We start from the raw sequence: 115,343 nt of genomic DNA, 5'->3' as shown, positions 1-115,343 counted from the left end.
TGTCGGCGTGGCCGGTGCCCGGTACCCCTCGGCGGCGGTGAACACCGGTTCCGGCAACGCTTTCCGGTCCAGCTTGCCGACCGGGCTGAGCGGTACCTCGTCGAGCAGCATGATCGATTGCGGCACCATGTAATTCGGCACCAGCCCGGCGACGTGGTCGGTGAGCTCGACCGCCGTCACCTCGACACCGTTGCGCGCCTTGACATACGACACCAGCGCGGTGGTACCCGCGGGCGTGCGATGCCCGATGGTGGTGGCGAACTCCACCGCCCCGTGCCGCGCCAGCGCCGCGTCGATCTCGCCGAGTTCGATCCGGAAACCGCGGATCTTGACCTGATGATCGGTGCGGCCGACATACTCGATCTCCCGGCCCGAGCCCGTGCTGCGCCCCGCCGACAGCGAGGCTTGCCCGGCGCACCAGCGCACGAGATCGCCGGTCCGATACATCCGCTCCCCCGGCTTGCCATAGGGATTCGCGACGAACCGCTGCGCCGTGAGCCCCGGCCGATTCAGGTAGCCACGCGCCAGCGCGGCACCGGCCAGATGCAACTCGCCGGTGACGCCGACCGGGGCCGGATGCAAACGCGTGTCCAGGATCGCCGCATTGACCCCGCGGATCGGACCACCTATGGTGATCGGCCCGCCCGGCGTCAACGGCTGCCCGATCACCGTGACGATGGTCGTCTCGGTGGGCCCGTACACGTTGTACAGGTTGCGGTTCGGCGCCCATCGCGTCACAAGGTCCGGCGGCAACGCCTCGCCGCCGACCAGCACGTGCCGCAGCGAGGTGACCCCGGTCGGGTCCACCGTGCCCAGCGCCGAGGTGGTGATGAAGGCGTGCGTGATCGCCTCCTCGATGAACACCCTGGCCAGGTCTTCCCCGCCGACCACACCGGGCGGTGTGATCACCAGCGTGGCCGCGCCGCCGAGCGCGAACAGCAGATCCAGCATCGCCGCGTCGAAGCTCGGCGTCGCGAAATGCAGTACGCGGCAACCCGGTTGGACCTCGAACCGTTGCGCGGTCTCGGCGGCGAAGTTGGACAGCCCACCGTGGGTGACCACCACCCCCTTCGGGGTCCCGGTGGAACCGGACGTGTAGATCACGTACGCCGGATTGTCCACCCGCAGCGGCGCAATGCGCTCCGCCGCGGTGATCGGCGCATCCGCCGTGTCGAGCACGACCCCGCGGAAGTGCGCGTCGTCCAGCACGATCCACTCCACACCGTCGGGCAGCTCTTCCCGGTAGTCACCGAGCGTGATGCCCAGTCGCGCACCGGAATCCGACAGCATGTGCTCGATCCGGTGTGCCGGGTACAGCGGGTCGACGGGCACGAACGCGGCACCCGCCTTGGCCACCGCGAGCACGGTGGCCACCGACTCGACCGATCGCGGAATACCCAGCGCCACCAGTGTTTCCGGCCCGACACCCTGCCGGATGAGCACCCGAGCCAACCGGTTCGTCCATCGATCGAGCGCGTCGTAGCTCACCTGAGTGTCCTCGGCGCGCAACGCGATCGCCGTGCGGTCGACGTTCACCGCCGCCTCGAACACCTCCGGGAAGGTGATCGGCCGGTCCGGCTCCGCACCGCGGACCGGGGCGAGCCCGGACCATTCGGCGGGATCCAGCAGCTCCAGATCACCGACGGCCGTAGTCGGATTCGCGGCGACCGCGGCGAGCAACCTGGTGAGCCGCTTGCCGAGCCGCAATGCCGTCTGTTCGTCGAACAGATCGCTCGCGTAGTTCACCGACAGCGCGATGCCCGCCGGATCCCGTTCCGGCGTCTGCGTTTCGGTGAGCGTGAACTGCAGATCGAACTTCGCGATACCGGTATCCACATCGGCCGCCTCGATCCGCAGATCGGGCAGGTCGAGCCCGCGCACCGGCCGGTTCTGCACCGAGAGCATCACCTGGAACAACGGGTGATGCGCCTGGGACCGGGCCGGATTCAGCACCTCGACCAGCCGCTCGAACGGCACGTCGGCGTGCGCGAACGCATCGAGATCGGTGTCGCGGACGGTGTGCAGCAGATCGGTGAACCTGGCATCCGGATCGATCCGGGTGCGCAGCACCAGCGTGTTGACGAACATGCCGATCAGCCCGTCCAGCGCGGGGTGCCCGCGCCCGGCGATGGGCGTGCCGACGGTGATGTCGTCGCTGGCCGTCATCCGGTGCAGCAGCACCGCGAGCGCGGCGTGCAGCACCATGAACATGCTGACGTTGTTGCTGGTCGCCACGGTCCGCAGCGCCCGGTGCAGGTTCGCGTCGACCGCGCATTCGACCAGCCCGCCTCGGTAGGACGGCACCGGCGGGCGCCGCCGGTCCGCGGGCACGGTCAACAGCTCTGGGCTGCCGTCCAGGGTGCGCCGCCAGTAGTCGAGCTGGCGGCTCAGCACCGAGCCGGGATCATGCTCGGCACCGAGCGCATCCTGTTGCCACAGTGTGTAATCCGCGTACTGCACCGTGAGCTCGGTCCACTCGGGTGTCCGCCCCGCGCAGGCCGCCCGGTAGGCGGTCGCCACATCGAGCGCCAGCGGCTCGAGCGACCAGCCGTCAATCGCGATGTGGTGCACCACCAGCACGAGCACGTGCTCGTCGGACACCTCGGCCGGGTTCTGCACGCCGGTGTCACCGTAGGGCGACACCGAGATCAGCGCGGCCCGCATCGGCACCATGCCCGCCAGGTCGAATCCCGGTGCGGCGAAACGACGTACGGCATCGTCGACCTCGCCCGGGGTAACCGTCGCGACGAACAGCGTGATCGCGGCGGCGGCCAGATCGAGCACCTGCTGGGCCGGTTCGCCGTTGGTCTCGGGGAACACGGTGCGCAGCGTCTCGTGCCTGGCCTGCACCGCGTGCAGCGCCATGACCAACGCGTCCACGTCGAGCTTGCCGTTCATCCGCAGCACGACCGGCACGTTGTACGCGCCCGCCGTCTGCTCGGCCGCCTCACCGGATCCGTTGAACCGGTTCAGGAACCACAGCCGACGCTGCGCCGCCGACAACGGAATCCGCTCGGGACGATGGCAACGCACCAAGGCCGGGCGCGCCTCCGCGCCACCGGGACCCGAGTCGAGCAGTGCCGCCAGCTCGGCCACCCGTGGCGCGGCGAACACGGTGCGCACCTCGAGCCGGATGTTCGTCGCCGCGGCCAGCCGGGCGACGAGTTGCGTTGCCAGCAGCGAGTTTCCGCCGATGTCGAAGAAGCTGTCGTCGGCGTGCACCGCGTCGACGCCGACCAGCTCCGCCATCACCTCGGCGACCAGCAGCTCCGATGCGGTCTCCGGCGCACGCGACGCGACGTCCGCGACGAGCCGGGGTTCGGGCAGCGCGGCGGTATCCAGCTTGCCCACCGGGGTCAGCGGGATGTGTTCCAGCACAGTGATACTCGCAGGCACCATGTGCGACGGCAACAGCGCGCCCACATGGGCGCGCACCGCCTCCACATCCACACCTGAGTGCTCGTCGGAGGGCTGCACGAACGACACGATCCGATCCACGCCCGCGATCTGCCGCACCTCGGTGTGCGCGAACCGCACGCCGGGATGCTCGCCGAGCGCGGCGGTGATCTCGCCGAGCTCGATACGGAAACCGCGCACCTTCACCTGATGATCGCTGCGGCCGAGATAGTAGAGCTCGCCCGCGTTGTTCCAGCGCACCACGTCACCGGTGCGGTAGATCCGCGCGCCGGCCGGGCCGAACGGGTCGGCGACGAAACGCGTTGCGGTGAGCCCGAATCGGTCGAAGTAACCACGGGCCACGCCGTGCCCACCGAGGTACAGGTCGCCGGGCACGCCCACCGGCACCGGACGCAGCCGCTCGTCGAGGACCAGCGCCCGCGCCCCGCGGACCAGCGTGCCGATGGTGACGGGCCGGTCGGCGGTCAGCGACGCGATGCTCGCGACCACCGTCATCTCGGTCGGCCCGTAACCGTTGAGCATGGCCCGGCCCGGCGCCCAGCGCGCAACCAGATCGGGCGAGCACGCCTCCCCGCCGACCATCAGCGCACGCAGCTGCGGCAGCGGCCAGCGGTCCCGGTCGATGGTGGACAGCGCGGCCGGGGTCAGGAAGGTGTGCGTGATCCGCTCCCGTTCCAGCAGCGCGGCCAGCTCGTCGCCGCCGTAGATCCCGGGCGGGCAGATCACCATGGCCGCACCGGAACCCACCGCGAGCAGCAGGTCCAGCACCGCTGCGTCGAAGCTGGGCGAGGAGAAGTGCAGCGTGCGCGATTCGCGGTCGACCCGCATCCGGTCGCGCAGCTCGTCCGCGAAATTGGACAGCCCCGCGTGGGTGACCGCGACGCCCTTGGGCTTTCCGGTCGAACCGGAGGTGTAGATCAGGTAGGCCAGATCGTCCACCTCGATGGTGCACAACCGGTCGAGGTCGTCGACCAGCGCGTCGTCGTGGCTGTCCAGTTCGGCGGCGAAGTCGGGATCGTCCAGCAGCACCCAGTCGGTCACCGGGCCTTCCGAGGCGGCCGCGTGCAGCTGCTCGGCATGCGCGGCGACGGTAACGCCGACCCAGCAGCCCGCGTCGGTGAGCATGTGCCGGATCCGGTCCGTCGGGTAGGTCGGGTCGACCGGTACGAACGCGGCGCCGGTCTTGACCACCGCGAGCACGGTGAGAACCGACTCGATCGAGCGGGTGAGCCCGAGCGCGACCCGGTCACCCGAGCCGATGTCCCGCGCGATGAGAGCACGCGCCAACCGGTTCGAGCGGCGGTCCACCTCGGCGTAGGTCAGCGTGGTGGTGCCCGACCGCAGGGCGGTGCGATGCGGGTGCATGTGCGCGGTCGCCGTGAAGTACGCGGGCAGCGTGCACTGCGGCATGGTCGCGCCGCCGGTCGCCGGTGCGAACAGGCGCCGTTCCCGCTCGGTGCGAGTGTCGATGTCGCGCACCAGGACGCGCGGATCGGCGGTGACCGCCGCGAGCACCCGCAGGAACCGGTCGGCCAGCGTGTGGATCGTCGATTCGTCGAACAGCTCTGCGGCGTAGACGAATTCGAAGGCCTGTCCGGGCTCGCCGGGCCCCGCGTCACAGCCGATGTGGGCGACCCGCAACTCCAGGTCGAACTTGGCCAGCGCGATGTCGAGTTCCTCGGCGCGCAGTGCGAGACCGGGCAACTCCAACGTCGGGACGGGTCCGTCCTGCACGCTCAGCGCCACCTGGAACAGTGGGTGCCGCCCGGAACTGCGTGTCTCCCCGCCCAACTCCTCCACGATGCGCTCGAACGGAATGTCGGCGTGCGCCATCGCGGCCAGCTCGGTGTCCCGATCGGCGCGCAGCAGGCCGGCGAACGTGCGGTCCGGATCGACATCGGAGCGCAGCACCAGCGTATTCACGAACATGCCGACCAACTCGTCGAGTTTGGTGTCGGTGCGGCCCGCGACCGGCGTGCCGATCACGATGTCGCGGCCGCCGGTCACCGCGCGCAGCAACACGGCGAGTGCCGAGCGCAGCACCATGAACATGCTGACGCCCTGATCCCTGCCCAGTTCGGCGAGGGCGTGCTGAACCGGTTCCGGCACGGTGAATTTCACCGCGCCCGCCTGCTGAGTCGGCTCCGCGGGCCGCGGGCGGTCGTAGGGCAGCGGCAGTTCCGCAGGCAGGTCGGCCAGCGCGGTCCGCCAGTACTCGAGTTGGTTGCCTGCGAGGCTGCCCGGGTCGTTCTCGTCGCCGAGGCAGGCGCGCTGCCACAGCCCGAAGTCGGCGTACTGCACCGGAAGTGGCGCCCAGCCGGGGGCGGAGCCCTCGTGTCTTGCCACGTACGCGGCGGCCAGGTCCCTGGTCAGCGGGCCGAGCGACCAGCCGTCGGCGGCGATGTGATGCACCACGATGCCGAGCAGGTAGCGCTCGGAGCCGGTGCGCAGCAATGTCGTTCGCAGCGGGGTGTCGCGGACGAGATCGAAGCCGGTGTGCGCGAGGGTGCGCAACGCGGCCACCGCGCCGGCGTCGTCGGTGTCGATCGGCTCGACCGTCGGCAGCGCGCGAGCGGTCGGCAGCACCGACTGCTGCGCCCCGCCGTTGTCCTCCGGGAACACCGTGCGCAGCACCTCGTGCCGCTCCACCAGGTCGGTGAGCGCCGCACGCAGCGCGGGCACATCCAGATCGCCGGAGATTCGGATAACGAAAGCGATGTTATATGCGCTCGATTCGGGAGAATATCGATTGAGGAACCACAGTCGCTGCTGCGGCAGCGACAATGGAATGCGTCCCGGACGCGTGGTCTGCACAGCCAGCGCCAACCGCTGCGTCCGGGGCGCTTCCGTGAGCCGCTCGGCGACGCCCGCGACGGTCGGCGCCTCGAAGATCGCCCGCACCGGCAGGTCGACCCCGAACTCCGCGTGCAGTGCCGCGGCGAGCCGGGTGGCCAGCAGCGAGTTACCGCCGACGTCGAAGAAGCTGTCCTCCGCGCCGGTGACCGGGCGGCCGAGGATGTCGCCGAACACCGCCGCGACACGCAACTCCAGCTCCGTGCTCGGTGCACGGGAGGAGCCGATGGCGGCGAAAACGGGCTCCGGGAACGCCTTTCGGTCCAGCTTGCCCGCCGGGGTGACCGGCAGCTCGTCCAGCACGGTGACCGAGGCGGGCACCATGTATCCGGGCAACCGCTGGCGCGCGGTCTCGACCACCTCCGCCGCCGTCACCGGCTCGTCCGCGGTCACGTACGACGCGAGCCGCGGCTGGCCCTGCTCGTCGGTGTGCACCACGGTGAGCGCGAAACTCACCCCGGGATGGGCGCGCAGCACATGGTCGATCTCGCGCAGCTCGATGCGGAAGCCGCGGATCTTGATCTGGTCGTCGGCGCGGCCGAGGAAGCGCAGCTGCCCGCCCGGCTCGACGACCACCAGGTCGCCGGTGCGGTACATGCGCTCGCCCCGCCTGCCGTGCGGGTTGGCCGGGAAGCGTTGCGCGGTCAGGCTGTAGCGGCCGTGGTAGCCGCGCGCCAGGCCGGGGCCGGACAGGTACAGCTCGCCCGGCGTCCCCGGCGGCACCGGGTGCAGCCGCCCGTCCAGCACGAACAACCGCATGCCGCGGATCGGCCTGCCCAGCGGCACCGGGCGTCCCGGCACCAGCGGCCCGGTCGCGGTGGCCGCGACGGTCGCCTCGGACGGCCCGTACATGTTGTGCATGCGGTGCTCGACCGACCAGGTCTCCACCAGTTCCTCGGCGCACGCCTCGCCGCCGACGATGACCGCTTCGAGCTCTTCGAGGCCCTCGGTGGGCACGGTGGCCAGCGCCGCGGGGGTGATGAAGGCGTGGGTGACCCGTTCCGCCCGCAGGAACGCCGCGAGCTCGGTGCCGCCGTACAGGTCGGCCGGGGCGACGACGATGGTCGCGCCCGCGGCGAACCCGAGCAGCAGCTCCAACACCGACGCGTCGAAGCTCGGCGACGAGAAGTGCAGTGTCCGTGCCGAATCCGAGACGCCGAACAGATGCATCTGCTCGTTCGCCAGCGAGGCGAGCCCGGCGTGAGTGATCACCACGGCCTTCGGCGTGCCGGTCGAGCCCGAGGTGTAGATCAGGTACGCCGGATGCACCGTGCACAGCGGAAGATGCCGGTCGGCGTCGGTGATCGGCGCGCTGGTGTAGTTCAGCGATTCTTCGGCCAGCTCCGCGGAGCCGAGCACCAGCCAATCGACCGAGTGCTTGCGGTGCTTACCGCGCGGCGCGGGCCATTCGGGCATGGCCGCAAGGCATTTCGCGTCGGTCAAGCCCAGCATGGCGCCGGAGTCGCTGATCATGTGCGCGATCCGCTCGCCGGGGTAGCCCGGATCGATCGGCACATAGGCCGCACCGGTTTTCGCGACGGCCCACACCGCGGTGATGGCGTCCAAGCCGCGTGGCAGCGCGATCGCGACGACCACCTCGGGGCCCGCGCCGTGCTCGATCAGGGCGCGCGCCAGCGTGTTCGACGTCTCGTCGAGCTCGCGGTAGGTGGTGTCGGTGCCGAGGTAGCGCACCGCCACCGCGTCCGGCAGCCGTTCGGCGGTGTCGGTGAGCAGCTGGGCCAGCGTGCTGAACGGCTCGGCGGGCGAGCCCGCGATCGGCACCAGGTTGGCCAGTTCGCGACGGTCCAGGATGGTCAGGTCGCCGATCGGCAGGCTAGGTGCCGCGACCACCGCGTTGAGTACGGCGACGAAGCGGCGGGCGAAGGACTCGACCGTCGACTTGTCGAAAATATCGGTGGCATAACCGAATTCGGCGGTGAGCGGCCCGTCGGAGATGTCGTCGTGCACCACCAGTTGCAGGTCGAACTTGGCGATGTCGGAGACGATGGGCAGTACCTCGGCGCGCAGGCCGGACAGCTCTACGCGCAGGTCTGGTGCGCGGTCGTAGGACAGCATCACCTGGAACAGGGGATGCCTGGCGGCGGAGCGTTCCGGGTTGACGACCTCGACCAGCCGCTCGAACGGCACGTCGGCGTTGGCGAAGGCGTTGAGGTCGGCCTCGCGCACCACGTCGAGCATGCGGTCGAAGCCGGCGGCGGGGTCCACCTCGGTGCGCAGTACCAGCGTGTTGACGAACATGCCGACCAGCTCGTCGAGCGCCGGATCGGAGCGGCCCGCGATCGGTGTGCCGATGGCGATGTCGGTGCTCGCGCACAGCCGGGAAAGCAGCGTCGCCAGCGCGGCGTGCAGCACCATGAACATGCTCACGCCGCGGGAGGCCGCGAGTTCGCCTGCGGCGCGCCGGATCTCCGGGGCGATGGTGAACTCGACCCGGGCGCCGGTGGTGGAGCGACGCAGCGGGCGCGGGCGGTCCAGCGGCAGGTCGAGCTGGTCCGGCAGCCCGGCCAGCGCCGAACGCCAGTGGGTCAGTTGGGCACTCAGCGCACTGGCCGGATCGGCCTCGTTGCCGAGCAGTTCGCGCTGCCACAGCGCGAAATCGGCGTACTGCACCGGCAGCGGTGTCCACTTCGGCGCGGCACCCTCGGTACGCGCCGAGACCGCGGTCATCAGATCCCGGGCCAGCGGCGCGATCGACCAGCCGTCACCGCAGATGTGGTGCAGCACAAGGAGAAACACCCACTGGTCCGGCCCGGTGGTGTAGAGCGCCACCCGGATCGGCGCCTGGATGCGCAGATCGAAACCGTAGCCGGCGAACTCGGTGGCCAGCGCCGCGACGTCGGCGCCGGTGGCGTCGATCGGGTCGAGCGTGAGCGGGATCTCGGCGGCCGGATGGATCAGCTGGCACGGTCCGTCGGCGGCCTCCGGGAAGGTGGTGCGCAGGCTCTCGTGCCGTTCGATCACGTCGATCAGCGCGGCGCGCAATGCGTCGACGTCGAGGGCGCCCTCGATCCGGACGGCCAACGGCATGTTGTATGCCGCTGCGTGTTCGGCGAACCGGTTCAGGATCCACAGGCGCTGCTGGGCGAGCGACAGCGGAATCCGTTCCGGCCGTTCGCCCGCAACCAGTTTCGGCGAGGCGACGTCGGTGGTGTGCGTGGCGAAGCACTCGGTGAGCGCGGCGATGGTCGAGGCCTCGAACAGGTCGCGGATGGTGAGACCGGTGCCGAGCGCGGCATTGATCCTGGCCACCGCGCGGGCCGCGATCAGCGAGTTGCCGCCGAGGTCGAAGAAGCTGTCCTCGACACCGAAGTCGTCGGTGCCCAGCACTTCGGCGAAGATGCCCGCGAGTACCCGCTCCACCTCGGTGCGCGGCTCGGCGGTCGACCTGCTTGCCGAGCGCGAGCCCACCACGGGGGCGGGCAGCGCCTTGCGGTCGATCTTGCCGTTGGCACTGAGCGGCAGCTCGTCGAGCTCCATCAGCGCGGACGGCACCATGTACGCGGGCAGGGTGCGACGCAGCGCGGTCAGCAGCGCGGCCGTGTCGATCCGGGACACCGGATGCGGTGCGCTGGCCGACGGGGTCGGCGGGCGATACTCCTCGGCGTCCGGGGTCGCGACGACGTAGGCGACCAGTTCGTCGCCGTTGCGCCCGGTATGTGCCACGCAGACCGCCCTGGCCACCCGGTCGTCGGCCAGCAGCGCCGCCTCGATCTCGCCGAGTTCGATGCGCAAGCCGCGGATCTTCACCTGGAAGTCGCTGCGGCCCATGTACTCCAGCACTCCGGGGCGCTCGGCCGAGAGCTGCCAGCGGGCCAGGTCGCCAGTGCGATACATCCGGGCGCCCGGGGTGAACGGGTTGGCCACGAAGCGGTCGGCGGTGAGGCGTGGCTGGCCGAGGTAGCCGCGGGCCAGCTGCACGCCGGCCAGATACAGCTCGCCGACGACGCCGGGCGGCACCGGCCGCAGCCGGGCGTCCAGCACGTAGGTCTGGGTGTTCCAGACGGGCGAACCGATCGGCACGCTCGCCGGGTCGGCCGGGCAGGGCCAGTAGGTGACGTCGACCGCGGCTTCGGTCGGGCCGTAGAGGTTGTGCAGCGCGGGATGGTGTTTGGGGTCGGCAGCGTGCGGTGTGTGCGAACGCAGCGCGGCGTAGAAGTCGCGGACCGTCGCGGCGGGCAGCGCCTCGCCGCTACAGAACACCTGACGCAGCGCCGTGCAGCCGCGCACATCGGTGTCGGTGACGAACACCGACAGCATGGACGGCACGAAATGCGCTGTGGTGATGTGCTTTTCGGTGATGAGCCGGGCCAGATAGCCGGGGTCCCGGTGCCCGTCGTGCTCGGCGACGACGAGCCGCGCGCCGACCTGCAAGGGCCAGAAGAACTCCCACACCGAGACGTCGAAAGTCGCCGGGGTCTTCTGCAATACCGCATCGGTGTGGTCGAGCGGGTACTCGTGCTGCATCCAGCGCAACCGGTTGACGATCGCGGCGTGGGTTACGCCGACGCCCTTGGGTTTTCCGGTCGACCCGGAGGTGAAGATGACGTAGGCGAGGTGGTCGGCCCGCAGGGCGGCGATGCGGTCCGCGTCGGTGATCGGGGCACCGTCGAAGCCCGACAGGTCGACCGCGTCGATGGCGAGGCTGCCCACGGACAGGGCCAGCGCGTCACGGTCCGCGGTGAGCACGCAGACCGGTGCGGCCTGGCGCACGATCTGCTCGATGCGCTCGGCCGGGTGCTCGGGGTCCAGCGGCAGGTAGGCCGCGCCGGACTTGACGATCGCGTACATGCCGACGACGAGTTCGATGCTGCGCCGCAGGCACAGCGCGACCGACGTCTCCGGGCCCGCGCCGCGGGTGATCAGCAGCCGGGCCAGCCGGTTGGCGCGGTCGTCGAGCTGGGCGTAAGTAACTGTCTCGTCGCCGAATTCGAGGGCGACGGCGTCGGGGCAGCTCACGGCCCGCTCGGCGAACAGGCTCGCGAGCGTGCCGAGGTGCGGCGGGGTCTCGGTGGCGTTCCAGTCGGCGAGGACCCGGCTGCGTTCGGCCGCGGTGATCGCGGTGAGCGTCTCCGCGCGGGTGTCCGGCGCGGCGGTGAGGAAGCGGGTGAGGAAATCGAGGTAGCGGTCGTGGTGGGTGGCCACCTCGGTCTCGCTGTAGAGCCGCGCGTTGGCCTCGAAGTCGACGTGGATGCGGTTGCCGACGCCGTTGTACAGGTTGATCGACAGGTCCTCGACCGGGCCGGTGGCCAGCACATTCAGCGAGCCGACCAGGCTGCCGAATTTCAGCTCGTTGTGGAACAACATGATGTTGACCATCGGGCCGAAGAAGCCGCGCGCGTCGCGGGAGTAGCCGCAGTCGCGGCGGATGTCGTCGTGGCGGTAGCGCTGATGTCTCAACGCGCCGGTGATCTGCAGTTCGGTGGCCTTCACCACGTCGGCGACGGTGGTGTCGGCGGTGAACTTCAGCCGGATCGGCACCACATTGGACACCACACCGGCCGAGCGCCGCAGCGACACGGTGGTGCGCGCGGAGACCGGCAGGCTCAGCACCACATCCGGATTGCCGGTCACCGACCGCACATAGGTGCCGAGCGCGGCGACGAACAGTGCCGAGTTGGCAGTGCCGAAGGCGGCGGTCGCCTCGTTCATCGCGGACTGGCACCGGTCGTCGAGCACACCGGTGGCGGTGCGCCTGCCCGCCTCGTGCGTCGCGGCGGTGACGGTGGCGCCGCTGAGGCTCATCGGCTCGCCCGCGCCCGCCAGCTGCTCGAGCCAGTAGTCCCGGTCGGCGCGGAACCGGCTGGAATCGCGGTAGCGCAGTTCGTCGGCGTACATCTCGACCAGCGGGGTGGCCCGCGAGGCCACCGGCTCGGTGTGGTTCTCCACCGCGGTGTAGATCTCGGCGGTGCGGGTGAGCGCGTTCATCGCGCCGTAGCCGTCGATCACGATGTGATGGGCACGGGCGTACCAGATGTAGTCCGAATCTCCGGTCCGCAGCACCACATTGGTGGTGAGCGGATCGTGCTCCAGATCGATCGGCGAGCTGGCGTGCTCGTTCATCCAGCGCAGCGCCGCCGCCTTCGGATCGGCCTCGGCGCGCAGGTCCAGCCGGGCCCAGCCGGGGCGGCGGGTGTTGTCGACGCGCTGATGCGGGATGCCATCGATCTCCAGCAGCCGTATCTGGCCGACCTGAGTCTCGGCGCCGAAGCGCTCGATCGCGTAGAGCAGCCGCCCGACATCCAGGTCACCGTGGATCTCCACATACTGGGCGATGGTCAGCGGCACATCCGGGCGGATCCGCTGCGCGTACCAGAGCGCCGTTTGCGCCGGCGACAAAGCGAACGGTTGTGCCGAAAATTCGCCGGATGAACATTGGTCGACGCGGTCCGTGGCCAATGAACTCATCAATCACTCCGTTCTGCCTCTGTTGACGCAACTCCCCTAGCAACCGCCGCACGACCGGCGCGCAGGCGCCGATCATGGACGGGATCCACGACAGATGATTCGGAGCGTCGGAACGGGCGGATTGCCGCCGTGTTGGATTTGTTTCACATCCAACGCCGTTGGCACACCGTGACTTTGACTAGCTACATCCTCGCGAACCGGGCGATTGGGGCACGCGCCTCGGAAAAAGGCCAGGAAGATAGGTGACGCGACAAGAAAACGGCCGCGTACCCCACCGGTTTCGGCGAATGATGCGCTACATCACAATATGGCTACAGCTGCCACAGAAAATACCGAGTGTTCGGTCTGTATTCGGCCCGGTCAGGAAACGGGCTGCCCGATCCCGGGGCGCGGGGCAGCCGCGGTGTGCGCCCGCCGACGCCGAACCACGGCGGTTACGAGGGCGGCGGCGGTCAGCACGACGAAGACGACCTCCGGCGCGGGACCGACGCGAGTCGCGAGCGTGTTGCTGGTTCGCAACGGTAGATCGGCGACCAAGGCGGCGGGCACGAACTGCGGGGTCTCCTGCCGCACGCTGCCGTCGGCGGCGATGATCGCGCTCACCCCGGAGGTCGCCGCGACGACAAGGGCGCGGCCGTGCTCCACCGCGCGGATGCGCGACATGGCCAGCTGCTGGTAGGTCATCTCGCTGTCGCCGAAGGTCGCGTTGTTCGTCGGCACGGTGAGCAGCTGGGCGCCCGCGCGCATCGCGTCCTCGAAGGCGCGGTCGAAGGCGACCTCGTAGCAGGTCGCGACGCCGATATCGATGCCTGCGGCGTGCACCACGCCGTCGCCGTGGCCCGGCACGAAATATCCGGCACGGTCGGCGTATTCGGAGAACAGCCGGAAGAACGAGCGCATCGGCAGGTACTCGCCGAACGGCTGGATGATCTTCTTGTCGTGCCGCTCCCCCGGGCCCGCCACGCCGTTCCACACGATCACCGAGTTGGTCGTGGTGCGATCGCCGTTCACCAGCACCGCACCCACCAGGATCGGCGCGCCGATCTGCTCGGACGCCTCGGTGATCAGCGTCGCGGCGTCGGCATTGCGCAGCGGGTCGATATCGGAGGAGTTCTCCGGCCAGATCACCACATCCGGCTTCTTCGCCTGCCCCGCCTCGACCGCGCGTGCCAGTTCTTTCGTGCGGCGGACGTGGTTGTCGAGGACGGCGCGACGTTGCGCGTTGAAGTCGAGTCCGAGGCGCGGGACGCTGCCCTGGATCGCGGCGACGGTGATGGTGCGGTCGCCGCGATCCGGGTCGGGTAGTGCGGAGCTGAGGAGCAGACCGGCGACCGGCATGAGGACCGATGTGGCCGCGGCCGTGATCACTGCGGTGCGAGCGCTAGGAGTGTCTGCAATCTTCGAGGTCTGGTCGGGGGAATGGCTCGCGATGTCAGAGCTGCGCGCGGAAACGCCTTCGGCCGACGCGGCGTTATTCGACTCCAGGCGAACATCATCCGAACCGGTCGTGAAGTGACGCGGTTGCCGTGTCGACCACACAGCCGAAACCAGCGCCGCAGCACCGGTTCCGGTGAGGGCTACGGCGAAGCTGACCAGCGGTGCGCCACCGAGCGAGGCCAGGGACAAGAACCATCCGTCGGCCTGCCCGAAGGCCAAACGGCCCCAGGGGAATCCACCGAACGGAAAGCTGGACCGCGCCCACTCCGCGGTCGCCCACGCCAGCGCCACCCACAGCGGCCAGCCGGGCATTCTTCCCAGAAGCCGCGCCATCAGCCCGAACAGCCCGATGTACACCGCACATACCGTCGAAAGCGCCAGCCACGGCAGCGGTCCGACGTAGATCCCGGTCCACGGCAACAGCGGCACGAAAAACGCGAGACCGGCCAGGAGCCCGTACCCGAACCCACCGCGCAGCCGCCCGCTACCGCGCACCGTCAACGTGAGCACCGTAATGCCGAGCGGCGCAAGGAACCACCACGGTCGGGGCGGAAAGCTGCCGAACAGCAACAGCCCCGCCAGGATCGCCGACACCGACCGCCACAGCACGGGGTACCGATCCAGCGCAGCCGAGAGTCGTTCACGCACCACGGGTGGTTGCCTTTCGCTGCGGAACACCGGAGGCGAGCCCCGCTGCGTTAGCTCGATGGTCTGATGTCATCCCGGGCGCGCAGGATGTGGTCGCCGCACGCCGCACGATCCGCGCTGCGAATTCACGCTTCATGCTGGACCCAGCGCCCTACACCGCGACAGGGAGGTCAGCGCCACGCATCCCTGCTTGAAGCCGCACCTCCAGGAGGCAGCGGCATCAGGCCACGGCGGCGAAACCAGCACGGCGCGTTCACGACTCATGGATGACGACTCCGCGGTGCACGGTGCGCAGGCAGTTCGGCAAGGGGGCGTCCGGGCCCAGGGGTGGCAGGCCGGGGACACGGGATCTGGGGTCGGTGGACCAGCGTTGGACGGTGTCGGCGGCGGCCGCGACGACGAGTTCGTCGGCGTCCCATACCGCGTAGGAGGCGGGAGCTCCGGGGACTAGGGTGCCTGCGATGCCGTCGCGGACACCGCCCGCACGCCAGGCGCCCCTGGTAGCAGCAGCGAAGGCGGCGCGGGGAGACAGGCCGTGGCCGGGAGTGCGGTGGTTGACCGCGGCGCGGATGGCGGCCCAGGGGTCCAGCGCGGTGACGGGGGCGTCCGAGCCGATGGCCAGGGAGATGCCCGCGGCGGCCATGGCGGCGAACGGGTTCAAGGCGGCGGCGCGTTCGGCGCCGAGGCGGGCGGCGTACATACCGTCGGTGCCGCCCCATGCCGCGTCGAATCCTGGTTGGACGCTGGCGATTACGCCCCAGGAAGCGAGCTTGGCGATCTGATCGGGGGCGAGGAGTTCGGCGTGTTCGACGCGGTGGCCGCGGGCGGCGACGGCGGGGCCGCCGAATTCGCTGACCACGCGGTCGAATCCGGTGATGATCGCGTCCATGGCGGCGTCGCCGATCACGTGGAAGCCGGCTTGGATGCCCGCCTCGGTGCAGGCGCGCAGGTGGGCGGTGATGGTGTCGGCGTCGAGGTAGGCGCGGCCGGTGCCCGGGTCATCGGTGTAGGGGTCGCGTAGCCAGGCCGTGTGGGATCCGAAAGAGCCGTCTACGAACAGATCTCCGCCGAGGGCGTGCACCCCGAGTTCGGCGACCAGCGCGCGAGCCTCGTCCGCGCCGGCGACCGCTTCGCCCCAGTACGCCCGCACTTCCACGCCGTGCTGGAAGTCGAGCAGTTCGCGAATGTCGGTGCGGCCCGCGATTTCCGGTCCCCCGCATTCGTGCACTGCGACGACGCCGTGCGCGGCCGCGTGGTCCAGCGCCGCGGTCCTGGCCCGATCTCGTTGTGCCCGATCGAGTTCCGCGAGCACCGCGGCGCGCACCAGGTGGTGGGCGGTGGCCCGCACCGGCTCGCCCCGGGTGAAGCCGTCGGCGGCGGTGACCTGAGGCAAGGTGTCGAGCAAAGCGGAGGACACCACGGCCGAGTGCGCGTCCACCCTGGACAGGTACACGTGCCGTGCGCCTGCGGCCTTATCGATCTCCGCGATGGTGGGCGGGCGCCCCTCCGGCCAGGTGGTTTCGTCCCAGCCGTCGCCGAGGATCGCACCGGTGGGCTGCGCTGCGGCGAAGTCGCTCAGCAGTATCAGGCAGTGCTCGAGCGAGCGGGCCGCGGACAGGTCGAGTCCGGTGAGCTTCAGTCCCAGCGCGGTGACGTGCACGTGCGGATCGACGAAGGCCGGTGCCACGAACGCGCCGTCCAGGTCGATGACCTCGGCGTCCGGGTGCAGTGCGCGGCCCGGCTGTTCGGCGCCCAGCCAGACCACGGTTCCGTCGGTGACCGCCATCGCGGTCGCGTCCGGGGAACTGGAGCTGTAGAAGCGACCGCCGATCAGCAACTGGGTATTCACGAGGCACCAGTCTGCCGTATGCCTGTTTCAGGCGTTCAGGTCAGCCGTTCAGTACGGGGTGCGGCACCGTGTCCTCGGGGCACGCCAGCACCGTCATCACTTCGGCGAAGCGCGACGGCCCTGGATTCGAGCCGGATCGACACCCCGCTTCGATGGCGATCAGTTCCAGCCGCAAGGCGGCGGCGGTGAACCCGGAGATCGACTGTCCGGCAGCAACCGCAGCTTTCTTGACCGCTGCGGCTAGCTCCTCGCTCACCGTGATGGTGAGTTGCTCGGTGGCCATCGCGCCACCATAGCCCTGTTTCGCGCGGATCCCTAGCGCGCTGGCGTGCCTTTACTACCCGTTGGTAATCGCGAGACTAGGACTTGGTAATCGCGCGGTGCGCGTTGCCTTGCCCGTCGTCGTACCACTGCTGCACCACGACGCCGTCGACCACCTGATCGCCGTCGATCACCACGCCGCGATACGGAGCCGCGGCCGCCAGCTTGGCGAACCGGCGAGCGGCGAACGCGGTGAGCAGCGGACGCACCAGCATCCGGGTCGGCGGCAACAGCAGCAGCAAGCCGAACAGCGAGGTGACCAGTCCGGGCACGAACATCAGCACCCCGCCCGTCGCGACGAGCGCGCCGTCGGCGACCGCGGTACCCGGCGCGATCTCGCCGCGCCCGGCCCGGCGGAACTGTTCGAACACCCGCCGTCCCTGCGCGCCGACGAGCAGCATGCCCGCCGTCGACCCGGCGATCAGCAGCAGGATGGCGGGAATCACGCCGAGCCACTGGCCGACGGCGACCAGCGCGGCGATCTCGGTGACCACGTAGAGCACGAATACCAGGACGGGCATGGCGATCCTTTCGGACGATCTACTGGTTGCAACGTCCGACGGCTCAATTTTTCTCCCGGATCCGCCTGAGAGCCCGCTGAGATCCGGTTCGGGTCACTCCGGGCCGGCCGTCGACTTACGCATCCCGGTGTTGTAGATGTCGTTGGCGATGTCGAGTCCGAGGGACAGACCGCCGATGCCGAACAGGCGCGGCGCGAAATCGAATTCCCAGTGCACGCCGAGCCAGACCCGGCTGCGTCCGTTCTCCACGATCAGCTGCCAGAGGCCTTCGGGGAAGCTGCGGACGTGGCGCGGGCGCACGGTGCCGGTGTTGTCGGTGGTGACGCCGTTCAACTCGTCGGAGACGAACGTGAGGCCGTCGGCGAGATCGTCCGGATTCCGGTCGTCCTCGGCGATGTCGTAGAACCGCCGCGTGATGTGCAGCGCGGCCGCACCGAATGTCGCATGCCCGGAGGGATAGGCGGGAAAATTCGGTGTGAAATTCCGATTGGTCGAATTCGACGCCGGTGCGCCCATCGGCAACCAATCCAGCTGAGTATCGGTGCCGATGCCATTGTCGCCTTCGACGGCACCCGGCCCCATCGCCGGGGCGTGTTCCCGAATGCCGACCACGGGGCGCCACAGGTCGTACAGGTATTTCTGTTCCCACGAAAGGATTCCCGCGTCGGCCATGGCGACATTGACCAGCGCGAACAATCGCGCGTTCTCCTGCGTCGAATTGTTCCGGTTTTCGGCGACCGTGCGCACGATCTGGTTGTAGAGACGCGGCGGTGTGCCGATACCGTTCGCTCCGTCGTAGGCCCAGAACAGGCCGATCAGCGTCCGCTCCTCGGTGCGGCGCCGACGGTCCGGCGGGAGGCCCTCGATGAGGAACGAGGGCAGGGTGCCCAGCAGGTCGGGGGCGATCCCGGTGACTCGGACAATCCGTTGTGTCTCGAGGTACTCCGCGCCGTCGCCGTCGGGCGGTGGCGCGTTCCGGTGCCGTTCGGTGGCGGAGAACAGCTTGGATCGTGCGCCGTAGAACGGGCCGTGGAAGCCCTGACCAGGATTGAACGGGTCCACCCGATGGTGGAAGCGCTCAGGCGAGGGCTGGTATCCGGTGCCGCTCGCGTCGGGGTCGTCGGCGCGGTCGGCCAGGATCCGTTCGGCGACGAGGCGGCCGAACGCCAGTCCTTCGGCGACGCCAGGACCGCTGAGGCCCGCCTCGTCCCGCGCCTGATCAAAGGCCTCGCGCTGACGCGGGAACAACGACGTCAACGTCGCATGCGCCGCACCGGCCACCGCGGCATCGGCATTCGCGCCCGGTGGCGCGGGCGGTAGATCCGGGAGGTACGGCGGGTATTGCGCGCTGTCGCCGAGCACACCGATATAACCGTCGTACATCGCCAGATGCACGATCCCCAACGCCCGTGCACTGAGCGGCGGGCCCGTCTGTTCGTTGAAGCCGTTGCTGTGGCTGATGCGATTCGCTTCCAGCGCGACGGCATTCCAATAAAGAATAGAATCCATGACTTCCCCCTGAAGTTTGTACTGTTCAGTCCAGCACTCGAAGACTTCCGGGGACAGCCCGAAATGGTCGGGGCATCGTGCGTTTTGCTACGGAGTTCTGAGCATCAGCCGCCGGGGCGCACCAATCCGGTTTCATAAGCCAGCACCACAGCCTGAACCCGGTCGCGCAGACCGAGTTTCGTGAGCACCCGGCCGACATGAGTTTTCACCGTGGCCTCGGAAAGGAAGAGCTGCTCGGCAATTTCGGCATTCGAACGGCCCGCGGCGATCTGCTCGAGCACCTCGCGTTCGCGCGCGGTGAGCACCTCCAGGACACCGGGGTCGCGCATCCGCGCCGGGTCCTCGGCGATGAGCCGATCCAGCAGGCGCTTGGTCACTTTCGGCGACACCACCGCGTCACCGCCGGCGACACTGCGGATGGCGGAGATGAGATCCTCCGGCGGCGTGTCCTTCAGCAGGAATCCGCTGGCCCCCGCGCGCAGCGCACCGAGGGCGTGCTCGTCGAGATCGAAGGTGGTCATCACCAGCACCCGGCAGCCGTGGCCCGCGTCGACGATCCGCGCGGTCGCGGTCACCCCGTCCACCACGGGCATCCGCACATCCATCAACACCACATCGGGCCGCAACTCCGCCGCCCGGCTCACCGCGGCCGCACCGTTCGCCGCCTCCCCGATCACCTCGATGTCGGGGTGCGCACCGAGCACCATCTTCAGCCCCATACGCATGAGTTCCTGGTCATCCACAACGAGAACGGTGATCGGCACGCCCCCAATCTAACGTGCCACGACCACGCACCCGCTCGCCCGCCGCGTACGGTTCCGCCCGGCGCACCCAAATCTGGCGGCAGTTTCACGAGCGGCGGGCAATCCTGTGCCCGACGGGCGCGGCGGCCCGGCTGGTCGCGTAACGAGCGGAAGGCAGCGCGCCGCAACTACTCCGGCAGGCCGGGCTCCAGCGGGATGGTCGCGTGCACCCGCCAGGCACCGTCGGCGGCGCGGCCGGTTTCCAAGGTGCCGCCGAGGACCGCGATGCGTTCGCGCATGCCGACCAGCCCCATGCCGCCGCCTTTGATCCGCATGGACGGCTCGTCGAGCGGGACACCGCCGGTGTCGCTGATGTCGATGGTCACGTCGGTGTCGCGGCGGCGAATCTGCACCCAGGCCTTGGGGTGCGGGCCCGCGTGCCGCAGCGTGTTGGTGAGTGATTCCTGCACGATGCGATGAACGCCGAGGCTGACTTCGGGCGCGATGTCGTCGAGTTCACCGGTCAGCTCGAGCTCCACGGCCAGGCCGGTGCCGCGCATCATCTCGACCACCCGCGCCAGGCCTGCGGTCCCGTGCTGCGGCAACTGGTCGGGCGCGTGTTCGGTGCGCAAAAGCGCGACGGTTCTGCGTAATTCGCGCAGCGCCTCTCGACCTGTGCTCGCGATGGTGCTGAGGGCTTGCTCGGCCGCGTCGGGATCGCGGCGCAACGCGTAGCGGGCTCCGTCCGCCTGCACGATGATCACGCTCACCGCATGTGCGACCACGTCGTGCAGTTCCCGCGCGATCCGGGTGCGCTCGGCGGAGACGGCGTCGTGGGCGCGTCGTTCCTTGTCGTAGTCGGCGACCGCCAGCCGCGCCGCGACCTCGGTGTCGTAGGCGTGCCGCGCCCCGATGAATTCGGCCAGCGTCCAGCACAACGCGAAGAACATGATCGTGAAGATGATGTCGCTGGCAGGCTTGAGAATGTCGGCCGAGTACGACAGCACCGTGTCCGCGACCAGACCCGCCGCAAACCACAGCCCCTCGCGCCGCCCGACATAGGCGACCAGCGTGTACAGCATGATGCCGAGGCTGAACAACGTGATGTGCTCGACCTTTTCGTCGCCGACCACGTACTGCACCGCGCTCGCGGTGAACGACAGCAGCAACGACGCCACCGCCATCGCCCGCGGATACACCCGCCGGAACACCACCGGAACCGGCAAGAACAACCCGATAGCGAGCGAGGCGACCTTGTGCTCCGCGTTGGCGGCGCCGAGGATCTCGAGCACCAACAGGACAATCGCCAGCATCGAATCCGCAACGATGGGCTTCCCACGAAGCCACAGACTGAACCGGCGCACGCCCTCAGCCTAGGTCGACCGCGCGGTTTCGCCTGGCACCCGCCCCGCGCGACGCGGTCCGGAGCCGGGCGCACCACGCCGCGGAACCTCCGCTCGGGGCGGCCCGAGCCGAGTCGGCCGCCTCGCCGAGCCGCACACTGGACTGCTCACTGGTCTTGGATATCCGATCTGGTTGGCTCACCGACGTGCAGATCGGTGATTGGGCAGTTCTTTTGACGGCAGCGACGGCCGCGGGCTGGGTGGATGCGGTAGTCGGTGGCGGCGGACTGATCATCCTGCCGACGCTGTTCCTGGTCGCGCCGACCATCACACCGCAAACTGCGCTCGGCACCAACAAGCTGGCGGCGGTCGCGGGCACCGGCGCCTCGGTGGTGACCTTCGCCAGGAAAGTGCCGTTGCGCTGGCGAGTGCTCCTGCCCGCGGCCGTGATCGCCGCGGTCACCGCAGCTATCGGCGCCGCCGCGGTGTCACTGATCGACCGTGAGCTGTTCATCCCCATCGTGATGGTGGTGCTCGTCGCCGTCGCCGTGTTCGTCACGCTGCGCCCGTCGATCGGTGTCACCCTCGCCACGCACCCGCCGACGCGCCGCAAGTTCATCCTCACCATCGCGCTGGCCGCCGGCCTGGTCGGCCTCTACGACGGCCTGCTCGGTCCCGGCACCGGCACCTTCCTCATCATCACCTTCGCCACCCTGCTCGGCACCGAGTTCGTCCGGGCCGCCGCGATGGCGAAGGTGATCAACTGCGGTTCCAATGTCGGCGCGCTGATCTTCTTCGGCGCCACCGGCAACATCCTGTGGGCACTCGGCGCGGCCATGGCGGTCGGCAATGTGGCGGGCGCGATCGTCGGCTCGCACATGGCGTTGCGCAACGGCGCGAAGTTCGTTCGCGTCGTGCTGCTGGTGGTGGTCGTCGGGATGGTGATCCGGTTGGGGTGGCAGCAGTTCGGTTGAGCAGCCCAAGGTTTCAACCGGGTCGGCGGGCAGCAACCCGGCTGATCAACCCCCGCCTTCAGCCGGTTCGGCTGGCAGGAACCCGGCTGATCAGCCCCCAGGTTTCAACCGGATGGGCCGACAGCGGCCCGCTGATCAACCCCGAGTTTCGACCTGGGAGGCGAGCCACGGCTTGAGCACCCGCGAGGTCGTCTCGTGGATGCGCCGGTGCAGCCGCTCGCCGTCCTCGGCGCCGTTCAACGGCTGCTGGAACAGCACGGTGAGCGCACCCGAGACGGCACCGACGACCGCGCCGACCAGCGCCGCGGCCCCGACCTCGTCCAGTTCGGCCGGAAACGCCACGTGTAGCTGACGGGCGATCTCGCGCTGCGCGACCAGCTGCGCGTGCGCGGCCCGACCACTCACCGAGGGCACCGTGCGCGACACTTGCGCGCGCAGCGCGGCGATCCGTGCGTTCAGATCGTCGACGAGATGCTCGCCAGGGTTGTCACCGGCCGCACGCAAGGCTCGCAGCAACACCTCGACCGGGCGCTCCCCCGGTCGCCTGCTGCCGATCGCAGCCACCGCGGCCCGCACGCGCTCGTCCGTCTCCGGGAAAAGTAGCTCTTCCTTGCTGGCGAAGTAGTTGAAGAAGGTGCGGGTCCCGACATCGGCTACCGCGGCGATGTCGGCCACCGTAGTTTCTTCATAGCCTCTCGTCTCGAACAGCTGTACGGCTGCCTCGAGCAGCGCTCGGCGGGTACGTTCGCGTTTACGGTCACGAAGGGCGGATGGCGGCACGCGGGCACAGTACGGCATTTCGCGAGGCAGACGCGGTAGGCGCTGGTTTCGCGCGTGCCGTTGCCGCCGCCCACCCTCCGTTCTTTCACGCTGCGCCACTGTGCATTACGTGCTGGTTTGCATGCGCTGCAAACTCGCACGGCGTGTAATCCCGGTAGGCGCAAGTCCTCTCGGATGGAACCGACTAGGTTGGACCGGGTGAGCATCGCGACTTCCAAGGATGTGGACGCCGAGTTCCTCGACCTTCCACTGGCCGCGCTGGCCGAGGCCGCGTTGACCGCGGCGAAGGCGGCCGGCGCCCACCACGCCGACCTGCGGGTGCATCGGCTGGTCACCCAGTCGATCCGGCTGCGCGACGGGCGGGTCGAGTCGATCACCGACAACGCCGAGCTCGGCTTGGCGGTCCGGGTGATCGTCGACGGCACGTGGGGCTTCGCCTCCCATGCCGCACTGACCCCCGCGACGGCGGTGGAGGTGGCCCGCCGCGCGGTGACGGTGGCGACGACCTTGCGCGCGCTCAACCGCGAGCGAGTCGAGCTCGCCGACGAGCCGATCTACGACAACGTGCGCTGGGTATCGGCCTACGACCTGGATCCGTTCACGGTGCCGACCGCCGACAAGGTCGATCTGCTGCAAGACTATTCGGGCCGCCTGTCCAGCGCGGACGGCGTCGACCACGTCACCGCGTCGGTGCTGCAGGTGAAGGAGCAGACCTTCTACGCCGACACCGCGGGCTCGTCCATCACCCAGCAGCGGGTCCGGTTGCACCCGCAGTTGGAGGCGACCACCGTCGATTCCTCGGCGGGCGTGTTCGAGACCATGCGCACGCTGGCGGCACCGGTGGGTCGCGGCTGGGAGTACGTCACGGGCGCCGACGGTCACCCCCGGCCCGACCGATCTCGTGATCGACCCGACCAACCTGTGGCTGACCATCCACGAATCCATCGGCCACGCCACCGAATACGACCGGGCCATCGGCTACGAATCCGCCTACGCGGGCACCTCGTTCGCCACACCGGACAAGCTCGGCAAGCTCCAGTACGGCACGCCGATCATGCACGTCACCGGCGACCGCACCGAGGCGCACGGCCTCGCCAGCATCGGCTACGACGACGAAGGCGTCGCCGGGCAACGCTGGGACCTGGTGCGCGACGGCATCCTGGTCGGCTATCAGCTGGACCGGGTCTTCGCGCCACGCCTGGGCCTGGACCGCTCCAACGGCTGCTCCTACGCCGACTCCGCGCACCACGTGCCGATCCAGCGGATGGCGAACGTCTCGCTGCAACCCGACCCCGAACGCGACACCAGCACCGCCGAACTCATCTCCCGGGTCGACAACGGCATCTACATCGTCGGCGACAAGTCGTGGTCGATCGACATGCAGCGCTACAACTTCCAGTTCACCGGCCAGCGCTTCTTCCGCATCCGCGACGGCAAGCTCGACGGCCAGCTGCGCGACGTCGCCTACCAGGCCACCACCACCGACTTCTGGGGTGCCATGGAAGCCGTCGGCGGACCGTCCACCTGGCAGCTCGGCGGCGCGGCCAACTGCGGTAAGGCCCAACCCGGCCAGGTCGCGGCGGTGAGCCACGGCTGTCCGTCGGTGCTGGTGCGCGGCATCAACATTCTCAATACCCGGACGGAGGCGGGACAGTGACCACCCTTATCCCCGCGGGCGAGGTCGTCGAACGCGCGCTCGCCCTGTCCCAGGCCGACGAGGCGATCGTGCTCGTCACCGATTCGCACGACGCGTCGCTGCGCTGGGCCGGAAACTCGATGACCACCAACGGATCCTCGGTGTCGCGTGGGTGGTCCGTTGTCTCGATCTTCCGCGACGAGGCCGGCGCCGCGCGCGTCGGCACCATCGGCTCGACCAGCGTCGACCCGGCCGAGATCGAAGCAGTCGTGCGCAAGAGCGAAACGGCGGCACGCACCGCCGAACCCGCCCGCGACGCGATGCCGCTGCTGGATTCGGACGTCCCCGCCGACGATTGGGCCACCGCCCCCGGTAGCACCGACATCGAGGTGTTCACCGATCTCGCCCGCGACCTGTCCGCCGGTTTCGACGGCGGCGACCGCCTCTACGGTTTCGCCCACCACACCGTGCAGACGATCTGGCTGGGTTCCTCGACCGGTCTCCGGCGTCGCTTCGTGCAGCCCACCGGTTCGGTCGAGATCAACGGAAAGCGTGGTACGGGAACCGATCTCGCCAGCGCCTGGGTCGGCGTCGGCACCGCGGACTTCACCGATGTCGACGTGCCGGGCCTGCTCACCGAGCTGTCCCGGCGACTGGACTGGGCCAAGCGCAAGGTCGAGCTGCCCGCCGGCCGCTACGAGACCTTGATGCCGCCCTCGACCGTCGCCGATTTGATGATCTACATGCACTGGGAGATGGAGGGTCGCGGCGCGCACGAAGGCCACACCGCGTTCTCCCGGGCCGGCGGCACCCGAATCGGCGAGCGGCTCACCGACATTCCGCTGACGCTGCACTCCGACCCGAAGGCCACCGGACTCGAGTACTGCCCGTTCGTCGCGACATCCTCGTCGTCCCAAGCGGTCTCGGTCTTCGACAACGGCATGTCCGCGGATCGGGTCGACTGGGTGCGCGAGGGCGTCATCCAGTCGCTGGTCTACCCGCGTGCCGCCGCCGCCGAATTCGGCACCGCCCCTACGGTTCCCGGCGACAACCTGCTACTCACCGGCGGTTCCGGCGCCACGCTCGACGAGATGATCGCGCGCACCGAGCGCGGCCTGCTGCTCACCACGCTCTGGTACATCCGCGAGGTCGACCCGGCCAGCCTGCTACTCACGGGGCTGACCCGAGACGGCGTCTATCTCGTCGAGAACGGTGAAGTTACCGCGGCGGTCAACAACTTCCGGTTCAACGAGAGTCCGCTGGATCTGCTGCGCCGGGTCACCGAAGCGGGCGCCACCCAGGTCACGTTGCCGCGCGAGTGGAAGGACTGGTTCACCCGAACGGCCATGCCGCCCTTGCGCATCCCCGACTTCCACATGTCCTCGGTCAGCCAGGCGACCTGACGATCAACCGGGGAAGGTGATCTCGACGGCGACGGTGCCCTTCTTGCCGCGGCGCAGGTTGCTGCCGAGGATGGTGATCGGACCCATCAGCCAGTACTTGCGCATGAGCAACTTGCGCACGCGATCGGTGCCGGCCTGGTCGAGGATGCGCCCGGTGCCCGTGACCACCTCGCCGTGCGGCTTGCCGCGCACGTTGCACGGCTGCACGGTGACGTCAGGGTTGCGGCGCAGCCGCTTCACCTTCCAGCTGTCGGTGACCGTCCAGACGTAGAGCTTGTCGCCGTCGGCGACCGCCCACACCGGTGTGCCGACCGGCGTGCCGTCCTTGCGGAACGTGGTCAGCAGAACGTAATCGGAGGTGCCGACGGCCCCGAGCGTGTTGGTCATGCACGCAGCGTAGGCGTTCTATTCGGACATTCGGTATTCGCCCGCTTCGAGGCGTGCCACCATACCGTCGGTCCAGCCCGCGAGGTTGCCGAAGACGCTGCTCCACAGTTCGAGCAGGTCCGTCGCGTGCGGCGGCTCGCCGCGGCCCGGGAAGTCGGGGATCATCTCGAGCAGGCCGGTGCGGACCTCCTCGCTGCGGCGGCGCTGTTCGCGCAGCTTCTCGATGACGTGCGCGCGGGGCAGCGCGTCCATGAACGCGATGCCCGCACCGAGTTCCTCCATGTCGATGCTGACCAACGCCTCGTCCATCAACTTGCGGAACTCGGCCTCGCCCTCGTCGGTCAGCTGGAACAGCGTGCGGCCGGGGCCTTGGCTGCTGCCCTCGGTGCCGTAGGCGCTCAACTTGCCTTCCTGGGTCAGCTGTTTCAGCGCGTGATAGATCGAGCCCGGCTTCACGTTCGTCCACGTTTCCGCACGCCAGGACAGCAATTCGCGCCGCACGGCGTAGCCGTAGGTGGGCTGACGCAGGCGCATCACCCCCAGCACCAACAGGCGCACAGCCGACATCGGCGACCTCCTTCAGATAGGAATTTTCTACAGTAGTCAAACTTGACTTCCGCCTCGTGACCGCCCTAACCTTGAGTAGTCAAAATTGATTACCGCAGGTAGTGGGAGGCTTTCATGGGCGACACGGCAGTACCGGTGATGTGGGGCGGCAACTTGGCCGAGACGCTGGCGTTCTATCAAGCCTTGGGATACAAGGTGACCTACGAGCAGACCAAGCCCTACGCCTTCGGCGCGGTGGAACGCAACGGCTACGATTTGAACTTCTACTGCGACGCGAAAGACACGCGCAGCGCGGAAGACATCGAGGCGGCAGGCTGCCTGGTCATGGTCGACGAGGTAGCGCCCCTGCACAAGCAGTTCAGCGCCGCGCTCCGCGAGCACCTCGGCCGCATTCCGATCAAGGGCATACCGCACATCAGCCGATTCCGTCCCGGCCAGACGCGCTTCAGCGTCACCGATCCGAGCGGCAACAGTGTCACCTATATACAACGCGACGAGCCCGACTTCGAGTACGGCGGATCACGGGAACTACAAGGGCTGCAACGGGTTCTGGACAACGCGCGAATCCTGCGATTCTCCAAAGAGGACGACGAGGCGGCCCGCAAGACACTCGAATCCGGACTACGCCGCTTCGCCGCCACCGCTTCGGTGCTCGACAAGGCGCACGCGATGGCCGAGCTCACCGAACTCGCTGTGGCGATGGGCAATCCGGAGCGGGCGGCCGAATTGCGCAGCGAGATAGCGGGACTGGAGTTGTCCGACGAAGAGCGTGCCGAGATCGCGGAGCATCTCCAGATCGCGGCCGACTTGGAGCAGTGGTTGGCTGACGCCGAGTAGTCGGGATCGGCGCCGGTGGTCGGCGTGGCGCGTGCCGGCCACCGGGTGGCATCGGGCCACCGAGTAATCGCGTCGGCCATCGAGGGCCGACAAGGGCGCGGCGCGGCCGTCGAGGGGTCGGGGCGTCAGCCTCCGAGGCGGGTCAGCACCTTGGGAACATCTTCAGTGATGGCGATGGTGTGTTCGGAGTGGGCGGTGCGGGAGCCGTCGGCGGAGCGCAGGGTCCAGCCGTCCGGGTCGGTGACGATGCGATCGGTGGTGCGGGCGAACCAGGGTTCGATGGCGATGGTGAGGCCGGGGCGCAGGCGATAGCCGCGGCCCGGCTTGCCCGCGTTGGGGATGTGCGGGTCCTCGTGCATGGTGCGGCCCAGGCCGTGGCCGCCGAACTCGGTGTTCACCGGGTAGCCGTAGTCGTGGGCGACGGCGGAGATCGCGGCGGAGATGTCGCCGATGCGGTTGCCCGGCAGCGCGACGGCGATCGCGGCGGTGAGGGCTTCCTCCGTTGCGCGGATCAGGCGGAGGTCTTCCGGGGTGGCCGTGCCGACCGCGATGGTGGTCGCCGAGTCGGCCACCCAGCCGTCGATGCCGACGGCGAGGTCCATGGTCAGTACGTCGCCGTCGCGGAGCGCGTAATCGAACGGAAGTCCGTGCAGCACAGCATCGTTGACCGAGAGGCAGACGGTGTTGCGGAACGGGCCGCGGCCGAAGGACGGCGAGTAGTCCCAGTAGCACGACTGCGCGCCGCGCTGTCGAATCTTCTCGCGCACATGGGCTTCCAGCTCCAGCAGGTTCACGCCGATGCGGGCGCGGTCGCGCAACTCCCCCAGCACCTCGGCCACGAACTGGCCCGTCACCAGCATGCGATCGATCTCACCCGACGTCTTCAACTCCACCATCAACAAACCCCAATCTCGGTATTTTAATACCACCCTAACGTATTCGGTATTTTAATACCAACTCGCCCGTCGTTGCTGTTCTTCCCATCTCGAGCGGGGTGCCCCAATCCGGGTGAGAACATTGTTAGATGCGCATATCTACGTAGGAACATGCCTCATTGAAGTCTTGCGGTATTTAAATACCGTCTCTACCCTGTCCCACATGGTCCGTCTCCCGTTGACTCCGGCTCAAATCGACGCCGGCCGCCGCCTCGGCACCGCCCTGCGCGCGGCCCGCGCCGATCGCGACCTCACCGAAGTCGCCCGCGCGGCAGGTATCTCACCGGAAACCCTCCGCAAGATCGAGACGGGCCGCCTCCCCTCCCCCGCCTTCGGCACCGTCGTCGCCCTGAGCCTCGTCCTGGATCTCCCCCTCCAAGACCTGGCCGACACATGGCGCGCCGCCGGCCTAGCCGAATCCGCCTGACCCAGGTCCCGTCCCCCGACAGGTTTCATGATCAACGGGACACGGTGGCGCCAAAATTCGAGTGAGCCCGCCCCCATGTCCCCTCGAGGCACGGTATCCAACGATTACGGGACGTGGTGGCGGTAGATCCCCGCCGTGCCACGGGTCAAGCACTACTCGCCGGGTCGAGGGGTGATGGCGAGTCCAACAGATGCCTCGGCCCCGCGGAACAGCTTGTGCGACTTGACGGCCAGCGTGCCGATGATGCCGTACTTGCGGGAAACCAGGTCACGTACGCGTTGAGTGTCCTCGGCGTCCAGGATCGTCGCGGTCCCCGCGAGCACCTCGTCGCCTTTCGGACGACCACGCCCATCGGACTGCTGCAACGTCACGTCGGCATTGCGTCTGATGCGCTTGACCTTCCACGTCTTCGAGTTGGTCCATACGACGATCCGGTCGCCGTCCGGCGCCACCCACACGGGCGTCCCCACCGGCGTGCCGTCCTTCTTATAGGTGGTCAGCAGCGCGAACCTGCTCGCCCCCAGCTCTTTCCATGTCATAGCGAAAACAGTAGGCCGCCGAGCCGGGCGCGACATCCGCCCACAGGCAGAATTCCGTCGTACGCGCGGCGACGTATCGCTGCGCCGGAAGCCGGGATACAACCACCAGCGGAGCGCCCCAACGCGCGACCCGCCACGACAGGCTGACGCATTTCGGCGCCGAGCGCTCCTGGTGCGCTGTACGCACCCGCGCCCGCCGAACGCCCCACGCGAGCGGGGTGCGCCGGGCCGCGCACCCCGCCCCACGACTCACCCTCGATACTTGCGGAAGAACGTCCGCACATCTTCGAGAAACAGCTTCGGCTGTTCCAACGCCGCGAAATGTCCGCCCTCGGCGTACTCGGTGAAGTGCTCGATGTTGCCCTCCGGGTTCATGACTCGGCGCATCAGCGGACTCGTGTTGAACACCGCCATACCCTGCGGGACGCCGGACGGCATCGTCCACCCCATCCCTGAATGCGCTGTCTCCCAGAGGAACTGGGCGGCCGAGGCACCGCTTCGGGTGAACCAGTAGATGCTGATGTTGGTCAGCAGGGCGTCGCGGTCGACCGCTTCGCCGGCGGGGCGCGCCGGATCGGTCCAGACCTGGAACTTCTCGGCGATCCACGCCAACTGCGCGATCGGCGAGTCGGTCAAGGCGGCGGCGATGGCATTGGGCTGGGTCGATTGCAGCACCAGGTAGCCCTTCTGCTCCGCCCATTGCGCTTGCGCGGCATGGATCTCCGACAGTTCCTCGTCGGTCAGGCCGGCCGGAATCGGCAGCTGCTCACCGACGAGTCCGAGCGAACCTTGATCGCTGTTGACGTGCGTGGCGAGCACCCGCTCCGGGTAGAGAGCGGCCAACCGCCCGGTCACCCCGGCACCCACATCCCCGCCTTGCGCGACGAATTTCTCGTATCCGAGCCGAGTCATCAACTCCGCGAACGCCTCCGTGGTCCGCGCCAACTCCCACCCTGCCGCAGCCAGCGGCGTCGAGAACCCGAACCCCGGCAGCGACGGAATCACCACATGGAACGCATCCGCCGAATCACCGCCGTGCGCAACCGGGTCCGTCAACGGCCCGATCAGGTCCAGGAACTCGACCACCGATCCCGGGTAACCGTGCGTGATCAGCAGCGGCACCGCTTCCACTTCCGCCGAGCGCACATGAATGAAATGAATTGTCTGCCCGTCGATCTCGGTGGTGAACTGGTCGTGCGCGTTCAGCTTCGCTTCCTGCGCCCGCCAGTCGAAGCCGTCGCGCCAGTACTGCGCCAACTCCGCCAGGTAGGCGGGCGCGATGCCGCGGCGCCAATCGTTTTCGGTCCCCGGCACCGGATGCGGGATCCGTGCGTGCGCCAGCCGGTCGCGCAGTTCCTCGAGCTCGGCCTGGGGGATGTCGATACGGAAGGGGCGGATGTCTGTGTTCGTCATGGGAACTACCCTCGCGGGCATTGCGGAAGACTTGCTTCCGCAATACAAAATTCAGTCAGATTCTTCGAGGTTCGGCCAAAGCGAAACCTCAGAGCGACTGCCAACGGCTGCCCCCACAAACGGCGCTCCCAGGAGAGCGGCCCCATCGATAGGCTCGGGCGACGGCCACAATTCGTTGTGACTCGAAAGGACTCCTCATGCTCCGATCACATAGGTCCGCCGCGGTCGCGATATCGGCGATGGGCGCGATGACTGCCGCGCTGGTGCTGACGAGTTCCGCCGCACCTGCCGCGACCACGGCTTTCGAAGTTACGCCGGGGGATCCGCCGACCTTCGTCACGGACTGCGCTTACCCGGCGCGGGTGACGACCGAGCCCGGCGCCTACATCGTTTTCTTCGACAGCCAGAGCGGCCAGTTCGATCCACCCAACGCGATCAAAGCCGACGGCAGCGGTGACGTCATCGCGAGGTGGACGCCGCACTACCCCGGTTTGCACATACTGCACGCCGTGGCGATCGGCGCCGACGCCGTGCCGATCGACGGCGGCGAGCAGACCATCGAGATCGAGGTCACCGACAGCGGGAGAGGATGCGCCCAGACCTTCCCGATGCTGATGGATCACGAATAGTACTGGCCCCAACCGGTATTCCAGCGCCGCTGTCGGCGCGGGAGCCGCCTCAGCCCGACCTGCAGACCAGTGTCATTCGCCAATCATTAGCTGATTCGATCTCCACGAGTCGGTAAAACGGCGCCCCCAGCGGGCCGCCTGGGCAAATTCCACAAATTTCCTGAGCGGATCTCTAGGAATCTCACGCTAGCTACTATATGGTAATCCTTCTTACCAAATAGCTGGAAGTTACCCAGAGGAGGAGACGCATGCACTTCGGTGGAATGACCCTGATGGTGAACGACGTGGACGCGACAGCGACCTTCTACGAGCAAGCTTTCGGACTCGACAAGGTATTCGCCGACCCCGACGGCACCTTCGTCGTGCTGGGTAAGGGCGTCTGGTCCCCGGGACCGTCGACCGCGAGTCTCACGATCGAACACTGGAAGAAGATCGAGGACTTCGCGGAACCCGGCCCCGCCAACGCTTTTCGAGTCTTCCTCGAGACCGCGGACGTGGACGACGCATACCAGAACGCACTCGCCGCGGGCGGGCACGGCGCCCTGGAGCCGACGACCCGCCCGTGGGGGCAGCGGATCGCGGTGATCCGCGACCCCAACGGCGCGATCGTCGAGATCGGCGCGCCGGTCGAATACAGCTGAGCGCCGGGTACGGCAGTCAGCGAAAGGAAGTAAGCAGCAATGCGTCGACTCATGGTCCTCACCGCGGCGGTGGCCGCCGCCGTCCCCCTGGCCCTCGGCAACGCGTCCGCCGCCCCGCTGCCGGTGCCATATTCGTTGGCGGCCATGGTTACCGAGAGCCTGACCATCGAGCCACCGGGCGCACCACCCGGCGCGAACGACTGGGGCTGCGTCCCCTCGAAGGCGCACCCGACACCGGTCGTCCTGGTGCACGGCCTCAGCGGCAACGGCGAAAACAGTTGGCAGACTTTCGCTCCGCTGCTGGCGAACGAAGGGTACTGCGTCTACGCGCTGACCTACGGCGTCTATCCGCAGGATCGTGGCATCGTCGCGGGCATCGGCGGCCGCGCACCCATCGATGAATCCAGTTCCGAATTGCGGCGATTCGTCGACCGGGTACGCACCGCGACGCGCACCGATCGCGTGGATCTGCTCAGCTGGTCCGAGGGCACCCTGGTCAGCGCGGCATACCTGCAATACCTGGATGGTGCGGCGGCCGTCGACAAGGCGATCAATCTCGCGCCGATCTGGGCCGGCACCGCCATCACCGATCCCCTGGACTCACCGCTGACGTTGCTGGGCCTGCACGGCGATCTGTACCAGTCGCTGGATCCCACCTGCGCCGCCTGCGCGGAGCTGCGGACCGGATCCGACTTCATCAATCGGCTGCAAGCCAGTGGCGTCTACGCGCCGGAAGTCCACTACACCAACATCGTGACCACCACCGACATCCAGGTGCAGCCCTACACCAGCGGCGTGCGGGTCGCGCCGAACGCGACGAACATTGTGCTGCAAGACATCTGCCCGGTGAACTTGTCCGGCCATCTCTCCGTCTCGGTCGATCCCACGGTCACCGCACTGGCCCTGCAAGCCCTCGATCCGAGCACCGCGCGTCAGATCCCTTGCGCGCCATCGCAGGCGCCACCCGGTGTCTAGCCCGAAACGCACTGCGGGGGCCTCAGCACATCGCTGAGGCCCCTGCGGTCGTGCCGACCAGTGTCCGAGTGATTTCCTCTGGGCCCCGGCCTCGATACAGAAGACTCTCATACTTGCTGATATTCGGCGCACCGAGCGCGGGCGCGACCGGCGCAGATGCGTGCCCGTGCATCTGTACGAGCAATGCGGCGCCGAGCTTCCACTCGAATCACCGCGCGAAAGCCGTTCGCAGATAACGAAATAGCAACAACGCCCGGCAACCGTGCTCGAACTGTTCCGCTCGCCGTTACCTACCGCCCCTCGAGAATTCGCCGGGGAGTCGCCAGGCGGCCATGGTCCGCCCGCCGGTGCCGAAAGGTCGCTCGGATAACCTGTCCCGATGTTCCTGGCCCAGATCGTCGCCGCTCGGGTACCGAGCCGAATGCTGTCCGTGTTCGTCCGCAACGCCGAGTTGCTGAAGTTCCTGACCGTCGGCGCGATCGCCTTCGTGACCACCTCGGTGCTCTTCTTCGGCCTGAAATGGACTGTGCTGGAGGGCAAACCGGTCACCGCGAACGTGGTCGCCGTGCTGATCGCGACCGTGGTCTCCTATGTGTTGAACAGCGAGTGGGCGTTCACCGCGCGCGGTGGACGTGCGCGCAGGCACGAAGCGGCCCTGTTCTTCCTGGTGGCCGGTGTCGGCATGGTGATCAACCAGCTGCCGCTGGCGGTGTCGAGCTACCTCTTCCAGCTCCGCACACCGCACGTCTCGGTCCTGGCGGAGAACATCGCCGACTTCGTCAGCGCGACCATCATCGGCACCCTGCTCGCCACGGTGTTCCGCTGGTGGGCCATGCGCAAATTCGTGTTCCTCGACCCGGTCCGACCCGACCTGGAACTGGACGAACCGGTCTCCGAGACACGAGCCTGACCGTGCTGGTTGCCATTCCGGCGGGCACGGTGACGCTGTCGGATCGGCGAACCCAGCGCAGCTGGCCGGTCGAGGTCGCGCCGTTCGAGCTGGCGACGGTCCCGGTCACTCAGGCGGAGTACGAGCAGGTCACCGAGCTGCGACCGAGCAGCGGGCGCGGCGACCGGCGGCCCGTCGACAGCGTCTCGTGGTGGGATGCGCTGTTGTACTGCAACGCACGGTCGATCCGGGAAGAGCTGACACCCGCGTACTGGATCGCTGACGAGAACGTCGACTGGAACACCGAAGCCGACGGCTACCGCCTGCCGACCGAGGCCGAATGGGAGCACGCGTGCCGCGCGGGCAGCACCGGCCCGCGCTACGGCGAACTCGACGAAATCGCCTGGTACCGGGGCAATTCGGCCGAGCACATGCACGACGTCGGCGGCAAGCGACCCAATGCGTGGGGCCTGTACGACATGCTCGGCAACACCTGGGACTGGTGCTGGGACATCTACGACGCCGAAATCTACGACTCCTACCGGGTGCTGCGCGGCGGCGGCTGGTTCGACGAACACTGGAGCTGCCGCGCCTCGGTGCGCCGCCGCAGCCATCCGTCCCTGCGCTTGGATGACGTAGGCTTCCGCGTCGCGCGCTCGCGGCGTTCTTGATTCTCCGCGGACTGCCGCGACCAGCGAATCTGTTGTGGCCGTGGAGCATTCACCGACCTTGCCGCACCGCGATCCGGTAACGTACCGAGCAGGTCGGCGGCTTCGGCTGTCGAATCGACCCGGCGCCCCTGCGCGGAACCGGGTTCGAGCAGCCGAACCGACCCCAGTGACGCTGTCGCGATTGTGGATTCACCCGTACTACAGAACGGTGGTGCGCGATGAGAAACACCGGCCCGATTGTCGTACTGACCGATCACAGCTCGACCGAGGGCAGCTCCGCCCTGCTCGCCCGCGCCGTCGAATGGGTCACCGACGCTGCACCACTGGTGCTGGACGCGAGACATTTCTACGACGGCGGCGAGGGAGTGCTGCGGGTCGACGGGTTACCGACGCTGGCGGTGCCGTCCGAACACATCGAGGTCCAGCCGAGCGCGCTCGTCGTCTATGAAATTCCGCCGATCGACCGGCATCGATTCACCCGGTTCCAAGCGGCCGTCGCCCGCAGCGGTATCCCTTGCCTCGGGGCCGACGCGCAGGCTTGGCGAAACGCGACCGACAAGCGTCGCACAGTCGAACGATTCCGGGCCGGAGGTATCCGTCAGGAGGAGTCGCTCGTCCTGGACGATCCCACTCCGAGCGCCGCATTGGCGGCTTTTGAACGGCTCGGGCACGACGTCTGGACCCGGCCAGCGATCGGCTTCGGTGGACGCGATGTATTCCACGCGACCACCGAGGCGCAACTCCACGCCGCGCGCGAGCTCTACCGAAAGACCGGCACGAGTTGGCTGCTCACCCGCGACGCACAGAACTTCGACGAGCGCGGGCGACGTCACCAATATCGAGTGGTCGTGCTCGGCCGACGGGTGCTGCGGGTCTGCGAGCACGTGCAGACCGACCCGGATGCTCCATGCAACGAGGCACAGGGCGCGGTGTCCACCGTGCTCCCCCTCAACGCCCTGCCCCGGCGCCTGCACGAGCTCGCGATCCGGGCGACAGCATCGGTCGGGCTACCGTTCGGCGGTGTCGATCTGGTGCCCGAGAACGGCGGCGTGGTCTTCGAGGTGAATGTGCATCCGGTGCTGGACGTTCCGCAAGGTTTCGAAACGGTGGCGGTTCCCTTCCTGGTCGCGCACCTTTCCGAGGCCGACTCGCCGGACGTGCCCCGATCCGCAGCAGTGCACCCGCATCCCTGATCGGACATTTCGGACAGGTTTTTTCGTACGCTCCACGAAATGGTCAGCGCCGCACATACTGTCCGGTACAAGCATGGCTATCACCCAGACAACGCGCCCGTGGCGCCTACGGTAGGTGTCACGCCGACCCCGAAGCGAGCGTATTCATGGTCATCATCGCTGTGCACGACGCCCTCCTCGCGCAGATCGGCAATCCGACCCCGGAACCGCCGCCGGTCTCGGACAAGATTTTGCAGATGGTCCGCTACCTCACCTGGCTGGTGCTGCTGTCCGGTGTCTGCGGAATCACCTTCGCGGGTGGACGATTCGCCTGGGAGAAGTGGCAGGGCGGTCCGCTCGACTCGCCGAAGATGATCGCAGGCGGCATGATCGGCGGCGTTGTCGCCACGAGTGCGGGGACCATCATGAATGCGGTGGTCGGCTGAGCGGACGCCGCAGGAAGACAGCCCGGTCGACTCGAGCGGAGGACGCCAACTCGATCGCGATTGCCCTTCTCGAGCGCACCGGCCACCTCGATCACCGGCCTTGTCGACTCGGATCGCAACCCGGCTAACCCGTTCGCCTGCCAGCTCTCCGATCACAGGCAAGGGCACACCGGACAGACCGCTCGCAGCCCGGCTCTGCCAACCGCCAACCACCCGCCGACCGACAAGGCGACCAGCGCGGCGAGCTCGATCCGAGCCGAGCCACGCGGAATAGTGGCCCCAATCGCGGAAGGCAACCTTCCGCGATTCCTGCGATGATCGACCCATGTTGGAGACCTCCGCGCGGCTACTTCGCCTGCTGTCGCTGCTACAGCTGCACCGGGATTGGCCCGGACCGGTGCTCGCCGAGCGACTCGGGGTGTCCACGCGCACGGTGCGCACCGACATCGAGCGACTGCGGTCCCTGGGCTATCCGGTGCACGCCACGCCGGGTGTCGCGGGCGGCTATCGATTGGGCGCGGGCTCGGCGCTGCCGCCGCTGCTGCTCGACGACGAGGAGGCAGTGGCGGTCGCGGTCGGTTTGGCCACCGCGGCCAACGGAGCCGTCACCGGCATCGAGGAGACCTCGGTGCGCGCGCTCGCGAAGTTGCAGCAGGTGTTGCCCGCGCGGCTGCGCGCCCGCGTGGCGGCACTGACCTCGGCCACCGTGCACGCGCCGGATATCGGCCGGAACACCGTCGATGCCGAGGTGCTCACCGCGGTGGCCGGCGCGATCCGGGCGAGCGAGCGGTTGCGCTTCGACTACGCGGCACATTCGGGTGCGCCGTCACGTCGCGATGTCGAGCCGCACCGGCTGGTGCATTGGCGCGGGCGCTGGTATCTGGTCGCGTGGGATCCGGGCCGCGACGACTGGCGCACCTTCCGGGTCGACCGGATCGTGCCGAAGACGCCGAACGGGCCGCGGTTCACGCCGCGCGAAGTGTCCGAAGACGATATCGCCGAGCGCGTTCGGCGCGGTGTCGGCGCGGCGACCTGGCGCTATCGCGCGACGGTGCGCATGGCCGCGCCCGCCGAGCGGATGCGGGCCCAGCTGCCGCCCGCGGTGTCCGTCGAGCCGGACGGGCCGGATCACTGTGTGGTGCGGGCGGGTTCGGATTCACCGCGGATGCTCGCGTTCTATCTCGGTTCCGTCGATGTCGATTTCGAGATACTCGAGGGTGCCGAGCTCGCGGAGCAGCTGCTGGCGACCGCCGAGCGATTCCGCAAGGCGGCCGGGCACCGATAAACGTTTACGTACCGGAATTAGGCGATTAACGGGTGAGCCCAGCCGGTCCGGCATAAAGCACCGAACAGGCTGGGCTGGCACTGTTCTCGATTCCCGTCAGGGCTGGTTGGCACCCGCGATACCACCGATGATTCCACCGATGATGCAGCCGGGGATGGCACCGATAATGGCGAAGATCAAGCCGATCAAGAAACCGATGGCGCACCCGATCAACACACCGGCGACGGTGGTACCCGCATCACCGATGAACTGCGGCGCCCCGGCCTCCGGGACCGCAGCTCCGACCGGCGTCAACGTCAAAGTGGTTGCGCTGGCATCGACTTGCGGCGCGACCCGCACCTGCTGACCCGCCACCGACTGGAGGGTCGTCGGCACGTTGGCGACCACCGATCCGTCCGGCGCCAGCACGGAGATGCCCTGATCGGGCGTCAGTACGAACTTGCCGGAGGCAAGCGTCACCGTCGCGTTCGAGCGGTCCGGCGCGACGGCGGCCGTGTAGGCGACGCCTCGATCGACCCCGCTGATCGCGTCGGCCACCTGCACTTCACCGTGCGCGGTCGCCGCGGCGACACCGGTCGCGGCCACGGTGAGCGCTGCGGTAGCGAGCATTTTCCTGATATTCATAAGGCTTTCCAATCATCTAGCCGATTCGATTGGCGTTTCCCGGAAACGGCCGTGGAACACCATCGATCATGCTCTCTCGACAACAGGATTGTCGAGAGAAACGGGCAGATTGAATTACCTTGCAAGATCACACATTTCGCGCTTCCCCATGAAATTGGGGGGTTGATTTTCGCGCTATTCCAATTCCCCTTCGGTCTCCAAGTAGACCTGGCGCAGTCGATCCAGTGTCGCCTGCTCCGGGTGCTCCCACAAGTCCCGTTCGGCGGCTTCCAGCAGCCGCTCGGCAATGCCGTGCAGCGCCCACGGGTTGGACTGCTCCATGAACTTGCGGTTCACGTCATCGAAAACGTAGCTCTCCGCGAGCTTCTCGTACATCCAGTCGGCGACGACGTTGGTGGTGGCGTCGTAGCCGAACAGGTAGTCGACGGTCGCCGCCATCTCGAACGCGCCCTTGTACCCGTGCCTGCGCATCGCCTCGAGCCAGCGCGGGTTCACCACGCGAGCCCGGAACACCCGCGAGGTCTCCTCGGAGAGCGTGCGGGTGCGCACCGCGTCGGGCCGGGTGCTGTCGCCGATGTAGGCCTCGGGGTTCTTGCCGGTGAGCGCGCGCACGGTGGCGACCATGCCGCCGTGGAACTGGAAGTAGTCGTCGGAGTCGGCGATGTCGTGCTCGCGGGTGTCGGTGTTCTTGGCCGCCACCGCGATTCGGCGATACGCGGTGCGCATGTCGTCGGCGGCGGGTGCGCCGTCGAGATCGCGACCGTAGGCGTAACCACCCCAGGTGGTGTACACCTGTGCCAGGTCGTCGTCGGTGCGCCAGCTCTTCGAATCGATCAGTTGCAGCAGGCCCGCACCGTAGGTGCCGGGCTTGGAACCGAAGATGCGGGTGGTGGCGCGGCGGGCGTCGCCGTGCTCGGCCAGGTCGGCTTCGGCATGCGCGCGAACATAATTCGACTCCGCGGGCTCGTCGAGTTCGGCGACCATCCGCACCGCGTCGTCGAGCAGCGCCAGCACGTGCGGGAAGGCGTCGCGGAAGAAACCGCTGATGCGCACCGTCACATCGACACGGGGACGGGCCAATTCCTCGAGCGAGATCACCTCCAGCGTGGTGACGCGGCGGCTCGCCTCGTCCCACACCGGCCGGACACCCAGCAGGGCAAGGACTTCGGCGATGTCGTCGCCGGAGGTGCGCATGGCCGAGGTGCCCCACACCGAGAGGCCCACCGAGCGCGGGTACTCGCCGTGATCGGCCAGGTACCGCGCCAGCAGCGAATCCGCCATGGCCTGACCGGTTTCCCAGGCCAGCCGGGACGGGACGGCCTTCGGGTCGACGGAGTAGAAGTTGCGGCCGGTCGGCAAGACATTGATCAGGCCGCGCAGGGGCGAGCCGCTGGGGCCCGCGGGGATGAAGCCGCCGTTGAGGGCGTGCAGTACGCGATCGATCTCGATGCCGGTTTGCCGCAGGCGCGGAACGACTTCGGTCGCGGCGAAGCGGAGCACGGAACGCACTGCGGTGAGTTCCGGATCCGCGGACGGACCGGCAAGCAGCGAGGCGGCGAACTCGTCGACCAGCCTGTCGACCGCGTCGGCGGACCAGTCGGCGGCCTGCAACGCGGCGACCAAGCCGCGCGCCTGCTCCTCCACCACGTCGACCCGGCCACGCGCCTCGGTGCCGGATTCGTCCAGGCCCAAGGCTTCCCGCAGTCCGGGCACATTGCGCTCACCGCCCCAGAGCTGACGGGCGCGCAGCATGGCCAGCACCAGGTCGACCTCGCTCTCCCCCGCGGGCGCCTGGCCGAGGATGTGCAGGCCGTCGCGGATCTGCACGTCCTTGATCTCGCACAGCCAGCCGTCGACGTGCAGCAGCATGTCGTCGAAGACGTCCTCGTCGGGGCGTTCGGCGAGGCCGAGGTCGTGGTCCATCTTGGCCGCGCGCATCAGCGTCCAGATCTGCTGGCGGATGGCGGGCAGTTTGGCCGGGTCGAGGGTGGAGATATTGGCGTGCTCGTCGAGCAGCTGCTCCAAACGGGAGATATCGCCGTAGCTTTCGGCGCGGGCCATCGGCGGGATCAGGTGATCGACCAGGGTCGCGTGCGCGCGCCGCTTGGCCTGGGTGCCTTCACCGGGATCGTTGACGAGGAACGGGTAGATCAGCGGCAGGTCGCCGAGGGCGGCGTCGGTGCCGCAGGAGGCGGACATGCCGAGGGTCTTGCCGGGCAGCCACTCCAGGTTGCCGTGCTTGCCGAGGTGCACCATCGCGTCGGCGCCGAAACCCTCGGCGGAGCTGAGCCATCGGTACGCGGCGAGGTAATGGTGGCTGGGCGGCAGGTCGGGGTCGTGGTAGATGGCGACCGGGTTCTCACCGAAACCACGGGGCGGCTGCACCATCAGCACCACATTGCCGAAACGCAAGGCGGCGATGACGATCTCACCGTGCGGGTCGGCGGAGCGGTCGACGTAGAGCTCGCCGGGCGGCGGTCCCCACGCCTCGACGATGGCCTCGCGCAGGTCTTCGGGCAGCGTGTCGAACCACGCGGTGTACGCCGCCGCGGTGATCCGAATCGGGTTGCCCTCCAGCTGTTCCGCGGTGAGCCAGTCCGGATCCTGGCCGCCCGCCGCGATGAGGGCGTGGATGAGGGTGTCGCCGTCTTGCTCATCTAGGCCGGGAACCGCACCCGGCTCGCCGAGATCGTATCCGGCGCTGCGCATCTCGGTGAGCAGGCGAATCGCGCTCGCGGGTGTGTCCAGGCCGACCGCGTTGCCGATGCGGGCGTGCTTGGTCGGGTAGGCGGACAGCATCAGCGCGACGCGCTTGCGCTCGGCCGGGATGTGCCGCAGCCGCGCGTAGCGCACCGCGATGCCCGCGACCCTGGCCGCGCGTTCGGCGTCCGGGACGTAGGTGGACAGGCCGTCGGCGTCGAACTCCTTGAAGGAGAACGGAACCGTGATGATCCGGCCGTCGAACTCGGGGACGGCGACCTGGGTGGCGACGTCCAGCGGCGACAGCCCGTCGTCGTTGGCCGCCCACTGGGCCCGGCCGCTGGTCAGGCACAAGCCTTGCAGGATGGGCACATCCAGGTCGGCGAGCGCGCCGACGTCCCAGGCCTCGTCCTCCCCGCCTGCGGAGGCGGTGGCCGGTTTCGTGCCGCCCGCGGCGAGCACGGTGACCACGAGGGTGTCGGCCTGGCGCAGTGTCGCAAGTAGTTCGGGCTCTGCGGTGCGCAGCGAGGCACAGTAGAGCGGCAGCGCGCGTGCGCCCGCGTCTTCGATCGCCCCGCAGAGTGCGTCGATGTAACCGGTGTTTCCGGCGAGATGCTGTGCGCGGTAATAGATCACCGCGACCGTGGGCCGCTCGTCGTCGGCGGCGGTCGAATCCCGTTCCAGCACACCCCAGCTCGGCAGCTGCACCGGCGGCTCGAAGCCGTGGCCGGTGAGCAGCACCGTGTCGGAGAGGAAATTGTGCAGCTGCCGCAGGTTTTCCGACCCACCCGCGGCGAGGTAGTTGTGCGCGTCGGCGGCGACACCGCCGGGCACGGTCGAGCACTCCATCAGTTCCGCGTCCGGCGCGATCTCGCCGCCCAGCGCCACCATCGGCACGCCGCTGGCCCGGATCGCGTCGAGGCCGTCCTCCCAGGCGCGCTTGCCGCCGAGGATGCGCACGATCACCAGATCGGCGCCGTCGAGCAGCGCGGGCAGGTCGTCCACCAGCAGCCGGGCGGGGTTGCCCCACCGGTACTCGGCGCCGCTCGCGCGGGCGCTCAGCAGATCGGTGTCGGACGTGGACAGCAGCAGAATCACAGGTGACGGCCTTCCTCGGGTTACGCGCCCATCGGTTGCTGCTCGCCGCCGGGGTCGGCGGCCAGCGGGGTGGGTGAGCCCAGAGGGTCTGGCTATTCACAGTGGCGCGACCGCACCGGATTTCCACCGGTTTCCTCGTCACCCGCCGAGCACGGCAGATGCTACCTGCCGTACCACCGGGTTCGGCTCGGCGGTCGGCGTCAGCTCGCCGCGCGGGCGGCCAGGAAGTCGTCCACGATGCGCGCGCAGTCGGCCGGGGTGGCGTGTTCGATGCCGATCAGTTTCGCGAAGGCGATCGGGCCGACGAGTTGGGTCAGGGCCAGCTCGAGGTCGAATTCACCGAGTTCGGCGCGGACTTCCGGGGTATCGAGCAGTTCGTCGAACGGCTGGCGGTACTGCTGGAGCAGTCGATGCCGCAGCGACGACAAGGCAGGCGCGCCCTCGCCGTGCTCGGTGCCGGTGGCCAGCCAGGCGAGCGTGGACAGTTGCAGCGGGGCCTCGTTGACGACTTCGGCTTGCCTGGTGAGCAATTCGACCAGCCGGTCCCGCAGCGGGCCGGCCGGTGGCGCCTCGATGACCGGGGGCAGCAGGCGTTCGAGGGTGGCGGCGCGCAGGTGCACGGCGTTGTCGAAATGCCGGTACAGCGTGGTCCGGGCGACCTTGGACAAGCGGGTCACCGCTTCGACCGTCACCGCCTCGACGCCACCGGTTTTCAGCAAGGAAGCCGCGGCGTCCAGCAGGCGCGCGCGGGAGCGCACCTTGCGCGGGTCGACAGTGTCGTCATCTGCCGGGGTCATGTGTTGCAGCATTCCTGTTCCGCGGGGGCTATCGCCAGTCGAGCTACTTATGCTACTGATAGTAGCGTAGCGATACCGCTAGTTCTGTTACGTCGGGAGGCCCGATGAAATCCACCGACCATGTGCAACTGTCTGTCGCTCAGCGCTGGATGTTGGCGCTGTCCTGCTCGGCGGTGGCGTTGGTCGTCGCGTCGATGGCGGCGCTGTACACGGCCTTGCCGGAGCTCGCGACCGCTACCGGGGCAACCCAGTTGCAGTTGACCTGGATCGTCGATGGATACACGTTGGCGCTGGCCTGTCTGGTGCTGCCCGCGGGTGCGCTCGGTGACCGGTACGGACGGCGGATCGTTCTGGTCGTCGGTTTGTTCGTGTTCGCGGTGGCGTCCGCAGCGCCCCTGCTGTTCGACAGTCCGACCTCGTTGATCGCCGCTCGCGCCGTCGCCGGAGTCGGTGCCGCGTTGGTGATGCCGTCGACGCTGTCGCTGCTGACCGCCGGGTTTCCGGAGGCTCGGCGCGGCAATGCGGTCGGGTTGTGGGCCGGTGTCGCGGGAGCGGGAGCGGTGCTCGGAATCCTCGGATCCGGTCTGCTGCTGGAGCGTTGGTCGTGGCTGTCGGTTTTTCTCGCCATGGCGGTGGCGGGAGCGCTGCTCATGGTCGCCGGGTGCACGATTCCCGAATCGGTGGATCAGGCGCGGCCTGCGATGGATCCGTGGGGCGCTGTCACCTCGGCCGCTGCCGTGGGGCTGATCGTGGTGGCGGCGATCGAGGCGCCCGCGCGGGGGTGGCTGGATCCGCTGGTGATCGCGATGTTCGTGGGTGGTGTGCTGGCGGCGGCGATCTTCACACTGGTCGAATTGCGGATGCCGCATCCGCTTTTGGATGTGCGACTGTTCGCCAAGCGCGGGTTCGCCGCGGGCACGATGTCGGTGAGCGTCCAATTCCTCGTCAGCTTCGGGGTTTTCATGCTGCTGGTGCAGTTCCTGCAACTGATTCTCGGCTACTCGCCGTTGATATCGGCGCTGGCGATGGCGCCGATGGTCGTTCCCATGGTGGCGATTTCGGCGGTCGCGCCGTGGCTGGCCGACCGGGTCGGGTTGCGCTTGCCGACGTTCGCCGGACTTGTGATCCTCGGTGGGGGGTTGGTCGCGGTCTCTCGATTGACGGTCGACAGCACCTATCTCGATCTGCTGTGGCCGCTGCTGGTGATGAGCGCCGGGCTCGGATTGTGTTCCGCGCCTGCGACTGCCGCCATCATCGCCGGGACGCCGGTCGAAAAGCACGGTGTCGCAGCGGCGGTCAACGACGCGGCCCGCGAGGTCGGGGCGGCGATCGGTATCGCGGTGGCGGGGAGCATTCTTGCCGCCGGGTACACCGCTCGTATCGCTCCCGCACTCCCCCAGCTGCCGGAGCCTGCGCGCGGGCCGGTCGGTGACTCACTCGCCGCGGCGCTCCAGGTTGCCGAACGGGCCGGACCGCAAGCTCAGCCGCTGATCGAGTTCGCCGAGAGCGCCTTCATGCACGGGGCGCACCAATCCTGCCTCGCCCTCGGCTATTTGGCATTCGGCGCCGCTGTTGTCGTAGGGGTCTGGGCGCCGGGGCGGTCGCGGAAGACCACGGTCACCCCGGATCCGGAGCGCACCCCGGTGCACATTTGATACCTGCTGCCGGCTACGTCAGATCGGCACTTCCGTCGACGACTTTGAGGTGGTAGTGGAATCGGTTGACCCGCCAGCCATCCGGAGTCCGTTCGGTGCCGAGGGCGTAGCTGCCCACGAAGGTGCGGGTCTTGCCGTTGGTCGCGGAGTTCTTCACATGCACCGCGATCGCGTCGGCATGCACGGTCGCCGTATCGTCCGCCAGCTCGATCAGATGGTTCCCGGACTGATGATGAACCGCATCCAGCTCGGCCAGCCCCACCCGCCAGTCCTCGACGATGTCCGCCGCCGCACGCTCGCCGACCGGACCGCCGAAGCCGCCATCGAAGTCCACCTTCGGGGTGAAGACAGCGGTGGCAAGATCATCCCACCGCCCCTGATCGGTGTAGACGAACAACCGGGTGATCACGTCGACGATCGCGAGACGGTCTGCAAGGGTAGAGATTTCGGACATATGGCACACCCTAGCGATCCTCGCGATCAGTTGCTCGACGACCGTCACCGGTGGCATTGGGCGAATCTGTCGCCGACGTTGCGCATGCCCGTCGAGCCCACGTGGGCTGGCTGGCCGACCGGGACGGTGCCGCTGCCGGGACAGAGCAGCGTTGCTAGCGCGGCTCGGCAGGACCAGCGCGCGGCTGAGCAGCGCTAGTTGGGCTGGTTGCGCTGCCGGGCCACGCCAGTCAGGCTGTGCCACGCCGGTCGGGCTCGGCCACACCAGACGGGCTCGGCGGGGCTGGCGCGGCTGCGCGGCAGTGGGCTGGAGCGTCTCCTCCCTGGTAGGCCGGTCGGCTCGGGTACGTACCCTGGACGGACTATGACTCGAGGTGTTCCGGATTCCTGTCCCGGCGTGTTGCGGCTGCACGAGGCGGCGGATGGGCCGCTGGCGCGGGTGAGGCTGCCTGGTGGGCGGGTGGAGCCGGGGCAGTTGCAGGTGTTGGCGGAGGCGGCGCGGGAGGTCGGGGACGGGAATATCGAGCTGACGTCGCGGGGGAACGTGCAGCTGCGGCAGGTGCGGGATGCGGAGGAGCTGACCGGGCGGCTGGCGGCGGCTGGCTTGTTGCCCAGTCAGACGCATGAGCGGGTGCGCAATATTGTCGCTTCGCCGCTGTCCGGTCGGATCGGTGGTATCGCGGATGTGCAGGCGCTGGTTCCGGCGCTCGACGCCGGGTTGCTGGCCGCGCCGCGGCTTGCCGAACTTCCTGGGCGCGTGCTGTTCACGCTGGATGACGGGCGTGGCGATGTCAGCGTGCTCGGCGGCGATATCGGCGTACACGCAACGGGCACCGAGGAATTCGCGCTGCTACTGGCGGGACGCGACACCGGTATCCGGGTCTCGGTCGCCGACGCGGTGGATGTCATGCTCGCCGCCGCGCACGGGTTTCTCGACCTGCGCGGTGGTGACGCGGGACAATGGCGGCTGCACGAGATCGATAACGGTGCCGAGCGGGTCGCTGAATTGCTCGCCCTCCGACGCGGCACCGATCGACTGGTAATCGGTGCGTCTCAGGATGTTCCGATCGGCTGGCTCGATCAGGACGACGGCTTGGTCAGCCTCGGCGCCGGTGTCCGCCTGGGCTCGCTGCCCGCCCGGACCGCCGAATTCATTGCCGCCATCGAGCGTCCCGTATTCGTTACCCCGTGGCGCAGCCTGGTCATCACCGACTTGGCGGAATGGGCTGCCGAGCAAGTTGTCCGCGTGCTGGCCCCGATGGACCTCATCTTCGACGCCAACTCCCCTTGGCTTCAGGTCAGCGCGTGCGCGGGCCGGCCGGGTTGCGCGAAGTCGCTCACTGACGTCCGCGCCGACGTCACCGCTGCGGTCGAGTCCGACCGGGTTCATCCCGCTGAGGCGAATCAGCCTATGCACCAAGGTATGCCGGTAATCGACGCAGATGAGGTAACCGTCGCGGGTCGCCAGCACTGGTCCGGCTGCGACCGGCGCTGTGGCCGCCCACGAGGCACGGTCACCGACATCGTCGCCACCGAGACCGGATACCGGATCGACTGACGGTCGGGTCCGCCTTGGATCTTGCGGCCTGGCCCCGGACCACGCTGCCCCTGACCCACACGGCCCCGCCATCACGACCACGCTGTCCCCACCCGAGAGCCGCGCAGTCCCCGCCAAACCGCACAGTCGCGCCTCCAAGACCGTCCGATCTCGCCGTCGAACCGCGCTGCCACGCCTAAAAGACCGCGCGATTCCCGTCCGCAAACCGCGTTGTCGCGCCTTCAGGGCTGTGCGAGCTCACCTTCAAGACCGTGCGGTACGAATTCGAGACCCACGCAGTCCCAATTTGAAGACCACAGTCCTGCTTCCACGACCACACTGGCCCGCTCGAAACCACGTCGTTCACGACAAACGGCCCTGGCGGCGGCATCGCTCGAAAGCAGCCAACCACCAGTGCCGTTGATCTCGAAGCCGTCGACTACTCGTGAATCTCCAACGTGCAGCACTTGACGCTGCCGCCGGCCTTGAGCAGCTCGGACATGTCGATGCCGATCGGGTTGTAGCCGCGGGCACGCAGCGCTTCGCTGAGCGCGCCGGCCTTGTCACTGAGAAAGACGTTCAACCCGTCGGAGACACCGTTCAACCCGAGAACCTCCGCGTCCGCGTCCGTGGCGACGATGGCGTCGGGGAACAGCTCGGCGAGCACCGCCTGGCTTTCCGCACTGAAGGCGGGCGGGAAGTAGGCGATGGTGTTGTCATCGAGCGGCAGCAGCACGGTATCGAGGTGGTAGAAGCGCGGATCGACCAGCTCGAGCGACAGCACGGGCCGGGAAAAGTGCTGTGCCACTTCGCGATGCGCCGCGAGCGAGCTGCGGAACCCCATGCCGGCGAGCATGCGGTCACCGACCAGGAGGAAATCGCCCTCGCCCTCGTTGATCTCCTTGGCGTCGACCAGTCCGGCGAGGCCGTGCTGGGCGAACCAGTTGTGGTACGCGGGACCCTCGGCCGCCCGCTGGACGTGGGTGAACCGGGCCGACATCGCCCGGTCGCCGACGACGAGGCCGCCGTTGGCCGCGAACACCATGTCGGGCAGGCCGGGCACGCCGGGCACCACGTCGACCTTGTGGCCGTACTCCTCGTAGGTGGCGCGCAGGGTTTCCCACTGGAGCAGGGCGAGGGCGCGGTCGACCGGGGCTTCCGGATCCATCCACGGATTGATGCAGTAGGTGACGTCGAAGTAGTCGGGACGGCACATGACGAACCGTCGCGGCGACGGCTTACGAACGGTGGTCTCGGCACGGAGGGTGGCTACAGACGTCAACGTGTCTCCCGGAGGTCGGCGCGATCTTGCGGCTGACACGACCGTAATTCGCCTAGTATTGCGCCAGGAACATCGAATCGTTGCGCATTTCGGCCCTAGAACATCGAATAATTGCGCAATAGCGGAAGGGCTGTGACGTGGACGACATCGATCGGCGGATATTGGAGCACCTGCTCAGACAGGCCCGCGCCTCGTTCCAGGAAATCGGCAGCGCCGTCGGCCTGACCGCGCCCGCGGTGAAGCGGCGCGTGGACAAGATGGTCGCGAGCAAACAGATCACCGGTTTCACGGCGTTGGTGAACCCGGCCGCGATGGGCTGGAAGACCGAGGCTTACGTCGAGGTGTACTACCGCGACAACATATCTCCGGCCGAACTTCGCCGCAGTCTCGAACCTATTCCGCAGGTCGTCGGCGTGTGGACCATCGCGGGCGAGGCCGACGCGCTCGTCCACGTGATGGCCACCGACATGGCCGAGATCGAGGTGACCGTCGAACGCATCCGGGAGAACGCGCGCGTCGGGCGCACCCGCAGCTCCATCGTGATGTCCCGCATTCTCGAACGCCCCCGCACCTGACCCCCGACTACCCGCGCCGACCTGGGGGGAAGGCACCTCTTAGGGTGGACGCCATGTCCGACTTGCGTGCCAGCCACCTCACCGACGGGGCCGAGATCTATCGGCGGTCGTTCGCGATGATCCGCGCGGAGGCGGACCTCGATCGGTTCCCGCCGGCGGTCGCGCAGGTGGTGGTGCGCATGATCCACGGGTGCGGTCAGGTGGATCTGGCAGGGGATGTGGCGTTTTCGCCGGGCGTGGTGGCTTCGGCCCGGGCCGCGCTGCGAGCGGGAGCACCGATTCTGTGTGATGCGAACATGGTTGCCTCCGGTGTGACGCGCAAGCGGCTGCCCGCCGACAACGCGGTGATCTGCACGCTCACCGACCCGCGCGTGCCGGAACTCGCTGCGAGCATGGGTAATACGCGCTCGGCCGCGGCGCTGGAGCTATGGCGCGCGCACCTCGACGGCGCGGTCGTCGCCATCGGAAACGCGCCGACCGCGCTGTTCCACCTGCTCGACATGCTCGACGCGGGCGCACCGAGGCCCGCCGCCATCATCGGCATTCCTGTCGGCTTCATCGGCGCCGCCGAATCCAAGGACGCGCTGGTCGAGTTCGGCGACATCGAATACCTCACCGTCCGCGGTCGACGCGGCGGCAGTGCCATCACCGCGTCCGCGTTGAATGCGATTGCGAGCGAACAGGAATGACGGGCGATATGCGGACCGGAGCTGAATCACACACGGCACCAGGCAAGTTGTGGGGCGTTGGGCTCGGTCCGGGCGATCCCGAGCTGGTTACGGTCAAGGCAGCGCGGGTGATCGCCGAGGCCGATGTGATCGCGTTCCACAGCGCTCGCCATGGGCGCAGCATCTCCAGAGGTATTGCGGCGCCGTACATGCGGGCCGGGCAGCTCGAGGAGCATCTCGTCTATCCGGTGACGACCGAGACCACCGATCATCCCGGCGGATACCAGGGTGCGATCGATGAGTTCTACGAGCAGGCCGCAGAACTGCTCGCTGGGCATTTGGCGGCGGGCCGGTCGGTCGCGCTGCTGGCCGCGGGTGACCCGCTGTTCTACAGCTCCTACATGCATATGCACCGGCGGCTCGCCGATCGCTTCGAGGCGGAGATCATCCCGGGTATCACCTCGGTGAGCGCGGCGTCGGCGGCATTGGGTACCCCGCTGGTCGAGGGCGAGCAGGTGCTGACCATTCTGCCCGGCACCATGCCCGTCGACGAGCTCACCCGCAGACTCCGCGACACCGAGGCCGCCGCCATCATGAAGCTCGGACGCACCTATCCCAATGTGCGCCAGGCTCTTTCGGATTCCGGGCGTCTCGCCGACGCCTACTACATCGAGCGCGCCAGCAGCACCCGTCAGCGGGTTTTGCGCGCCGCCGATGTAGCCGACGCGGATGTGCCCTACTTCTCCATCACGCTCGTCCCCGGACCGACACCGACCACCTCGCTCCCCCACATGAAACCTGCTGCGGCACGGCAACGCTCACCGAACACTCACGCAGCCCAGTCGACTGGGCACGCCGAAGACGCTGCTCCACACGGATATCCGGCCGACCGCCCCGGTGAGGTCGTCGTCGTCGGCCTCGGCCCCGGCGCCGCCGAGTGGACGACCTCCGAGGTACACGAAGCCATCGCCGACGCAACAGATCTCGTCGGTTACACCACCTACCTGAACCGAGTCCCGTTGCGCCCCGGCCAGCGCAGGCATGCCAGCGACAATCGCGTCGAATCGGAGCGCGCCGCCATGGCGTTGGACCTGGCGCGACGGGGCGCGCGGGTCGCGGTGGTGTCGTCGGGCGACCCCGGGGTCTTCGCGATGGCCGCAGCGGTACTGGAGGAAGCCGCAGATCCCCAGTGGCGCGATGTGCCGGTGCGGGTGCTCCCCGGACTCACCGCGGCCAACGCGGTGGCCAGCCGGGTCGGTGCGCCGCTCGGGCACGACTACGCGATGATCTCGCTCTCCGATCGCCTCAAGCCGTGGGAAGTTGTCGCCCAACGGCTTTCCGCGGTCGCCGCCGCCGACATGGCGATCGCGGTGTACAACCCGGCCTCATCGCAGCGCACCTGGCAGGTGGGCGCCATGCGCGACCTGCTGCTGGAGCACCGCAAGCCGGATACGCCCGTGGTGCTCGGCCGCGACGTGGGCGGCCCGACGGAGTCCGTGCGGGTGGTCTCGCTCGGCGATCTCGACCCGGCCGAGGTCGACATGCGCACCCTGTTGATCATCGGCGCGTCGACCACTACGGCCCAGGAAACCGACCGGGGGGTCCGCGTTTACACCTCGCGACGCTACGCCCGCAGCGGCGACGCGGCCGCCCCCGACGCGTAAGATCTGCTGACGCACCGACGAATGGAGGGATCTTGGCCGCGACACTGTCGGAGCTGACGCTGCGCGCCCGAGCCCTGGAGGCCCGAGCCACCGCGAGCGAACAAGCACTCGACGAGCAGGGCGACGTCCTCAGCGAGCTCGCGGCTCTCACCCGGAAGGCGCTCGACGGTATCGACCGGATCGAGGGGCGCGCCGAAAAGATCGAGGAAAACCTCGTCGAACTGCGCCTGGGCCAGGCGCGACTGGAAGAGGGCATGGCGCTGGTGCTCGCCAGGCTCGATCAGCTGGCCGGCAAATAGGTGTCACCGCCGATCCGGCGCACATTCGTATAACATTCCACTATGGAAGGTTGAGAGCGAAGGGAGCAGTCGGTTGACGAAGACCGCGACCAGCCGCAAGCCGTTGAACTCCACGGCCGCGTCGCTGCTCGGATTTCTCCACGAAGGACCGATGTCGGGCTGGGACCTGGTGGCCAAGGCCCAGGACCGCATCGGCGACTTCTGGACGATCACGCAGAGCCAGGTCTACCGGGAACTCGCCGCGATGGACGCGGCAGGACTGGTGGAGAAGGGGGAACCGGGCGCACGGGAACGCACGCCCTACCTGATCACCGACGCGGGACGGGAAGCCTTCCTGGAGTGGATCGCTCGCGACCCGGGCGGCGAAAACATCCGCTTCCCACTATTGCTCACGCTGTCCTTCGGCCATCATCTCGACCGCGCACATCTGGACCGAATCATCGCCGCCAACAGGGAGATTCACCAGACTCGACTCACCAAATACCTCGGCGACGACCCGACCGATCTGCCGCCCTACGCCCGCGCCACGCTGGACTTCGGCATCCGATACGAACGCGCGGTGCTCGATTGGTTCGACCGCCTGCCCGAACTACTCGGCCGCTGACCGGAGCCAATCCCATACTTGGGCAACGTTTTCCATGACCACCGCGCCTTCAGGCAGCGCAGGTCGATCGATCATGACAACCGGCAACCCTGCCGCACGGGCAGCGGCCAACTTCGCATCCGTCTGATCGCCGCCACTGTCCTTGGTGACGAGCACATCGATGCGCCGGTCCGCCAGCAACCGGGTTTCGTCCTCGACGGTGAAAGGGCCACGAGCGAGCAATAGTTCGTGCCGTGGCGGGAGCGCGCCCTCGGGTGGATCGATAGCGCGGATCAGAAACCAGGGCTCGGTCAGTCCGGCAAAAGCGCCGACACCCTGACGGCCAATAGTCAGAAAGATGCGTTCGCCCAGATCACCGACGGTCTTCGCGGCATAGGCCAGATCCACTACCCGGATCCACTTGTCGCCATCTTGCGGTAACCAGCCGGGTCGCCGCAGATGGACGAGCGGCAGGCCCAGATCGGCCGCAGCCGCAGCGGCATTCGCACTGATGACACCCGCGAACGGATGAGTAGCGTCGACCACGGTGTCGATTTCGTTGGCCACCAACCAGTCCCGCAGGCCCTCGACCCCACCGAACCCGCCGACACGCACTTCGCCGACCGGCAACAGGGGGTCACGAACGCGACCGGCGAGCGAGGAGACGATATCGAATCCTTGCTCGCCGGAAGCGATGTGGGCGAGTTCCCGGGCTTCCCGGGTGCCGCCTAAAAGGAGGGTTTTCAGGGCTGGCCGCTGAAGTAGGCGATGCCCGCGTTCAGCAGCGACGGCCCGCCCGCGACGGCGAGACCGATGAGCGCGCCGAGCACGGCACCGGGCAGGATCCCGACACCGAAGAACAGGAAACCGATAGCGGCGCCGATCAATCCACCGACCGCGGCACCGAGCGACGCACGCTGCAGTTCGGCGAAGAACCACTCCTGCGCGCCGATGAACTCGGCGGCGACCGGCGCGTTCGCGGACGGCGCGACCTTCGGGGTCAGCGTCAGCTGCTTGGCGTCGTCGGCGATGGCGGCGGCGATCTCCACCTGCTCGCCCTTGGCGGTCGCGGTGAGCGGAATGCTGGTGACGGCCTCGCCCGCGGCGTTGGTCAGGGTCACCGACTGCTTGTCGGCGGCCAGGCTGAACGCACCGCCGGTGACGCTGGTGACGACGGACTTGCCGGCGTCGGCCAGCTGCAGCGCGTAGCTGACACCCTGGTCGGTGCCCTTGACGGTCTGCGCGGCAGTGGCCTGATCCTGCACCGCGGGCGGTACCGGCGCGGCATACGCGGTACCCGCGGCGACGCCGGTGGCGGCGATGGCCAAAAGTGCGGTGGCGGCAAACTTCTTGTATTTCATCTATCTCCCCATCAGGAACCGGATTTCCGATCATGATCGGATCTCGGCCCCGACCCTACCCGCTGGACAGAACTCGTTTCACTCGCGGACCTCATTTCGCGGCTCCGCTTTGTGCTATTTCACAACGAACCACTGCGTGACCGGGAGCTGCGGACGCCAAGTCGTGAAGGATCCCAGCGACTCCGCCCGGTAGATCTGGTACTTCCGCAATGTGCCGCCATGGCTGGCCGCCCAGCTGAGCAGCAGCGATTCGGACTCGGCGGTCACCGCGTTCACGACGAGCCTGCCGCCCTGTCGCAGCTGCGACCAGCATGTCTCGAACAGGCCATGCCGAGTAAGTCCGCCGCCGATGAAAATGGCGTCCGGAGCGGCGGATTCGGCGCTCCGGCGCAATTCCTCGAGCACTTCGCCGCGTACGTCGATATACGGTACGCCCAGGGCCGCAGCGTTATCGGCAATCTGCTGTCGCCGGTGTTCGAGCCGCTCGAAAGTGACTGCGCGGCAGCTGGGATGCGTGCGGCACCACTCGATCGCGATGCTGCCGGATCCACCGCCGATGTCCCACAGCAGTTCGCCGGGGGCGGGTGCCAGTGCGGTCAGGGTCAGGGCTCGCACTTCGTTTTTGGTGAGTTGCCCATCGCCGCTGAACAGTTCGTCCGGCAGGCCGGGCAGTCTGGTGGCTCGAACATGCGCAGGGTCGGCGGTGCACTCGATGGCCACGATGTTCAGCGGGTCGCCTGCGGGCCGCTGCCACTGTTTCGCGATCCCGGTCGCTATCCGCTCTGCCTGGCCACCCAGTTGCTCGAGCACCGTCAGCGTGGAATCGCCGAAACCGTTGCGCCCCAACAGCTCGGCAAGGTGGGTTGGCGTTTGCTCGTCGGCACTGAGCACCAGCAGCCGCCGCCCGTCCACCAGCTCGGGCAGCACCGTCTCCAGCGCGCGGCCGACCACGCTGACCACCGGCGTCTCTGCCAGGCCCCACCCCAGCCGCGCGCAGGCCAACGACGCCGACGACGGCTGCGGCAAGACCCGGAGCGCGTTCGCCCCCAGCAGCCGCGCCAACGTCACCCCGATGCCGTAGAACATCGGATCGCCGCTGGCCAATACACAGATTCGGGAGCCTGCGTACCGCTCGAACAATCCGGGTAGCGCGGGCACCAGGGGTGACGGCCACGCCACCCGCTCCCCTACCGAATCCTGTTCCGGCACAAGGGCAAGCTGCCGTGACGAACCGAAGAGCACCTCGGCCGTCGCGATAGCTTCCCGCGCCGAACGCGCCAGCCCGTCCCAGCCGTCGGCACCAATCCCTGCCACGACCACCGGCGGACCGGACCAGATCACGGTCATCGATACCCGCCGCGCAGCGTCGCCGTCATTGGTGCGCACCAGGGGGTGACAGTCAATCGACCATTCGTCGCGTCCGACACCCGCTTCGACGCCGACCGCAGTCGACACCGGGCGCTAGGCGCGGGCCTGGGTTCGCTGCCCCAGCCCGGACTGACCACCTTGCGGCGAAGCATCGCAGCCGGGCCCGCATTGTCGTGCCGCCCGCTCACCGCGGCATCCGCCGCCAGATCGCTTGGGGCAGAAGGCGCATCGCGAAGAAGACCGGGCGCAAGATCAGAGGCGTCCAGACGACACCTGTGCGCTTGTGCAGTCCCTTGACCACTGCGGCGGCCACCTGGTCCGGCGTGCTGGAGAACGGGGCCGGTTCCATGCCCTCGGTCATCCGGCCGATGACGAAGCCGGTACGCACCAGCAACAGGTGAACGCCGGTGCCGTGCAAGGCATCCGCGAGTCCGCTGGCGAAACCGTCGAGTCCCGCCTTGGCCGATCCGTACACGTAGTTGGCGCGGCGGACCCGCACACCGGCTACCGAGCTGAAGACGACGAGCTGCCCTTCGCCTTGCGCGCGAAGCAGATTCGCGAGCGTGGTGAGCACGCTGACCTGAGCGACATAGTCGGTGTGCACCACGGCGATCGCGTGCGCCGGATCGTGTTCGGCCCGCGCCTGATCGCCGAGCACCCCGAACGCGACCACCGCCACCCCGATCTGCCCGTACTCGGCCGCGAGCTTCTCCAGGAAGGCCGGATGGTTCGCCGTATCGTCGGCGTCGAACTCCACGCGGTGCACGGCCGCCGCCCCGGCGTCGGTGAGCGCCGCGGTCTGCGCCGCCAGGTCGTCGCTGCGTCGCGCCGCGAGGATCACCACCTGCCCCGGTGCCAGCCGCCGCGCCACCTCGAGCCCGATCTCGCTGCGCCCGCCGAGCAGCAGCACCGTCCCCTCGGCAATCCCTCGCATTCCCATGCGCCCAGTCTGTCATTCCACCCCCACCCACCCGCGCAACGGGACATACCGAGCTATATCCCGTGTGCGAAGGTCCGTGAGTGGCACATGGCTGCGGCAAACGTCGAGAAGACGTCTCCATGGTGTGCCACTCACGCATCGCGCCGGCTGCGCTCGACCACGCGGGCACCGGCGCCACGGCGTGACGTGTCGTCGACTCCCTCGTGCGCGCCCACCGGAGGTGTACGCCCCTATGCGGGACGACCCGGCGGCACCGCTACGGTCTGGTTATGCCCACGCAGACCGCAGAACTTTCGCCCGCCGCCCTCGAATTCGTTACCGAGCGGCATCTGGCGACGTTGACCACGTTGCGGGCCAACGGGACGCCGCATGTGGTGGCGGTGGGGTTCACCTGGGATCCGGCGGCCCGGATCGCCAGGGTGATCACCGACGGTGCGTCGGCGAAGGTGCGAAATGTGCGGCGAGGCGGATACGCGGCGGTCAGCCAGGTCGAGGGTCGCCGATGGCTCACGCTCGAAGGCCCGGCGACGGTGCTCGACGATCCGGACGCTGTCGCCGACGCGGAGCAACGCTACGCCGGCCGCTACCGAGTCCCCCGCGTAAACCCGACCCGCGTGGTCATCGCAATCCAGGTCGAGCGCGTGCTGTCCAGCTCTACCCTGATCGCCCCCGCGCCCGAGGCCACCGAACCGGCGTAGAACGGCCGCCGGGCGGGCAGTGAAGCTGCCCACCCGCCCGCTACTCGTCGACTTACAGGACCGTCAATCCGTGGGGTCGCTGGTTCATGGACTCGCAGCCGTCTGCGGTGACCACGACGATGTCTTCGATGCGGGCACCCCAGTCGCCGCGGAAGTAGATGCCGGGCTCGATGCTGAAGGCCATGCCCTGCTGGAGGACGAGGTCGTTGCCTTCGACGATGTAGGGCTCCTCGTGTACCGAGAGGCCGATGCCGTGACCGGTGCGGTGCACGAAGGCGTCGCCTAAACCGGCTTCGACCAACGGGTTTCGTGCGGCGGCGTCGACGGATTCGGCGGTGACGCCGGGGCGGACGGCGGCGACGGCGGCGGCTTGTGCGCGTTCCAGGGCGGCGAAGCGGGCGGCGATCTTGGGGTCGGGTTCGCCGAGAACGTAGGTGCGGGTGGAGTCGGAGTAGTAGCCGGGGTCGACCGGGCCGCCGATGTCGATGACCACCACGTCGCCGGACTCGATGCGGCGCTCGGAAACACCGTGGTGCGGGTCGGCGCCGTGCGGGCCGCTGCCGACGATGACGAACGCGGCTGCGGTGTGCCCTTCCTCGATGATGGCGGCGGAGATATCGGCGCCGACCTCGGCTTCGGTGCGGCCGACCTGCAGGAATTCGCCCATCCGCGCGTGCACCCGGTCGATGGCCGCGCCCGCTCGGCGCAGCGCGTCGATCTCGGCGACATCCTTGATCATGCGCAGTTCGCGCAGCACCGGCGTGGCGGAGGCGGGCAGGCCGGTGAACGACGCGGCCAGCGGGATCAGGTGCAGTGCGGGCATGGCGTCGGCGACGGCCACCCGGGAGCCGACGTGCAGCGCCGACTTCACCAGTCCGTACGGATCGGTCCCGTCGACCCAGTCCAGCACGCGCAGGCCCAGTTCGCCTGCCGCGGACCCTTCCAGCGAGGCCAGTTCCAGCTTGGGGATGACCACCGCGGGGGTTGCGCCGTCGGCGGGGATGACAAGGCAGGTCAAGCGTTCGAACGATTCTGCCGCAGACCCGATCAGATACCGCAGATCCGGGCCGGGAGTGATCAACAAGGCGTCCAGATGGGCGGCCCGCATCAGCTCCACCGCCCGCTCCAACCGCTCACCGTAAATGTCCGCCGCGAACCTGGAATCCGTATGCGAGCTCATTCATCCGACGTTACCTGCCGCGCCCGTCCCCGCGAACCCGAACTCCCCCGCTCCACTTCGTCCACTCGAACCGTCATCGGCACTTCACGAGGCCGCCGACCGGCCCGGCAGCATGCGTGCGGGCAGCATGACGACGCCGAGCAGCTCGAATTCGTTGGCCACCGGAACGGTGGTGTAGCAGGGGAGCGCGCGCCTCATCCCTTTCCCGTGCCACGAGTTGGGGACGCGTTCGAATCGAGTGGGGATACCGCCGGACCGCCAACGCTCGCAAGGCACGCACACACCAGGCTCGCGCCGGCCGACACTGTTGCCGCCCGTCGCGGCTGGATCGTCCGGGTTTGTCGGGGCCGAGAGGTAGCCTCAGCGCGTGACTTCTGCTGCGACTTCCGGTGGACCGTTGTTGCTCCTGGACGGGGCGAGTCTGTGGTTCCGTGCCTTTCACGCGATCCCCGAGAAGATCACCGCGCCGGACGGGCGGTCGGTCAACGCGTTGCGTGGGTTCACCGACATGGTCGCGTCGTTGATCACCAAGCACGCGCCGAGCCGGTTGGTGGTGTGCCTCGACTTGAACTGGCGGCCGGCGTTCCGGGTGGAACTGGTGCCGTCGTACAAGGCGCACCGGCTCGACACCGCCGCGGACGCAGGCCCCGGTGCCGAAGTAGTACCGGACACGCTGACACCGCAGGTCGACATGATCCTCGAGGTGCTCGAAGCGGCAGGCATCGCGACCGGCGGTGCCGACGGGCTGGAAGCCGACGACGTGCTCGGCACCCTGGCCACCCGCGAGACCTCCGACGAGGTCGTGGTCGTCAGCGGCGACCGAGATCTGCTGCAACTCGTCCGGGACACACCGCTGCCGCCCGTGCGGGTCCTCTACGCGGGACGCGGACTGGCGAAGGCCGAGCTGTACGGCCCGGCGGAGGTTTCCGCCAAATACGGTGTGCCGCTGGAGAACGCGGGCCGCGCCTACGCCGACCTCGCCACCCTGCGCGGCGACGCCTCGGACGGCCTCCCCGGGGTAGCGGGCATCGGCGAGAAGTCCGCGTCCATGCTGATCACCCGATTCGGTTCCCTGGAAGCATTGGTGGCGGCCGTCGAAGACCCCGAAGCCGACCTCGCCCAAGGCATCCGCGCCAAACTCCGTGCGGCAGAAGAGTATTTGAAAGCAGCGGCGCCGGTCGTCCGGGTGGTCTGCGACGCCGACGTCGAACTCTCCCGCCCCGACACCCTTCCCGCCACCCCGGCCGACCTCGACCGCCTCCGCGAACTGGCCACCGCCTACAACGCCGAAAGCCCGGTCACCCGCCTCATCAAGGCCCTCGCCGCCCGCACCGCGTAACTCTCGAAGCCCCGCTACCGCAACCCTTCACGACAGAGTTGTCCTTCGGCGAAATCCCGAAAACGGCACCACAGCCAGTCCCCACGCTGGAGCTTTCACCTTGCCCATCCCAGGTTGCAGAAGAGAAAGCCGGGAACACCATCCGACGCGCCCAGCACTATCCGCGCTTATCATCGACTGCCATAAACCTAGAGGTCAGCTCACCCGGGAGGTCTTTGAGCGTGCGGGTGCTAGACGGGTACACGCAAAAACCCTCGCCAAGGTTCACCTTCCCGGTAGGAGCAGTCAAAGGACTCCCCAGGTGAACGATCCAGTGAGCTGAAGACCAACCCAGGTTTTCCCGTGAGTAGTGCTGAGCACGTCGCCTGCCGTACCCGGCTTACCTCCGCAGTCGGTCACGCGGCGCTCGGTTCCAGCGTGGTCATCTGGCTGTGGTTGCGTTTCGAGAGCTCCGAAGGATGGAACACGTTGCAGGGTATGGAGACTCACAGACCGTGCACACCATTCGCAGCCGGTAGCCGCCCTATGAAGGGTGTGCACGGTCTGTGAGATCACCCCAGTACTGGCGAAGCGCGGTGGTTCAGCAAGATCCGCACTGGCTCTCGGGATCCGCACCGACTACTGGGGTCCCTAGTGGGTGCGGATCCCGAGAGAGGGTGCGGATTTTTCTGGCAGCGGCCCGTTTTCATGATCGACGGGGCATGGAGGGCGGAGAACGTGAGTAAGCACGCCATGAAGTCCCACTCGAGGCCGAACCGATCGACCAGCGGGACATAGGGGTGGGAAAACGCGAGTAAGTCCGCCGTGAGGTCCCGTTCGGCATACAGCTGCTCGCGCGGCGGGACATAGCGGCGGTGAACTGCGCGCTTTGGTGCCACTGGGTTCCGTTGGTCATGAACGGAGCGCCAGAGGGTATGTGAAAGGGGGCCTTCGCCTTTCGACGTCGACTGTCTCAGCTTTCGGTGTCGACCGCGCCCTTTCGACGTCGACCGCCCCACCCTTCGACGTCGACTGCCCTCACCTTCGATGTCGACCGCCACTTTTCGACGTCGACCGCCCTCACTCCTCGACCTCGACCGCCACTTTTCGACGTCGACCGCCCTCACTCCTCGACCTCGACAACCCCGCCCTTCGACGTCGACAACCCCAACTTTGGATGTAGACAACCCCAGCTCTCGGCAGCCTTCAGTTTTAGCGGCAGCCCTCGAAGATATGCACCCCGCAAAGGCATACATCGGCTACGAATCCCGACCGGCACGGCGATATCCCCCACCCCACAGAAACGCCAACGGCCGGCCCACCGAAGCGGGCCGACCGGGAGGCTACTAGCGGGCGGGACCTAGTTCGGGCGGCCGACCTCGTAGGTTCCATCCTCCTTGGTGATCTTGATCGTCACCTTCTTGCCCTCGCCGCTGACCTTCAGGTTGCAGTCGAAGGTGGCGTCGACCTTGACTTCCTGACCGGACGGGCAGGTGACGTCGCTGACGTCCTGGATGCCGTAAGAGTCGGTGAGCACCTTCTTGACGCCGTCCTGGACGGCGGCCTGGTCCAGCTTGTCCTTGGAGGTCAGCACGAGGACGAGGGCGACGATGGCGCCGATGACCACGACACCGAGCACGACCAGGCCGATGACCAGGCCTTTTCCTTTGCTCTGTGGCGGGGGTTGCTGCTGGCCGCCCCACTGTGGTTGCGGCTGCTGCTGTCCCCACTGCGGCTGGCCCTGCTGCCAGTCCTGCGGCTGGGTCTGGCCCCACGGCTGGCTCTGCTGGCCGGGCTGGCCCCACTGCGGATTCGGCTGCTGACCCCACTGCTGCTGTCCGGGCTGCTGCGGCGGCTGACCCCACGGCTGCGGCGGCGGCGGCTGATCACCGCCCCACTGCTGGGTCGGCTGGGCCGAGGCCGGAGTCTGCGGCTGGCCGCCCCACTGGTGGGTGGGTCCTGCCCCGCCGGGTGCCTGCTGTCCACCCCACTGCTGGGTGGGATCGTTGTTGCGCCCCTCCCCGGGTTCGCTGGGTCCAAACGGGCCGCTCATCTGGTTGCCTCCACTCGCATCGTTGTACACACGGTAGCCCCCCGCGTGAGAACGGTCCGATATCTCTAGTCCTCCGCCACGGTCGGTACGCGAAAGAAATCAAATCACAATCGAATCCGCTACGCGGCGTCCACCGCGACGACACCCCGCCGGATCGCGCGCACCGCCTTCGCGGCGGTCGCGGCGACCTCCTCGTCGTCGGCGGTGTTGTGGATCTGGTCGAGCAGGTCGATCACCTGCCTGCACCAGCGCACGAAATCGCCCGCGGACAGCGGCGTGGCCTGATCACCGCTGGCGAGCAACGACTCGGCCAACCCATCGCCGCGCGCCCACTTGTGCACACCGGTGACGAAACCCAGATCGGGTTCCCTGGTCGGCGGCAGCTTGTGCCTGGCCTCGTCGGAGCGCAGCTCGGACCACACGCGGATGGTCTCGCCGATCGCCCGACGGATCGGTGCCGTCGGGCCCGTCACGCCGAGATATCCACCGTCCTGGCGGGATTCGAACACCAGAATGGACACTACGCCGGCCAATTCGGCCGGGCCGAGCCCGCGCCACAGCCCCTGCCGCAGGCATTCGGCGACCAGCAGGTCGCTTTCGGAGTAGATCCGGGCCAGCCTGCGACCGTCCGCGGTCACCTCGGATTCGTGCACGAATCCGCGTTCTTCCAGCAGCCCGAGGATCCGATCGAAGGTGCGGGCCAGCGAGTTGGTCGTTGCGGCAACTTTCTGGCGCATGGTCTCGGTTTCCCGGGCCAGCTTGTTGTAGCGCTCGCCGATGCGCGACATCTGCTCCCGATCGGCGCGGGTGTGCGCCGGATGGGCGCGCAGACTGCGACGCAAAGTCGACAGTTCCCGGTCGTCGGCCGCCGACGCGCGTTTGCCGCGGCGCGGCCGGCCGGGCGCGGAAATCCCGGTGCTGCGCAGCGCCGACGCCAGATCGCGACGGGTCTGCGCGGTCCGGTGATCGACCCGGCGCGGCAACCGCATGTGCCCCAACGCCTCTGCGGGCACCGGGAAGTCGGCCACCGACACCCGTCCAGCCCACTTGTCCTCGGTGAGCACCAGCGGCCGCGGGTCACCCGGCGTCGCATCGGGTTCGAGGATGACCGCGAGCCCGGCCCGTCGCCCGGACGGGATCGCCACCACGTCACCGCGCCGCAACGCCGTCAACGCCGCGACCGCGACACCGCGCCGGTCGGACCGCCCCTGCTGCTCGAGCTGCCGCTCCCGCTGCTTGATCCGTTCCCGCAACGAAATGTATTCCAGGAAGTCACCATCGGCGCCGCCGAGCTGATCGCGCAGCTTGCGCAGCGCGGACTCGTTGCGTTCGATACCGCGGACCAGCCCGACCACCGAACGGTCCGCCTGGAACTGCGCGAACGAACGCTCCAGCAGCATGCGCGCTTCGGCGGCGCCCATCCGGTCGATCAGATTGATCGACATGTTGTAGCCGGGCTTGAACGAACTGCGCAGCGGATAGGTCCTGGTGGAGGCCAGACCGGCGACCGCACTCGTATCGACCTCCGGCTGCCACAGCACCACCGCGTGACCCTCGACGTCGATGCCGCGACGCCCGGCGCGTCCGGTCAGCTGGGTGTATTCACCGGGGGTGAGCTCGGCGTGCGACTCGCCGTTGTATTTGACCAGCCGCTCCAGCACCACCGTGCGTGCGGGCATGTTGATGCCGAGAGCCAGTGTCTCCGTAGCGAATACGGCCCGCACCAGACCTTTGACGAACAGTTCCTCGACGGTATGCCGGAACGCGGGCAGCATCCCCGCGTGGTGCGCGGCCAGCCCGCGGTGCAGCGCCTCGCGCCACTCCCAGTACCCGAGCACCTCCAGGTCCGCCTTCGGCAGATCACCGGTGTGCTTCTCGATGATGTCGTCGAGCTGTTCGCGATCATCCTCGCGGCTCAGATCGAGCCGGGAACGCAAGCACTGAGCCAGTGCCCCATCGCAACCGGCGCGACTGAAGATGAAGGTGATCGCAGGCAGCAGGCCCTCTTCGTCCAGCTTCGCCAGCACCTCCGGCCGCGGCAACGGACGGAAGTCACGCCGCGGACCACCGCGCCCATTGCGCGGACCGTGCCAGCTGTTGGCCCGATCGGCGGCTTCCCGCTGCTTGATGAACCGGACCAGATCGCCGTCGACCAGCACCTTCTGATCGGTGGAATCGGTGTCGAACAGGTCGAACATCCGCCGCCCGACCATGACGTGCTGCCATAGCGGCACCGGCCTGGTCTCGTCCACCACCACCGCGGTGTCACCGCGCACGGTTTCCATCCAGGCGCCGAACTCCTCGGCGTTGGAGACCGTCGCCGACAGGCTGACCAGCCGCACGTCCGGCGGCAGATGCAGGATCACTTCCTCCCATACCGCGCCGCGGAACCGGTCGGCCAGGTAGTGCACCTCGTCCATCACCACGAACGACAACCCGCGCAACGCGTCGGAGGACGCGTACAGCATGTTGCGCAGCACCTCGGTGGTCATCACCACCACGGGCGCGCCGGGATTGATCGACTGGTCGCCGGTGAGCAGGCCGACGCTGTCGCGGCCGTACCGCTCGGTGAGATCGGCGAACTTCTGGTTCGACAAGGCCTTGATCGGCGTGGTGTAGAAGCATTTTCCGCCCGCGGCGAGCGCCAGATGCACGGCGAACTCGCCGACCACGGTTTTACCCGCACCGGTCGGCGCGCAGACCAGGACGCTGTGTCCCTCTTCGAGTGCCGCGCAGGCGGTGCGCTGGAAAGGATCCAGGCTGAACTTCAGCTCGGTGGAAAACTTCGCTAGCTCGCCCGTATGCGACCGGTGATGTGTCACCGTCAGAGGGTATCGGAGTAGTCCGACATCGAGCGCCCGGTTTTATCCGGGGGTGTCATGATCGAGTCGGCCGGATCGATCGGATCGGGGCTGCTCAGCGTGGACGCTTCTTCGTCGGCCAGCGCGGCCAGGTTATCGGCTTCCTTGCGCGCCTTGCGGATGTCGTTCAACCGGGAGAACTGGATCGCGACCTCGAACAGCACCGTCAGCGCGAGCGCGAGCGCCAGCATGGAGAACGGGTCCTGCGGGGTGACGATGGCCGCGAAAACGAAGAGCCCGAACGTGATTCCGCGCCGCCACGCCTTGAGCCGGGCGTAGGTGAGCACCCCGATGAGGTTCAAACCGATGATCAGCAGCGGAGTTTCGAAGCTGACACCGAAGATGACGAGCAGCTGGATGATGAAGCTGAAATACTGCGAACCGCTCAACGCGGTGATCTGGACGTTGTTGCCGATCGTCAGCAGGAAGCTCAATGCGTGGGCGACCACGACGTAGGCCAGCACGGCGCCGGACGCGAACAGCACGCTGCCCGCCGACACGAACCCGACCGCGTACTTGCGTTCCTTCGCGTACAGACCCGGCGTGATGAACGCCCACAGTTGGTAGAGCCAGATCGGCGCGGCGAGCACGATGCCCGCCGTCATGCCGACCTTCAAGCGCAGGGTGAACTGCTCGAACGGCGCGGTGGCCAGCAGCTTGCAGGTCCCGTCCGGGCTGATCGAGGCGCGCGACGAATCCGGCAGCGCACAGTAGGGACCGCGGAGGATATCGCCGAGGCTCTTGATGCCGAGGAACCCGTACTCGTACCAGATGAACCCAAGCACGGTGGTGAGGAGAACCGCGGCGATCGAGACCAGCAATCGGTAGCGCAGTTCCTGCAAATGCTCGACCAACGACATGGTGCCGTCGGGATTGGTCCGGCGCTTGCTGTGCCGGGGATCGAACGGGATTCGCATGGTGGGTGATTGCCCCTGGGTTGAGAAGCTCGGCAACAGCGCACGGATCCCGGAGTGAGTCGCGACTCACTCCGGGTCGAACAGCCCGCTCAGAGCGTCTTCGGCTCGGCCTGGGGCTGCGGGGTGACCGACGGGGTGACCGGCTGGGCCGGCGGCAGTTGCTGAACGGGCTGCTGCTGCGCCGGCGCCTGCGCGTCGGACGACTCCTTGCCCTCGTTCTGCATCTGGCTGACCTCGCTCTTGAAGATGCGCAACGACCGACCCAGGCTGCGGGCCGCGTCGGGCATCCGCTTGGCACCGAAGAACATCACGAAAACGACCGCAATGATCAGCCAGTGCCAGATGCTCAGACTGCCCATGATTTATACCTCCCAAGACTGGTGATGGTTCTGATGCTACCGGAGGGTGACGTGCGCGAACGCACCGTCCGGCCGCTCGGCGCACTGGGGAGTGCGAAGTCACGATGCCCTGTTTGCCCGATGTTCACGCCGGCTGGGCGAGCTCTGTCAACGAGCGCTCGCCTGCGCGGCCCGCAGTTGTTCGAGTAATTCCGCACCGGTCCAGGTGCGCCGGTCGCCTTGTTCGGCGGCCACAATCAACTCGATCAGCCGCTGATTCACCGGCGTCGGCAGGCCGACCATCGTGCCGAGACTCACGATTTCCCCACAGAGCCAAGAGATTTCGGTCTTGCGGCCGAGTTCGAGATCGTCCGCCATGGACGAGCGCGCCATCGGATCGATGGCCAGTACCCGGCCGAAGACGCGCCGGAAAATGCCGTCGGGGACGGTCAGCAGCCTGGTCATCAAGGCAGGCGGCACGGGCGTCAGCCGGGCGGGCGCAATTCGTGCCCTGTTCATCACCGTGAGCGCCTCGCGCTGGGTCAGCGCCAGGCAGCGCCGATAGTTCCGGTCGCCGAGTTGCTCGCGCAGCGGCCGTCCGGACAGCGCGTTGATCGGATTGTTCAGGTTCAGCAGCAATTTGGCCCACTGCACCGAGCGCAGGTCCGGGTAGCGGCGCAGCGCCAGCCCGGCCTGCTGGAAGACGTCGAGGAACGGTGCCAGCGCCGGATCGTCCTGCACGGCGAGCCCGCCCTCGGTGCCGCGATGGAACCGGCCGCCGGGGTGATGCACCACGTTGAACAAGACCATGCCGGCCAGCACCACGCAGTTGGGCAGGATCTCCCTGATCACGGTGTCGTTGCCGATGCCGTTCTGCAGGCTCAGCACCACCGTGCCCGGTCGGATCTTGCCGGTGAGCTCGCGTACCGCATCCGCGGTCGCTGCCGATTTCACGGTAACCAACACGATGTCGGCCGAGCCGATGTCGTCCGGTTCGGTGGCCACCCGGAAACGATCCGGGGTCAGCGTGTCGTCGCCGCCGTCGAGGTCGGTGAGCCGGACACCGGACGCGGTGATCTCGTCGAGCAGCCGCGGTCGGCCCACGAAGGTGACATCCGCACCCGCCACGGCCAGCTTGCCGCCGACGAAGATGCCGATGCTGCCCGCACCGATCACCATCACCCGGCTCGTCGCGCCGGTACTCATCCCACCTCCTCGAATCCGGCGGCCGCGTAGGCGGCCAGCGCGGCATTCGAGCGTTCGCGCACCGCCGCAACCAATTCCGGCGGCCCGAGCACGGTGACGCTCGAGCCGAAGCCGAGCAGCAGGCGCGCCATCCAGTCCAGCGTCGCGAACCGCATGGTCGCCTCCAGGCTGCCATCGGGGTGCACGGCCAGCCGATGCATCGGGTACTGATCGAGCACCCAGGCGTAGTCGCCGTGAATACGCAAGCGCGCCAACGGAACCGCGGGGTCGTCCTGGAACAGGTCGAGCGCGGCGGACTCCTCGGTGGCGTGGCTCGGCGGCCTGGCCGGTTCGTCCAGTTCGATGGCGTCCTCGATCCGGTCGAAGCGGAACAGGCGGACGCCTTCGGCCTGCCTGCACCAGGCCTGCAGGTAGCTGTTGTTGTCGACAAGCACGATCCGGATCGGGTCGACGACGCGTTCGGTGACGACATCGCGGCTGGCCGAGTAGTAGACCAATCGCAACGCGCGCTGCCTGGCCAGCGCCGACCGCACGGTGGCGACGGCGGGGGCCTCGGTCGGCGGGGTGCGGGCGTCGTCCGGCTGAGTGCCGGAACCGCCTGCGATAGCCGACTCGATCTTGGCGATGGCGGCGTGCGCCGCGGTCGGGTCGACCATGCCCGGCATGTCCACGATCGAGCGCAGCGCCACCAGCAGCGCGGTCGCCTCGGTGGAGGTGAGCCGCAGCGGGCGGTCGATGCCTGCGGAGAAGGTGACCTCGATGCTCTCCTCGGAAAAGGACAGGTCGATCAGGTCACCGGGGCCGTAGCCGGGCAGGCCACACATCCACAGCTGGTTGAGGTCGCTCATCAACTGCTTGGTGGTCACGCCCAGATCGGCCGCCGCCTCCGCCGCGCTGATACCGGGGTGCGCGATGAAGTACGGAATCATGTTCAGCAGTCGCGAAAGTCGAACGGAAAGTCTAGAAGAACTCACGACTCCACCTCGCTGACACAAGGCCCCGTCGAGCTGTGCAGTCGGCTGACTCGCTGCGGCTCGTTCACGCCGTGACCTCCGTGCGATCGAAAACCGAGCGCAACCGCGCGACCACGTCGGTGCGCAGGTCCTCCGGCGCGAGCACGACCGCGTCCGGGCCGAGTCCGGTGATCAGGCGGGCAATCCAATCGCGAGAGCGAACCGGTAGCTCGACCACCGCACCGACGCGTTCGCCGATGGTGCGTTCGCCGGTCACCTGGCCGATCCGGCGGAGTTCCCGCCCGCGCCCCTCGGCCACCCACACCGTCGCCGTGAAACTGACCGGCGCCGAACTGGTGACGCGATCGACGATCGTGCGCAGGTCGATACCTTCCGGTTTGCGCACGACATTCTCCGGCCCGTAGGCGGTCACGTCGTCGCCGATCCGGGACAACCGGAAGCTGCGGACCGCGTCCCGCTGCCGGTCGTGACCGACGAGATACCAGCGACCGTGCCGGGTCACCACGCCCCACGGCTCCACGTCGCGCATCAGATAGGGCGCGTTGATCGCGCCACGATGCTCGAATCGCACGGCTTGCCCCGCGTCGATCGCGGCGAGCAGTTTGCCAAGCACCGGTTCCGAACCACGCGTCCGCGCGGGCACGGCGGGAACCGAGGCCACCGCGGCATCGGTCTCCACGTGGATGCCGGCCGCGCGCAGTTTCAGCAGCGCCCCGTCCGCAGCGGCGGCCAGTTCCGGCGATTCCCACATCTGCACGGCGACCGCGACGGCGGCGGCTTCCTCGTCGGACAGGTCGATCTCGGGCAGCTCGTAGGCGTCCCGGTTGATCCGGTAGCCCTCCACCGACGTGTACCGGCCGACCGGTCCGATCTCCAGGGGTATGCCCAGGTCACGCAGCTCGTTCTTGTCCCGCTCGAACATTCGGCTGAACGCCTCGTCGCTGGCGGACTCCTCGTAACCGGCGACGCTGTCCCGGATCCGCTCCGCGGTCAGGAACTGCCGGGTCGACAGCAGCGCGATGACCAGATTCATCAGCCGCTCGACCTTCGATATCGCCACCCGATAGAGGGTAATCTGCCCGGCACCGCGCGTGCGCGTCGGCGCGCGATTCCCTCGATCACAGGGTGCCACGCGGCAGAATCGAGGGCATGATCATCGCTTTCTCTGTGACCCCGCTCGGCACCGGCGTCGATGTCGGCCGTGCCGTGGCCGAGGCCGTCCGGGTCGTACGCGCCAGCGGGCTGCCGAACCGCACCGATGCCATGTTCACCACCGTCGAGGGCGAATGGGACGAGGTGATGGGCGTGGTGAAGCAGGCCACCGACGCGGTGCTCGCCGCCGCGCCGCGCTGCAGTCTGGTGTTGAAAGCCGACATCCGGCCCGGCGTCACCGACGGGATGACGTCGAAGGTCGAGACGGTCGAGCGCTATCTCGCCGAGGGTTAGTCCGGGATCGGCGTCTGCTGATACAACACCAACTTCCACTCGCCGCCCGCGCGCAGATAGACACTCGACATCAGCCCGCGGAAGGCGGGTGCTTCCCCCTCGCGGTACGCGACACCGGTGTAGACGAGCACCTTGCTGTCCACCCCACCGTCGATCACCCGCGGCTCGAGAATCTCGTAGGTCCGCCACGGCGGTGAATCGTTCAGCGCGGCAATGACTTCCGCACGCCCCAGCACCATCCCGTGCGCGAGCACCATCACCGCATCCCCGGTCATCAGCAACCCGTAGAAATCGGCCCCGGTGCCGTCACACAGCGAGTCCCAGCCCCGCCGCTCGACCTCGAGCAGCTCATTGAGAAGTTCCGTGTCTGCCATACCCCCACCGTAGGCACAGTCACGGCAACCGACATCCACCCAGGTAAGGGATTCGCCGAAAAAGTCCGACGGCGACCGATACCCGATTGCTCGGGTATCGGTCGCCCCGTCACTACATGGAGGCGATGAGCCGGTCCACGCGTTCGTCCACCGAGCGGAACGGGTCCTTGCACAGGACCGTGCGCTGGGCCTGGTCGTTGAGCTTCAGGTGGACCCAGTCGACGGTGAAGTCGCGGCCGGCTTCCTGAGCGGCGGTGATGAAGTCGCCGCGCAGTTTGGCCCTGGTGGTTTGCGGCGGGGTGTCGACCGCGGCGTCCACGGCCTCGTCCTCGGTGATCCGCTTGGCCAGACCCTTGCGCTGCAGCAGGTCGAAGACGCCGCGGCCGCGCTTGATGTCGTGGTAGGCCAAGTCGAGCTGGGCGATTTTCGGGTCGGACAGCTCCATGCTGTAGCGATCCTGGTAGCGCTGGAACAGCTTGCGCTTGATCACCCAGTCGATCTCGGTGTCCACCTTGGCGAAGTCCTGCGCCTCGACGGCGTCGAGGGTGCGGCCCCACAGGTCGACGACCTGGTCGATCTGCGGGTCACGGTCCCGGTTACGCAGGTGCTCGACCGCGCGGGCGTAGTACTCGCGCTGGATGTCCAGGGCGCTGGCCTGCCGACCGCCCGCGAGCCGCACCGGACGGCGACCGGTCAGATCGTGGCTGACCTCGCGAATGGCACGAATCGGATTGTCCAGGGCGAAGTCTCGGAACGAGACGCCCGCCTCGATCATCTCCAGCACCAGGGCGGCCGTGCCGACCTTGAGCATGGTGGTGGGCTCGGCCATGTTCGAGTCACCGACGATGACGTGCAGGCGGCGGTACTTCTCCGCGTCCGCATGCGGCTCGTCGCGGGTGTTGATGATCGGCCGCGAGCGCGTGGTCGCGGACGAGACGCCCTCCCAAATGTGCTCGGCACGCTGGGACAGGCAGAACGTGGCCGCCTTCGGCGTCTGCAGGATTTTGCCCGCACCGCAGATCAGCTGACGGGTGACCAGGAAGGGCAACAGCACGTCGGAAATCCTGGAGAACTCCCCCGCACGCACCACGAGGAAATTCTCGTGGCAACCGTAGGAGTTGCCTGCGGAATCGGTGTTGTTCTTGAACAGATAGATATCACCGCCGATGCCTTCTTCGGCAAGTCGCTGCTCGGCATCGATCAGCAATTCTTCGAGGACCCGCTCGCCCGCTCGGTCGTGGGTCACCAATTGGTGCAGGCTGTCGCATTCGGCAGTCGCGTACTCCGGATGGGACCCGACATCGAGATAGAGCCGAGCACCGTTGCGGAGGAACACGTTCGAGCTGCGGCCCCAGGACACCACCCGGCGGAACAGGTACCGGGCTACCTCGTCGGGGGACAGCCGACGGTGACCGTGGAAGGTGCATGTCACACCGAACTCGGTCTCGATCCCCATGATTCGTCGCTGCACACTATCGACATTACAGCCATGTCATGCGCCCGCGTGGGGCTGCGGACAACACGATCGCATACGTCTTCACAACGATTCGGTCCGGTTTGCCCGGATTCAGCGTCCCGCACCACCTTGGACACCCTTTTCGCAATCCACGAGCCACCGCGCCGCCGCCGCGGATACCATTCGATCCTCTCCGTGTGTCCCGACCTCGGTACGCGCCGGTCCGCAGCGTCGCGCGCTACCGCTTCAGCGAAGTTCGTTTGTCCCGATATCGACGACGAAGATAGGCCGAATGCGGAAATGGATCAGGGTGGCGGCCGTCGCGGTAATGTGCGCGCTCGTTTCGCAGGGCGTGGTGGCCGCCGAATTCGACGACGCCCCGCCGACCGAACTGATCGCGGTGGACGGCGGGCACCTCGACTGGCCGACCATGCTCCGGTGCTACGCGACGACAACCTCACCGTCCGCCTAGCCGACTCGGCCAGGCTGCGGATGAACACCACCCGGCAGGGCGCACTGGATTCCCGTCGTGGCCGGTCAGCGCGTGTACGGCTGGAATCAGGCGCTCGGCCCGCTGAAGGACCGCCCGCTCGAACCGGATCAGCAGCGCGAATTCCAGCGGCGCATGCTGCGTTCGCACGCCGCGGGCGTCGGGCCCATGCTGCCGCCGGGCGTGGTGCGGCTGGCGCTGGTGCTGCGCGCCAACTCGATGGCCAGGGCCGCGATGGGGGTCCGCCCGGAGGTGGTGGACCGGATGCTGTCGATGGTCGCGGCAGGCGTGCTGCCGCTGATGCCGGAGATCGGTTCGCTGGGCACCGGCGATCTGCAACCGATGGCGGCGGCCGGGTTGAGCATGATCGGCGAACACAATCCGGTCCTGTTCCGCGGCAAGCAGGTCGCGGCGAGCATGGCGTTTCGCGCGTCGGGCCTGCCGGAGCAGTTCACCCTAGGGTTCGTCAGAGCATCCCGATGCTCCAGTACGACCGCTATCTCAGCCCCGACGTCGACGCGGCCATCGCTCTGGTCCGCGAGGACGCCTTCACCCCCGAGTTCCGAGCCGCCGACGAAATCCGCTGCGCCGCATAGCCGAACGGGACATGAAGCGAGCCCGTGCGATAGCCCCACTGGGACGGCACCGCACGGGCCCGGACTTCTGAACGGCGTTACTCGGCTTCGGGTGTCTCCGCCGGTTCCGCCTTGGCCTTGCCCTTCTTGGCCGGGTTCAGCAACTGCTCCAGCGCGGAATTGGTGACCCGCCGGAAGGCCCGTCGCGGTCGCGCCTGCTCCAGCGCGGCGACCTCGAGCGAACTGACGCCGAGCACCCGCTTCTCCTTCTCCGCACCCTCGGGGACGCCCGCTTGCAGCGCCTCCACCGCGACCTTGATCGCGGCCCCCAGGTCGAGACCCGGCTTGTAGGACGCCTTCAACGCGGTCAGGATCGGCTCGGTCGTGCCGCCCATCACTACGTATTCGCGCTCGTCCACGATCGACCCGTCGAAGGTGATCCGATACAGCACCGTCGTCGGCGGCTGCTCCGGATAACCCACCTCCGCGACGCAGATCTCCACCTCGTAGGGCTTGAGCTGATCGGTGAAGATCGACCCGAGCACCTGGGCGTAGGCGTTGGCCAGTGCGCGGCCGGTCACGTCGCGGCGGTCGTACTGGTAACCGCGAATGTCGGCCTGCAGGATTCCGCTGCGACGCAGATTCTCGAACTCGTTGTATTTGCCGACCGCGGCGAACCCGACCCGGTCGTAGAGCTCACTCACCTTGTGCAGCGTCGCGGACGGGTTCTCCGCGACGAACAGCACACCCTTGTCGTACACCAGGACCACGACACTGCGACCCCGACCGATGCCCTTGCGCGCGAGCTCGGTCTTGTCGCGCATGATCTGCTCGGCCGACGCGTAGTACGGCAGTGTCATGCTGTGCCCTCCTTCGCATGCCCGAGGGCCCCTCCGTGGTTACGCACGCTGCCTCCTCCGGGGCCTGACCCGGTCATGCGGTGGCCCTCCCTTCTTCGGCAGCCTCGCGATCGGCCACGATCCCGCGAGCGATCGCTTCGAGGCGGTCCTCGGTCACCTCGACCGCACCTTCCTCGTCGATGACGATCGCCGTCGGATAGATCCCGCGCATCAGATCGGGACCACCCGTCGCGGTGTCGTCGTCGGCCGCGTCGAACAGCGACTCGACGGCGATGCGCAAGGCGCGCTCCTGATCAATTCCCTTGGCGTACAGCTTCTTCAGCGACCCCTTGGCGAAGACCGAACCCGATCCCACCGCGGCGTAACCGAACCGCTCCTCGCTACGTCCACCCACCACGTCGTACGAGACGATGCGGCCGACCCGGTCCGGGTCGGTGGCATTGACGTCGTACCCGACCAAAATCGGAACCACCGCCAGCCCCTGCAGGGCGGCGGGCAAGTTCTCGCGCACCATCTTCGACAGCTTGTTGGACTTGCCGTCGAAGGTCAGGGATACGCCCTCGAGCTTCTCGTAGTGCTCCAGCTCGACCGCGAAGATCCGCACCATCTCGACGGCCATGCCCGCGGTACCGGCGATGCCGGCCGCGGAGTAGCTGTCGGTGATATAGACCTTCTCGATGTCCCTGCTGGCCAACAGGTTTCCCTGGGTGGCCCGCCGGTCACCGGCGATGAGCACGCCGCCGCGGTAACTGATCGCGACGATGGTGGTGCCGTGCGGCGCGATGTCCTTGGCGCCGGTGGCACTCAACATCGCGCCGTCGACCATCCCGAACTTGTTGCCGGGCAACATGTCCGGAGCGTGCATGCGGAGGTATTCGGAGAAGGACGAGAGGGCGTACCCCAGGTGGAGACGCGAGGGGTCACCTACTGTCACTGGCCGCCTTTCTGAACGTACGCACGGACGAAGTCTTCGGCGTTCTCCTCGAGCACATCATCGATCTCGTCGAGCAGGTCGTCGGTCTCCTCCGCCAGCTTTTCGCGGCGCTCCTGACCGGCGGCGTCTGCACCCTCCGGACCATCATCCTCGTCGCCGCCCCCGGCGCGCTTGGTCTGCTCTTGTGCCATGGCAGCCGACCTCCTCTGTCCTCATCATGACCGGAGCTCAATTCTGAGCACGGCCCCGGTCATGAGCAATGTCCGTGCTCGTCCTTCAACACTACCCAGCCGAACCGACGCGATGTCGTATTCCGTCCCGATGTACGTCGAGTCGGTAGCGGTCCTGTGATCAGGTTGTGAGCTGTTCCACAAGATCGGCGGCCGAGGTTACCCCGTCCAGCAGCTTGCCGACGTGCGCCTTTGTGCCGCGGCGCGGCTCCAGGGTGGGGATGCGGACCAGCGAATCGCCGCCCAGGTCGAAGATCACCGAATCCCAGCTCGCCGCGGCGATGTCGGCGCCGAACCGGCGCAGGCATTCGCCGCGGAAGTAGGCGCGAGTGTCGGTGGGCGGGTTGGTCATCGCGTCCATCACCTGCTGCTCGGTGACGAGCCGTTTCATCGAACCCCGGGCAACCAGGCGGTTGTACAGGCCCTTGTCCAGGCGCACGTCGGAGTACTGCAGATCCATCAGGTGCAGCTTCGGGGCCGCCCAGCCCAGACCCTCGCGCTGGCGCATGCCCTCGAGCAGGCGCAGCTTGGCCGGCCAGTCGAGCAGGCTCGCGCATTCCATCGGATCGCGCTCGAGCAGATCCAGCACCATGGCCCAGTTGTCGATGATGTCCTGCACGCGCTTGTCGTCGTTGCCGGTGCGGTCCATGAACTTGATCACGCGGTCCAGGTACACCCGCTGCAGGGCCAGGCCGGTGAGCTCGCGTCCGTCGGCGAGCGCGACGGTGGCGCGCAGCGTCGGGTCGTGGCTGATCGTGTGCACGGCGGTGACCGGGCGGGCCAGCTGCAGATCGGTGAGATCCTCGCCCGCCTCGATCAGGTCGAGCACCAGCGCGGTGGTGCCGACCTTGAGGTAGGTCGACATCTCGGCCAGGTTGGCGTCGCCGATGATGACGTGCAGCCTGCGGTACTTGTCCGCGTCGGCGTGCGGCTCGTCGCGGGTGTTGATGATGCCGCGCTTGAGGGTGGTCTCCAGGCCGACCTCGACCTCGATGTAGTCCGAGCGCTGGGACAGCTGGAAGCCTGCGGTGTCGCCGGACTGCCCGATGCCGACCCGGCCGGAGCCGGTGATCACCTGGCGGGACACGAAGAACGGGGTGAGGCCGAGGATGATCTGGTTGAACGGGGTGTCGCGGCTCATCAGGTAGTTCTCGTGGGTGCCATAGGAGGCGCCCTTGCCGTCGACGTTGTTCTTGTACAGCTGCAGGCGCGGGGCGCCCGGCACGCTCGACGCGTGCCGTGCGGCGGCCTCCATCACCCGCTCGCCCGCCTTGTCCCAGATGACCGCGTCCAGCGGATCGGTGACCTCGGGCGCGGAGTACTCGGGGTGGGCATGGTCGACGTAGAGCCGGGCGCCGTTGGTGAGGATCATGTTCGCCGCGCCGACCTCGTCGGCGTCGATCACGGGCGCCGGTCCGTTCATCCGGCTCAGGTCGAAGCCGCGCGCGTCGCGCAGCGGCGACTCCACCTCGTAGTCCCAGCGGGTGCGTTTCGCGCGCGGCACACCCTCGGCGGCGGCGTAGGCGAGGACGGCCTGCGTGGAGGTGAGGATCGGGTTGGCCGACGGCTCGGTTGGGGTCGAAATGCCGTACTCGACCTCGATTCCGATGATGCGCTGCATAGGTCGAGCCTAACGGGCACCGCCGGGCGGAGTCCGTCGGCAGGCTGCGCCGAGCCGGGACGACGACGATGGAGGTCGATCTCATCCCGCACGTCGTACTTCCGGAGGATTCTCGCGGGCCCAGGTCGACGCGATAGTCGGTGCATGACCGAATCTCTCGCCACACCGCACGCCGACGCGGGGCGACACCGCGCGGCAGCCGCGCAGGCACCGGCCGGGCGCTCGCGCGTGGTCGCCTTGGACGTGCTGCGCGGTATCGCGATTCTCGGCACCCTCGGCACCAACATCTGGATCATGACGAACCCCGAAGGGCTCATGGGCTACGTCGATCAATTGAACGGACCCGCGAGCGGCTGGATCTGGGCCGAACGGGTGCTGCAACAGCTGGCCCAGGGCAAGTTTCTCGGGCTGCTCACCATCATGTTCGGCATCGGGCTCGCGATTCAGCAGGCTTCGGCGCAGCGCGGCGGGCGACGCTGGCCGGGCAAGTACCCGGTGCGCGCGGGGCTGCTGTTCCTTGACGGCCTGCTGAACTTCCTGTTCGTCGCCGAATTCGATGTGTTGATGGGGTACGCGCTCACCGGTTTGGTCGTCGCCTATGTCCTCGCGACAAGTGAACGTGCGCAACGGCGTTGGCTGATCATCGCGGCGAGTATTCACGTCGGCATGCTGACCTTGCTCGCCCTGGCGATAGCGTTAGTGCCGGAGCAGGACTCCGAGCCACGCCGACCGCTGGACCCGAATCCCTATGCCGACGGGTCGTTCTGGGATCTGGTGGTGTTCCGGGTGCAGCACGCGGGCGAGTTCCGGGTGGAGACGGTGTTCGTGTTCGCCATGTCGATCGCGCTGTTCCTGGTGGGCGCCCGGCTGTTTCGGGCCGGGGTGTTCCGGCCGGAAGGCGCGGCGCTGCGTAAACGGTTGCTGATCATCGGTTTCGGGGTCGCGGCGCCGATCGACCTGGTCGCCGGCGTGGCGGGCGGCGGCGACCTGTTCATTTTCACTCGCTACGGCACCGCGCCGTTCGTGTCGCTCGGCATCCTCGCGCTGGTCGCGCACTTCTATCTGCGCAGGCCACACGTCGGATTCGTGGGCCGGCGACTCACCGAGGTGGGTCGTACCGCGCTCAGCTGCTACATCTTGCAGAACCTGGTGGCGTCGATCCTGTGCTACGGCTGGGGTTTCGGCCTCGCGGCCCGCGTCCCCGCCGACGCGCGGGTGCCGTTCACGGTGGGCGTCTACCTGCTGGTTTCGCTGATCATCGTGGCCGGTGCGCACCTGTGGTTGCGCCGGTTCGAGCGAGGGCCGGTCGAATGGGCTTGGCACCACAGCTTCCTGGTGCTGACCAACGGAAAATCCTGACCGAATCCGGAGGGGAGACGTCCGGCCCGCGGAGCCACGCGGGCCGGACGCCCATCACAATGAGTTGGCGGACTGTGCTTTCGGTGCCGACGGCAACTCGATGTGGTCGATGACCACCCCGACGTCGAGGTTCGCGACGAGCCCCGCGTCGTCGAATTCGATGGTCCCCGCCATACCGGCGCCGCTGAATTCGAGCAATCGATTGTCCTCGAGGAACCCCGTGACCAGCCCCCGCCTGCTCAGGTAGCTCTGCGTGGCCCGCCGATGGTCGACCAGCGGCAATGCGTTGAAGCCGTGGGCGAGTACCCGCGCGAGGCCTGCCGCGCTGGGCGGTGGTAACTCGAACACCGGGTGCTCCACCAGGAACGCCACGCAGGTGCCGTCGGTGACCCCGCAGTACGAACTCCAATGCCCGGAAATCACTTTCGCGGCGTCCAGCAGCAGGGTCGCCACCTGGTGTGGCTCCGGTGTGGCGCGGCCGAGCGCGACCGGCATTTCCGCGGCACACAATTCGGCGACGCCGTAACGGAAACCGAACTCGCGCACCATGCGCGCGACCGCGATCAGCGGCGGCGCGAAACCCCACGGATTAGCCCAGGCCCACAGCCACGTCTCGGCGTCGGCGGTGCCGAGCAGGTGAAAGTTCGTGCACACGAATGTCTGGTCTTCGCCGATGAATTCGAGCCGCCGCTCCTCCATATCGGCCTGCCACCGGTGCGAACCGAGCAGTTCCTCGACATGTAGGCGATGCTCGAGCGACAGCAATCCCGCGTCGTCGAGCAGCCTCGTCAGGGGCACAGGTTCGGACACCGGCATGAGCGTAGTCAACGCACGCCGCGTCGTAGGTATCCTCGCCCGGCGCTGGTTTCGTGTCGAAATGCATCGCCCGCGATCGCTGGGCCCGGAATTACTCGGCGCGCAACGCTTCCGGGCGGGCCAGTAGATCGCCGACGACCACGTCGCGTTCCAGTGGCACGCCGAGGCTGCGGGCGTTGCCCTCGAAGAGCGCGAGCACCGATTCGGTGAGGATGCCCTCGACCTGATCGGAGGCGAGGGTGCTGTTGGTATCGGCGCGCCAGCTGTTCACCACGCCGTCGACGAAACCGATGATGCCGAAGGCCATCGGACGGGCGCGGCCGGGGTCGATGCCGAAGCGGGACAGCCAGAGGGCGAACAGGTCGGCCAGCCGGCCGCCGATCCGGTCCTTCGCCCCGGCCAGCGACGAATCACCCTGCGGCGATGCGCCGCCGATGAAGCGGTGCAGGTTCGGGTGGCGTTCGACCCAGCGGACGTAGGTGCCGACGGCGCCGCGGACGGCGTCGCGCACGGTGCCGTCGGGGTGCAGCTTCGGCATGATCTGCGCCAGTAGCGATTCCAGGATCTGGCGGCGGATCTGCTCGTCCAGATCGGTGCGTCCGTCGAAATGCCGGTAGACGACCGGGCGGGGCAGGTTGAGGCGGTCGGCGATCTGCTGCACCGACACCTCGACGCCGTGCTCCTCGATGACGGTGATCGCGGCGTCGATCACGTCGGCCCGGCGCTGCGCCTTGTGCCCGTTCCAGCGGGTCGCGCGCCCGTCGGAGACGGGAGGCTCGAGGTTTCCGCTGGTCGTGGTCACAGAATCACGATACCCGCACGACGGTTGACTGCGACAGAGTGTCTCACTAATCTGAGTGTGACAGCTTGTATCGGTTAGTCGACATGTTGGAGAGCAGTCATGGGCAACGAAGCCGCACTGATCCCCCAAGAGTCCTTCGCGCAGCGCCTCCTGGCCGGATCGGTCAAGAAGTCCTACGACCCGGTGGTCGACATGGACTGGGACGCGCCGCTCGATCCGGACAAACTCTTCCTCCCCGCCGAGGTGGTCTCGTTGTACGGCACCGAGCTGTGGGAATCGCTGACGCCGCAGCAACAGCGCGAACTGTCCCGCCAGGAACTGGCGAACGTGCTCTCGGTCGGCATCTGGTTCGAGAACCTGCTCAACCGGCTGCTGTTGCGCGAGTTGCTCGCCGACGACCCGACCAGCAGGCATTCGCATTACACCCTCGTCGAGATGGGTGACGAGTGCAGGCACATGATGATGTTCGGCAAGCTCATCGACCGCATCGAGGCCCGCCCGTATTGGCCGCGGCGCGCGGGCAGGCTGGTGATCGGCGTGCTGCCGCTGTTCCTGCGCGGGTCGATGACCTGGGTCGGCGCGCTGGTCGGCGAGGAGATCTTCGACGCGATCCAGCGGCGCACCCTCGACGATCCGGAGTTGCAGCCCTTGGTGTCTCGCGCGATGCGCATTCACGTCACCGAGGAGGCGCGCCACATCGGCTTCGCCAGGGACGCGCTGGCCCGCATGGTACCGACCATGTCACGCGCCGAACTCGCTTACACCAGACTGTGTGTCGCGATCGCGGCGCCGCTGTTCGTCTACCTGCTGACCAACCGGCACATGTACACCCGCGCCGGTCTGGACGGACGCGCGGCCCGGCGGATCGCCACCAAGAATCCGGACGCCAAGAAGGCGCTCGGCATCGGCGCCGCGAATCTCGGTGTCTTCCTGCAGAAGCAGGGCCTCATCGGGCCGGTCGGCGAGTGGATCTGGCGGCGGCAGGGGCTGCTCGCATGATCGAGAACCCCGAAATCGTCGTTGTCGGTGCCGGTTTCGGTGGTATCGGCATGGCCATCGAGTTGCGCAAGGCGGGCATCGACGATTTCGTCGTGCTGGAGAAGGCCGGCGAGATCGGCGGCACCTGGCGGGAGAACACCTATCCCGGCGCGGGTTGCGACGTGATGTCGCTGATGTATTCGTACTCCTTCGAGCCGAACAAGCGGTGGACGCGGATGTTCGCCCGGCAGCCGGAGATCCTGGACTATCTGCGCCGCACCGTCGACAAGTACGACCTGCGCAGGCACCTCCGCCTGCACGCCGAGGTGGTGACCCTCGACTTCGACGACGCAGCCGATCGCTGGGACGTCGGCCTCGCGGACGGGCGGCACTTCCACCCGCGAGTGGTCGTGATGGCACCCGGACCACTGCACGAACCATCGGTGCCGGACTTCCCCGGACGGGACACCTTCCGCGGCAAGACTTTCCACTCGGCCGAGTGGGACCACGACTTCGACCTCAGCGGCAAGCGGGTCGCGGTGATCGGCACCGGCGCCAGCGCGGTGCAATTCGTGCCGCAGATCGCCAAAGAGGCGGCGCACGTGACGGTGTTCCAGCGAACTCCGCACTGGATCGTGCCGAAACCGGACCGCCCGCTTTCCCCCGTGGAACATCGGGTGTTCCGGTATCTGCCCGGCGCGCAACGGCTCTACCGCTGGGCGATCTACTGGGGCTACGAGTCGCTGATTCCCGCGTTCATGAACCCGGAGCTGATGCGCCGGGTGGAAACGGTCGCCCGCGGCCACCTGCACCGCCAGGTCCGCGATCCGGAGCTGCGCGCTCGGCTCACCCCGGACTACCGGCTGGGCTGTAAGCGAATCCTGGTGTCCAACACCTTCTATCCCGCGTTGCAGCGGGACAACGTCGAGTTGGAGAGCACGCCCATCGCCGGCATCACAGAGTCCGGTATAGCCACCGTCGACGGCGCCGAGCAGCCGTTCGACGCGATCATCTACGGCACCGGCTTCAAGATCTCCGACCGATTCGCCGACCAGCACATCGTCGGCGCCGACGGCCTCACCCTGCAACATGCTTGGCGCAACGGAGTGGAGGGGTTCCTCGGTGTGGCGGTCAACGGGTTCCCCAACCTGTTCCTCATCGTCGGCCCGAACTCCGGCGGCGGGCACCAGTCGATCGTCTTCATGATCGAGGCGCAGGCCCGCTACATCCGGCAGTGCGTCGAGTTGCAGCGCAAGACCTCCACCACCCGGATGGAGGTGCGGGCGGCGACCCAGCACGAGTTCAACCGCCGCACCCAGGCGAAACTGGCTGGGACCGTATGGAATTCGGGCGGCTGCCAGAGCTGGTACCTGGACGAGCACGGCGTCAACCGGGCCGCATGGCCGGGTTCCAGCGTGTCCTACTGGCGCACCATGCGCCACCCGGACCCCGGCCACTACGACCTCACCGTGGCCGCGGATCGCGAACCGGCACACGAGTATTCGGGCCCCGCCACGCTCGACTCCCCCGGTTCGCTACTGCCGGTGACGGTGACGCTCAGCGGACACGCCGACCCGATCGATGGCCGGTACCACTGGTATGGACGCATCCGGGCCGCCGACGCGGCCGACCTTCCCGATCCCGGCCGCGCCGAGGTGTTCCTGACTCTTCCCGGCCGCTTCCCCACCGCGGGGCGGCTACAGGAGCGCGACCCTTGGGGCAACCTGCGCATCGTCGGTGTCGGTGACCCACCGTTCGCGCTGGAGCCTGCCGAAATCCATTGAGCCGGAAGGGTTATGCCGTCCATTCCTGCCGCGCGGTCCACTGCGCGGGAGTGGTGGTCGTGCGCCACACCAGTTCGGCGGGTAGCGGAGGCGGCGGTGCCGCGGCAGCCTGCTCGTAGATGCCCGCGACGGCTTCGGCCGCGGTTTCCCCGATGACCGGAGCCATCAGGCGGCCGTATTCGGCAGGCGGCACCTGCACCCAGCGCACCGGACGTCCGACCGCCGCACCCACGGCGGCCGCGAGCTCGTCACCGGTGACCGCCGCCGGGCCGGCCGCCAGGGTGACCCCGTCGTCCATCCCGCCGGCCAGCGACTCGGCGACGCGGTCACCGATGTCGTCGAGCGATACCCACTCATCGGGGACGCCCGCCCGCAGCGGGTAGGCCACCTCACCGCCTTGCGTGATGCGCTGAATCGACCACGGCTGCAACAGATTCTCCAGATAACGACCGGCGGGCCCGATCGTCGTCCCGTACGCCACCGCACCGGGCAGTTCCCGCATGAGGTGCACTCGCGCGTCGATGAAGGGCACCCCGATCGGCTCCGGCGGCAACCCCGTCGCCGGGTTGAACACTGCCTGCTCGATGTCGGCTTTGGTCAGCGCGGCGAGGATCGTCTCGGCATACCGCACGACGACCGGTTCGAACAGCAGAGGTAGTTGAACGAGGACCGCGTCCGCCCCGGTGTACGCCGAGACCAGCGAATCGATATCGGACAGGTCGGCATTCCGGGAGTTGAGCGGCCGAACCGACCATCCTGCCGCGGCGAGCCTATTGCTTATCGCCGCTCCTTGCGCCCCGGTGGCGCCGTGCACTGCAATCGTCTTGGTTGTCATGCCAAGAGTCTGCGCGCGATACTTCCCATACGGAAGTACGCACGTTTCTCGCATATACTATGCAAATGGAAAGTATCCAGGTAGAGGCACCGATGACACCGGAACAGTGCCCCGTCACGCGCACCCTCACGCTCGTCGGCAGCCGCTGGACACCCCTGGTCATCTACCACTTGCACGCAGGCACCCACCGCTACGGCGAACTGCAACGCGCCCTCCCCGGCATCAGCCCGAAAACCCTGGCCGACCGCCTGCACGTTCTCGAACGCCACGGCCTGCTCACCCGTACCGTCTACCCCGACAAGCCGCCACGCGTCGAATACACCCTCACCCCGAGCGGTCACCGCCTCGGCAACATCCTCGACTCGGTCGCCGACTGGGCCGCCGAACCCGACGTCACCATTTGACCCCGCGATTCGGGCAGAATCGAACCATGGCAACGGCAACCTGGCAGGGTCGCATCCTCGCGAGCAGCGACGACACGATCATCGTCGAAGGCAACCACTACTTCCCGCCCGACTCGGTACACACCGAGTTCTTCCAACCGTCGCAGTCCCACACGTTCTGCCCGTGGAAGGGCACCGCCAGCTACTACACCGTCGTCGTCGACGGTGAAACCAACGAGGACGCAGCCTGGTACTACCCCGACCCCAAGCCGGAGGCAGCCCAGATCAAGGACTACGTCGCCTTCTGGCGCGGCGTCGACGTCGCCTGAGAGTCGCCCAAGCTCTGACATCCGCACGCGTGTCAGCGCAACGATTCGTTGTGCGGCACAGGGCGGCAGGACTTCGCGCTCACACGTCGAAGTAGAGCTCGAACTCGAAGGGGTGTGGGCGGACGTTGATTTCGGCTATTTCGGTGTCGCGCTTGAGGCGGATCCAGGTTTCGAGGAGGTCGTCGGTGAAGACGTTGCCTTCGGTGAGGTAGTCGTGGTCGGCCTCCAGGCGGTCGATGACGCTGGCGAGGCTGGGTGGGGTCTGGGTTACCTCGGCGGATTCCTCGGGGCTCAGTTCGTAGAGGTCCTTGTCGATGGGGGCGGCGGGCTCGATCTTGCGGCGGATGCCGTCGAGGCCGGCCATCAGCATGGCGGCGAAGGAGAGGTAGGGGTTGCCGGAGGAGTCGGGGCAGCGGAACTCGAGCCGCTTGGCCTTCGGACTGGTTCCGGTGACCGGAATGCGTACTGCCGCAGAACGATTGCGCTGGCTGTAGACAAGGTTGACGGGCGCTTCGTAGCCGGGGACGAGCCGTTTGTAGGAGTTCACCGTGGGATTGGTGAAGGCGAGCAGTGAGGGCGCATGCCGCAGCAGTCCGCCGATGTAGTGGCGCGCCAGGTCGGACAGTCCGGCGTAGCCAACCTCGTCGTAGAACAGCGGATCGCCGTTCTGCCACAAGGATTGGTGCACGTGCATGCCGGAACCGTTGTCCCCGAAGAGCGGCTTCGGCATGAAGGTGACGGTCTGGCCCTCGGCCCACGCGGTGTTCTTGATGATGTACTTGTACAGCTGTAGATCGTCGGCGGCGGCCAGCAAAGTGTTGAACTTGTAGTTGATCTCGGCTTGGCCCGCGGTGCCGACCTCGTGGTGCCCCTTCTCCAACTCGAAGCCCGCGTTCTGCAAATTGCTGCACATACGGTCGCGCAGGTCGACCTCGGCGTCGTAGGGCGCCACCGGGAAGTAGCCACCCTTGGGGCGCACCTTGTAGCCACGGTTGAGCGTGCCGTCGGGGTTGTATTTCTGGCCGGTGTTCCAGCTCGCCGACCCCGAATCCACCTCGTAGAAGGCACCGTTCATCTTCGTGTCGTAGCGAACGGCATCGAAGATGTAGAACTCGGCTTCCGGGCCGAAGTAGGCGGTGTCGGCAATCCCGGTGCTCCGCAAATACTCCTCGGCCTTGCGCGCGACATTGCGTGGGTCGCGACTGTAGGCCTCACGGGTGTGCGGGTCGTGCACGAAGCAGTTCATGTTCAACGTTTTCGCCGCACGGAACGGATCGAGCCGGGCGGTCCGCAGATCCGGGAACAGCAGCATGTCGGACTCGTGGATGGACTGGAACCCGCGCACCGACGAGCCGTCGAACGCGATCCCGTTCTCCACCAGGTCCTCGCCGAAGGCGACGGCCGGGATCGAGAAGTGCTGCTGCACACCGGGTACATCGCAGAATCGGATGTCGACGTAGGCGACTTCCTCCGCGCAGATGTACTCCAGTACTCCCTCGGTAGTCGGCTTCATCACGACTCACTCCTCGCACGCGCGGCATCCGCGGATCGGCGAGGCGGGCCCATTCCATCGTTCGCGCTCGAGAGGTCGCGACAGGTCCGGCTCGCCGAATCCACCATACGACGCCGCACTCGGCATCGGAGGTGAATCGCTTGGGCGGACCATGATTCGGCACCACCTGCGGGTTCGGCACCGGGCATCGGCACAAAGAACGACCGTCAGGTTCGGCATTCTGCCGATACCACCCGGTCGGGTGATGGGGTGGGCTGGATCACACGGCGGTGCGCGGCACCGTCGAGATCGATCCGGAAGGCCCCGATGAAACTGTCTCCGCCGCAGCTCGCCGCGGCGAGCATGCTCTGCTGCGCGCTCACCGTCAGCACGGCACCGATGCACGCGTCCGCCGAGCCCGGCCGGACCTGGTACGTGAGCGCGACGGCCATGGCTGGCGGGAATGGCACGGAGGCAACACCTTTCAATACACTGCAGGCGGTCCAGCAGGCTTCGGGTGACGGCGACACGATCGTCGTCCTGGCCGCGCCACTCGGCACCCCACCGCTCGATGGCGGTATAGCACTGAAGCAGGGCCAGCGCCTACTCGGCCGTCACGACCCCGGCGGCGTTGCGGCCGTGGCCAACACGACCACCGCGAACGACAGTGACGCGGTCCGCCTCGCCCCGAACACCGAAGTCCGCGACCTCACCATCACCGGCGCCCAGCGCGGCGGCATCTACGGCCGCAATGTCGGCACCGCGGTCGTCGCGGGCAACACCGTCGCCGCCACCAATCGCGCCTGCCACGACGGCTTCCTGGTGCAGCCCTTCCCGCCGATGCTCGGAGTTCCGTTCGGCACGCCACTCCCCGTCGCGCCGAATGTGGTCGCACTGAACAACGGCTGGGCCGGAATCATGATCGACGCCGACGCCGACGCCAGCACGCTGACCATCGAGCGAAACATCGTGCGCGACACCGCGTGCGGCGACGGCATCGACGTCCGCACCACCGGCACCGCACAGGTCACCGCCGCCATCACCGACAACCTGACCGAGAACATCAATCAGGGTCTCGCCAAACTCTCCGTCCTCGCCGTCGGCATGCAGAGCACCGGAACCTCCGCCCTGACCGCCACGGTGCGCGGCAACACCCAGCGCAATATCGCGGTTCCGGCCAACGACGCACTCAACGCCGCCGCCGACAGCGAAGGCATTTTCGTCAATGCGGCCGAGCGCGCCCGTATGCGAATCACCATCGACCGCAACAGTTATCGCCACGGCGGCGGCCATTTCTCCGCCAACGGAATCGAATTCGTCACCAGCAACGGCACCCCCGACAGTGAAGTCACCCTCACCAATAGCGAATTCATCGATGTCCCAGGCGATATCGTGGAGAACCTCAATCTGAGCGCCGAGGGCGCCCGCCACGTCATGACCATCGACGGCCTCACCGCGTCGCGCTCCAGCTTCGTCGCCGCCCTGCTGAACCCGTATGTGCCGGGCAATCTCGGCAGCTGCCTGTTCTCGGCCAGCTTCGGCCGGGACAACACCACCGCGCTGACGCTGCGCAATGCCCACCTCAGCCAATGCAGCGCCGACGGCATCGGCATCTACGCCTACTCCCCCAGCGGTCCCGCACCCGCGACGGCGACCATGAGTTTCGACATCGCCGACACCACCGTCACCGATGCCGCGGTGGCCGACCTCCAGGTACACACCGTCGGCGATCTGGCCGAGCTCACCGGCAAGGTGGAACGGTCGCGCTTCAGTGGCGACATAGTGCTGAGCCAGCGCAACAGCACCCTCGGCGCGGGGTCGGTGGTCGACTTCGGCGGCGGCCGCCTCGGCAGCGCGGGCGGCAACTGCTTCTCGCCCGCCACCGAGGCCGCCCTGGCGGCGCCGAACCTACCCCTGGAGGATCCGGGCTCCTGGCCGATCTGCGGCTGACCCTGCCATCGAGCTGAGTCGAATGGTCGTTGCCCAAGATCAACTAGCGACCATTCGACTCTGCTGATCTTCGATGGCCGAACACCGGCAGCCCGCCGCTGGGCGCGAGTGACGCCAGAGCCCGAACTTTGGTCGAGTGCACAATGCCGTGCGCCACACTCTGCGCGTTTGCCGCTAGCGCACACACTCGCTCATGCGTTCTGCTGATAGATGACGATGAGGTCATCCGCGTCCCCCAGACGATCGGGATGACCTCAGCCCTTCGCTAGCAGAGGTTAGGTTCTTGGTTTCATCGACAGTCCCGGCGGCCGCCCGCCCGGACACGCTGTGTGCGGCGTTCCAGTCAAACGTCGCGAAGTACCCGGACGCGGTCGCGCTGCGCACCCTCGGCGGTGCCGTCTCCATCACCTGGCGCGAGTACGGCGAACGGGTGCGAACCATCGCGACGGGGCTCGCCGCGCTGGGCATTACCTCCGGCGACACGGTCGCGATCATGCTGACCAACCGCCCCGAGTTCCACCTCTGCGACACCGCCATCCTGCACACCGGCGCGACGCCGTTCTCGGTGTACAACACCAACCCGGTCGACCTGCTCGTCTACCAGTTCGGCAACGCGCGCAACAAGGCCGTCGTCTGCGAACGGCAGTTCGCGCCCAAGATCCTGGAGGCGGTGGCCAAGGCCGCCGCCGAGGGCATCCACGTCGAGCACGTGATCTGCGTGGACGAGGCGCCCGACGGCACGCTCGCGCTGGCCGACCTGGAACAGCGCACCGCCGAGGGTTTCGATTTCGACACCGCCTGGCGCAAGGTGCAGCCGGACGATCTGCTCACCGTCGTCTATACCTCAGGCACCACCGGGCCGCCGAAGGGCGTGGAACTCACCCACACCAACTTCATCGAAAACGCCCGTGTCCTGGAGACATTCGGCGGTGGCGGCCCCGACGACCGGGTGATCTCCTACCTGCCCGACGCGCACGCCGCCAACCGCTGGTTCGCGCATTACCTGACCCTGCTCGAGGGCTGCCAGATCACCACCGTCCCCGACTTCAAGCAGGTGGCAACGGCTTTGGCGGAGGTGCACCCGAGCGTGTTCCTCGGGGTCCCCCGGGTGTGGGTGAAAGTCAAAGGCGCACTGGAGGAACGGTTCGCGACCGAGTCGCCGGTCAAGCGCCGCCTGATCCACTGGGCGGTCGACGTCGGCCGCAAGAAGGCCCGCGCCACCTCCGACGCCCGCCCCCTCGGCGCCCTCGATCGGCTCCAGTACGCGCTCGCCGATCGCCTGGTGCTCACCTCGATCCGCGCCGGGCTCGGCCTCGATCAGGTCCGCATCGCGGTCACCGGCTCGAACGCCATCCCGCCGGAGGTGCACGAGTTCTTCCTCGGGCTCGGCATCCCGCTGTGCGAGGGCTACGGCATGAGCGAATGCACTGCGGGCGCCACGCTCAACCCGCCGGAGCGGGTCAAGATCGGCACGGTCGGCACCCCGCTGCCGGGTGCCGAGGTCAAGCTCGCCGACGACGGTGAGGTGCTGGTGCGCGGCAAGATGGTGATGCGCGGCTACCGGGGCGACCCGGCGAAGACCGCGGAGACGATCGACAGCGACGGCTGGCTGCACACCGGCGACATCGGCAGCATCGACAGCGACGGTTACCTCTCGATCATCGACCGCAAAAAAGAGCTCATCATCAACGCGTCCGGCAAGAACATGTCGCCGGCCAACATCGAGAACACGGTCACCGACAACTGCTCGCTGATCGGCACGGTGGTGGTGATCGGCGAGCAGCGGCCGTTCAACACCGCGCTGCTGGTGCTCGACCCCGACCTGGCCGCCGCCTACGCGCAGCGGCACAACCTGGCGGGCAGCACCGTCGCCGAGCTCGCGAAGGACCCGCAGATCCTGACCGCGATCGACGAGGGCATCGCCGCGGCGAACAGCAAACTGTCCAGGGTGGAACAGATCAGGAAGTACATCGTGCTCCCCGAGGTATGGGAGAACGGCAGCGACTACCTGACCGCTACTGGCAAACTCAAGCGAAAGCCCATTTCCAGCGGCTACACAGATACCATCGAGGCCTTGTACTCGACCTAAGTCCGGGAAGAAGAACCAGCATGATGCCATCGCGGACTCGGGTGTTCGACGATCTTCATCGACGGACCACGTCGACTCTCGAAGCGTTCTACGCCGCGCTGCCGCCGTACCAGCGGCTGCCGCAATCCATGGTGGAGACCGACTTCGCCCGGGGCACCAAGCTCAACGTGGACCTGTTCTTCGAGTATCTGCGCCGCGGCGAGGATCCGTCGGAAGAGGACACCAGGGAACTCGTCGAGCTCGCGATGGATCGGTTGCGCGACGGCACCCCGCTGCCCGAGGTGCTGGAGCGCTACCGGTTCGGGGCGGCGTTCCTCTGGGAGCGATTGCGCGCCTCGGCCGGCCCGGCCGAGCGCGAGCTGCTCTTCGATGCCTCGCTCGCGCTGCTGAAGTACGTCACGCTGGTCACCTCCCGGATCGCCACCGCGGCCACCCAGCGCGTGCACGACCCGCGCTGGGAGCTGCTGGAACGCAGGCGCGGCATCGCCGACGCGCTGCTCACCGGCCGCGACCCGGTCGAGTGGGCGAACGATCCGGTGATCCCGGTGGCCGACGCCTTCCTCGTCGCGGTGTTCCGCCTGTGCGGCACCCGCGGCGGGCCGGCATCGGCGCTGCGGCATCGGGTGGAGGCGATTCCCGGGGTGTTCCTCCGGCTGGACGCGGGCGGCTGGACCGCGCTGATCCCGTTGCAGGCGGGTGACGACGGCTCGGCCACCCTGTCCGGGCTCACCGCGCGGCTGCCCGCCCAGGAACCGGCCGAACCGCCACCGTATTGGGTGGGGGTCGGCGCCGCCCGCACCAAGGACGCGATCCCGCCGATGTACGCCGAGGCGCGGGTACTCGCCGAACTGGGCCGCTGCCTCACCCGGCGCGAAATCCTGTGCCGCAGACAGGATTTACAGTTCGAATACACGGTCGCGGTGAGCGACGCGGCCCGCCCCGGACTCGCGGCGGTACTCGCGCCGCTGGACCCGCAGCCCATGCTCGCCGAAACCCTCGAGGTATTCGTCGACAGCGGCTTCAATCAGCTGGCGACGGCCCGGCAGCTCAATGTGCACCGAAATACGGTGACCTACCGGCTTTCTCGGGTAAACGAGCTGACCGGCCTCGACCCGCACCGCCCGGCCGACGCCATGACTCTGTCGGCAGCACGGCTGGCGAGGAGACTCGAATCCGCCTCATTTGCACCGTAATTCGCGCTTTCGCACCGCCCATAACGCGCCACAATTCGGCGATCGGCTGCAACGCGCCGAATCGGGACGGCATTGCGCGTAATCGCCCGCGTCGCACCGCAATCCGCACCAAGACTGCAATCCGCGCGTCGCACCGCAATCTGCACCAAGACTGCAATCCCCCGCAGCACGCCGCAATCCCCGACATGACGCCGCAATTCCCGACACCACCCGCTACCCCAGCGGCGCACCGCAAACAGCGACTCGCCTCAGAGCCCGCTGGCGTTGTGCCGTGTCTAAGTGCGCCACCTGCGAACCCGCTGAGCACCACAAATTTAGGCACTTTCCCAAAGACTCGTCGACTCCTCTAGCGAATTGCCAGTGTTGCGGCACCCCGTTTATGCGTTGTGCTGAAGGGCGACGATGAGGTCAGGCGTAGCCACCGCACCTCCGGACACAATCCGGGGTGGGTTGGCCCGACCCGGCACTCGAACCGCGGTACCGGCCGGCGGACGGGTAGCCGGCCGCCCGGCTTCGACCACAGCCAGCAAAGGTTCAGGTAGTTGAGAATTGCATTCCGGGCGCGGACCTTCCGCCGCGCTGTGCCGGTCGCCGCCATCACCGCCGTCGGCCTGATCATCCAGCTCACACCCGCCGCGAACGCGGTGCCTACTTCAGGCCCGGTTCCGAACGCGCCCGCGAACTTCGGCCTGCCCGCCGACTATCAGCCGACGCCCGAGCGCTACGGCATCGCTTATGAACTGGGACATATCGTTCCGCTCGCGGACGGCACCCAGTTGCAGACCGAGGTGCGCTACCCCACCGACCCCGCCACCGGTCAGCGCGCGGCGGGTGAGTTCCCGGTCATCGTCAACTTCACCACCTACGGCGCGGTGTCCAGCGCGCTCGCCGCGGCGGTGACCAGCGTGATCGACACACTGCACATCCCGCTGCCCGATCAGCTGAAGGACGCGCGCCGAATCATCAACCAGGCCACCAGCGCTCAGGACATGCTGGTGCGGCGCGGCTACATCGAGGTGATCGCCGACGTGCGCGGCACCGGCGGCTCGACCGGCGCGTGGAACCCCGCGTCCCAGCAGGACGGCGTCGACGGCGCCCAGCTGGTCGACTGGGCCGCGAAACTGCCCGGCTCCAACGGCAAGGTCGGCATGTTCGGGTACTCGTTCCCGGCGCTGTCGGCCCTGCGCACAGCCGAATCCGTCGCGCCCGGTTCGCCGTTGAAGGCGATCGTGCCGATGGCCATGCCGAACAACATCTTCAACGAGGTGCTCGGCCACGACGGCATGATGAGCCCGATCCTGCTCACCGCCATCTCGGTGCTGGTGCCGTATCTGAGCCTGATCGGCCCGTTCCTGACCGCGGTGGTCTCCCCGCAGATGTTCATCAAGACGCTCGTCGACCATCTCCAGGCGGTCGTCTCCTCGGACAGCACGATCAAGCTACTGCTGGAGGCGTACGGCGGCGGCCCGCTGGCCTACGACGGTCAGTGGTGGCAGGACCGCCGCTTCGAGACCGACCTGAACAAGGTCGTTGAGAACGGCATCGCCATGTACCAGATCGGCGGCCTGTGGGACCTGTACCAGGAAGGTCCGTGGCGCAACTACTCCCAGCTGCAGAACCTGGCCGCGGGCCGCGACCAGTTCGCGCCGATGGCGCCGGATCAGACTCCCGACGGACGATTCCAGCTGCTGATGGGCCCGTGGTACCACGTCGGCCTCGGCTTCGGGCCCGGCTCACGGTTGGACACCGACATGATCACGGTTGCCTGGTTCGACCGGTGGCTCAAGGACATTCCGAATGGAATAGACAAAACAGACAAAACGCTTCATGTGATCGACCCGAACAATACGGCGGTCAGCGCCGCGCGTTATCCGTTCGAGCAGGCGGCGGTTCAGCAGCGGTATTTCGACGGCGATCGACTCGTCACGCAACCACCCACGGTCGCGGACGCGTCGGATCGCCTCGACTACACCGGCATCGACTCCATCTGCAACCGGCAGAGCCTCGGTCAGTACAGCGCAGGCCTGTTCGACTTCCTGTTCCGCCTGTTCAACGCCTACAACCCGTGCACAGAGTGGGTACAGGAGCCGGTGGCCGGCCGCCGCTACACGATGGACCCGGTGACCGAGCCGACCGTGCTGGCCGGCCCGAGCAGCGTCACCCTGTACGCGTCCTCGACCAGCACCGACGCCGCTTTCCAGGTGTGGCTCGACGATGTCGCGCCGGACGGTTCGGCGGTCAATATCACCGGCGGCTCCCAGTTGGCCAGCCAGCGTACGCTGAACGATGAAAAGACTTGGCGCGCAACCGATGGCACCATCTACGCGCCGGAACACGTGGTCCGCAAGGACGCGGAGCAGCTACTGACGCCCGGCGAGGTGACCAAGCTGGAGATCAAGATCCGCCCCACCTTCTACCGATTGGCACCCGGACACGCACTGCGCCTGCGGATCACCAGCGGCACCTTCCCGTCGACCATGCCCATTCCGACCGATCTGCCGCGTTTGCTCGGTTCGTCGCAGCAGCTCCATCGGGACGCGGCCCGGCCGTCGAGCCTGGTCGTGCCGCTGGCGCCCGAGTCCGCGTTCGGCGGCTGAGACAGACGAGGAAGGCGGGCCGAACCGGACAATCCGGGCGTGACCCAGGTTACGTTTAGCCCGCCTTCAGGGTTGATAGCTGTAAAGATCATGCAAACCTGGGATGAATTCCAGGTGCATTGAGACACATTGTCCGGCAATCTATCAGCTACCTGAACATTGAGTGTTTAACATTGCCGCTGGCAGCGGCGTCGCACTCCCCCATTGCGCTGCCCGCAACGCCGTTGTCCGCGATATCGGGGCAAATATCGGTGATCAGGCTCACCCACGCATTCACCAAGAATTTCTTCTACAGTTTGTCTCGTTCCGGTCCGACGATGACGTCCCGGAACGGTACGGACAAAGTTCTCGGGTGCAGGCCGAAATTCTTGTCACTATTCGGATCGGCAATTCCCTTACCGCGCACAGGGAACGGCCGATGGGCAGCTGAAGGTGTGTCATGGAATTCATCGAACTGGCCGATTATCCGTTGCCGAGCGGCCGTGTGATCGAGTGGCTCCCGACTGCCACTTCACACTGGGCCGACTGGCCGCGGGATACTCGCGCCGTTTCCTATAATCACGAGCATCATCTTCGAGATGCGGTGGAACACAGTCGAATACGAGATCGGCGCCACTACTGGCTCGGGCACGCGTTCCGGATCGACGGACCGCTCGACCCGCAGGCCTGGCGTACCGCCTTCGATGCCTGGATCGACCGGCACGAGGGTCTGCGCTCGCATGTCGCCATCGAGGGCGGCCAGCCGGCCAGATACACCTTGCCGCCCGGCGACATCCGGGTCCAACCGGTCGACGCGGGTGCGCCGACCTCGACGATGGCGACGTATCGCCTGGTACACGGGCTGCTCGACGACGGAACCTCGCCGCTGCGCTGGCCCTCCTACGTCGCCGTGACCATCGCGGGCCGCGACAGCTTCACCGTCGTGTTCGCCGCCGATCACTCGATCATGGACGGCTACTCCACCGTCTCCACCGGCGGCGAGCTGCACGCGCTCTACAACGCGGTCCGCGCGGGCAAGTCCGCGCAGCTGTGCGACACCGGCAGCTATGTCGACTTCTGCCAAGACGAACGCGTCCGCGCCACCGCGGCCACCGCCGACGACCCGGCCGTGCAGACCTGGCGGACGTTCTTCCCGGAGAACACCGAGAACTCCCTGCCCTGCGGCACGTTGAGCAAGGTCGCCGCGGCGCCGATCGAGTTCACCGGTCCCGCGGAGGCCTCGTCGCGGCGGGTGCCGCAGCGCAATCTGTCGGTCGAGGTGCTCGACGCCGACGCGGCCGACGCGGCGGCCTCGGTCGCCAGGGAACAGGGTCAGGGGCTGTTCGCGGCCCTGCTCGCCGCGTTCGCGGTGACCACGACCGAGCTGGGTGCCGGACGGGATTTCCGCACGGTGATCCCATTGCACACGCGCACCGAAGCGCAGTGGGCCGACACGCTCGGCTGGTTCGTCGGGCTCGCGCCGTTCCAGCTGGATTGCGGTCCCGCACGCAATCTCGCCGAGCTCATCCAGCCCGCGGGCGAAGAGCTGCGCCGCACCCGTGGCGCGGCGACGGTGCCGTTCGGCCGGGTCTGCGAGTTGCTCGGCACCCGGCCGCGCATCTCGTTCATGGTGTCGTACATGGACGTGCGCGGCGCTCAGTCGGCCCCGACCTGGGTCGACACCAACACCCGCTGGCTGCGCAGCCGCAACGTCTCGGCCGACGAGTTCTTCTTCTGGTTCGTCCGCACACAGCAGGGCGTGACGCTCAACATGCGCTATCCCGGCACCACCAAGGCGACCCGCGACATCCATCGGCACGTACTGCGGATGCGCGATCTGCTCGCCGAGTTCACCCGCTATGGGGACGCCCGAATCCGTCCGATCGAAGGAGCGCCGCTGTCATGGTAGAGATGACCCTCACCGAACACTGGCAGCCGAAACCCGGCGTGCTACTCGAGTTCACCACCACGGCGGCGAGCCAGGCCGCCACCGAAGCCACCGCGCCCTCCGACATCCCCGCGACCTACCTGCAGGAGTCGCACATCCGCCGCTGGTCGGCGCGCAGGCAGACCAACGACCCGCTCGCTTCCGAGCTCTCGTTCTGCTTCACGATCGCGCGCCCGCTCGACGCGGAGGCGCTGCGCCGGACCTACATCGCGTTCCTGCAGCGCCACGAGACGCTGCGCTCGTGGTTCCGGATCGACGAATCCGACGGCGGGTTCGCGCTGACCAGATACCTGCTCGACCCGGCAGCGGTCGATCTGGAAACCCATACCCTCGACACCTTCACCGACAGCGGCGAGCTGCGCGACACCCTGGTCGCGAAGTTCAAGGCCAACGCCAACCCGACGCGCTGGCCCGCGATCGTCTGCTGCGCGATCGATCACGGTGCGGACGGATTCACCATCGTCTACAGCGCCGACCACGCGTTCACCGACGGCATGTCGGTGCTCACGTCCACCTACGAATTCCATGCGCTCTACACGGCGTTCAGCACCGGCCAGGAGCCGGTGCTGCCGCCGGTCGGCAGCTACGTCGAGTTCGCCAGGACCGAGCGCGCCGCCGTCGCCGCACGGCCGCCGGAGTTGGAGCAGTTGGCAGGCCTGCTCGCCGAGAAAGCACACCAGGTCCGCCCGCTGCCGATCGAGCTCGGTCTCGCGCCCGGTGAGGTCGCCGACAGCTTCGGCACGAAGGTCGACATGCTCGATGCGGCCGAAATCGACGCGTTCGCCGCGGCGTGCAAGAACGCGGGCGGTTCGTTCTCCGCGGGGCTGTACGCGGCGGTCGCGCTGGCCGAGCTCGAATTCGCGGGCCGGACAAGCTATCTGGGCATGAATGTGGTCGGCACCCGGAGCGAGCCGCAGTACCAGCTCGCGCAGGGTTGGTTCATCAACCTGATGCCGATCGCGTTCGATCTCGACGGGGCGCAGCGGTTCACCGAGCTGATCGGCCGAGCCGGTGTCGCCCTGGACTGGACCAAGCCGTTGTCCAACGTCCCGATCCATGCCGCGCTCGACCGGGCGGCCGAGCTCACCGGCGCGCCGCTGCCTGCGACGACGGACTGGCCGTGGGTGTCCTACCTGGACATGCGCGCGGTGTCCGGTCCGGCACTGGAGGCCGCGCTGCCCGGCGTCTCCGGCATCAACGGTCTCGGCTCCCGCAGCAAGATCGGGCAGACCTCGCCGATCTGGTTCAACCGGGAGCTGGAGCGGCTGCACGTCACGATGATGTATCCGGACACGCCGGTCGCGCACAAGTCGGCCGCCGAGTATCTGGAGCAGATCCGCACCACCTTGCGCGCAATCGCCGAGACCGGCGATTTCGCGGTCACCGCACCAGCTCTCGCGAGGTCATGATGCAGTTGCTTTTTCTCGACCAACTGAATGCACCACCGGGCACCCTGCTCGAATGGACCGCGGTCGCCGAGCCCGGCCCGACCCCGGACGCGACTCCACCCTCGGCCAACCAGGCGATCCACCTGGCCTCGGGCGGGCCGACGACCTGGCTCGCCGCGACCTTCGACGTGGCCGGTCCGATCGACGAATCCGCTTTGCAGACGGCGTTCTCGGTGTGGCTACCGCGCCACGACGCCCTGCACTGCAGCTTCGAACGCCCCGAGGAAGGCAAGCCTGCCTCGGTGCACGTGGTGGTGGACAGCGACATCCGCCTCCTCCCCCAGCCCGCCGTCGAAACCGCGACCACCGAGGACCTGCGCACCGTCCTCGGCGGCCGGCTCGATCAGGCGTGCTCGCCGTTCACCTTCGCGCCGTACTTCCTCGGCGCGGTCAGCAGGTCCGAAACCTCCACCATCGTCTGCGGATTCGACCACGCGGTGTGTGACGCCTGGTCGATCACCATCGCGGTGGCGGAGCTGGACGAGCTGTACCGGGCCGCCTGCGAGGACGGCCACGACGGCGCCGTCGCGGCCGCCGACCGGCTGCCCGAGCCGGGCAGCTTCCTGTCCTATTCGACCAGGGAGGCCGCCATTCCGGCGGCGGCGACCGGGCCGTTGATCCGCTCGTGGCGCGACTTCCTGCACGCGGCGGGCAACGACCTGCCGCACTTCCCGCTCGACCTCGGCCTGCCCGCCGGGTCGGTGGCGCCGTTCGGCAGCGATGTCCGCCTGCTGCTCGGCGCCATGGCCACCGACGCGCTGCACCGCAAGTCGCGCGCCGACGGGTATTCGATGTTCGCGGCGCTGCTCGCAGCGGTGGCCATGGCGGCCGCCGAACTCGGCGGTCGCACCGGCGTCGACCTGGTATTTCCGGTGCACACCCGGCGGGAACCGCGACACCACAACACCTTCGGCTGGCTGGTGTCGAACGCCCCGGCGCATGTGCCGGTGGCGCACGACTTCTGCGCCACCGCGCAGGCCGCCGACGACGCGGTCCGGTCTGGGCAGCGGTTGGCGCAGGTGCCCGCCAACCGCGTCCTCGCCGCGATGGGCAGTGACCTGCGCCGGACCAGGCAGGATCTGTTCAGCGTCTCCTACACCGACTACCGGCGACTACCCGGCGGTTCGCGCAGCGACACGACCCGCACGGTGCCTCGCAATCCGGCCCAGCTCAGCCGCAGTGCACCGCTGGACGACGTGCAGCTGTGGTTCACCCGCACCGATGACGGGCTCGCCCTGCGCACCCGTTTCCCCGCGACGCCCACCGCAGGACCGTTGATCGGTGAGTTCCTCGACAAGGTCGCCGCGACCCTGTCCGCCGCGATCTCGGTTCGGGTATGACCGATCGCTCAACGCACCGCGTCCACCCGACTAGACCCGCAGGCTCGGCGACCCCCGCAACGGGGGCGTCGAGTCGCGGGATCGCGGCCTTGTCAGGGCCGCAACCATCGAGAAAGTACGACTGCCGGGTAGTCGAACCCGATAGTCTCAGCACAGGATCCAGCGAGAGAAATCTCGTGAAAGCCGGGAGCGTCCGACGATGAAGGCTCTGGTCAGCAACGAATCAACGACGTCATCGGACGCCGAAGTGCAGTGGCGGGGCACCGCGCTGCTACGGCCGGGCATCCTGGCTTTCGAAGGCGAGGTCCTACCGACCGAACTGCACGCCCATCACGCCGTACAGATCATGGCCTCGTGTACCCCGGTCATGGTCGTGGACGGCAGCGGGGTGCGGCGCGAGGGCAGTCATCTCATCGTGCCCACCGACGCGCCACACCGGGTCTGCGGCGGGGCCGCGCACGGTATCGCGGTCTACCTCGACCCGGAGACCGTGGCCGGCGCGGCCGCCGATCGGCGGGCCCATCTGCACGGCTGGGTGCAGAGTCTCAACGTCGATCCGGGACAGGGCCGACTGGCCGGGCACGTGTCGGACATCCTCACGGATCTGCTGCGCGACAACAAGGCAGCCGACCGCGACGATCGGCACGGCGTGGTGACCGCGGCGTTGCAGCTGCTGCCCGACATGGTCAAGGACGGCTCGGTCCGCGGCTCCGATGTGGCACGCCAGCTGGGGATCTCGGCGACTCGGCTCACCCATCTGTTCACCGAACAGGTCGGTATTCCGTTGCGGCGCTACATCCTCTGGCTGCGGCTCTACATCGCGATGAACGGCGTGATGGCCGGTGACGACATGACGACCGCGTCCGCGTCGGCCGGTTTCGCCGACAGCGCGCACCTCACCCGCACCTGCCGGCGCACCTTCGGGCTGCCGCCGTCGATGATGAGTCCCGACATCGACTGGGACATCAGCCTTTGAGGGCTTGCTCGTCCGTCGGCACACCGGTGGCGACGACGGGCAGTATGCTCGGAGCATGATCTCGCGGGCCAGGCTGACGACGTATGCGGTTTTCGCATTCGTGCTGCCCGCGTTGCTGCTCTTCGTGATTCCGGCGGGCGAGCCGGGTTCGGTGGCCGCAGTCGGCCTCGTCGCGGCCTCGCTGTTCGTCGCGCTCGCCGCGGTACACCCGCCGGCCCGGTTGCCGCTCCCGCTGGTCGGTTCCGGCCCGCCGCCTTCCGCGCAACGCCGCCGACGCGGCTCTTTCCTGCGCCAGAGCAATCCTGACACCCCCGGGCGTCCGCGCCCACGAGCGCCAGGGTTCGCGACCGCCTGACGTCCACTCCGCACCGCGTGCGGGGTGCCGTCGGCATTGTCCGTCGACCCCTTCCGTTCTCGTGCGCATCCGCACGCCCACAGTCAGGTGCTCGCATGCTCGACTTCGTCTACTACCCGGTGTCCGCCATCCTGTGGCTCTGGCACTACGTCTTCGCCGCGGCTTTCGGTCCGGCGAGCGCACTCGCCTGGGTGCTTTCGGTGATTTTCCTGGTGCTCACCCTGCGCGCCGTCCTTTTTGTGCCCTTTCTCAAACAAGCGCGCAGCCAAGCCATTGTCAAAAAATTGCAGCCGAAGGTCGCCGGCTTGAAACAAAAATACGCGACCGATCGCAGGCAACAGGCCGTCGAGATACAGAAACTCTATAAAGACAATGGCATCAATAGCTTCGCGACACTGATTCCGCTCATCGGTCAGCTTTTGGCATTCCTCGGCCTGTTTCATGTGCTGCGTTCGTTCGACCGGACCGGGGCCCTCGCTCATCTGCCCTTTCAGGCCATCCCGAACCCGATGACGCCCGAGCAGAACGCCGCGACGCCCAATTACGTCTTCAGCGCCGCCGATGTGCAGTCGTTCCTCCAAGCGAAGGTCTTCGGCGCCCCGCTGTCGGCCATCCTGGCGGGCACCGGCGATCTCCTGGCAACGGTGGCCGCCGTCGCCGTCCCGCTGATGCTGATCGCCGCTGTCGCAACGCATTTCACCGCCCGCGCGTCACTGTCCCGGCAGGACACCACCGTCCAGCTCCCCATGATGCGCCCGCTCACCCTTTGGGCCTTCCCCGCGTTCGCCCTGATCGGCGGCGCGCTGGTCCCGGTGGCGATCCTGCTGTACTTCGTCACCAACAACGCGTGCACCCTCGCCCAACAGCACCTCGTCTACCGCAGGCTCGACGCGGAGGCTGCCGCCGAGGCCGAGCGGACGGCGGTGATCCGCGCCCAGGCGGCTCCGAAACCGGGTGCGAAACCCATCCGGCGCCGATGAAGACGGGGGTGGGTGCGCCGGATGCACCCACCCCCGCTCACATCGTGTCGAGCGCCGTCCCGAGGTTGCGCGCGACGGTCGGCCAACCGCCGCCCATCATCCGGCGGGACAGCTGCTGCATCGGGTCATCCGGGTCGAAGCCGCTGTGCCGCAGCAGTACTCGAGTGCCGCGCCCTTCCGGATGCAAGCTCCAGGTGATCCGCCAGTCGGCTGGATGCACAGCCGTCGCATCGGCCCAACTGATCTGTAGCCGTTCGGCTTCGATCACCTCGAGCACTTCACAGGCCACCTCGCCGGAGAAGTTCACCGCCGGAATCGGCTTGGCGCGCATCCGGAATCGGCAACCGAGCACCGGCTCGAAGCCGTCCGGCTCCATCAACCACCGGCCCATCAGCTCCGGGGTGGTCAGTGCCCGCCACACCTTCGCGGGTGGATGCGGGTAGAACTGGTCGACCTCGACGGCCGTCGGATCGTCGCTCATGGTTGCGTCTCGTCGTCCATCTCGTCGAGCACCTTGCCGAGCTCGGTCAGGCTGTCGCGCCAGTACCGCTCATACGGGTTGAGCCAGCTGCGCAGAGTCAGTAGCGGATCGGCCGAGAGCCGGTAGTAACGGAACCGCCCGCGCTTCTCCTCGATCACCAATCCACAGTCCCGCAGCACCTTCAGATGCTCGGACACGCTGGGACGCGCCATGTCGAAGCGCTCGGCGATGGCCTGGACGGTCTGCTCGCCATCGAGCAGTCCGTCCAGGATGTCCCGTCGAGTCGGGTTCGCCAGCGCACCGAACAACTGGTCGACGCTGGATGCCTTGGTTCGCTGCGGCATTGTCGCTTTCGGTAGGGCGAAACGGTCAGCGCCGGCGGAACAGGACGAACGCGGCCGACGCGGCAACGACGAGGATACCGGCGCACCAGGCCACCGCCGCGACGACGTAGTACCCGCCGGAGTGTGTCGCGCCGACCAGTCCGGCTTCCCCCTGGGCGAGGTAGCGATTGGCCTCGACCAGCACGGTGAACGGTTGATGCGTCGCGAACGCTTGCAACCACCCCGGCATCGTCGACACCGGCACATACGCACTGGACACGAACGAGACCGGCAACACCAGGAACCCGACACCCTGCGCGGCCTGCACACTGCCGACCGCGAGCCCTGCGGCGATGAACACCCAGGTGAAGGCGACCGCGGCGAGCAGACATAGTGCGAGCATCGCCGCGATGCCCCAAAACCCTTCGCGTACACGGAAACCCACCGCGAACGCGACCATCGAGGTCGCGGCCAGCGTGCTGATCGTCAGCACGTGGTCGCCGACCGCCCGTCCGATCAGCACTGCGGACGGCGGCATCGGCAGCGAACGAAACCGGTCGACCACCCCCGCCGCGCGGTCCTCGGCGACGCTGCTCGCGACCCGCATCACCGAGAACAACACTCCGGCGGCCAGCAAGCCGGGAACCATGAAGTCGACGTAGGGCAGCTCACCCGAGGCAATGGCGCCGCCGAACACGAAACGGAAGATCAGCAGGAACACCACGCTCTGCACCATCGCCGTCACCACGATCGGCGGGTTACGCCACGTTGTCAGTATCGCGCGTTCGGCCACCATCGCGACGCAGGCGACGGGGGCACTCCGCCGCGGAACCGGCACCACCGCAATGGATTCCACGGCTTTCACGACACCACCTCCGCCTCGCGCGGGGTGTCGGTCAGTGCCAGGAATGCCTCTTCCAGCGTGGGGCGCCGCACGGTGATCTCCTCGATGACAGCCCCGACCGCCGCGGCGGCGGCGAAGCAACGAGCCGCGTCCGCACCGCCGTTCGGCGACGACCAGCGCGCCGAGCCCGCCGCCGCGTCGACCGTTACCTCGTCGCGCGCGAGGTCGGTCAATACCGCCTCGATGGCGCCGAGATCCTCGGGACGCCGTGCGCGCAACGACACCACGTCGCAACCATGCATACCCTTCAACTCCTCGGGCGTGCCGTCCGCGACCACCCGCCCGGCCTCCAGCACCACGACGCGATCGGCCAGCACGTCGGCCTCCTCCAGGTACTGCGTGGTCAGCACGACATCGACGCCGTCGGATATCAAGTCCCGCACCAACTTCCACAGCTCGTGCCGACTGGCCGGGTCCAGGCCGGTGGTCGGCTCGTCGAGCAGCAGCAGCGCGGGCCGCCCGACCAAACTCGCGCCCAGATCCAGCCGCCGCCGCATGCCGCCGGAATAGGTAGCGACCCGGTCGCCACCCCGGTCGGTCAGCCCGAGCCGTTCCAGTACCCGAGTGGCAGCAACCTTGGCGGCACGGCGCGTGAGACCGAACAGCACCCCGATCATCACCAGGTTCTCGAACCCGGTCAGTAGCGGCTCGACCGTCGCGTGCTGCCCGGCCAAGCCGATCGAGCTGCGCACCCGCTGCGCATCGCGCACCGTGTCGTTCCCGAATACCCGCACCGAACCCGCGCCGGGCCGGGTCAGGGTCGCCAGCATGCGCACGAAGGTCGTCTTGCCCGCGCCGTTGCGGCCGAGGATCGCGAGCAGTTCGCCGCGCTCGGCGACCAGGTCGAGACCGTCCAGTGCGCGGATCGCACCGAAGCGTTTGACCACGCCATCCGCCTCGAGCAATGGTGTCACTGCTGCCGCTCCTGAGCCAGAGGCGCTTGCAGCACAAAGGAATTGCCGTCCGGGTCGGCGAACGTCGCCTGTCGGCCCCATGGCAGCTCGTGCGGGCCGTCCACCTGGGCTCCCGCCTCGCGAAGCCGGGCGGCGGCGGCGTCCACATCGTCGCTACCCAGGATCACACCGGACAGCGTGCCGGGGCTCGCGCCGGGGAACGGCTTGTGCAACACGATGGCGGTGCCCGCCTCGCTGGGCGCGACCTCCAGCCAGCGGTTGTCCCCCATGGTTTGGTCGCCGCGCACGGTGAAGCCGAGCACCGTGGTGTAGAACTCCTTGGCTTTGTCCTGGTCGGCAACGAACGCGGTGATGGTGTTGATCTGGGTAATCGTCATGATCACGACTATAGGTAGGATTTTTCCTACATGTCAATCATCGCGCCGGTGATGGTGGAGGTGCTCGGAAATTCGACGGTCCCGGACCGGCCGCCGACGAGCGTCGGCGCGGTGCTGACCCGAGGCGGCGTGCCACCTCGGGTTACTCTCGAGCGGTGTCAGCGCAGCCGGAACGCGTCCAGCAGAAGTCCGAGATGATCGCCGTCTATGACGCGGCGGGGCAGGTGGTCGGTGCCGCCGATCGGGCCGAGGTGTACCGCGCGGGGATCTGGCACGGGAGTGCCGGTGTGCTGGTTCGGTCTGGCGACGGCGAGCGGATCTATGTGCATCGGCGCACCGACACCAAGATGGTGTTCGCGGGGATGCACGACTGTCTGGCGGGTGGGGTGATCGGGCCGGGGGAATCCCCGGCGGAAACCGCGGTCCGGGAGCTCGCCGAGGAACTCGGCATCACGCTCATCGGAACCGAACCGCGACCGCTGGCGCGGGTGGCCTGGGATGGCGAGTGGCAGGGAAAACCTATGCGCTGCCACCTTTTTGCTTACGAACTGCGCTACGACGGACCGATCCGCCACCAGCCCGAGGAGATCGCCGACGGCTGGTGGTGGACCGACGCGGAACTGCGCGCCCACCTGGCTGACCCGGACTGGCCGTTCGTGCCGGACACCCGGGTACTCGTCGGCGATCTGCTCACCTGAGCAGGGTCAGGACGCGCTGCCGCTGCCCAGCGAGAGGACGGTGGCGAACAGGTTGGCGAAAACTTCGAGCATTTCCATGAATTCTCCGTTTGTTTGGCTATACCGATGAAGCACCGGAGCTTCGACGACCGACATGGCCGATGCCTGAACACCGGGGGAACACCGATGATCGCCGCGCCGGATTACCCGGAGGAGGCTACCGAACTAGCCCACGCAGCGAAAGCGCCAGGATTCCTCGTCTGCAGCAGCACCCGCCCCGGCCCCACGAAATCGAAGACGAAGCCCTCACCGGACTTCAGCGACTGGATGGAGCGCCCGACCACCGCCCGCCGGATGGTGAAGTTCATCGCCAGGTCGTAGGCCACCACATGCCCGGTGTCGATGGTGATCGGCTCCCCCGGCTGCAGGTCGATGACGTCGATGGCGCCGAAGACACCGACGACGACCTCACCCTCACCGTGCGCGCGCAGGCCGAAACCGCCCTCGCCGCCGAACAGGTTGGCGAAGCCGCCCCACTTGCCTTCCACTTGCACGCCATGGGAATTCGCGATCCAGCCGCCGCGGCTGATGAAGAACGGGCGGTCCTGGGTGATCTGCAAATTCAGCATGTCGCCGGGTAGTGCGGGCGCCACGTCCACCCAGCCGCCCTGCTGCGGCGCGGTGAACGTCGAGACGAAGAACGATTCCCCGGCGAGCACCGAGCGCTTCAGCCCGGCCAGGATGCCGCCTTCGGCCTTGGCCGCCAACGTGACTCCCGCCGAGTGCGCGACCATGGCGCCGCTCTCGACCCGCATCGGCTCGCCGCCCGCGAGGAAGCACCGCGCGATGGCCGACGCGGGGTTATGGCGCAGTTGTACCTTCATATCCGCCGACCCTACCGCCTGATTCGCGGTGGCAGGGACACCATTTGCCGGGGTCCGGCCCGCAGCGTGCGGACCGTCTCGGTCAGCCCAGTTCGCGCAGCGCCGCATCGTCGCGGGCGACCACCGCGCCGCCGTCCGCGGTGAGCACGATGGGCCGCTGGATCAGCTTCGGGTGTTCGGCCAGCGCCGCGATCCATCGGTCCCGGTCGGCGGGGGTGCGGCCCCACTCGGACAGGCCGAGATCCTTGGCGATCTGCTCGCCGGTGCGGGTGATGTCCCACGGCTCGGCGCCGAGCCTGCGCAGCACGCCGCGCAACTCGTCGGGGGTCGGCGGCTCGTCGAGGTAGCGCCGCACCGAGTATTCGACGCCCGCTTCGTCCAGGAACGCGGTGGCGTTGCGGCTCTTGGTGCACCGGGGGTTGTGCCAGATCTCGGTCTGCCCAGATGTCATGCAGGCAGGGTACCGAGGCACGCCGACACCATCGTTACGACACCGTTTGAGCAGCGCCTGGCTGGATAAGCTCGACTCGATGCGTAAACGAATGAACTCGATCAACACCCTGGACCGCCGTCTGGTGGAACGCACCGCGCACTGGCGCGCCTCACCCGCCGACCAGTTCCTGCGGTCACTCAGTATGAGCGCCAACCACAGTCGGCTCTGGATGGCCATCGCCGCCGGGCTTTTCGTGGCGGGCGGGCGGTCTCAGCGACGCGGTGCGGTGCGCGGCCTGGCCGCGGTGGGCATGGCGAGCGGTCTGGCGAACGGTGTCGCCAAGCCGCTGTTCCCGCGGCGACGGCCGCCGGTGCAGGCGGTGCCGCTGCTACGGCGGTTGGTCAAGCCGCCGGTCTCCTCTTCGTTCCCGTCCGGCCATGCGGCCTCCGCGGCGGCGTTCACGACTGCGGTGGCGCTCGAGTCGCCGGGGACGGCTGCGGTGCTCGCGCCGCTCGCCGTCGCGGTGGCCTATTCGCGGGTGCACATCGGCGTGCACTGGCCCTCCGACGTGGTGGTCGGTGCGGCGCTCGGCTCCGGCGTCGCGCTGGGCACTCGGCGATGGTGGGCGGTGCGCGACGATGAACCCGCCAGCTTGGGTCCGGCCAAGCGGACCGAACCGCTGCCCGACGGGCGCGGCATGCTGCTGGTGGTCAACCCGTCCTCCGGCCCCGGCGACGGTGCCGAAGAGGTTGCGCTGCTGCGCAATCGGTTGCCCGCGGCGCAGCTGCTCCAGTTGGATGGCGACATCGACCTCGACGCCGAGATCGACCAGCGAGTGCGACGCGACGATATCGCGGCCCTCGGCGTGCTCGGCGGCGACGGGACGGTGTCGGCCGTGGCGGAAGCCGCTGTGCGGCACAGCCTTCCGCTGGCGGTGTTCGCGGGTGGCACGCTCAATCACTTCGCGCGGGATGTCGGCGTCGAGGAGCCCGCAACGACGTTCGCCGCGCTCGACGCGGGCCAGCTCATGCTCGTCGACACCGCTCAGGTGAAGCTGGACGACGGGGAGGAGCGCACCTTCGTCAACACCGCCAGCCTCGGCGGTTACCCCGACTTCGTGCGGCTGCGGGAGCGCTGGGAACGGCGGATCGGCAAGTGGCCCGCGGCCGGGATCGCCATGCTGTGCGTGCTGTTCCGGGCCGAGCCCCTGCGCGCGGTCGTCGACGGTGAACGTAACGACCTCTGGATGCTGTTCGTCGGCAACGGTGCGTACGACCCGGCGGACCAGATCCCCATGTCCCGTCCGCGCCTGAGCGACGGCACCCTGGACATCCGGTATTTGCGTGCGGACCTTCGCTTTTCGCGGCTGCGGCTGATCTTCGCCACCTTCACCGGCACCCTGAACCGCTCGGACACCTACGTGCATCGGCGCGTAGGTCGTCTGAACGTTCAGGTCGAGGGGGCTCCGGTGTCCCTGGCCACCGACGGCGAGGTGGCTCATCAGGCCGAGAAGCTCGACTTCACCAGCCAGCCAGCCGCTTTGGCCGTGTTCCGGGAAGCGCAACCCGACGACGTGGGGTGATCGGTCCGCAGCAGCAGGGTGGCGTCTTCGCTCACGCCACCCTGCTACCTCGGGTCAGCTCACGTAGCCGTCAGCGACCTCCAGTACCTCGTCGATGATCTCCAGGCCGACGCGCAGATCATCCGCCGAGGTGGTGAGCGGCGGCGCGATCTGGAAACGATTGCCCACGCTGAACGGCCACAGACCACGAGCCTTAGCAGCGGCCGTCACCTTCGCCATCGGCTCGGCGGCGGCACCGGCGGCGGCGAACGGGACCAGCGGGGTCCTGGCCGCCGGATCACGCACCAGCTCGAGCGCCCAGAAGAACCCGAGCCCGCGCACCTCTCCGACGCTCGGATGCCGGGCGGCCAACTCGCGCAAGCCTTTTCCGAGCACGTCGGCGCCCACCGAGCGGACGTGGTGGAGAATGCCGTCGCGCTCGTAGATGCCGATCGAGGCGACTCCCGCCGCACAGGCCAGCGGATGCCCCGCGTAGGTGAGGCCGCCGGGATAGACGGTGTGGTCGTACCGCTGCGCGATCCGTTCGGCGATGAGCACGCCGCCGAGCGGCACGTAACCCGAGTTCACGCCCTTGGCGAAGGCGATGATATCGGGTGCGACATCGAAGGCCTGCACCGCGAACCACTGCCCGACCCGGCCGAAGCCGACCATCACCTCGTCGGCGATGTAGACGATGCCGAACTCGTCGCAGAGCGCGCGCACGCCCGCGAGATAACCCGGCGGCGGGATCAGCACGCCGTTGGTCCCGACCACCGTCTCCAGGATCAGACCCGCGATGTTCTGCGGGCCCTCCAGCTCGATCACCTGCCGCAGGTGGGTCAGCGCCGCCGTCGTTTCTTCCTCGGGAGTGCTTGTGCCCCAGGGTGATCGGTATGGGTACGGGCCGAAGAAGCGCACCACGTCGACGTTGGTCGGCTCGGCGGCCCAGCGGCGCGGTTCACCGCTGAGCCCGATCGCCACACCGGTACCGCCGTGATAGGAGCGGTAAGCGGCCAGCATCTTGGTGCGACCGGTGAAGCTGCGGGCCAGCCGCACCGCGTGTTCCACCGCTTCCGCGCCGCCGGTGGTGAACAGGATGCGGTTCAGCTCGCCGGGTGCCCGCTCGACGATCAGCCTGGCCAGTTCGCTGCGGGCCTCGTTGCCGACGGTCGGCGAGATGGTGGCCAGCTGCTGCGCCTGGGCGATGATCGCGGCGATCATGTCCGGATGCTGGTGTCCGAGATTGACATTCACCAACTGCGAGGAGAAGTCGAGGTACCGATTGCCGTTGTCGTCCCAGAAGTGCGAGCCGGCGGCGCCGACGATCATCGCCGGGTTCAGCTCCGCCTGCGCGGCCCACGGATAGAAGACGTGATCGGTCAAATCACTTACCCCCTTCGGTCAGGGTGACCTGGCTCGGGGCGAAACCCGCTCCGGTCACATCGGTTCCACCGGACTTCAGCAATTCCAGTGCCTTCGTGACGTATTCGCTCGTGTAAGCGCTCGCGTCGGGATCTTTCTTCAGGACGGTGACGCCCTCTTGGTTCTTGGTGTTCTTCGCGATCTGCACGGTCCGCGCCCAGGCGGCGGGGTCGACCATGCCGATCCCGGCGTGCGCGGGCCAGATCAGCTTGTTCACCTCGTTGATCTGCCACTGCTGATGCGTCGCGCCGAGCGTGGGGCCCGCGGCGACGGTGATGTCCCGGCATTTGTCCAGGTTGTCGCGGCAGAACACCCAGCCCTTCAGCGAGGCCGCGATGAACTTCACGGTCTGCTCTTGATATTCGGTGTCCTGCAGCTTCTCGGTATTGGCCCAGATAGCGTCCTGCAGCATGGCGACGCCTTCGTCGTTCCAGTCGATGGTGGCGAAATCGTCTGCGGTGTAGAGCTTTCCGGTGGCCGGGTTCTTGGTCTCCAGCAGCTGGGCGTACTCGTTGTAGGACATGGCCTGGGCGGCGGTGATGTCTTTGGCCAGGAAGGCGTTCATGTCGAACTGCTGCTGCACCAGCTTGACGTCTTTCGCCGGGTCGATGCCCGCCTTGGTCATGCCCGCGAACAGCTCGAATTCATTGCCGTAGCCCCAGTTTCCGACGGTCTTGCCGCGCAGCGCGGCCGGACCGGTGATGTTGTCGGACTTGAACGACACCTGCTTGGTGCCGGAACGCTGGAAGATCTGCGCGACGTCGGTGATGCCCGCGCCCGCCTCGCGCGAGGCCAGTGCCTTGGGCACCCAGGCGATGGCGTAGTCGGCCTGCCCCTGCGCCAGCACCGTCTGCGGGACGATATCCGTTCCGCCGTCCAGGATTTCGACCGATAAGCCCTGCTCCTTGTAGAAGCCCTGATCGACCGCGGCCAGGTACCCCGCGAACTGCCCCTGCTTGAACCACTGCAGTTGCAGGCGCACCTTGGTGAGGCCGTCGGCGGTGGTGGTGGAGCCGCCGTCGGTGGTGCTACAACCGGTCAGCACGGTCGCGGCCAGCGCGGTGAGCGCGAGACCGATCCGGAATCGCTTGGGGGACTTCGTCATCTAGATCTCCAGAGGGTGGTGCGTGGTCTACGGGTGAGGAATTCGAGGAGTAGGACGGCGGCCAGGAAGATCAGGCCGACGAGCACGGCGCCCGCCACGTACGCCCACGCCCTGGGGTAGGCGGTATTCGCCGCCGCGGAGGTGATGCGGCTGCCGAGCCCGTTCTGCAGACCACCGAAGTATTCGGCGATGACGGCCGCGATCACCGCGCCGGGCGCGGCGATGCGCAGACCGGTGAACAGGTACGGCAGTGCCGCGGGCAGTCGCACGGTGCGGGTGATCTGCCAGCCGCCCGCCGCGTACGACGTCATCAGATCCGTATGGACCTGTGGCACCTGGCGCAGACCTCTGGCCGTGCTGACGAACATCGGGAAGAACACGACGATGGTGACGACCATGCGGCGCGGGGTGTCCGTGGTGGTCGAATACATCGAATTCAGCAGGGGCGCAAGGGCAACGATCGGCACGGCTGCCGCGCCTGCCGCGAGCGGGCTGAGCAGTCCGTCGACCAGATGGAACCGGACGGCGAACATCGCGGCCACGATGCCGAGCACCGCACCCACCAGCAGCCCGACCAGGGCGTTGGTTCCGGTCGCCGTCGCGGCGTCGGCGATGCGGGCGAAGTTCTCGGTGAATTCACTCGCGATGGCCGTCGGCGCGGGCAGCAGGAACGACGGGACACCGGCGGCGGCGGTCAGCACCTGCCACAGCGCTAGACCGCCCACGCCGAACAGCAACGGCGGCAGCACCGTCGGCCACGGCAGCGCCGTCTTCCAGGACGACGTCATCGCAGCTCCCGCCCCGCCACCGCGCCGCTGTCGCCGTGTCCGTCACGCAGCGCCGCGCGCACGGCGGCCACCGCCGCGAAGAAGGCTGGGCTGGAACGGACTTCGTCGCCCGCCTCGGCCGCGTCACGCCTGCCCCAGCCGCCCGTCGGCACGATCTCGGTGATGCGGCCCGGGCGCGGCGACATGACGACGACCCGGTCGGACAGGAAGACCGCCTCCGGAATCGAGTGGGTCACGAAGACCACGGCCGCCTCGGTCTCCCCCGCGATTCGCAGCAGCTCGCCCTGCATCCGCTCACGGGTCATCTCGTCGAGGGCGCCGAACGGTTCGTCCATCAGCAACAGCGAGGGTTTCGGGGCCAGCGCCCGGACGATCGCCACCCGCTGCTGCATGCCACCGGACAGCTCGGCCGGATAGCGCTTGGCGAAATCGGTCAGCCCCGCCATCTCCAGCAATTCCGCACTGCGCGAACGCCGTTCATGCTTGGGCACCTTGTGCAGTTCCAGCGGCAGCTCGACGTTGGCCTGCACGGTGCGCCAGTCGAGCAGGCCGGACTGCTGGAAGGCGATGCCGTAGTCTTGGTCGATTCTGGCCTGCCGCGCGGTTTTACCGTGCACCGTGACGGTGCCGCCGGTCGGTTGCTCCAGGTCGGCGATGATGCGCAGCAGGGTGGACTTGCCGCAGCCGGAAGGGCCGATCAAGGAGACGAATTCGCGTGGGGCGACGGTCAGGGAAACGTTCGAGAGAGCGGTGACCGAACCCGCGGTGTAGACCTTGTCGACGCCGGTCAGCTGGACTGCCGGAGTTTGTTCGGCAGCGGCTGTGGTGTCGGTGCGGGTGGTGGCTCGGGCGCTGCTCTGTCCGACCGCGCCTTCCCTCCCGACCGCGCCGTCCCTCTCGACCGCGCCGTCCTGCTCGACCGCGCCGTCCTGCTCGACGGTGCTGGCCTGCCCGACCCTACCGCCCTGCTCCACGGCATCCGGCCGCTCGACAGCGCTTTCCTGCTCGACCGCGCCGGCCGTCCCGGCGGCACCGTCGTGCTCGACGGCACTGCTCTCCTCGATGGCGTCGGGCCGCCCGTCCCCCGAAACCTCGACCCGCTCTGTGGTCGGGGCGACTGGTCGTCCTTTGAGGGTCAACGGGTACCTCCTGATGAGCTGCCGCGCTGGCGGCGGTAGTGACTAAGCACGAATTCGGGGGCGGCGCCCCCGGGAAGAGCCGCGCCGCACACCGCGCCGCACACCGCGCCGCACCCGGACACGGCCCGCACTCGATCAGCGCACGAGCGGGCGCTCACCGAGCGGCTCCCGCAGGCCGAGCGGCCCCGACCGGCCTGCTGTAGCGGCGCAGCGCCAGTTCTGCCACGCCGACGACTGCGGTGACGACGACACCCAGCAGCGCAGCGGCCAGGACCGCCGCATAGAGCCGCGAGGCATCACCCGTGGCTTGCTGGGAGAAGACAATGATCTGGCGACCGATGCCACCTGCGGTGCCGGTGGAGATCTCGGCGACGACCGCCCCGATCACCGAGGCCGCGGCGGCCAACCGCAAGGCGGGCAGTAGATGCGGGACAGCGGCCGGAAGCCGCAAGTGCAGCAGGGTCTCCCACCAGCTGGCCGAATAGCTGTGCAGCAGTTCTACCGACGCCTTGGACGGTGCCTGCAGTCCGCGCAGCATGCCGACCGCCACCGGGAAGAACGCCAGGTACGACGCGATGACCGCGATACTCATCCACGGCCGCCACGGCTCACCCGCGATGACGATCTTGCCGCCCCATCCGGCGACCAGCGGTGCCAGCGCGATCAGCGGAACGGTTTGCGACACAATGATGTACGGCAGCAAGCCACGCTCGACGAAGGCGAAGCGCTGCATCACCACGGCGAGCAGCACGCCGATGACCGTGCCGATCAACAGCGCGAGCAACGCCAGGCCGAGGGTGAATCCGGCCGTCCGCACCAGGGTGACGCCGACCGTCCCGTTGCCGTCCCGCTCGCCGAGCACCGTCACGACCGCCCATACGTGCGGCAGCGCCCCGTCCCCGGTGCGCGGCAGGATCCGCTGGTCCCCGATGCTCACTCCCCCCTCGGGGACAACGAGTTTCACGAACTCCCAGCAGCCGAGCACCAACACCAGCACGACGACCGCGTACACGGCCCGTGCCGTACGCAACCTCATCTGTGCTCCGCCTCGGCCATCAGACCACCTCCGTGGCGGTGACCGGATGCGCCAGCCGCGGCAGCACCGACTCGCCGTACGCCTCCAACGTCGCGGTTTTCGCGTCGTGCTGCAGGTACACCGCGAACTGGTCGACCCCGAGCTTTTCCAGCTCCCGCAACCGCGCCAGTTGATCATCCGGTGTGCCGAGCAGGCAGAAGCGGTCCACGATGGTGTCGGGCACGAAATCCGCGTGCGTATTTCCCGCGCGCCCGTGCTGGTTGTAGTCGTAACCCTGCCTGCCCGCGATGTATTCGGTCAGCGCGGCCGGAACATCGCTGCCCGCACCGTATTTCGCCACGATATCGGCCACGTGGTTGCCGACCATGCCGCCGAACCACCGGCACTGTTCGCGAGCGTGCGCCAAACCCGCGTCCGACCCGTCGGTGACGTAAGCCGGTGCGGCGACACAGATTTTCACCGCCCCGGGGTCGCGCCCGGCCCGTTCGGCCGCAGACCGCACCCGCGCGATGGTCCACGCGGTGATGTCCGGGTCGGCGAGTTGCAGGATGAACCCGTCGGCCACCTCACCGGTGAGATCCAGTGCGCGCGGCCCGTATCCGGCCATCCAGACCTCGAGCCGGGAGTCACCGGCCCACGGGAACCGCACGATCGTGTCGCCGACCCGGGCGCTGCGCCCGTTGCCGAGTTCCCGGATCACCTCGATGGCTTCGCGCAGCGTGGCCAGCGTGGTGGGCTTGCCGCCGAGCGTGCGCACCGCCGAGTCGCCGCGGCCGATGCCGCAGACGGTGCGGTTGCCGAACATGTCGTTCAGCGTGGCGAAGGTCGACGCGGTCACCGTCCAGTCCCGGGTGGCCGGGTTGGTCACCATGGGGCCCACCACGACTCTCCGGGTGGCGGCCAGGATCTGGCTGTAGATGACGTAGGGCTCCTGCCACAGCAGGTGCGAGTCGAACGTCCAGACGTGCGAGAACCCGTGCGTCTCGGCCTGTCTGGCCAGTTCGACCACCCGGGAGGCGGGGGGTGTGCATTGCAGCACCACACCGATGTCCATGCGGCACTCTCCGTTTCGAAGTCGGATACAGCTGTGCGGAAGCTGCGGGTGTCAGATCAGGTTCTGCGACAGTGCACGTTTGACGAACCGGCCGTGCCCGGCGCTGCCCAGGTAGTTGCCGTCGTCGATGACCACCCGGCCGCGGGAGAGCACGGTGTCGACGTGACCGTCGATCTCGAAACCTTCGTAGGCCGAGTAGTCCATGTTCATGTGATGGGTCTTGCCGAGCCCGATGCTGGTGTGGCCGTTGGGGTCGTAGATCACGATGTCGGCGTCCGCGCCGGGGTTGATGACGCCCTTGCGCGGGTACATGCCGAACATCCGGGCCGGCGTGGTGCAGCACACCTCGACCCAGCGCTCGAGCGAGATCTTGCCGCTCTTGACGCCCTGGAACATCAGGTCCATCCGGTGCTCGACGCCGCCGATCCCGTTCGGGATCTTGCTGAAATCGCCGATGCCCATTTCCTTCTGGTCCTTCATGCAGAACGGGCAGTGGTCGGTGCTGACCGTGGTCACGTCGCCGGTCCGCAGGTAGCGCCACAGCTCGTCCTGATGCCCCTCGGCCCTGGACCGCAGCGGCGTCGAGCAGACCCATTTGGCGCCCTCGAAACCTGGTGCGCCCAACTGTTCTTCGAGCGAGAGGTACAGATACTGCGGGCAGGTTTCGCCGAACACGTTCTGCCCGTTGCCTCGCGCGGTGGCGATCTGTTCCAGCGCCTGCTTCGCCGACACGTGCACCACGTACAGCGGCGCACCGGTCAACTGTGCCAACATGATCGCGCGATGCGTGGCCTCCTCTTCCATCTGCCACGGGCGGCTGGTGCCGTGGAAGTACGGCGCGGTGTCGCCGCGGGCGATGGCCTGCTCGACGAGCACGTCGATGGCGATCCCGTTCTCCGCGTGCATCATCAGCAGCGCGCCCAGATCGCCCGCCGCCTGCATGGCGCGCAGGATCTGTCCGTCGGTCGAGTAGAAGACACCCGGGTAGGCCATGAACAACTTGAAGCTGGTCACGCCCTCGGACACCAGTTCGCTCATCCCCTTGAGGGATTCGTCGTTGACCTCACCGATGATCTGATGGAAGCCGTAGTCGACGGCGCACTTGCCCGCCGCCTTCTGGTGCCACGCGCCGAGCGTGTCCTGCAACCGCTCCCCCGGCGTCTGCACCACGAAATCGACGATGGTCGTGGTACCGCCCCAGGCCGCGGCGCGAGTTCCGGTCTCGAAGGTGTCGGACGCCTCGGTGCCGCCGAACGGCATCTGCATGTGCGTATGTCCGTCTACCCCACCGGGAATCACGTATTTCCCGGTCGCGTCGATCACGGTGTCGGCGGTGGTGGTCAGCTCCGCCCCGAGGGTGGTGGCGCCGGGTTGCAGGACGGCGACGATGGTTTCGCCGTCCACCAGCACATCGAGCAGTTGCGATCCGGTGGCCGAGACCACTGTGCCGCCGTGGATGAAGGTCAGTGCCATGTGATCCGCCCCGCGCTCAGGGAGCTACCAGCGGGCCATAGGCGTCCGGCCTGCGGTCGCGGTAGAAGGCCCACCGGTCGCGGACGACTTTGATCAGATCCAGGTCGAGGTCGCGGATCACCAGTTCGGGATCGGTGTCCGAGGCGACCTCGCCGACGAACTTGCCCTCGGGGTCGACGAAGTAGCTGGTGCCGTAGAAGTCGTCGTCGCCGTACTCCTCGATGCCGACCCGGTTGATCGCGCCGATGTAGTACTCGTTGGCCACCGCGGAGGCGGGCTGCTCCAGCTTCCACAGGTAGCCCGACAGGCCACGCGAGGTCGCGGACGGGTTGAACACGATCTCCGCGCCCGCCAGGCCGAGGGCGCGCCAGCCCTCCGGGAAATGCCGGTCGTAACAGATGTAGACGCCGACCTTGCCGACCGCGGTGTCGAACACCGGCCAGCCCAGATTGCCCGGCCGAAAGTAGAACTTCTCCCAGAAGCCGTTGACGTGCGGAATGTGGTGTTTTCGGTACTTGCCGAGATAACTGCCGTCGGCGTCGATCACCGCCGCGGTGTTGTAGAGCAGGCCGGGCTGCTCCTGCTCGTACACGGGCAGGACCATCACCATGCCCAATTCCCTTGCCAGCGCGGCGAATCGCTCCGTCGTCGGGCCCGGCACCGACTCCGCGTACTCGTAGAACTTCGCGTCCTGCAGTTGGCAGAAGTACGGGCCGTAGAACAACTCCTGGAAGCAGATCACCTTCGCGCCCTGCGCGGCCGCCTGGCGGGCGTAATCCTCATGCGCTTTGATCATGGACTCTTTGTCGCCGGTCCAGTTGGTCTGGACGAGCGCCGCTCGAACGATTCCCATGCTTTGTTATACTTCACTCCGAACCAATTCGGTTGTGTTACAAGATTGCGGAAACAGTTTCGTAGCCGTAAATCTCCAGCCTGGTCGTAGTTCCGGCGACGCCCCCGACGCAGAATGACGGTGTGAGCGAGCGAATCGGCGAGGTTATGGCCTCCACGAACGGGTCGGGGCGGTTCATCGCGGACCTGGCCGATCGGACGCCCGCGGGAATCGCGGCGGCCGTCAGCAGGCTGATCCGTTCGGGGACGTTGACACCGGGCGCGCGGCTGCCCACCGTCCGTGAAGTCGCCCGCGAATTGAAGGTGTCGCCCGCGACCGTGAACCAGGCGTGGCGGGCGCTCGCCGCCGCCGGTGCGATCGTCGCGCGTGGCCGGGCAGGCACCTTCGTCGGCGCCGCCGCCACTAACGGGTCCGGCACCGCCGTCGGCCGCTACCAGCGGCTGCACCCGCCGTCGTTGAGCGCGTTCCGCGTCGATCTGTCCCGTGGCACACCCGACCCGGAACTGCTGCCCGATCTGGGCGCCGCGCTGCGCGACCTCACCAAGGACGGGGCCAGCGACCTCGCCGCCGACTATCTGGGCGAGGCGGTGCTGCCCGAGCTGGCCGCGAAAGTCCGGGCGGACTGGCCGTTTCGCGCGGAACGGCTCGCCGTCCTCGACGGTGCGTTGGACGCCGTGGACCGGCTGCTGTCCGCGCACGTCCGGCTCGGGGACGCGGTAGCGGTCGAAGACCCTTGCTTCCCACCGTTTCTCGATCTGCTCGCCGGCCTCGGTGCCCGGCCGGTTCCCGTCCGGATGGACGAATCCGGTTTGCTGCCCGAGGAACTCGCGCGCGCCATCGCAGTGCACGGTGCCACCGCACTGATCCTGCAACCGCGCGCTCAGAACCCCACCGGCGTCTCGCTCACCGCTGCTCGCCTCCGCGAACTGGCCGACATCCTGCGGGACACGGGCACTCTCATCATCGAGGACGATCACTCCGCCGGAATCGCCGCCGCCGCACTGCGTTCCCTCGGCAGCCGGCTCCCCCGGCGCACCGTCCACATTCGCTCGTACTCCAAATCGCACGGCGCTGACCTGCGTTTGGCCGTGGCAGGCGGGCCGGCGGACCTGCTCGACCCGCTCATCGAACGCCGGATGCTGGGCGCGGGCTGGACCAGCAGGCTGCTCCAGCGCGTTCTGCTGAGCATGCTCGACGATCCGGCGGCCATCCAGGCCGTCACCACCGCGCGCACCGAATACCGCAGGCGCTCAACGGAACTCCGTCGTGCCCTGGCCCGTCGCGGCGTCGCCGTCGCGCGCGGGGACGGCATCAATCTCTGGCTGCCGGTCGCCGACGAGAACGCCGCCATGATCTCGCTCGCCGCAGCCGGCATCAAGGCGGCGCCCGGTGGGCCGTTCAGCGTCGGTGACCAGCCGCCGACCGACCATCTCCGCATCACCGTCTCGGCGCTCGCCGACGGCGACCTGGATTGGCTC

General features: G+C 67.9%; 98 protein-coding genes and 2 pseudogenes (1 of these 100 running past the window's edge). 43 read left to right on the top strand and 57 right to left on the bottom strand.

Features of this window, described 5'->3' with window-relative positions:
• The 8 genes from NN4_RS04235 to NN4_RS04200 form a co-directional block, all read right to left on the bottom strand.
• Positions 1-12,696, bottom strand: the 5' portion of a protein-coding gene (locus NN4_RS04235) for a non-ribosomal peptide synthetase (protein WP_147128640.1). It extends 1,125 nt beyond the left edge of the window; 12,696 of the gene's 13,821 nt are visible here — the first part of the coding sequence; its start codon is at positions 12,694-12,696; its stop codon lies off the left edge, out of view.
• Between the two features lie 360 nt (positions 12,697-13,056).
• Positions 13,057-14,784 (bottom strand): apolipoprotein N-acyltransferase, encoded by a 1,728-nt coding sequence (gene lnt / locus NN4_RS04230; protein WP_147128639.1) that lies wholly within the window; start codon positions 14,782-14,784, stop codon positions 13,057-13,059.
• 250 nt (positions 14,785-15,034) lie between these two features.
• On the bottom strand, positions 15,035-16,630 hold the full coding sequence (locus NN4_RS04225; RefSeq protein ID WP_147128638.1) for an amidohydrolase: 1,596 nt from the start codon (positions 16,628-16,630) through the stop codon (positions 15,035-15,037).
• Between the two features lie 40 nt (positions 16,631-16,670).
• The gene (locus NN4_RS04220; protein WP_147128637.1) at positions 16,671-16,913 is read right to left on the bottom strand and encodes a hypothetical protein; all 243 of its coding nucleotides are present in this window, start codon (positions 16,911-16,913) and stop codon (positions 16,671-16,673) included.
• Between the two features lie 76 nt (positions 16,914-16,989).
• Entirely contained in the window at positions 16,990-17,472 is a 483-nt protein-coding gene (locus NN4_RS04215) for an FxsA family protein (RefSeq protein WP_147128636.1), read from the bottom strand.
• A 93-nt stretch (positions 17,473-17,565) separates the two neighbouring features.
• Complete coding sequence (locus NN4_RS04210) at positions 17,566-18,981, bottom strand: vanadium-dependent haloperoxidase (RefSeq protein WP_147128635.1); 1,416 nt, start codon at positions 18,979-18,981, stop codon at positions 17,566-17,568.
• Between the two features lie 104 nt (positions 18,982-19,085).
• Positions 19,086-19,745 carry a response regulator gene (locus NN4_RS04205; RefSeq protein WP_147128634.1) on the bottom strand — a complete coding sequence of 220 codons (660 nt, stop codon included), beginning with the start codon at positions 19,743-19,745 and terminating at the stop codon, positions 19,086-19,088.
• Positions 19,746-19,912: 167 nt separating this feature from the next.
• On the bottom strand, positions 19,913-21,088 hold the full coding sequence (locus tag NN4_RS04200) for a sensor histidine kinase (RefSeq protein ID WP_186818254.1): 1,176 nt from the start codon (positions 21,086-21,088) through the stop codon (positions 19,913-19,915).
• Between the two features lie 185 nt (positions 21,089-21,273).
• Between NN4_RS04200 and NN4_RS04195 the strand changes: the two genes are divergently transcribed.
• Complete coding sequence (locus NN4_RS04195; protein WP_107660621.1) at positions 21,274-22,041, top strand: TSUP family transporter; 768 nt, start codon at positions 21,274-21,276, stop codon at positions 22,039-22,041.
• Between the two features lie 135 nt (positions 22,042-22,176).
• Here NN4_RS04195 and NN4_RS04190 read toward each other — a convergent pair whose 3' ends face one another.
• Positions 22,177-22,821 (bottom strand): TetR/AcrR family transcriptional regulator, encoded by a 645-nt coding sequence (locus tag NN4_RS04190; RefSeq protein ID WP_234391070.1) that lies wholly within the window; start codon positions 22,819-22,821, stop codon positions 22,177-22,179.
• Between the two features lie 174 nt (positions 22,822-22,995).
• Between NN4_RS04190 and NN4_RS04185 the strand changes: the two are divergent.
• A pseudogene (locus tag NN4_RS04185) lies at positions 22,996-24,478 on the top strand (TldD/PmbA family protein).
• Positions 24,475-25,860 (top strand): metallopeptidase TldD-related protein, encoded by a 1,386-nt coding sequence (locus NN4_RS04180; RefSeq protein ID WP_147128633.1) that lies wholly within the window; start codon positions 24,475-24,477, stop codon positions 25,858-25,860. Before NN4_RS04185 ends, NN4_RS04180 begins: the two are co-directional and overlap by 4 nt.
• A gap of 3 nt (positions 25,861-25,863) precedes the next feature.
• On the opposite strand, the gene NN4_RS04175 is transcribed toward NN4_RS04180, so the two are convergent.
• Both NN4_RS04175 and NN4_RS04170 read right to left on the bottom strand, forming a co-directional pair.
• The gene (locus NN4_RS04175; protein ID WP_147128632.1) at positions 25,864-26,247 is read right to left on the bottom strand and encodes a PPOX class F420-dependent oxidoreductase; all 384 of its coding nucleotides are present in this window, start codon (positions 26,245-26,247) and stop codon (positions 25,864-25,866) included.
• A gap of 18 nt (positions 26,248-26,265) precedes the next feature.
• Entirely contained in the window at positions 26,266-26,814 is a 549-nt protein-coding gene (locus tag NN4_RS04170; protein ID WP_147128631.1) for a PadR family transcriptional regulator, read from the bottom strand.
• 114 nt (positions 26,815-26,928) lie between these two features.
• Between NN4_RS04170 and NN4_RS04165 the strand changes: the two genes are divergently transcribed.
• On the top strand, positions 26,929-27,651 hold the full coding sequence (locus NN4_RS04165) for a DUF8817 family protein (protein WP_147128630.1): 723 nt from the start codon (positions 26,929-26,931) through the stop codon (positions 27,649-27,651).
• 125 nt (positions 27,652-27,776) lie between these two features.
• Here NN4_RS04165 and map read toward each other — a convergent pair whose 3' ends face one another.
• Positions 27,777-28,547 (bottom strand): type I methionyl aminopeptidase, encoded by a 771-nt coding sequence (gene map, locus NN4_RS04160; protein WP_147128629.1) that lies wholly within the window; start codon positions 28,545-28,547, stop codon positions 27,777-27,779.
• 202 nt (positions 28,548-28,749) lie between these two features.
• Between map and NN4_RS04155 the strand changes: the two genes are divergently transcribed.
• A complete protein-coding gene (locus NN4_RS04155) occupies positions 28,750-29,013 on the top strand; it encodes a helix-turn-helix transcriptional regulator (RefSeq protein ID WP_135231761.1) in 264 nt (87 codons plus the stop codon).
• Between the two features lie 152 nt (positions 29,014-29,165).
• Here NN4_RS04155 and NN4_RS04150 read toward each other — a convergent pair whose 3' ends face one another.
• Together NN4_RS04150 and NN4_RS04145 are read right to left on the bottom strand one after the other, a co-directional pair.
• On the bottom strand, positions 29,166-29,552 hold the full coding sequence (locus tag NN4_RS04150; protein ID WP_147128628.1) for a PPOX class F420-dependent oxidoreductase: 387 nt from the start codon (positions 29,550-29,552) through the stop codon (positions 29,166-29,168).
• A gap of 249 nt (positions 29,553-29,801) precedes the next feature.
• A complete protein-coding gene (locus NN4_RS04145; protein ID WP_147128627.1) occupies positions 29,802-30,965 on the bottom strand; it encodes an epoxide hydrolase family protein in 1,164 nt (387 codons plus the stop codon).
• A 197-nt stretch (positions 30,966-31,162) separates the two neighbouring features.
• Here NN4_RS04145 and NN4_RS04140 point away from each other — a divergent pair, with 197 nt between their 5' ends.
• The 8 genes from NN4_RS04140 to NN4_RS04105 all read left to right on the top strand — a co-directional run bounded on the left by NN4_RS04140 (position 31,163) and on the right by NN4_RS04105 (position 37,673).
• Positions 31,163-31,594, top strand: a complete 432-nt coding sequence (locus NN4_RS04140) for a hypothetical protein (protein ID WP_147128626.1) — start codon at positions 31,163-31,165, stop codon at positions 31,592-31,594.
• Between the two features lie 248 nt (positions 31,595-31,842).
• Positions 31,843-32,235, top strand: a complete 393-nt coding sequence (locus NN4_RS04135) for a VOC family protein (RefSeq protein WP_147128625.1) — start codon at positions 31,843-31,845, stop codon at positions 32,233-32,235.
• A 39-nt stretch (positions 32,236-32,274) separates the two neighbouring features.
• Positions 32,275-33,210, top strand: coding sequence for an esterase/lipase family protein (locus NN4_RS04130; RefSeq protein ID WP_147128624.1), 936 nt, complete (start codon positions 32,275-32,277; stop codon positions 33,208-33,210).
• 379 nt (positions 33,211-33,589) lie between these two features.
• Positions 33,590-34,120: a GtrA family protein gene (locus tag NN4_RS45650; protein WP_147128623.1), complete on the top strand. Its 531-nt coding sequence runs from the start codon at positions 33,590-33,592 to the stop codon at positions 34,118-34,120.
• A 2-nt stretch (positions 34,121-34,122) separates the two neighbouring features.
• Positions 34,123-34,770 (top strand): formylglycine-generating enzyme family protein, encoded by a 648-nt coding sequence (locus NN4_RS45645; RefSeq protein ID WP_246180693.1) that lies wholly within the window; start codon positions 34,123-34,125, stop codon positions 34,768-34,770.
• A 218-nt stretch (positions 34,771-34,988) separates the two neighbouring features.
• Positions 34,989-35,963, top strand: coding sequence for an ATP-grasp domain-containing protein (locus NN4_RS04115; protein ID WP_147128622.1), 975 nt, complete (start codon positions 34,989-34,991; stop codon positions 35,961-35,963).
• A gap of 146 nt (positions 35,964-36,109) precedes the next feature.
• On the top strand, positions 36,110-36,388 hold the full coding sequence (locus tag NN4_RS04110; RefSeq protein WP_135231768.1) for a hypothetical protein: 279 nt from the start codon (positions 36,110-36,112) through the stop codon (positions 36,386-36,388).
• A 325-nt stretch (positions 36,389-36,713) separates the two neighbouring features.
• A complete protein-coding gene (locus NN4_RS04105) occupies positions 36,714-37,673 on the top strand; it encodes a helix-turn-helix transcriptional regulator (RefSeq protein WP_147128621.1) in 960 nt (319 codons plus the stop codon).
• 96 nt (positions 37,674-37,769) lie between these two features.
• Here NN4_RS04105 and NN4_RS04100 read toward each other — a convergent pair whose 3' ends face one another.
• From NN4_RS04100 to NN4_RS04090, 3 genes are all read right to left on the bottom strand, one after another.
• A complete protein-coding gene (locus tag NN4_RS04100) occupies positions 37,770-38,297 on the bottom strand; it encodes a DUF8020 domain-containing protein (RefSeq protein WP_147128620.1) in 528 nt (175 codons plus the stop codon).
• A 174-nt stretch (positions 38,298-38,471) separates the two neighbouring features.
• Complete coding sequence (gene cobN, locus NN4_RS04095) at positions 38,472-42,095, bottom strand: cobaltochelatase subunit CobN (protein WP_147128619.1); 3,624 nt, start codon at positions 42,093-42,095, stop codon at positions 38,472-38,474.
• Between the two features lie 200 nt (positions 42,096-42,295).
• The gene (locus NN4_RS04090; RefSeq protein WP_308633298.1) at positions 42,296-42,892 is read right to left on the bottom strand and encodes a TetR/AcrR family transcriptional regulator; all 597 of its coding nucleotides are present in this window, start codon (positions 42,890-42,892) and stop codon (positions 42,296-42,298) included.
• A gap of 104 nt (positions 42,893-42,996) precedes the next feature.
• Here NN4_RS04090 and NN4_RS04085 point away from each other — a divergent pair, with 104 nt between their 5' ends.
• Entirely contained in the window at positions 42,997-44,547 is a 1,551-nt protein-coding gene (locus tag NN4_RS04085) for an MFS transporter (RefSeq protein WP_147128617.1), read from the top strand.
• 13 nt (positions 44,548-44,560) lie between these two features.
• Here NN4_RS04085 and NN4_RS04080 read toward each other — a convergent pair whose 3' ends face one another.
• On the bottom strand, positions 44,561-45,001 hold the full coding sequence (locus tag NN4_RS04080; protein ID WP_147128616.1) for a nuclear transport factor 2 family protein: 441 nt from the start codon (positions 44,999-45,001) through the stop codon (positions 44,561-44,563).
• 363 nt (positions 45,002-45,364) lie between these two features.
• Between NN4_RS04080 and NN4_RS04075 the strand changes: the two genes are divergently transcribed.
• Positions 45,365-46,558, top strand: a complete 1,194-nt coding sequence (locus NN4_RS04075) for a ferredoxin-like domain-containing protein (protein ID WP_147128615.1) — start codon at positions 45,365-45,367, stop codon at positions 46,556-46,558.
• A gap of 418 nt (positions 46,559-46,976) precedes the next feature.
• Here the strand turns inward: NN4_RS04075 and ddaH are convergent, their stop codons facing one another.
• Positions 46,977-47,819: a dimethylargininase gene (ddaH, locus tag NN4_RS04070; RefSeq protein WP_222594977.1), complete on the bottom strand. Its 843-nt coding sequence runs from the start codon at positions 47,817-47,819 to the stop codon at positions 46,977-46,979.
• Between the two features lie 137 nt (positions 47,820-47,956).
• Here ddaH and NN4_RS04065 point away from each other — a divergent pair, with 137 nt between their 5' ends.
• The 5 genes from NN4_RS04065 to NN4_RS04045 all read left to right on the top strand — a co-directional run bounded on the left by NN4_RS04065 (position 47,957) and on the right by NN4_RS04045 (position 51,629).
• Positions 47,957-48,394 (top strand): Lrp/AsnC family transcriptional regulator, encoded by a 438-nt coding sequence (locus NN4_RS04065; RefSeq protein ID WP_135231775.1) that lies wholly within the window; start codon positions 47,957-47,959, stop codon positions 48,392-48,394.
• Between the two features lie 53 nt (positions 48,395-48,447).
• On the top strand, positions 48,448-49,083 hold the full coding sequence (locus tag NN4_RS04060; protein WP_147128614.1) for a precorrin-8X methylmutase: 636 nt from the start codon (positions 48,448-48,450) through the stop codon (positions 49,081-49,083).
• An 8-nt stretch (positions 49,084-49,091) separates the two neighbouring features.
• A complete protein-coding gene (gene cobJ, locus NN4_RS04055) occupies positions 49,092-50,726 on the top strand; it encodes a precorrin-3B C(17)-methyltransferase (protein WP_147128613.1) in 1,635 nt (544 codons plus the stop codon).
• A 32-nt stretch (positions 50,727-50,758) separates the two neighbouring features.
• Complete coding sequence (locus NN4_RS04050) at positions 50,759-51,025, top strand: hypothetical protein (RefSeq protein WP_147128612.1); 267 nt, start codon at positions 50,759-50,761, stop codon at positions 51,023-51,025.
• Positions 51,026-51,098: 73 nt separating this feature from the next.
• Positions 51,099-51,629 (top strand): PadR family transcriptional regulator, encoded by a 531-nt coding sequence (locus tag NN4_RS04045; protein WP_147128611.1) that lies wholly within the window; start codon positions 51,099-51,101, stop codon positions 51,627-51,629.
• On the opposite strand, the gene NN4_RS45970 is transcribed toward NN4_RS04045, so the two are convergent.
• The 4 genes from NN4_RS45970 to dprE2 all read right to left on the bottom strand — a co-directional run bounded on the left by NN4_RS45970 (position 51,615) and on the right by dprE2 (position 55,271).
• Complete coding sequence (locus NN4_RS45970; protein WP_246180710.1) at positions 51,615-52,355, bottom strand: cobalt-precorrin-6A reductase; 741 nt, start codon at positions 52,353-52,355, stop codon at positions 51,615-51,617. The two genes, NN4_RS04045 and NN4_RS45970, sit on opposite strands and share 15 nt — an antisense overlap.
• Entirely contained in the window at positions 52,352-52,969 is a 618-nt protein-coding gene (locus NN4_RS45965) for a DUF8020 domain-containing protein (protein ID WP_246180692.1), read from the bottom strand. The genes NN4_RS45970 and NN4_RS45965 overlap by 4 nt, the downstream gene beginning before the upstream one ends.
• A gap of 114 nt (positions 52,970-53,083) precedes the next feature.
• Positions 53,084-54,316, bottom strand: coding sequence for a precorrin-6y C5,15-methyltransferase (decarboxylating) subunit CbiE (gene cbiE, locus NN4_RS04035; RefSeq protein ID WP_147128779.1), 1,233 nt, complete (start codon positions 54,314-54,316; stop codon positions 53,084-53,086).
• 205 nt (positions 54,317-54,521) lie between these two features.
• Positions 54,522-55,271: a decaprenylphospho-beta-D-erythro-pentofuranosid-2-ulose 2-reductase gene (gene dprE2 / locus NN4_RS04030; RefSeq protein WP_371865617.1), complete on the bottom strand. Its 750-nt coding sequence runs from the start codon at positions 55,269-55,271 to the stop codon at positions 54,522-54,524.
• Between the two features lie 275 nt (positions 55,272-55,546).
• Between dprE2 and NN4_RS04025 the strand changes: the two genes are divergently transcribed.
• Complete coding sequence (locus tag NN4_RS04025) at positions 55,547-55,975, top strand: PPOX class F420-dependent oxidoreductase (RefSeq protein WP_147128609.1); 429 nt, start codon at positions 55,547-55,549, stop codon at positions 55,973-55,975.
• A gap of 52 nt (positions 55,976-56,027) precedes the next feature.
• Here the strand turns inward: NN4_RS04025 and NN4_RS04020 are convergent, their stop codons facing one another.
• Positions 56,028-57,155, bottom strand: coding sequence for a M24 family metallopeptidase (locus NN4_RS04020; RefSeq protein WP_147128608.1), 1,128 nt, complete (start codon positions 57,153-57,155; stop codon positions 56,028-56,030).
• 367 nt (positions 57,156-57,522) lie between these two features.
• On the opposite strand from NN4_RS04020, the gene NN4_RS04015 reads away from it, so the two are divergent.
• Complete coding sequence (locus NN4_RS04015; protein ID WP_147128607.1) at positions 57,523-58,494, top strand: 5'-3' exonuclease; 972 nt, start codon at positions 57,523-57,525, stop codon at positions 58,492-58,494.
• A 1,339-nt stretch (positions 58,495-59,833) separates the two neighbouring features.
• Here NN4_RS04015 and NN4_RS04010 read toward each other — a convergent pair.
• The 7 genes from NN4_RS04010 to NN4_RS03980 form a co-directional block, all read right to left on the bottom strand.
• On the bottom strand, positions 59,834-60,526 hold the full coding sequence (locus NN4_RS04010; RefSeq protein WP_147128606.1) for a DUF4333 domain-containing protein: 693 nt from the start codon (positions 60,524-60,526) through the stop codon (positions 59,834-59,836).
• Positions 60,527-60,645: 119 nt separating this feature from the next.
• Entirely contained in the window at positions 60,646-63,348 is a 2,703-nt protein-coding gene (locus tag NN4_RS04005) for a DEAD/DEAH box helicase (RefSeq protein ID WP_147128605.1), read from the bottom strand.
• A 2-nt stretch (positions 63,349-63,350) separates the two neighbouring features.
• Positions 63,351-64,304, bottom strand: a complete 954-nt coding sequence (tatC, locus tag NN4_RS04000) for a twin-arginine translocase subunit TatC (protein ID WP_147128604.1) — start codon at positions 64,302-64,304, stop codon at positions 63,351-63,353.
• 89 nt (positions 64,305-64,393) lie between these two features.
• The gene (gene tatA / locus NN4_RS03995) at positions 64,394-64,663 is read right to left on the bottom strand and encodes a Sec-independent protein translocase subunit TatA (RefSeq protein WP_147128603.1); all 270 of its coding nucleotides are present in this window, start codon (positions 64,661-64,663) and stop codon (positions 64,394-64,396) included.
• A gap of 147 nt (positions 64,664-64,810) precedes the next feature.
• The gene (locus NN4_RS03990; protein ID WP_147128602.1) at positions 64,811-65,848 is read right to left on the bottom strand and encodes a 2-dehydropantoate 2-reductase; all 1,038 of its coding nucleotides are present in this window, start codon (positions 65,846-65,848) and stop codon (positions 64,811-64,813) included.
• Positions 65,845-66,777 carry a helix-turn-helix transcriptional regulator gene (locus NN4_RS03985; RefSeq protein ID WP_147128778.1) on the bottom strand — a complete coding sequence of 311 codons (933 nt, stop codon included), beginning with the start codon at positions 66,775-66,777 and terminating at the stop codon, positions 65,845-65,847. Before NN4_RS03985 ends, NN4_RS03990 begins: the two co-directional genes overlap by 4 nt.
• Positions 66,778-66,886: 109 nt before the next feature.
• Positions 66,887-67,882, bottom strand: coding sequence for a helix-turn-helix transcriptional regulator (locus NN4_RS03980; protein ID WP_147128601.1), 996 nt, complete (start codon positions 67,880-67,882; stop codon positions 66,887-66,889).
• Between the two features lie 89 nt (positions 67,883-67,971).
• Between NN4_RS03980 and NN4_RS03975 the strand changes: the two genes are divergently transcribed.
• A complete protein-coding gene (locus NN4_RS03975; RefSeq protein ID WP_107657673.1) occupies positions 67,972-68,268 on the top strand; it encodes an MTH1187 family thiamine-binding protein in 297 nt (98 codons plus the stop codon).
• Here NN4_RS03975 and NN4_RS03970 read toward each other — a convergent pair.
• Together NN4_RS03970 and pafA are read right to left on the bottom strand one after the other, a co-directional pair.
• The gene (locus NN4_RS03970; protein ID WP_147128600.1) at positions 68,265-68,642 is read right to left on the bottom strand and encodes a nuclear transport factor 2 family protein; all 378 of its coding nucleotides are present in this window, start codon (positions 68,640-68,642) and stop codon (positions 68,265-68,267) included. The two genes, NN4_RS03975 and NN4_RS03970, sit on opposite strands and share 4 nt — an antisense overlap.
• 112 nt (positions 68,643-68,754) lie before the next feature.
• A complete protein-coding gene (gene pafA / locus NN4_RS03965) occupies positions 68,755-70,113 on the bottom strand; it encodes a Pup--protein ligase (RefSeq protein WP_186818252.1) in 1,359 nt (452 codons plus the stop codon).
• A 277-nt stretch (positions 70,114-70,390) separates the two neighbouring features.
• Here pafA and NN4_RS45640 point away from each other — a divergent pair, with 277 nt between their 5' ends.
• Both NN4_RS45640 and NN4_RS46840 read left to right on the top strand, forming a co-directional pair.
• Positions 70,391-70,570, top strand: a complete 180-nt coding sequence (locus NN4_RS45640) for a hypothetical protein (protein ID WP_222594975.1) — start codon at positions 70,391-70,393, stop codon at positions 70,568-70,570.
• Between the two features lie 57 nt (positions 70,571-70,627).
• Positions 70,628-70,972 (top strand): annotated as a pseudogene (locus NN4_RS46840) (aromatic amino acid lyase); the annotation flags it as partial.
• Between the two features lie 289 nt (positions 70,973-71,261).
• Here the strand turns inward: NN4_RS46840 and prcA are convergent.
• The 4 genes from prcA to dop all read right to left on the bottom strand — a co-directional run bounded on the left by prcA (position 71,262) and on the right by dop (position 74,808).
• Positions 71,262-72,023: a proteasome subunit alpha gene (prcA, locus tag NN4_RS03955; RefSeq protein WP_135231794.1), complete on the bottom strand. Its 762-nt coding sequence runs from the start codon at positions 72,021-72,023 to the stop codon at positions 71,262-71,264.
• 73 nt (positions 72,024-72,096) lie between these two features.
• A complete protein-coding gene (prcB, locus tag NN4_RS03950) occupies positions 72,097-72,957 on the bottom strand; it encodes a proteasome subunit beta (RefSeq protein ID WP_186818251.1) in 861 nt (286 codons plus the stop codon).
• Positions 72,954-73,148: a ubiquitin-like protein Pup gene (locus tag NN4_RS03945; protein WP_107657679.1), complete on the bottom strand. Its 195-nt coding sequence runs from the start codon at positions 73,146-73,148 to the stop codon at positions 72,954-72,956. Before NN4_RS03945 ends, prcB begins: the two co-directional genes overlap by 4 nt.
• 160 nt (positions 73,149-73,308) lie before the next feature.
• Positions 73,309-74,808 carry a depupylase/deamidase Dop gene (gene dop / locus NN4_RS03940; protein WP_107657680.1) on the bottom strand — a complete coding sequence of 500 codons (1,500 nt, stop codon included), beginning with the start codon at positions 74,806-74,808 and terminating at the stop codon, positions 73,309-73,311.
• Positions 74,809-74,952: 144 nt separating this feature from the next.
• Here dop and NN4_RS03935 point away from each other — a divergent pair, with 144 nt between their 5' ends.
• Positions 74,953-76,167, top strand: coding sequence for a DUF418 domain-containing protein (locus NN4_RS03935; protein WP_147128599.1), 1,215 nt, complete (start codon positions 74,953-74,955; stop codon positions 76,165-76,167).
• Positions 76,168-76,221: 54 nt separating this feature from the next.
• Here the strand turns inward: NN4_RS03935 and NN4_RS03930 are convergent, their stop codons facing one another.
• Both NN4_RS03930 and NN4_RS03925 read right to left on the bottom strand, forming a co-directional pair.
• The gene (locus NN4_RS03930; protein ID WP_147128598.1) at positions 76,222-76,977 is read right to left on the bottom strand and encodes a DUF6882 domain-containing protein; all 756 of its coding nucleotides are present in this window, start codon (positions 76,975-76,977) and stop codon (positions 76,222-76,224) included.
• A gap of 97 nt (positions 76,978-77,074) precedes the next feature.
• Positions 77,075-77,785 (bottom strand): TetR/AcrR family transcriptional regulator, encoded by a 711-nt coding sequence (locus NN4_RS03925; protein ID WP_147128597.1) that lies wholly within the window; start codon positions 77,783-77,785, stop codon positions 77,075-77,077.
• Positions 77,786-77,884: 99 nt separating this feature from the next.
• On the opposite strand from NN4_RS03925, the gene NN4_RS03920 reads away from it, so the two are divergent.
• Both NN4_RS03920 and NN4_RS03915 read left to right on the top strand, forming a co-directional pair.
• Positions 77,885-78,784: an AurF N-oxygenase family protein gene (locus NN4_RS03920; RefSeq protein ID WP_147128596.1), complete on the top strand. Its 900-nt coding sequence runs from the start codon at positions 77,885-77,887 to the stop codon at positions 78,782-78,784.
• Positions 78,781-80,547 carry a DUF4873 domain-containing protein gene (locus NN4_RS03915; RefSeq protein ID WP_147128595.1) on the top strand — a complete coding sequence of 589 codons (1,767 nt, stop codon included), beginning with the start codon at positions 78,781-78,783 and terminating at the stop codon, positions 80,545-80,547. Before NN4_RS03920 ends, NN4_RS03915 begins: the two co-directional genes overlap by 4 nt.
• Positions 80,548-80,557: 10 nt before the next feature.
• On the opposite strand, the gene NN4_RS03910 is transcribed toward NN4_RS03915, so the two are convergent.
• The gene (locus NN4_RS03910) at positions 80,558-81,382 is read right to left on the bottom strand and encodes an SDR family oxidoreductase (RefSeq protein ID WP_147128594.1); all 825 of its coding nucleotides are present in this window, start codon (positions 81,380-81,382) and stop codon (positions 80,558-80,560) included.
• Between the two features lie 65 nt (positions 81,383-81,447).
• Between NN4_RS03910 and NN4_RS03905 the strand changes: the two genes are divergently transcribed.
• Complete coding sequence (locus tag NN4_RS03905; protein WP_222594973.1) at positions 81,448-81,786, top strand: winged helix-turn-helix transcriptional regulator; 339 nt, start codon at positions 81,448-81,450, stop codon at positions 81,784-81,786.
• Between the two features lie 26 nt (positions 81,787-81,812).
• A complete protein-coding gene (locus NN4_RS03900; protein ID WP_147128593.1) occupies positions 81,813-82,094 on the top strand; it encodes a DUF427 domain-containing protein in 282 nt (93 codons plus the stop codon).
• Positions 82,095-82,173: 79 nt separating this feature from the next.
• Here NN4_RS03900 and glnA read toward each other — a convergent pair whose 3' ends face one another.
• The gene (gene glnA, locus NN4_RS03895; protein WP_371865616.1) at positions 82,174-83,607 is read right to left on the bottom strand and encodes a type I glutamate--ammonia ligase; all 1,434 of its coding nucleotides are present in this window, start codon (positions 83,605-83,607) and stop codon (positions 82,174-82,176) included.
• A 306-nt stretch (positions 83,608-83,913) separates the two neighbouring features.
• On the opposite strand from glnA, the gene NN4_RS03890 reads away from it, so the two are divergent.
• The 10 genes from NN4_RS03890 (at position 83,914) to yidC (ending at position 98,441) form a co-directional block, all read left to right on the top strand.
• Positions 83,914-85,536, top strand: a complete 1,623-nt coding sequence (locus NN4_RS03890; RefSeq protein ID WP_147128591.1) for a right-handed parallel beta-helix repeat-containing protein — start codon at positions 83,914-83,916, stop codon at positions 85,534-85,536.
• A 283-nt stretch (positions 85,537-85,819) separates the two neighbouring features.
• Positions 85,820-87,625, top strand: a complete 1,806-nt coding sequence (locus NN4_RS03885) for an AMP-dependent synthetase/ligase (RefSeq protein ID WP_147128590.1) — start codon at positions 85,820-85,822, stop codon at positions 87,623-87,625.
• Between the two features lie 20 nt (positions 87,626-87,645).
• Positions 87,646-88,818: a PucR family transcriptional regulator gene (locus tag NN4_RS03880; RefSeq protein ID WP_147128589.1), complete on the top strand. Its 1,173-nt coding sequence runs from the start codon at positions 87,646-87,648 to the stop codon at positions 88,816-88,818.
• 542 nt (positions 88,819-89,360) lie between these two features.
• On the top strand, positions 89,361-91,415 hold the full coding sequence (locus tag NN4_RS03875) for a CocE/NonD family hydrolase (RefSeq protein WP_147128588.1): 2,055 nt from the start codon (positions 89,361-89,363) through the stop codon (positions 91,413-91,415).
• Between the two features lie 439 nt (positions 91,416-91,854).
• Positions 91,855-93,303: a condensation domain-containing protein gene (locus tag NN4_RS03870; RefSeq protein WP_147128587.1), complete on the top strand. Its 1,449-nt coding sequence runs from the start codon at positions 91,855-91,857 to the stop codon at positions 93,301-93,303.
• Complete coding sequence (locus tag NN4_RS03865; RefSeq protein WP_147128586.1) at positions 93,297-94,751, top strand: condensation domain-containing protein; 1,455 nt, start codon at positions 93,297-93,299, stop codon at positions 94,749-94,751. The genes NN4_RS03870 and NN4_RS03865 overlap by 7 nt, the downstream gene beginning before the upstream one ends.
• A complete protein-coding gene (locus NN4_RS03860) occupies positions 94,748-96,130 on the top strand; it encodes a condensation domain-containing protein (protein WP_147128585.1) in 1,383 nt (460 codons plus the stop codon). Before NN4_RS03865 ends, NN4_RS03860 begins: the two co-directional genes overlap by 4 nt.
• A gap of 199 nt (positions 96,131-96,329) precedes the next feature.
• On the top strand, positions 96,330-97,106 hold the full coding sequence (locus NN4_RS03855) for a helix-turn-helix domain-containing protein (protein WP_147128584.1): 777 nt from the start codon (positions 96,330-96,332) through the stop codon (positions 97,104-97,106).
• A 55-nt stretch (positions 97,107-97,161) separates the two neighbouring features.
• Positions 97,162-97,461 carry a DUF6412 domain-containing protein gene (locus NN4_RS03850; RefSeq protein ID WP_107657701.1) on the top strand — a complete coding sequence of 100 codons (300 nt, stop codon included), beginning with the start codon at positions 97,162-97,164 and terminating at the stop codon, positions 97,459-97,461.
• 95 nt (positions 97,462-97,556) lie between these two features.
• Positions 97,557-98,441 (top strand): membrane protein insertase YidC, encoded by an 885-nt coding sequence (gene yidC, locus NN4_RS03845; protein ID WP_147128583.1) that lies wholly within the window; start codon positions 97,557-97,559, stop codon positions 98,439-98,441.
• Between the two features lie 37 nt (positions 98,442-98,478).
• Here yidC and NN4_RS03840 read toward each other — a convergent pair whose 3' ends face one another.
• Genes NN4_RS03840 through NN4_RS03820 form a run of 5 tightly spaced genes read right to left on the bottom strand, consistent with a single transcriptional unit; the run spans position 98,479 to position 101,440 of the window.
• Positions 98,479-98,922 (bottom strand): SRPBCC family protein, encoded by a 444-nt coding sequence (locus NN4_RS03840; RefSeq protein ID WP_147128582.1) that lies wholly within the window; start codon positions 98,920-98,922, stop codon positions 98,479-98,481.
• Positions 98,919-99,266, bottom strand: a complete 348-nt coding sequence (locus NN4_RS03835) for an ArsR/SmtB family transcription factor (protein WP_147128581.1) — start codon at positions 99,264-99,266, stop codon at positions 98,919-98,921. The genes NN4_RS03840 and NN4_RS03835 overlap by 4 nt, the downstream gene beginning before the upstream one ends.
• 25 nt (positions 99,267-99,291) lie before the next feature.
• Positions 99,292-100,110 carry an ABC transporter permease gene (locus NN4_RS03830; protein ID WP_147128580.1) on the bottom strand — a complete coding sequence of 273 codons (819 nt, stop codon included), beginning with the start codon at positions 100,108-100,110 and terminating at the stop codon, positions 99,292-99,294.
• Positions 100,107-101,063, bottom strand: coding sequence for an ATP-binding cassette domain-containing protein (locus NN4_RS03825; protein WP_222594972.1), 957 nt, complete (start codon positions 101,061-101,063; stop codon positions 100,107-100,109). The genes NN4_RS03830 and NN4_RS03825 overlap by 4 nt, the downstream gene beginning before the upstream one ends.
• A complete protein-coding gene (locus NN4_RS03820) occupies positions 101,060-101,440 on the bottom strand; it encodes a glyoxalase superfamily protein (RefSeq protein WP_147128578.1) in 381 nt (126 codons plus the stop codon). Before NN4_RS03820 ends, NN4_RS03825 begins: the two co-directional genes overlap by 4 nt.
• Positions 101,441-101,634: 194 nt before the next feature.
• Between NN4_RS03820 and NN4_RS03815 the strand changes: the two genes are divergently transcribed.
• Positions 101,635-102,138: an NUDIX hydrolase gene (locus tag NN4_RS03815; protein WP_147128776.1), complete on the top strand. Its 504-nt coding sequence runs from the start codon at positions 101,635-101,637 to the stop codon at positions 102,136-102,138.
• A 6-nt stretch (positions 102,139-102,144) separates the two neighbouring features.
• Here the strand turns inward: NN4_RS03815 and NN4_RS46545 are convergent, their stop codons facing one another.
• From NN4_RS46545 to NN4_RS03805, 3 genes are all read right to left on the bottom strand, one after another.
• A complete protein-coding gene (locus NN4_RS46545; protein ID WP_281289306.1) occupies positions 102,145-102,273 on the bottom strand; it encodes a hypothetical protein in 129 nt (42 codons plus the stop codon).
• Between the two features lie 47 nt (positions 102,274-102,320).
• The gene (locus NN4_RS03810) at positions 102,321-103,001 is read right to left on the bottom strand and encodes a TIGR00266 family protein (RefSeq protein WP_107657703.1); all 681 of its coding nucleotides are present in this window, start codon (positions 102,999-103,001) and stop codon (positions 102,321-102,323) included.
• 82 nt (positions 103,002-103,083) lie between these two features.
• Positions 103,084-103,452 carry an arsenate reductase family protein gene (locus NN4_RS03805; protein ID WP_147128577.1) on the bottom strand — a complete coding sequence of 123 codons (369 nt, stop codon included), beginning with the start codon at positions 103,450-103,452 and terminating at the stop codon, positions 103,084-103,086.
• A 79-nt stretch (positions 103,453-103,531) separates the two neighbouring features.
• Between NN4_RS03805 and NN4_RS03800 the strand changes: the two genes are divergently transcribed.
• On the top strand, positions 103,532-105,016 hold the full coding sequence (locus NN4_RS03800; protein WP_147128576.1) for a bifunctional phosphatase PAP2/diacylglycerol kinase family protein: 1,485 nt from the start codon (positions 103,532-103,534) through the stop codon (positions 105,014-105,016).
• Positions 105,017-105,070: 54 nt separating this feature from the next.
• Here the strand turns inward: NN4_RS03800 and NN4_RS03795 are convergent, their stop codons facing one another.
• The 8 genes from NN4_RS03795 to NN4_RS03760 form a co-directional block, all read right to left on the bottom strand.
• The gene (locus NN4_RS03795) at positions 105,071-106,378 is read right to left on the bottom strand and encodes an aminotransferase class III-fold pyridoxal phosphate-dependent enzyme (protein WP_147128575.1); all 1,308 of its coding nucleotides are present in this window, start codon (positions 106,376-106,378) and stop codon (positions 105,071-105,073) included.
• Position 106,379: 1 nt separating this feature from the next.
• Complete coding sequence (locus NN4_RS03790; protein WP_147128574.1) at positions 106,380-107,522, bottom strand: ABC transporter substrate-binding protein; 1,143 nt, start codon at positions 107,520-107,522, stop codon at positions 106,380-106,382.
• Positions 107,519-108,310, bottom strand: coding sequence for an ABC transporter permease (locus NN4_RS03785; RefSeq protein ID WP_147128573.1), 792 nt, complete (start codon positions 108,308-108,310; stop codon positions 107,519-107,521). Before NN4_RS03785 ends, NN4_RS03790 begins: the two co-directional genes overlap by 4 nt.
• Positions 108,307-109,449: an ABC transporter ATP-binding protein gene (locus NN4_RS03780; RefSeq protein WP_246180690.1), complete on the bottom strand. Its 1,143-nt coding sequence runs from the start codon at positions 109,447-109,449 to the stop codon at positions 108,307-108,309. The genes NN4_RS03785 and NN4_RS03780 overlap by 4 nt, the downstream gene beginning before the upstream one ends.
• 154 nt (positions 109,450-109,603) lie before the next feature.
• The gene (locus NN4_RS03775) at positions 109,604-110,485 is read right to left on the bottom strand and encodes an ABC transporter permease (protein WP_147128572.1); all 882 of its coding nucleotides are present in this window, start codon (positions 110,483-110,485) and stop codon (positions 109,604-109,606) included.
• A gap of 19 nt (positions 110,486-110,504) precedes the next feature.
• Positions 110,505-111,539 carry a TIGR03842 family LLM class F420-dependent oxidoreductase gene (locus tag NN4_RS03770; protein WP_147128571.1) on the bottom strand — a complete coding sequence of 345 codons (1,035 nt, stop codon included), beginning with the start codon at positions 111,537-111,539 and terminating at the stop codon, positions 110,505-110,507.
• Between the two features lie 51 nt (positions 111,540-111,590).
• The gene (gene hydA, locus NN4_RS03765) at positions 111,591-113,012 is read right to left on the bottom strand and encodes a dihydropyrimidinase (RefSeq protein ID WP_147128570.1); all 1,422 of its coding nucleotides are present in this window, start codon (positions 113,010-113,012) and stop codon (positions 111,591-111,593) included.
• 16 nt (positions 113,013-113,028) lie between these two features.
• Positions 113,029-113,865, bottom strand: coding sequence for a nitrilase-related carbon-nitrogen hydrolase (locus NN4_RS03760; RefSeq protein ID WP_107657710.1), 837 nt, complete (start codon positions 113,863-113,865; stop codon positions 113,029-113,031).
• Between the two features lie 122 nt (positions 113,866-113,987).
• Between NN4_RS03760 and NN4_RS03755 the strand changes: the two genes are divergently transcribed.
• Positions 113,988-115,343: aminotransferase-like domain-containing protein (locus NN4_RS03755; RefSeq protein WP_246180689.1), on the top strand; the 1,356-nt coding region annotated here is incomplete at its 3' end.

The sequence above is a fragment of the Nocardia ninae NBRC 108245 genome (assembly GCF_007990755.1).
Lineage (GTDB): Bacteria > Actinomycetota > Actinomycetes > Mycobacteriales > Mycobacteriaceae > Nocardia > Nocardia ninae.
Note: the sequence above shows the minus strand (reverse complement) of the source record. Positions and strands in the feature narration are given on the sequence as shown.

What these genes read in the sequence shown, in the direction of transcription:
- NN4_RS04220 (WP_147128637.1), bottom strand. Translation starts at nt 16,913, where the DNA reads ATGGCCACCGAGCAACTCACCATCACGGTGAGCGAGGAGCTAGCCGCA.
- NN4_RS04215 (WP_147128636.1), bottom strand. Translation starts at nt 17,472, where the DNA reads ATGCCCGTCCTGGTATTCGTGCTCTACGTGGTCACCGAGATCGCCGCG.
- NN4_RS04210 (WP_147128635.1), bottom strand. Translation starts at nt 18,981, where the DNA reads ATGGATTCTATTCTTTATTGGAATGCCGTCGCGCTGGAAGCGAATCGC.
- NN4_RS04175 (WP_147128632.1), bottom strand. Translation starts at nt 26,247, where the DNA reads ATGACCAACACGCTCGGGGCCGTCGGCACCTCCGATTACGTTCTGCTG.
- NN4_RS04170 (WP_147128631.1), bottom strand. Translation starts at nt 26,814, where the DNA reads ATGTCGGCTGTGCGCCTGTTGGTGCTGGGGGTGATGCGCCTGCGTCAG.
- NN4_RS04165 (WP_147128630.1), top strand. Translation starts at nt 26,929, where the DNA reads ATGGGCGACACGGCAGTACCGGTGATGTGGGGCGGCAACTTGGCCGAG.
- map (WP_147128629.1), bottom strand. Translation starts at nt 28,547, where the DNA reads ATGGTGGAGTTGAAGACGTCGGGTGAGATCGATCGCATGCTGGTGACG.
- NN4_RS04155 (WP_135231761.1), top strand. Translation starts at nt 28,750, where the DNA reads ATGGTCCGTCTCCCGTTGACTCCGGCTCAAATCGACGCCGGCCGCCGC.
- NN4_RS04150 (WP_147128628.1), bottom strand. Translation starts at nt 29,552, where the DNA reads ATGACATGGAAAGAGCTGGGGGCGAGCAGGTTCGCGCTGCTGACCACC.
- NN4_RS04145 (WP_147128627.1), bottom strand. Translation starts at nt 30,965, where the DNA reads ATGACGAACACAGACATCCGCCCCTTCCGTATCGACATCCCCCAGGCC.
- NN4_RS04140 (WP_147128626.1), top strand. Translation starts at nt 31,163, where the DNA reads ATGCTCCGATCACATAGGTCCGCCGCGGTCGCGATATCGGCGATGGGC.
- NN4_RS04135 (WP_147128625.1), top strand. Translation starts at nt 31,843, where the DNA reads ATGCACTTCGGTGGAATGACCCTGATGGTGAACGACGTGGACGCGACA.
- NN4_RS04130 (WP_147128624.1), top strand. Translation starts at nt 32,275, where the DNA reads ATGCGTCGACTCATGGTCCTCACCGCGGCGGTGGCCGCCGCCGTCCCC.
- NN4_RS45650 (WP_147128623.1), top strand. Translation starts at nt 33,590, where the DNA reads ATGTTCCTGGCCCAGATCGTCGCCGCTCGGGTACCGAGCCGAATGCTG.
- NN4_RS04115 (WP_147128622.1), top strand. Translation starts at nt 34,989, where the DNA reads ATGAGAAACACCGGCCCGATTGTCGTACTGACCGATCACAGCTCGACC.
- NN4_RS04110 (WP_135231768.1), top strand. Translation starts at nt 36,110, where the DNA reads ATGGTCATCATCGCTGTGCACGACGCCCTCCTCGCGCAGATCGGCAAT.
- NN4_RS04105 (WP_147128621.1), top strand. Translation starts at nt 36,714, where the DNA reads ATGTTGGAGACCTCCGCGCGGCTACTTCGCCTGCTGTCGCTGCTACAG.
- NN4_RS04100 (WP_147128620.1), bottom strand. Translation starts at nt 38,297, where the DNA reads ATGAATATCAGGAAAATGCTCGCTACCGCAGCGCTCACCGTGGCCGCG.
- NN4_RS04090 (WP_308633298.1), bottom strand. Translation starts at nt 42,892, where the DNA reads ATGACCCCGGCAGATGACGACACTGTCGACCCGCGCAAGGTGCGCTCC.
- NN4_RS04085 (WP_147128617.1), top strand. Translation starts at nt 42,997, where the DNA reads ATGAAATCCACCGACCATGTGCAACTGTCTGTCGCTCAGCGCTGGATG.
- NN4_RS04080 (WP_147128616.1), bottom strand. Translation starts at nt 45,001, where the DNA reads ATGTCCGAAATCTCTACCCTTGCAGACCGTCTCGCGATCGTCGACGTG.
- NN4_RS04075 (WP_147128615.1), top strand. Translation starts at nt 45,365, where the DNA reads ATGACTCGAGGTGTTCCGGATTCCTGTCCCGGCGTGTTGCGGCTGCAC.
- NN4_RS04060 (WP_147128614.1), top strand. Translation starts at nt 48,448, where the DNA reads ATGTCCGACTTGCGTGCCAGCCACCTCACCGACGGGGCCGAGATCTAT.
- cobJ (WP_147128613.1), top strand. Translation starts at nt 49,092, where the DNA reads ATGCGGACCGGAGCTGAATCACACACGGCACCAGGCAAGTTGTGGGGC.
- NN4_RS45965 (WP_246180692.1), bottom strand. Translation starts at nt 52,969, where the DNA reads ATGAAATACAAGAAGTTTGCCGCCACCGCACTTTTGGCCATCGCCGCC.
- cbiE (WP_147128779.1), bottom strand. Translation starts at nt 54,316, where the DNA reads ATGACCGTGATCTGGTCCGGTCCGCCGGTGGTCGTGGCAGGGATTGGT.
- dprE2 (WP_371865617.1), bottom strand. Translation starts at nt 55,271, where the DNA reads ATGCGAGGGATTGCCGAGGGGACGGTGCTGCTGCTCGGCGGGCGCAGC.
- NN4_RS04025 (WP_147128609.1), top strand. Translation starts at nt 55,547, where the DNA reads ATGCCCACGCAGACCGCAGAACTTTCGCCCGCCGCCCTCGAATTCGTT.
- NN4_RS04020 (WP_147128608.1), bottom strand. Translation starts at nt 57,155, where the DNA reads ATGAGCTCGCATACGGATTCCAGGTTCGCGGCGGACATTTACGGTGAG.
- NN4_RS04010 (WP_147128606.1), bottom strand. Translation starts at nt 60,526, where the DNA reads ATGAGCGGCCCGTTTGGACCCAGCGAACCCGGGGAGGGGCGCAACAAC.
- tatC (WP_147128604.1), bottom strand. Translation starts at nt 64,304, where the DNA reads ATGCGAATCCCGTTCGATCCCCGGCACAGCAAGCGCCGGACCAATCCC.
- tatA (WP_147128603.1), bottom strand. Translation starts at nt 64,663, where the DNA reads ATGGGCAGTCTGAGCATCTGGCACTGGCTGATCATTGCGGTCGTTTTC.
- NN4_RS03990 (WP_147128602.1), bottom strand. Translation starts at nt 65,848, where the DNA reads ATGAGTACCGGCGCGACGAGCCGGGTGATGGTGATCGGTGCGGGCAGC.
- NN4_RS03985 (WP_147128778.1), bottom strand. Translation starts at nt 66,777, where the DNA reads ATGATTCCGTACTTCATCGCGCACCCCGGTATCAGCGCGGCGGAGGCG.
- NN4_RS03975 (WP_107657673.1), top strand. Translation starts at nt 67,972, where the DNA reads ATGATCATCGCTTTCTCTGTGACCCCGCTCGGCACCGGCGTCGATGTC.
- NN4_RS03970 (WP_147128600.1), bottom strand. Translation starts at nt 68,642, where the DNA reads ATGGCAGACACGGAACTTCTCAATGAGCTGCTCGAGGTCGAGCGGCGG.
- NN4_RS45640 (WP_222594975.1), top strand. Translation starts at nt 70,391, where the DNA reads ATGCGGAAATGGATCAGGGTGGCGGCCGTCGCGGTAATGTGCGCGCTC.
- prcA (WP_135231794.1), bottom strand. Translation starts at nt 72,023, where the DNA reads ATGACACTGCCGTACTACGCGTCGGCCGAGCAGATCATGCGCGACAAG.
- NN4_RS03945 (WP_107657679.1), bottom strand. Translation starts at nt 73,148, where the DNA reads ATGGCACAAGAGCAGACCAAGCGCGCCGGGGGCGGCGACGAGGATGAT.
- dop (WP_107657680.1), bottom strand. Translation starts at nt 74,808, where the DNA reads ATGCAGCGCATCATCGGAATCGAGGTCGAGTACGGCATTTCGACCCCA.
- NN4_RS03935 (WP_147128599.1), top strand. Translation starts at nt 74,953, where the DNA reads ATGACCGAATCTCTCGCCACACCGCACGCCGACGCGGGGCGACACCGC.
- NN4_RS03920 (WP_147128596.1), top strand. Translation starts at nt 77,885, where the DNA reads ATGGGCAACGAAGCCGCACTGATCCCCCAAGAGTCCTTCGCGCAGCGC.
- NN4_RS03915 (WP_147128595.1), top strand. Translation starts at nt 78,781, where the DNA reads ATGATCGAGAACCCCGAAATCGTCGTTGTCGGTGCCGGTTTCGGTGGT.
- NN4_RS03910 (WP_147128594.1), bottom strand. Translation starts at nt 81,382, where the DNA reads ATGACAACCAAGACGATTGCAGTGCACGGCGCCACCGGGGCGCAAGGA.
- NN4_RS03905 (WP_222594973.1), top strand. Translation starts at nt 81,448, where the DNA reads ATGGAAAGTATCCAGGTAGAGGCACCGATGACACCGGAACAGTGCCCC.
- NN4_RS03900 (WP_147128593.1), top strand. Translation starts at nt 81,813, where the DNA reads ATGGCAACGGCAACCTGGCAGGGTCGCATCCTCGCGAGCAGCGACGAC.
- glnA (WP_371865616.1), bottom strand. Translation starts at nt 83,607, where the DNA reads ATGAAGCCGACTACCGAGGGAGTACTGGAGTACATCTGCGCGGAGGAA.
- NN4_RS03890 (WP_147128591.1), top strand. Translation starts at nt 83,914, where the DNA reads ATGAAACTGTCTCCGCCGCAGCTCGCCGCGGCGAGCATGCTCTGCTGC.
- NN4_RS03880 (WP_147128589.1), top strand. Translation starts at nt 87,646, where the DNA reads ATGATGCCATCGCGGACTCGGGTGTTCGACGATCTTCATCGACGGACC.
- NN4_RS03870 (WP_147128587.1), top strand. Translation starts at nt 91,855, where the DNA reads ATGGAATTCATCGAACTGGCCGATTATCCGTTGCCGAGCGGCCGTGTG.
- NN4_RS03865 (WP_147128586.1), top strand. Translation starts at nt 93,297, where the DNA reads ATGGTAGAGATGACCCTCACCGAACACTGGCAGCCGAAACCCGGCGTG.
- NN4_RS03860 (WP_147128585.1), top strand. Translation starts at nt 94,748, where the DNA reads ATGATGCAGTTGCTTTTTCTCGACCAACTGAATGCACCACCGGGCACC.
- NN4_RS03855 (WP_147128584.1), top strand. Translation starts at nt 96,330, where the DNA reads ATGAAGGCTCTGGTCAGCAACGAATCAACGACGTCATCGGACGCCGAA.
- NN4_RS03850 (WP_107657701.1), top strand. Translation starts at nt 97,162, where the DNA reads ATGATCTCGCGGGCCAGGCTGACGACGTATGCGGTTTTCGCATTCGTG.
- yidC (WP_147128583.1), top strand. Translation starts at nt 97,557, where the DNA reads ATGCTCGACTTCGTCTACTACCCGGTGTCCGCCATCCTGTGGCTCTGG.
- NN4_RS03840 (WP_147128582.1), bottom strand. Translation starts at nt 98,922, where the DNA reads ATGAGCGACGATCCGACGGCCGTCGAGGTCGACCAGTTCTACCCGCAT.
- NN4_RS03835 (WP_147128581.1), bottom strand. Translation starts at nt 99,266, where the DNA reads ATGCCGCAGCGAACCAAGGCATCCAGCGTCGACCAGTTGTTCGGTGCG.
- NN4_RS03820 (WP_147128578.1), bottom strand. Translation starts at nt 101,440, where the DNA reads ATGACGATTACCCAGATCAACACCATCACCGCGTTCGTTGCCGACCAG.
- NN4_RS03815 (WP_147128776.1), top strand. Translation starts at nt 101,635, where the DNA reads ATGATCGCCGTCTATGACGCGGCGGGGCAGGTGGTCGGTGCCGCCGAT.
- NN4_RS46545 (WP_281289306.1), bottom strand. Translation starts at nt 102,273, where the DNA reads ATGTCGGTCGTCGAAGCTCCGGTGCTTCATCGGTATAGCCAAACAAAC.
- NN4_RS03810 (WP_107657703.1), bottom strand. Translation starts at nt 103,001, where the DNA reads ATGAAGGTACAACTGCGCCATAACCCCGCGTCGGCCATCGCGCGGTGC.
- NN4_RS03805 (WP_147128577.1), bottom strand. Translation starts at nt 103,452, where the DNA reads ATGACATCTGGGCAGACCGAGATCTGGCACAACCCCCGGTGCACCAAG.
- NN4_RS03800 (WP_147128576.1), top strand. Translation starts at nt 103,532, where the DNA reads ATGCGTAAACGAATGAACTCGATCAACACCCTGGACCGCCGTCTGGTG.
- NN4_RS03790 (WP_147128574.1), bottom strand. Translation starts at nt 107,522, where the DNA reads ATGACGAAGTCCCCCAAGCGATTCCGGATCGGTCTCGCGCTCACCGCG.
- NN4_RS03785 (WP_147128573.1), bottom strand. Translation starts at nt 108,310, where the DNA reads ATGACGTCGTCCTGGAAGACGGCGCTGCCGTGGCCGACGGTGCTGCCG.
- NN4_RS03775 (WP_147128572.1), bottom strand. Translation starts at nt 110,485, where the DNA reads ATGAGGTTGCGTACGGCACGGGCCGTGTACGCGGTCGTCGTGCTGGTG.
- NN4_RS03770 (WP_147128571.1), bottom strand. Translation starts at nt 111,539, where the DNA reads ATGGACATCGGTGTGGTGCTGCAATGCACACCCCCCGCCTCCCGGGTG.
- hydA (WP_147128570.1), bottom strand. Translation starts at nt 113,012, where the DNA reads ATGGCACTGACCTTCATCCACGGCGGCACAGTGGTCTCGGCCACCGGA.
- NN4_RS03760 (WP_107657710.1), bottom strand. Translation starts at nt 113,865, where the DNA reads ATGGGAATCGTTCGAGCGGCGCTCGTCCAGACCAACTGGACCGGCGAC.